Annotated in this window: 84 protein-coding genes (2 of these 84 only partly in view); 50 read left to right on the top strand and 34 right to left on the bottom strand. The window is 64.1% G+C overall.

Features of this window, described 5'->3' with window-relative positions; translation table 11 throughout:
- The 4 genes from HAHE_RS11760 to HAHE_RS11745 all read right to left on the bottom strand — a co-directional run.
- Positions 1-4,309, bottom strand: partial view of a sialate O-acetylesterase gene (locus tag HAHE_RS11760; protein WP_338684683.1) — the 5' portion only. The gene continues 413 nt to the left of window position 1, outside the view; the window shows 4,309 of its 4,722 coding nt (coding positions 1-4,309); its start codon is at positions 4,307-4,309; its stop codon lies beyond the left edge, outside the window.
- 142 nt (positions 4,310-4,451) lie between these two features.
- The gene (locus tag HAHE_RS11755) at positions 4,452-8,504 is read right to left on the bottom strand and encodes a beta strand repeat-containing protein (protein ID WP_338684681.1); all 4,053 of its coding nucleotides are present in this window, start codon (positions 8,502-8,504) and stop codon (positions 4,452-4,454) included.
- Positions 8,505-8,848: 344 nt separating this feature from the next.
- On the bottom strand, positions 8,849-12,649 hold the full coding sequence (locus HAHE_RS11750; protein WP_338684679.1) for a sialate O-acetylesterase: 3,801 nt from the start codon (positions 12,647-12,649) through the stop codon (positions 8,849-8,851).
- Between the two features lie 254 nt (positions 12,650-12,903).
- Complete coding sequence (locus HAHE_RS11745; protein ID WP_338684677.1) at positions 12,904-16,227, bottom strand: beta strand repeat-containing protein; 3,324 nt, start codon at positions 16,225-16,227, stop codon at positions 12,904-12,906.
- A gap of 177 nt (positions 16,228-16,404) precedes the next feature.
- Here HAHE_RS11745 and HAHE_RS11740 point away from each other — a divergent pair, with 177 nt between their 5' ends.
- Positions 16,405-17,490 (top strand): substrate-binding domain-containing protein, encoded by a 1,086-nt coding sequence (locus HAHE_RS11740; RefSeq protein WP_338684675.1) that lies wholly within the window; start codon positions 16,405-16,407, stop codon positions 17,488-17,490.
- A gap of 10 nt (positions 17,491-17,500) precedes the next feature.
- Here HAHE_RS11740 and HAHE_RS11735 read toward each other — a convergent pair whose 3' ends face one another.
- Positions 17,501-18,865, bottom strand: a complete 1,365-nt coding sequence (locus HAHE_RS11735; RefSeq protein WP_338684673.1) for a sulfatase — start codon at positions 18,863-18,865, stop codon at positions 17,501-17,503.
- 119 nt (positions 18,866-18,984) lie between these two features.
- On the opposite strand from HAHE_RS11735, the gene HAHE_RS11730 reads away from it, so the two are divergent.
- From HAHE_RS11730 to HAHE_RS11705, 6 genes are all read left to right on the top strand, one after another.
- Positions 18,985-19,908 (top strand): AraC family transcriptional regulator, encoded by a 924-nt coding sequence (locus tag HAHE_RS11730; RefSeq protein WP_338684670.1) that lies wholly within the window; start codon positions 18,985-18,987, stop codon positions 19,906-19,908.
- Positions 19,909-19,987: 79 nt separating this feature from the next.
- Positions 19,988-21,478: an altronate dehydratase family protein gene (locus HAHE_RS11725; RefSeq protein ID WP_338684668.1), complete on the top strand. Its 1,491-nt coding sequence runs from the start codon at positions 19,988-19,990 to the stop codon at positions 21,476-21,478.
- Positions 21,479-21,508: 30 nt separating this feature from the next.
- Positions 21,509-22,612: a hypothetical protein gene (locus HAHE_RS11720; protein ID WP_338684666.1), complete on the top strand. Its 1,104-nt coding sequence runs from the start codon at positions 21,509-21,511 to the stop codon at positions 22,610-22,612.
- A 21-nt stretch (positions 22,613-22,633) separates the two neighbouring features.
- Positions 22,634-23,572: an aldo/keto reductase gene (locus HAHE_RS11715; protein ID WP_338684664.1), complete on the top strand. Its 939-nt coding sequence runs from the start codon at positions 22,634-22,636 to the stop codon at positions 23,570-23,572.
- 1 nt (position 23,573) lies between these two features.
- A complete protein-coding gene (locus HAHE_RS11710; RefSeq protein ID WP_338684662.1) occupies positions 23,574-24,599 on the top strand; it encodes a zinc-binding alcohol dehydrogenase family protein in 1,026 nt (341 codons plus the stop codon).
- A 3-nt stretch (positions 24,600-24,602) separates the two neighbouring features.
- Complete coding sequence (locus HAHE_RS11705) at positions 24,603-25,436, top strand: amidohydrolase family protein (protein ID WP_338684660.1); 834 nt, start codon at positions 24,603-24,605, stop codon at positions 25,434-25,436.
- A gap of 84 nt (positions 25,437-25,520) precedes the next feature.
- Here HAHE_RS11705 and HAHE_RS11700 read toward each other — a convergent pair whose 3' ends face one another.
- On the bottom strand, positions 25,521-26,258 hold the full coding sequence (locus HAHE_RS11700) for a hypothetical protein (RefSeq protein ID WP_338684658.1): 738 nt from the start codon (positions 26,256-26,258) through the stop codon (positions 25,521-25,523).
- 129 nt (positions 26,259-26,387) lie between these two features.
- On the opposite strand from HAHE_RS11700, the gene tmk reads away from it, so the two are divergent.
- Positions 26,388-26,969, top strand: coding sequence for a dTMP kinase (gene tmk / locus HAHE_RS11695; RefSeq protein ID WP_338684656.1), 582 nt, complete (start codon positions 26,388-26,390; stop codon positions 26,967-26,969).
- Positions 26,970-27,236: 267 nt separating this feature from the next.
- Here the strand turns inward: tmk and HAHE_RS11690 are convergent, their stop codons facing one another.
- Together HAHE_RS11690 and HAHE_RS11685 are read right to left on the bottom strand one after the other, a co-directional pair.
- Positions 27,237-29,729: an FtsK/SpoIIIE family DNA translocase gene (locus tag HAHE_RS11690; protein ID WP_338684654.1), complete on the bottom strand. Its 2,493-nt coding sequence runs from the start codon at positions 29,727-29,729 to the stop codon at positions 27,237-27,239.
- Positions 29,730-29,813: 84 nt separating this feature from the next.
- Positions 29,814-33,113 (bottom strand): mechanosensitive ion channel domain-containing protein, encoded by a 3,300-nt coding sequence (locus HAHE_RS11685; protein WP_338684652.1) that lies wholly within the window; start codon positions 33,111-33,113, stop codon positions 29,814-29,816.
- Between the two features lie 135 nt (positions 33,114-33,248).
- Here HAHE_RS11685 and HAHE_RS11680 point away from each other — a divergent pair, with 135 nt between their 5' ends.
- From HAHE_RS11680 to HAHE_RS11630, 11 genes are all read left to right on the top strand, one after another.
- A complete protein-coding gene (locus HAHE_RS11680; protein ID WP_338684650.1) occupies positions 33,249-34,184 on the top strand; it encodes a type I phosphomannose isomerase catalytic subunit in 936 nt (311 codons plus the stop codon).
- A gap of 105 nt (positions 34,185-34,289) precedes the next feature.
- The gene (locus tag HAHE_RS11675; RefSeq protein ID WP_338684648.1) at positions 34,290-34,889 is read left to right on the top strand and encodes a transposase; all 600 of its coding nucleotides are present in this window, start codon (positions 34,290-34,292) and stop codon (positions 34,887-34,889) included.
- A gap of 407 nt (positions 34,890-35,296) precedes the next feature.
- On the top strand, positions 35,297-37,039 hold the full coding sequence (locus tag HAHE_RS11670) for a hypothetical protein (protein WP_338684646.1): 1,743 nt from the start codon (positions 35,297-35,299) through the stop codon (positions 37,037-37,039).
- Between the two features lie 25 nt (positions 37,040-37,064).
- Positions 37,065-37,811, top strand: coding sequence for a vWA domain-containing protein (locus tag HAHE_RS11665; protein WP_338684644.1), 747 nt, complete (start codon positions 37,065-37,067; stop codon positions 37,809-37,811).
- Positions 37,812-37,845: 34 nt separating this feature from the next.
- Positions 37,846-39,456: a phosphate ABC transporter substrate-binding/OmpA family protein gene (locus HAHE_RS11660; protein WP_338684642.1), complete on the top strand. Its 1,611-nt coding sequence runs from the start codon at positions 37,846-37,848 to the stop codon at positions 39,454-39,456.
- Positions 39,457-39,483: 27 nt separating this feature from the next.
- Positions 39,484-40,380, top strand: a complete 897-nt coding sequence (locus HAHE_RS11655) for a hypothetical protein (RefSeq protein ID WP_338684640.1) — start codon at positions 39,484-39,486, stop codon at positions 40,378-40,380.
- 4 nt (positions 40,381-40,384) lie between these two features.
- Positions 40,385-41,206 carry a hypothetical protein gene (locus tag HAHE_RS11650; RefSeq protein WP_338684638.1) on the top strand — a complete coding sequence of 274 codons (822 nt, stop codon included), beginning with the start codon at positions 40,385-40,387 and terminating at the stop codon, positions 41,204-41,206.
- Between the two features lie 35 nt (positions 41,207-41,241).
- Entirely contained in the window at positions 41,242-42,276 is a 1,035-nt protein-coding gene (locus tag HAHE_RS11645) for a hypothetical protein (RefSeq protein ID WP_338684636.1), read from the top strand.
- Between the two features lie 167 nt (positions 42,277-42,443).
- The gene (locus HAHE_RS11640) at positions 42,444-43,292 is read left to right on the top strand and encodes an ABC transporter permease (protein ID WP_338684634.1); all 849 of its coding nucleotides are present in this window, start codon (positions 42,444-42,446) and stop codon (positions 43,290-43,292) included.
- A 2-nt stretch (positions 43,293-43,294) separates the two neighbouring features.
- A complete protein-coding gene (locus HAHE_RS11635; protein WP_338684632.1) occupies positions 43,295-44,275 on the top strand; it encodes an ABC transporter ATP-binding protein in 981 nt (326 codons plus the stop codon).
- A gap of 2 nt (positions 44,276-44,277) precedes the next feature.
- Positions 44,278-46,119, top strand: a complete 1,842-nt coding sequence (locus tag HAHE_RS11630) for an AAA family ATPase (protein ID WP_338684630.1) — start codon at positions 44,278-44,280, stop codon at positions 46,117-46,119.
- A 193-nt stretch (positions 46,120-46,312) separates the two neighbouring features.
- Here HAHE_RS11630 and HAHE_RS11625 read toward each other — a convergent pair whose 3' ends face one another.
- Positions 46,313-46,966, bottom strand: a complete 654-nt coding sequence (locus HAHE_RS11625) for a fasciclin domain-containing protein (RefSeq protein ID WP_338684628.1) — start codon at positions 46,964-46,966, stop codon at positions 46,313-46,315.
- 234 nt (positions 46,967-47,200) lie between these two features.
- Complete coding sequence (lepA, locus tag HAHE_RS11620) at positions 47,201-49,000, bottom strand: translation elongation factor 4 (protein WP_338684626.1); 1,800 nt, start codon at positions 48,998-49,000, stop codon at positions 47,201-47,203.
- 134 nt (positions 49,001-49,134) lie between these two features.
- Between lepA and HAHE_RS11615 the strand changes: the two genes are divergently transcribed.
- The 4 genes from HAHE_RS11615 (at position 49,135) to tnpA (ending at position 53,908) form a co-directional block, all read left to right on the top strand.
- Positions 49,135-49,503: a hypothetical protein gene (locus tag HAHE_RS11615; protein ID WP_338684624.1), complete on the top strand. Its 369-nt coding sequence runs from the start codon at positions 49,135-49,137 to the stop codon at positions 49,501-49,503.
- A 62-nt stretch (positions 49,504-49,565) separates the two neighbouring features.
- Entirely contained in the window at positions 49,566-50,960 is a 1,395-nt protein-coding gene (locus HAHE_RS11610; RefSeq protein ID WP_338684622.1) for a hypothetical protein, read from the top strand.
- A gap of 239 nt (positions 50,961-51,199) precedes the next feature.
- Positions 51,200-53,245: an ATP-dependent DNA helicase RecG gene (recG, locus tag HAHE_RS11605; protein ID WP_338684620.1), complete on the top strand. Its 2,046-nt coding sequence runs from the start codon at positions 51,200-51,202 to the stop codon at positions 53,243-53,245.
- A gap of 183 nt (positions 53,246-53,428) precedes the next feature.
- Positions 53,429-53,908, top strand: coding sequence for an IS200/IS605 family transposase (gene tnpA, locus HAHE_RS11600; protein ID WP_338684619.1), 480 nt, complete (start codon positions 53,429-53,431; stop codon positions 53,906-53,908).
- Between the two features lie 173 nt (positions 53,909-54,081).
- Here the strand turns inward: tnpA and HAHE_RS11595 are convergent, their stop codons facing one another.
- Positions 54,082-54,546 (bottom strand): RNA-binding protein, encoded by a 465-nt coding sequence (locus tag HAHE_RS11595; protein WP_338684617.1) that lies wholly within the window; start codon positions 54,544-54,546, stop codon positions 54,082-54,084.
- 212 nt (positions 54,547-54,758) lie between these two features.
- Between HAHE_RS11595 and HAHE_RS11590 the strand changes: the two genes are divergently transcribed.
- The 3 genes from HAHE_RS11590 to glgP all read left to right on the top strand — a co-directional run bounded on the left by HAHE_RS11590 (position 54,759) and on the right by glgP (position 58,872).
- A complete protein-coding gene (locus tag HAHE_RS11590; RefSeq protein ID WP_338684615.1) occupies positions 54,759-55,835 on the top strand; it encodes an acyltransferase in 1,077 nt (358 codons plus the stop codon).
- Between the two features lie 71 nt (positions 55,836-55,906).
- Entirely contained in the window at positions 55,907-56,932 is a 1,026-nt protein-coding gene (tdh, locus tag HAHE_RS11585; RefSeq protein WP_338684613.1) for an L-threonine 3-dehydrogenase, read from the top strand.
- A 275-nt stretch (positions 56,933-57,207) separates the two neighbouring features.
- On the top strand, positions 57,208-58,872 hold the full coding sequence (gene glgP / locus HAHE_RS11580) for an alpha-glucan family phosphorylase (RefSeq protein ID WP_338684611.1): 1,665 nt from the start codon (positions 57,208-57,210) through the stop codon (positions 58,870-58,872).
- A 30-nt stretch (positions 58,873-58,902) separates the two neighbouring features.
- On the opposite strand, the gene HAHE_RS11575 is transcribed toward glgP, so the two are convergent.
- Positions 58,903-59,649 (bottom strand): type II secretion system protein, encoded by a 747-nt coding sequence (locus HAHE_RS11575; RefSeq protein WP_338684609.1) that lies wholly within the window; start codon positions 59,647-59,649, stop codon positions 58,903-58,905.
- Positions 59,650-59,823: 174 nt separating this feature from the next.
- Between HAHE_RS11575 and HAHE_RS11570 the strand changes: the two genes are divergently transcribed.
- The 4 genes from HAHE_RS11570 (at position 59,824) to HAHE_RS11555 (ending at position 61,898) form a co-directional block, all read left to right on the top strand.
- Entirely contained in the window at positions 59,824-60,120 is a 297-nt protein-coding gene (locus HAHE_RS11570) for a metalloregulator ArsR/SmtB family transcription factor (RefSeq protein WP_338684607.1), read from the top strand.
- 2 nt (positions 60,121-60,122) lie between these two features.
- A complete protein-coding gene (locus HAHE_RS11565) occupies positions 60,123-60,593 on the top strand; it encodes a DUF6428 family protein (protein WP_338684605.1) in 471 nt (156 codons plus the stop codon).
- Between the two features lie 16 nt (positions 60,594-60,609).
- Positions 60,610-61,029: an arsenate reductase ArsC gene (locus HAHE_RS11560; protein ID WP_338684603.1), complete on the top strand. Its 420-nt coding sequence runs from the start codon at positions 60,610-60,612 to the stop codon at positions 61,027-61,029.
- Between the two features lie 62 nt (positions 61,030-61,091).
- Positions 61,092-61,898, top strand: coding sequence for an MIP/aquaporin family protein (locus HAHE_RS11555; RefSeq protein WP_338684601.1), 807 nt, complete (start codon positions 61,092-61,094; stop codon positions 61,896-61,898).
- Between the two features lie 13 nt (positions 61,899-61,911).
- On the opposite strand, the gene HAHE_RS11550 is transcribed toward HAHE_RS11555, so the two are convergent.
- The 3 genes from HAHE_RS11550 to HAHE_RS11540 form a co-directional block, all read right to left on the bottom strand.
- Positions 61,912-63,816, bottom strand: coding sequence for a RecQ family ATP-dependent DNA helicase (locus HAHE_RS11550; RefSeq protein ID WP_338684599.1), 1,905 nt, complete (start codon positions 63,814-63,816; stop codon positions 61,912-61,914).
- 497 nt (positions 63,817-64,313) lie between these two features.
- Complete coding sequence (locus HAHE_RS11545) at positions 64,314-65,024, bottom strand: hypothetical protein (protein ID WP_338684597.1); 711 nt, start codon at positions 65,022-65,024, stop codon at positions 64,314-64,316.
- A gap of 77 nt (positions 65,025-65,101) precedes the next feature.
- Entirely contained in the window at positions 65,102-65,551 is a 450-nt protein-coding gene (locus HAHE_RS11540; protein WP_338684595.1) for a superoxide dismutase [Ni], read from the bottom strand.
- Between the two features lie 133 nt (positions 65,552-65,684).
- On the opposite strand from HAHE_RS11540, the gene hemL reads away from it, so the two are divergent.
- The 4 genes from hemL to HAHE_RS11520 all read left to right on the top strand — a co-directional run bounded on the left by hemL (position 65,685) and on the right by HAHE_RS11520 (position 69,946).
- Entirely contained in the window at positions 65,685-66,971 is a 1,287-nt protein-coding gene (gene hemL, locus HAHE_RS11535; protein WP_338684593.1) for a glutamate-1-semialdehyde 2,1-aminomutase, read from the top strand.
- 254 nt (positions 66,972-67,225) lie between these two features.
- Complete coding sequence (locus HAHE_RS11530) at positions 67,226-68,197, top strand: ADP-ribosylglycohydrolase family protein (protein ID WP_338684591.1); 972 nt, start codon at positions 67,226-67,228, stop codon at positions 68,195-68,197.
- Complete coding sequence (locus HAHE_RS11525; protein WP_338684589.1) at positions 68,194-69,324, top strand: FAD-binding domain-containing protein; 1,131 nt, start codon at positions 68,194-68,196, stop codon at positions 69,322-69,324. The genes HAHE_RS11530 and HAHE_RS11525 overlap by 4 nt, the downstream gene beginning before the upstream one ends.
- A gap of 49 nt (positions 69,325-69,373) precedes the next feature.
- Complete coding sequence (locus tag HAHE_RS11520) at positions 69,374-69,946, top strand: DUF1287 domain-containing protein (RefSeq protein WP_338684587.1); 573 nt, start codon at positions 69,374-69,376, stop codon at positions 69,944-69,946.
- Positions 69,947-69,997: 51 nt separating this feature from the next.
- On the opposite strand, the gene trxA is transcribed toward HAHE_RS11520, so the two are convergent.
- The 3 genes from trxA to HAHE_RS11505 all read right to left on the bottom strand — a co-directional run bounded on the left by trxA (position 69,998) and on the right by HAHE_RS11505 (position 71,462).
- Entirely contained in the window at positions 69,998-70,318 is a 321-nt protein-coding gene (trxA, locus tag HAHE_RS11515) for a thioredoxin (RefSeq protein WP_338684585.1), read from the bottom strand.
- A gap of 265 nt (positions 70,319-70,583) precedes the next feature.
- Positions 70,584-70,781, bottom strand: coding sequence for a hypothetical protein (locus HAHE_RS11510; RefSeq protein ID WP_338684583.1), 198 nt, complete (start codon positions 70,779-70,781; stop codon positions 70,584-70,586).
- A gap of 9 nt (positions 70,782-70,790) precedes the next feature.
- The gene (locus tag HAHE_RS11505; protein WP_338684582.1) at positions 70,791-71,462 is read right to left on the bottom strand and encodes a hypothetical protein; all 672 of its coding nucleotides are present in this window, start codon (positions 71,460-71,462) and stop codon (positions 70,791-70,793) included.
- Between the two features lie 175 nt (positions 71,463-71,637).
- On the opposite strand from HAHE_RS11505, the gene HAHE_RS11500 reads away from it, so the two are divergent.
- From HAHE_RS11500 to HAHE_RS11490, 3 genes are all read left to right on the top strand, one after another.
- A complete protein-coding gene (locus HAHE_RS11500) occupies positions 71,638-73,002 on the top strand; it encodes an alkaline phosphatase PhoX (protein ID WP_338684580.1) in 1,365 nt (454 codons plus the stop codon).
- Between the two features lie 133 nt (positions 73,003-73,135).
- Complete coding sequence (locus tag HAHE_RS11495; RefSeq protein WP_338684576.1) at positions 73,136-73,651, top strand: hypothetical protein; 516 nt, start codon at positions 73,136-73,138, stop codon at positions 73,649-73,651.
- An 82-nt stretch (positions 73,652-73,733) separates the two neighbouring features.
- On the top strand, positions 73,734-74,777 hold the full coding sequence (locus HAHE_RS11490) for a 3-deoxy-7-phosphoheptulonate synthase (protein ID WP_338684574.1): 1,044 nt from the start codon (positions 73,734-73,736) through the stop codon (positions 74,775-74,777).
- Positions 74,778-74,781: 4 nt separating this feature from the next.
- Here the strand turns inward: HAHE_RS11490 and HAHE_RS11485 are convergent, their stop codons facing one another.
- Entirely contained in the window at positions 74,782-75,753 is a 972-nt protein-coding gene (locus HAHE_RS11485) for a hypothetical protein (RefSeq protein ID WP_338684572.1), read from the bottom strand.
- A gap of 169 nt (positions 75,754-75,922) precedes the next feature.
- On the opposite strand from HAHE_RS11485, the gene HAHE_RS11480 reads away from it, so the two are divergent.
- From HAHE_RS11480 to HAHE_RS11465, 4 genes are all read left to right on the top strand, one after another.
- Positions 75,923-77,137 (top strand): hypothetical protein, encoded by a 1,215-nt coding sequence (locus HAHE_RS11480; protein WP_338684569.1) that lies wholly within the window; start codon positions 75,923-75,925, stop codon positions 77,135-77,137.
- Between the two features lie 169 nt (positions 77,138-77,306).
- The gene (locus HAHE_RS11475; RefSeq protein ID WP_338684567.1) at positions 77,307-77,684 is read left to right on the top strand and encodes a cupin domain-containing protein; all 378 of its coding nucleotides are present in this window, start codon (positions 77,307-77,309) and stop codon (positions 77,682-77,684) included.
- 49 nt (positions 77,685-77,733) lie between these two features.
- Positions 77,734-78,459 carry a putative 4-mercaptohistidine N1-methyltransferase gene (locus HAHE_RS11470; protein ID WP_338684565.1) on the top strand — a complete coding sequence of 242 codons (726 nt, stop codon included), beginning with the start codon at positions 77,734-77,736 and terminating at the stop codon, positions 78,457-78,459.
- 55 nt (positions 78,460-78,514) lie between these two features.
- On the top strand, positions 78,515-79,375 hold the full coding sequence (locus HAHE_RS11465) for a trypsin-like peptidase domain-containing protein (RefSeq protein WP_338684563.1): 861 nt from the start codon (positions 78,515-78,517) through the stop codon (positions 79,373-79,375).
- On the opposite strand, the gene HAHE_RS11460 is transcribed toward HAHE_RS11465, so the two are convergent.
- Positions 79,366-80,349, bottom strand: coding sequence for a ThuA domain-containing protein (locus tag HAHE_RS11460; RefSeq protein WP_338684561.1), 984 nt, complete (start codon positions 80,347-80,349; stop codon positions 79,366-79,368). The two genes, HAHE_RS11465 and HAHE_RS11460, sit on opposite strands and share 10 nt — an antisense overlap.
- A gap of 165 nt (positions 80,350-80,514) precedes the next feature.
- Between HAHE_RS11460 and HAHE_RS11455 the strand changes: the two genes are divergently transcribed.
- From HAHE_RS11455 to HAHE_RS11435, 5 genes are all read left to right on the top strand, one after another.
- Positions 80,515-81,672 carry a L,D-transpeptidase gene (locus HAHE_RS11455; RefSeq protein WP_338684559.1) on the top strand — a complete coding sequence of 386 codons (1,158 nt, stop codon included), beginning with the start codon at positions 80,515-80,517 and terminating at the stop codon, positions 81,670-81,672.
- A gap of 25 nt (positions 81,673-81,697) precedes the next feature.
- Positions 81,698-82,765 (top strand): peptidylprolyl isomerase, encoded by a 1,068-nt coding sequence (locus HAHE_RS11450; protein WP_338684557.1) that lies wholly within the window; start codon positions 81,698-81,700, stop codon positions 82,763-82,765.
- A complete protein-coding gene (locus HAHE_RS11445; protein ID WP_338684555.1) occupies positions 82,762-83,697 on the top strand; it encodes an endonuclease/exonuclease/phosphatase family protein in 936 nt (311 codons plus the stop codon). Before HAHE_RS11450 ends, HAHE_RS11445 begins: the two co-directional genes overlap by 4 nt.
- 100 nt (positions 83,698-83,797) lie before the next feature.
- On the top strand, positions 83,798-84,013 hold the full coding sequence (locus HAHE_RS11440) for an amphi-Trp domain-containing protein (protein WP_338684553.1): 216 nt from the start codon (positions 83,798-83,800) through the stop codon (positions 84,011-84,013).
- 279 nt (positions 84,014-84,292) lie between these two features.
- On the top strand, positions 84,293-85,171 hold the full coding sequence (locus tag HAHE_RS11435; RefSeq protein WP_338684550.1) for a hypothetical protein: 879 nt from the start codon (positions 84,293-84,295) through the stop codon (positions 85,169-85,171).
- A 28-nt stretch (positions 85,172-85,199) separates the two neighbouring features.
- On the opposite strand, the gene HAHE_RS11430 is transcribed toward HAHE_RS11435, so the two are convergent.
- Genes HAHE_RS11430 through HAHE_RS11395 form a run of 8 tightly spaced genes read right to left on the bottom strand, consistent with a single transcriptional unit; the run spans position 85,200 to position 95,300 of the window.
- Entirely contained in the window at positions 85,200-88,880 is a 3,681-nt protein-coding gene (locus HAHE_RS11430) for a hypothetical protein (protein ID WP_338684548.1), read from the bottom strand.
- Between the two features lie 21 nt (positions 88,881-88,901).
- Entirely contained in the window at positions 88,902-89,648 is a 747-nt protein-coding gene (locus tag HAHE_RS11425) for a hypothetical protein (protein WP_338684546.1), read from the bottom strand.
- A gap of 4 nt (positions 89,649-89,652) precedes the next feature.
- On the bottom strand, positions 89,653-90,648 hold the full coding sequence (locus tag HAHE_RS11420; protein WP_338684544.1) for a vWA domain-containing protein: 996 nt from the start codon (positions 90,646-90,648) through the stop codon (positions 89,653-89,655).
- Position 90,649: 1 nt separating this feature from the next.
- Complete coding sequence (locus HAHE_RS11415; protein WP_338684542.1) at positions 90,650-91,567, bottom strand: VWA domain-containing protein; 918 nt, start codon at positions 91,565-91,567, stop codon at positions 90,650-90,652.
- Positions 91,564-92,376 carry a hypothetical protein gene (locus HAHE_RS11410; protein WP_338684540.1) on the bottom strand — a complete coding sequence of 271 codons (813 nt, stop codon included), beginning with the start codon at positions 92,374-92,376 and terminating at the stop codon, positions 91,564-91,566. Before HAHE_RS11410 ends, HAHE_RS11415 begins: the two co-directional genes overlap by 4 nt.
- Positions 92,373-93,230 (bottom strand): DUF58 domain-containing protein, encoded by an 858-nt coding sequence (locus HAHE_RS11405; protein WP_338684538.1) that lies wholly within the window; start codon positions 93,228-93,230, stop codon positions 92,373-92,375. The genes HAHE_RS11410 and HAHE_RS11405 overlap by 4 nt, the downstream gene beginning before the upstream one ends.
- An 8-nt stretch (positions 93,231-93,238) precedes the next feature.
- Entirely contained in the window at positions 93,239-94,210 is a 972-nt protein-coding gene (locus HAHE_RS11400) for a MoxR family ATPase (protein WP_338684536.1), read from the bottom strand.
- A 40-nt stretch (positions 94,211-94,250) separates the two neighbouring features.
- The gene (locus HAHE_RS11395; RefSeq protein ID WP_338684534.1) at positions 94,251-95,300 is read right to left on the bottom strand and encodes a TlpA disulfide reductase family protein; all 1,050 of its coding nucleotides are present in this window, start codon (positions 95,298-95,300) and stop codon (positions 94,251-94,253) included.
- Between the two features lie 226 nt (positions 95,301-95,526).
- Between HAHE_RS11395 and rsgA the strand changes: the two genes are divergently transcribed.
- From rsgA to HAHE_RS11380, 3 genes are all read left to right on the top strand, one after another.
- Positions 95,527-96,645: a ribosome small subunit-dependent GTPase A gene (gene rsgA / locus HAHE_RS11390; protein WP_338684532.1), complete on the top strand. Its 1,119-nt coding sequence runs from the start codon at positions 95,527-95,529 to the stop codon at positions 96,643-96,645.
- A gap of 114 nt (positions 96,646-96,759) precedes the next feature.
- Positions 96,760-97,128: a rhodanese-like domain-containing protein gene (locus HAHE_RS11385; protein WP_338684530.1), complete on the top strand. Its 369-nt coding sequence runs from the start codon at positions 96,760-96,762 to the stop codon at positions 97,126-97,128.
- A gap of 64 nt (positions 97,129-97,192) precedes the next feature.
- A complete protein-coding gene (locus HAHE_RS11380) occupies positions 97,193-98,092 on the top strand; it encodes a hypothetical protein (protein ID WP_338684528.1) in 900 nt (299 codons plus the stop codon).
- A gap of 15 nt (positions 98,093-98,107) precedes the next feature.
- Here HAHE_RS11380 and HAHE_RS11375 read toward each other — a convergent pair whose 3' ends face one another.
- The 4 genes from HAHE_RS11375 to HAHE_RS11360 all read right to left on the bottom strand — a co-directional run bounded on the left by HAHE_RS11375 (position 98,108) and on the right by HAHE_RS11360 (position 109,196).
- Entirely contained in the window at positions 98,108-98,461 is a 354-nt protein-coding gene (locus HAHE_RS11375) for a DUF5329 domain-containing protein (RefSeq protein WP_338684526.1), read from the bottom strand.
- Positions 98,462-98,603: 142 nt separating this feature from the next.
- Positions 98,604-101,012: an ATP-binding protein gene (locus HAHE_RS11370; protein WP_338684524.1), complete on the bottom strand. Its 2,409-nt coding sequence runs from the start codon at positions 101,010-101,012 to the stop codon at positions 98,604-98,606.
- Between the two features lie 145 nt (positions 101,013-101,157).
- Positions 101,158-103,395, bottom strand: a complete 2,238-nt coding sequence (gene pbpC / locus HAHE_RS11365) for a penicillin-binding protein 1C (protein WP_338684522.1) — start codon at positions 103,393-103,395, stop codon at positions 101,158-101,160.
- Positions 103,396-103,412: 17 nt separating this feature from the next.
- Positions 103,413-109,196 carry an alpha-2-macroglobulin family protein gene (locus tag HAHE_RS11360; protein ID WP_338684520.1) on the bottom strand — a complete coding sequence of 1,928 codons (5,784 nt, stop codon included), beginning with the start codon at positions 109,194-109,196 and terminating at the stop codon, positions 103,413-103,415.
- A gap of 147 nt (positions 109,197-109,343) precedes the next feature.
- On the opposite strand from HAHE_RS11360, the gene HAHE_RS11355 reads away from it, so the two are divergent.
- Entirely contained in the window at positions 109,344-113,123 is a 3,780-nt protein-coding gene (locus HAHE_RS11355; RefSeq protein WP_338684518.1) for a hypothetical protein, read from the top strand.
- A gap of 6 nt (positions 113,124-113,129) precedes the next feature.
- On the opposite strand, the gene HAHE_RS11350 is transcribed toward HAHE_RS11355, so the two are convergent.
- Together HAHE_RS11350 and HAHE_RS11345 are read right to left on the bottom strand one after the other, a co-directional pair.
- On the bottom strand, positions 113,130-115,025 hold the full coding sequence (locus HAHE_RS11350; RefSeq protein ID WP_338684516.1) for a M48 family metalloprotease: 1,896 nt from the start codon (positions 115,023-115,025) through the stop codon (positions 113,130-113,132).
- Positions 115,026-115,258: 233 nt separating this feature from the next.
- Positions 115,259-115,343 carry the 3' end of a hypothetical protein gene (locus HAHE_RS11345; RefSeq protein WP_338684515.1) on the bottom strand. It continues 332 nt past the right edge of the window, so 85 of the gene's 417 nt are visible here — the last part of the coding sequence; its start codon lies off the right edge, out of view; its stop codon occupies positions 115,259-115,261.

Raw genomic sequence — 115,343 nt, 5'->3', positions numbered from 1 at the left:
CAAGCGTCAGCTCGGTATCGCCCGCCAGCTTCTGGAGCTCGTAGCCCGGGATCGCCGAGTCGAGGGTCGGGACACCGGTGATACCCGAAGCGGTCATCAGCAGGTAGTCCGACGCGTTGTCGACCGCACCGGTGATCTTCACCGTGCCGCTGGTCAGATCGACCGTCGAGGTCGAGGTCGTCGGAGAACCGAGAGTAAACCCGAGCGCAGCACCCACACCCACCGTGATCGGTGAAGTGTGGCTGCCACCCACAAGGGCGAGTGTTCCGCCGCTCACCGTGGTCGCGCCGGTGTAATCGTTATTGCCCGAGAGCACCTGCGTGCCGTCGCCGGTCTTGGTCAGGAACATCGTCGAGGACAAACGGGCATTGCCCGAATACCCGAAGCTCTTGCCCGCATCGACATCGAGGGTGATGCCCAGCACCGAGCCGATACCCAGCCGCGAGGTGTTGTTCTGATTCGAGGAATTGTAGATCGACGCGAGGTTCCGGGCACCGATGAGGCCTCCGAGAGTCGGCTGGTCGGTAAGCTGGGCGGTCGAAACGCCACCGCTGCCGCTCGCGAGGAAGCACATCTGTCCGGTGATGCCGTCGCCGGCACCGTTGCCGACATTCAGCGCGCTGTTCTGAAGGCAGAGCTGGCGACCGAGGAACAGGCGGCCATCGCGGAGCACGGTGTCGCCGGTGAAGGTGTTGTCGCCGGCGATGATCACCGCGCCGCCACCGACGATGAGTCCGCGGGGAGTGCCGCCGACATCGGGCAGTGCCGGCCGGATGTGGAGCGATCCACTCTGCCCCGGGAAGCCCAGCCGGTAGTTGTCGCTGGCCGGCGTGATGGTCCCGTCGTACTGGCTCTTCGCGCCGTTGCCCGCCCACGTTCCGAGGAAGGCATTAGGCAGGTCCGCCCCCGCTCCACCGCTGCTGAAGTCGAGGTCGTTGCCGTTGTAGCTGCCACCGGTCGCGGTGAGGAAAATCCCGATCTCGTCGCTGGTCTCGACCAAACGGTTGAGGAACGCGTTGTCCATGTTCGGCCAGTTGCGCTGGACAATGGCGCCTTCCGAAACCTCGATGTCGCGGCCGCCGCCGAAGCCGGCGAGGCTGATGTTGAGGAAGCTGAGGAAGCCGTCCGTCACGAGCGTCGGACCCGAATAAGTGTTGTTCGCACTCAGGAAAAGACGGCCCGGCCCGTTCTTCTGAAGACCCTGCGTGCCTTCGATCACATTGTTGATCGTCAGCTGCCGGCCGTTCTGCGTGACATCGATGACCGGTGTGCCGGACAAGGCTTCAAGGATCAGATTGCCGGTGCCCGCGAGCGAAAGGTTGCTCGAACTGGACGGCGAGTCGGTGAAGACGATGCTGCCGATGGTGCGGTCGAGCGCGAGGTAGATGGTGCGGTCATTGGTAATATCCTGGGTGAGGAACGCGGTCGCGCCCGGCCCCTCGGCGACGGTGTTGGCCAACCACTTCGTGTCGTCTTCCCAGTTGCCGTCGGCATCGAAGCCCCACGTTCCATCGGTGGCGGTGTAGGGGTCGGTGGTGGCCGAGGCAGGCGCTGACTCCGCGGTTTCGTTGGGAACCGATGCCGTGTCGCGCGCCTTCACGGTATAGGTATACTCGGTGTCGGGAGTGAGCCCGGAATCGACATAGGTCGTGCCCGATTGCCATCCGCTGTCATTTCCACCAACCGAAGTACAGGTGAAGTAGTACTCCACATCGTTGCCCTCCGGATCGATGACGGCAGATGCCGTCATGGTGATCTCGCTAAACGACACAGCCGCCGGCGCCGAAGCGAAGGACGGAACGGGCGGCGGGTTTGTATCGGGCGCCAACGTGGTCGCGGATGCGGCGGGGGATGCGTTGTTCGGATTCTGGTTGATCGACTTGTCGCGAGCCTGGACGGTGTAGGAATACAGCGTGCTCGCGGAAAGCCCGGTGTCGGTGTAGACCGGGCTGTCCTGCCAGCCGCTGTCGTTTCCGCCACCGGCGGTGCAGGCGAAGTAGTACTCGACGCCGTTGGTGTCGCTGGCCGCGGTGGCGGTCATGGTGATGGTCGTGTCCGACACCGCCGCCGGCGGGCTACTGAAGGACATCGTGCCCGGCGTCGGCGGCGTGAAGTCGTCCGAGGTGTCGACCCCCTGCCCCACCACATCGTCGTAGGTCGCGCCGAAGCGGATCTCGTCGAAGTTCGGAGCGGTGACATTCCCCCACATGGACAACACTTGGAAGGTCGACTGATCGACAATCGCGGAGATCGATTGCGGAGTATCGAGGACGAGATCGGTGCCGGGGGTGTAGATCTCGATCGTGTCGAGCGAGACCGCGTCGGCACCCCAGGTGATGTGACCGACGACCAGAGCGAGCTCGCCGGATCCGAGGGTCGTCTGGTCGGGCGTGGTGCCCGCGACACCGCCGCTGCTGTAGATCATCCCCTGCGGATACCTGCCCTGCTGGATCCTCGCGCCGATGCCGCTGCCGGAATTGGCGACGGTGGTGGCGTTGCTGAGAGATTCGTTTCCGAGCGCGAAGGTCGGGCTGACGTTGATGTTGTCCGGGTTCGGGCAAAGGAAGCTGAACCACAGTTCGGCTCCATCATCGAGCAGGCCGGCATCGCCGAGGGCGGAGCCGAGGTTGATCGAGCACGACCCGTTGCCGGACGTCCGGATGATCGAGTTGCCGAAGGTCGGCAGCGTACCGAAGGTCATGCCCGTGGAATCAACGACCAGCGTCGAGCCGGCGACCCATTCGCCGTCGATCCCGAGACCGCCCGGATTTCCGTCGAGACCGGCGCCCGCGGTCATGTCGAACGGCTCGTAGATCACCGCCGTGCCCGACGGCGCGGCGCTGACTTCGATCTGCACTTCGGCTGCGGTGGTTCCGGGGTCGGTCGGTTCGACCTCGTAGGTCAGCAGCCCGGCAGGTGGCGAGTTGTCGACATAGCTCGTCGTGTTGGGCGGAAGCGAGGCGGCGATCACCGCGCCGTTACGGCTCACCTTGACCGCGGTGTAGGAGAGGTTGTTGTCCCACGAAAGGTTGACGCCATTCAACCGGCGCCTGGCCTCCAGTCCGGAGATGCCGGTGTCGAAGCTCAGGGTCAACGGGTCGCACGCATCCCCCGGCATCGTGAACTGAAGTTCGTAGTCATTGACTCCCAACGTGGCGCCGGCATCGACGAAGACCGGAGGATCCGCCGGAGCAGCCGCGGCAATCTCGACTCCGCCGCGAAGAACGCGGACGCTCGTCGGCGTCTCGGTTCCGTTCTGCCAGCTCAGGGTGACTCCGCCCGATCCACCATCGGCCTCGAGGCGATACGGACAGCGGCCCGGCGAAAGCAGGGACATGGCATCGCCCATCGCGAGGCCGAGGTGCAGGTAGGTCTTCGCATTCCGGTTCCAGTGGTAGCCCTCGTCGTTCGGTGAATTGGCGACGGTTTGCCAGAAGTCGAGCCCCTTGTAGGTTCCGCGCGCATCGACCACGGCCACGTTGCCGTCGAACGCCGGATAGGCGACCGGATCGGCCATCGCGAGCTGCGCCTGCTCGACCTGCGTGTAGCCGTAGCCATCGAGCCCATCCATGCCGGTGGTGGCGATGACGAACGGCAGGCCGGGAGTGGCGAGGTCGGTGCGGATGTCTTCAATGAAGGCGGCCATGTTCGTTTCGTAGGCCGCGCTACGTGCTGCGTTGATTCGGTCGTTCCAACCCTGGTGCCAACAGAAGCCGGCGATCTCGTAGCCGCCTCCGTCGTAGTCAGTGAAATAGGTTCCGAGGTTGGTGGTGGCCTCGCTCACCAGCCGCAGGATTTCCTCGTAGTAGAATCCCTTGTCGCTCGATGTCACGGGCGCCGGCTCACCGACCCGTCGGCTGGGCGGGCAGAAATTGAAGTCGAGGTCCTTGCCGCCCCAAGCGCACTTGACGATCAGCACCTGGCTGTCGTTGAAGTCTCCGATCTTGTGGCCGAAGCCCAACTCCGGGCCGATCAGATCCGCCGCTTCACCGCCGAAGCCGACCGTCAGTCCTCCGGTGACCGGATCCTGATCCCGGATCCAAACGTCGTCCCGCACCACCCAGCTGCCGCCACTCTGGAGGAACTGGTATCGGCCGTCGGGATCATTCGCCACGGTGTAGTCGAGGGTGCCGGGTGTCGTGACACCGGTGACCTTGCCCTTGCCGAGCATGTTCGACTGCCCCGCCATGATGAAGATCCGGACAGGACTGGCACCCGCCTGCTGGGCGGAAGCGGAAGACATGGCGAGGGTCGCCGCCGAAGCCAGTGGAAGCAGGCAGGAAAGTTTGCGAACGGATGGGATTCTCATGGATGGAAGTCGTGGACCATCCTCGTCGGACGGCCGGTGCTGAAACAGCGCCGACCGCCCTTAAAAAGGCGGCCGCCGCAACGGGTGCTTGGATTGGTTGTGATGCGCCCTCCGCAACCGTAGCGGAGAGTTCGGGATCGGATCAGTTCTCGCTGGCGCTCAGGCGACCGAACAGGGTGCCGGAGGCGGACTCGAACGTATCGGGGATCTTGATGGTGACAGTGTCGGTCGGGCTGCCGTCGACCACGACCACCTCGACACCGCTGCCGAGCGTCTGGCTGGTCAGCGGAATCACGTCCGTGTTCCCGAAGGAAAGGTCAGGACCATACTCGACGCTCAGAACCGCCGGCGCGATGCCGTCAAGGCGCTCGAAGGTCAGCGTCAGGAAGCCGGGCTCGGTGGCAGGAGCCGGGAGCAGACCGACCGCGTTCGCATTCGGATCTGCCGCACCGAGAATGAAGGCGAGTCCATTATCGACGCCGTCGCCGTTGTCGTCGTCCTCGAAGAGCGAGCCACCGGCCCAGCTCTCATACGGGGTTCCACCGACTCCGACGAAGACCAAGGTCAGCTCGGTATCGCCGGCCAGCTTCTGGAGTTCATAGCCAGCGATCGGAGTGTCGAGGGTCGGGACACCGGTGATGCCCGAAGCGGTCATCAGCAGGTAGTCCGACGCGTTGTCGACCGCTCCGGTGATCTTCACCGTGCCGTTGGTCAGATCGACCGTCGAGGTCGAGGTCGTCGGAGAACCCAGAGTAAACCCGAGCGCAGCACCCGCGCCCACCGTGATCGGCGAGGCATGGCTGCCGCCCACCAGACCGAGCGTTCCTCCGCTGACCGTGGTCGCACCGGTGTAGTCGTTGTTGCCCGACAGGGCCTGTGTTCCGTCGCCGGTCTTGTTCAGGAACATCGTCGACGACAGACGGGCATTGCCCGAATACTCGAAGCTCTTGCCCGCATCGACGTCGAGGGTCATTCCCAGAACCGAGCCGATGGCGAGACGCGCCGTGTTGTTCTGGTTACCCGAGTTGTAGATCGACGCCAGATTACGGGCACCGATGAGACCGCCAATGGTCGGTTGGTCGGTCACCTCGATCTCGGGAAGACCGCCACCACCACTGTTAAGGAAGCAGATCTGGCCGGTGATGCCGTCGCCATCGCCATTCCCGACGTTGAGCGCGCTGTTTTGGATCGCGAGTTGCCGACCGAGGAACAAGCGGCCGCCGCGGAGCACGGTGTCACCGGTGAACGTGTTCTCGGCTCCGAGGATGACAGCCCCACCGCCGACGATGAGCCCGCGGGGCGTACCGCCGACGTCGGGCAGTGCCGACCGGATGTGCAGGGATCCACCCTGCTGGGGATGTCCCAAGCGGTAATTGTCCGCTGCAGGCGTGATCGTTCCGTCGTACTGGCTCTTCGCGCCGTTGCCGGCCCAAGTCCCGAGGAAGGCATTAGGCAGGTCCGCTCCCGCGCCACCGCTGCTGAAGTCGAGATCGTTCGTGTTATAGCTTCCGCCCGTTGCGGTGAGGAAGATTCCGATCTCGTCGGTGGTCTCGACCAAGCGATTGAGGAAGGCGTTGTCCATCGCCGGCCAGTTCCGCTGAACGATGGCCCCGTCGGCCACGGTGATGTTCCGGCCACTGCCGCCACCGATGTTTGCGACAGCGATCGAACCGAGGAACAGCATGCCGTCATTGATCACGGTGTCGCCCGTGTAGTTGGTCGAACCGTTGGTCACCTGGACCTGTCCGGGTCCGTCCTTGATGAAACCCGAGGTGCCTGTGATCGGGGCGCTGATCGCGAAACCCGGACCGAAGCCGGTGTTGTCGTTGGTGATGACCGGGGTGCCGCCAAGGGCATCCAGCGTGAGCGTGCTGCTGCCGCTGATGGTGAGACTGTCATTGTTCCCCAGCGTATCCTGTTTGGTGAGGTTCCCGATCGTCCGGTCGGAATCCAGGGTCACGGTTCGAGAGCCGCTCAGGTCGAGCACGAAGCTCGCGGTCGCACCGGGGCCGTCCGCAACGATCCCGAGATCCCAGTTGGCACCGTCGCTCCAGTTGCCATCGGCATCCGCAATCCAGTCGCCGTCGGTGAATGACGTGGTGAAGTTCCAAGTCGTGTCGTCGGCAATGCCCGCGAAGAAAAGATCGCTGTAGTTCTTCACCACTTGGGAGCCGATCCGAACGGCGTAGTCATCGCCGACAACCAGTCCGCCAGTCGGGGTGATGGTCAGCGTGTTTCCGGAAACACTCAGTTGGGAGCTGTCGCTGGTAGGGATGACCAGATCGTTGCCGGTCGTCAGGTTGCGCAAGGTAACAGCAGCGGCGGCACTGTTGCCGGTCACCAGAAGATCGTCGATGTAGAGACCGATGTAGGTATTGTTGGAACCTTCGTAGCGGAACTCGAGATACACGTTGTGGCCGACGGCATCCGAAATATCAAACGGGCCGTAGGTGGCCCAGTCTTCCGTCAGCGGCGGCGCCAAGGCGGTCGCAGGCACAGTCACCAGCGTCGTGTTGGTCCCGACCTCCTTCACCAGCACTTCGACCACGTCACCGGTCACGGTATCCGAGGCTGCGGCGAACTGGACCTGGGCGGATGCCAGACCTGTCAGGTCGAGCCCGCTGCCCGCCGCGTCAGGTCCTTGGAGAACGGAGACCGCCAAGGGGTCGATGGTGCCGGAAGGACTGCCTCCAGCTCCGAGGTTGGTGGCCCAGCAGTTCGAACCGCTATTGCCGGCGGTGATGGTAAGGCCGGCGGCGTTGTCGGAATTCGGCGTGCCCCAAGCCCAGTCGTTCGGCGTGCCGTTGGTCGTGAAACCGCCGGCATCCGATTCGAAGTCCTCATCGAGCACGGTCGTGGGCGTCGAGGCTTCAAGAAGGATCGGATCGTCAAAGGTGACCGAGAGAGGGTTGGCGGCAGGGAAATCCGTCGCACCGTCGAGCGGGTCGAAAGCGGTCACCGTCGGCGCGGTGCCGTCGGCAGCAGCCGTCACGAACGTCCATTCACCGGCGTCCGTGCCCGCATAGGCATTCGGAGAACCTGCGAGATCCACGATCGACGAGGCATCGATTGAAACCTCGTAGGCAGTCCCGAATTCAAGACTGGCAGCCGGGATGATGGTGAGATCGGTTCCGGAAACCGAGATATCCGCGTCCGGATCAGGCAGGCTGGAGAGATCGATGGAGAATGTTCCGCTGCCATCGGTGGTGTCGGTCACCGTGATGCTGCCGGAGGTCGTCAATTCGATGTCCTCGTCAAAGGTGGCGACGAGTGCCGTGCCAGGATAGATCCCGGTCGAGTCGTCCAACGGGTCGGTCGTGGTGAGCATCGGAGCGGTGGTGTCCGGACCCGCGTCCTCATTGTAGTTGGCAAGGATTTCGGCAGGGGTCAGGGCTTGGCTGAAGTAGGCACGTAAGACCGAGAGGTCGCCTTCGAAATTGCCCGGCGAGAGGCCGGAGTTGGCCGTTCCGGAGCCACCGATGCCCATGCTCGCCGAGTCACTGCCAGCCCAGTCGTCTTGGGTCTCGTGATCCAGGTCATTGGCCGCGTCATCGCCAACGGTGGTCGAGTCGTTGTCATCAACGAGCGCCCCGTTCACATAGATCTCCTGAAGATCGAAGGCCCCGGAGATATTCTGGTTCAGAATGCAAACGATGTGACTGAAATCTGCGGTGCTGATGTCGGCACTGACGGTCACGTATTCTCCGTCCTTGGTGAGCCACCGAATCGTGCCCATGCCGTCTCCCGGAGTGCCTACCGAATAAAAGATCGCGCAGCCGTCACCGTTCGCACCCGTCTCGTAGATGACCTGGTCAGGATTTCCCGAGGCGGTGTCGGCCGGCTTGACCCAAAGCTCGAAGGTCACTGGCTGGCCGGTCGGCCCGCCCGTGTAGCTGTCCAGCGATGTTCCGGATGCCCCCGCCCCACCAGTGAAGCGGTAGGCGTTGGTGATGCCGGATGCGCCTGAAGAAACACTCTCGAGGGTCACGTCCCCCCCGAAGCTGAAATCAAAGCTACCGCTGCCGTCGTCGACGGTCGTGACCCAGCTCGATGAACTGATCGCGCTCGCAGGATCCCTTGAGTCGTAGTTGAGGTCGAATCCCGGAGTGATCTGCCCTTGGGACACAGATGGAGCAATCGCGATTGACGCAGCGATCGGAAGCAAGGCCGCGGGGTGGTTTTTCAGTTTTTTCATTGGTTCGCTGGAGGTGGGGTCCTGCAGATCAAGCCGTCCCTGCAGAGAAACGCTTCAGCGCTGGCACGGCAGGAATCGAGTCGGAGAGGAAGCCCAACAAATCTCGGCCAGTCATTTCGTCTAGGCCTTTTCATTTTCAGGCCATTACCTTTTGGGGTCATGTTAATGCGACGGATGCAACTCTTGGACAGCCTTGGGACCGGCGAGCTTCGCAAGAGCCGTAAATACCCGTAGGCGGACGAAGCCCGACACAAGACGGCTTCGAGCTACGACCCATGCCGTACTCCATCCCCTGCTTCGAGGGCACGGGATGGGGCAATCTGCACGACCGGCTTTCTCAGCGTTCAGTTCTCGGTCGCGCTGAGGCGGGCGAAGAGTGTCGCGCCACCCCCCGCGAAGCTGTCCGGGATCTTGATCGTGACGGTGTCCGTCGGGCTTCCGTCGACCACCACCACCTCGACTCCGCTGCCCAGCGTCTGGCTCGTCAGCGGGATCGCATCGGTGTTCCCGAACGAAAGGTCCGGACCGTACTCAACGCTCAGAACCGCCGGGGCGATGCCGTCGAGACGCTCGAAGGTCAGCGTCAGGAAGCCGGGTTCGGTGGCAGGAGCCGGAAGCAGACCGACCGCGTTCGCATTCGGATCAGCCGCACCGAGGATGAACGCGAGACCGTTATCAACATCGTCGCCGTTGTCGTCGTCCTCGAAGAGCGAGCCGCCGGCCCATGTTTCGTAGGCGGTGGCGCCACCACCGGTCGAGGTGACGGTGAGCAGCAGGTCGTTGCCCGAGATCGACACGCTCGCGGCCCAGCCCGCGGGCAGGTTCACCGTCGCCGGCACCGCGCCCGTGATTCCCGATCCGCTGTCGGTCACCAGCGTGTAGACGCCCGGAGAGGCTCCGCCGCCCGAAGTGATCGTCAGTTCCGACGCGCCGATGAAGTCGAGGTAGCCGGGGTTGATCTCCAGTTTGTCGTGGCTCGCCGCATCCGTGCTGATGTCGAAGGCCAGCTTGCCTCCGTCCTCGACCGTGACGTTGCCACCGATCGTGCCGGTCCCGCCGAGGGTCGCGCCTGAGGCGATGTTGACGCTGCCGGTCATCGCGCTGGCGTCGCCGTCGATGAGCAGCGCGCCTTCGCTGACGGCGTTCGGGCTGCCGGTGTGCTGCAGCGTGCCGCTGAGGGCCAGCGTGCCCGCTCCGACCTTCGCGATCTTGCCCGAGGTCGGTGCCGAGTCACCGGAAACCTCGAGGGTCGTGCCGCCGACGACGTCCCACGTGCCGGTGTCGCCGTTGTCGACCGTGAAGCCGCGGTTGGTGCTGTCGTCGGGGCCCGCGTAGCGGAACGTCGCGCTGTTGACCCAACGGAACTTGCCCGGGTCCGGGGCGAACAGCCCGAGCGCTCCCGGATAACCGATCACGCCCACCGGCGTCTGATCGTTCGGTCCGCCCGCACTCGCATCCACCTCGATGGTCGTCGCGTCGACGATGGAAGTGATCACCGTGCCTGCAGGAAAGCGGCTGGTGCTGACGGCCATGCCGACCTCAAGGATGGAGGTATCCGGAACGGTCACCTGATTCGCCACGCCACCGGGCCTGACCACGAACTCGTTGCTCGCGTCGCTATACTCGATTCCGCCGTCCCCAAGGGCCGTGTTGACCTCCAACGTGCCGTCGTAGAGCTGCACGTAGTTCCAAAGCTCGCAGTCACCATCGAGCGAGAATGTCCCGCTGCCGCGCTTGGCGATGTAGTTCGGCTGGCCCGGAATGCTGAAGCCGTCGAGGATCAGGTCCGAGTCCGTGGTGATGTCGATGCGCAGGCCCGTGCCGTTCGCCGCGTCCCACGGCGTCGTGAAGATGAGCGGACCGGTTCCGAGATTGTTCACGACCTTCGTGCTGTTGCCACTGGCGTAGAGATAGATGGAAGTGTCGGTCGTCTCGCCGGTGCCGGTGTAGTCGAGGATCCCGCTCGCCTGCATGCCACCACGCCCAAGTACGACACTCGGGCTGACGCTGTTGAATGAAGCGATCTGCAGTCTCGCGGTGCGCCCGTTGAGTTCGCCCTGAACCGTCGTCGTGCCGGTCGATGTGTTCGTTCCGGAAAGGATGAACGTGCAGTTGTAGGCGAGCCACAGGTCGCCATCACCGCTGATGTCGCCGCTGAACTCCTGGGGTGTTCCCGATCCTCCGTAGCTCCAGAACTCGAAGGTCGAACCCTCGGCGATGTCGATATTTCCGGTGAAGTTGCCGCCCTGCAAAGTCCGCGTCGCGCTGTCGTTGCTGGTACTCCTGAAGAGCAGCTTGCCGCCGTCGACACTGACATCGCCGGTGAAGGTGTTGGCGAGGTTGGTAAGTTGCAGCGTGCCGTTGCCGGTCTTGTTCAGCCCGGCCGTGCCGGCCACCACCGAGTCGATGACCGCGGTGCCCGAATCCACGTCGACACCCGCGGACCCCACAAGCGTCAGCGGATCGCCATCGATGGTGTATCCGTCGGTGTCAAAATCCAAGCCACCAGCCGTCGCGCCGCCTCCGGCGATCGTCACCGTGCCCGACGCTCCGCCGAACACCGGCACGTCGCTGGCGCCGTTGTTCCAAGCGACGTGGGCCACACCACTTCCGGCATCCCAATTCAGAAGCGTGCCATCCCACGTTCCCGAGCCGCCGTCGCTGGTACCGTCACCGACTGCCGCGATGTCCGTCGTACCGCCATCCCAGTAGACATCGGTCTGGACGACCGCGGGCGTGGTCGTGCCGGTCGTCGGCACCACCTCGTAAACGAAAGTGCCCGACGCAGGGGCGGTGGTGTCGACATAACTCGTGCTGGTTCCGCTGTAGGCCGCCTCGATCACGATGCCGTTGCGCCGGATTTCGATGGCCGGATAAGGCATCGCGTTGACCCAATTCAAGGTGATCCCTCCCGCGTCGCGGGCCGCCTCGAGACCCGTGATGCTGCCATCGAAGGTCACTGTCAGAGGAGGGCATGGATCGCCCGGCATCGTGAAGTTGAGCACATATTCGTAGATACCCGGGTCGGCGGCGGCATCATCGAAGGTGGTCGCGGCTCCCGAGTGCGCGGCAGCCACTTCGAAGCCGTTGCGCAGGATCTGGACGCTCGTGGGATTGCTGTCCCACTTCAGCCAGTCGAGGGAGATTCCGCTTACGGCACCTCCCTTAGCGCGGAGCCTCGAAGGACAGTCCGAGGGCGCGAGGATCGACATCTGGTCGGCCATCGAGAGACCGATGTTCAGGTAGGTCTTGGCGTTGCGGTTCCAGTGGTATCCCTGGTTCTGCGGCGAGTTCGCCGCGTCCTGCCAGAAATCGAGCCCGCTGTAGGCCCAGCCGTTGTAGGTTTCACGGCAATCCACAACCGCCACGCTGCCGACGAAATCGGCGTAGAGGTCCGGCGGCATGGGATTGGTGAGAAACGGATCGGTCATCGCCCGCTGGGCGAGTTCGACCTGGGAGTAAACACCGGGCCCGTTGCCATCCATGGCGCTGGTCGCGATCACGAAAGGAAGATCCGGGACGCCGAGGTCGCTACGGATGTCGCGGATGAAATTCGCCATGTTCGTCTCATACTCGGCGCTGAAGGTTCCGCTGACGCGATCGTTCCACCCTTGGTGCCAACAGAAGCCGGCGATCTCGTAGCCGCCGCCGTCGTAGTCCGGAAAGTAGGTGCCGAGGTTGGCAATCGCATCGCTCACGAGACCGAGGACCTGATTGTAGTAGTAGCCCTCGTCTCCTTCGGCCACCGGCGGATTGACCGCCCATCCCGAACTCGGCGGACGGAAGTCGCCGCCAAGACTTTTGCCGCCCCACGCCGCCTTCACGAGGAGGACCTGCTCCTCATAAAAGTCGCCCATCGCGTTTCCGAAACCGAGCTCCGGACCGATGTTCGAGCCAATCGGCGGAAGATTCGAGTCATTGGCGCCGGACCCGTAGCCAGCCGTCAGGCCGGTGGCATTGCCGTACTGGTCCTTGATCCAGACCTCGTCGCGAACCACCCAGTCGCCTCCCCCGTCGACGAGGAACTGGTAGTCACCGCCCGGGTCATTCGCGACCACATACTCGAGCGTGCCTTCGGTTCCGACCGGAGAGATATTGCCGTGGCCCAGCATGTTCGACTGGCCGACCAGAATGAAGATTTTCACCGGACTGTTGCCCGCTTGCTGGGCAGATGCGGTAGTGCTGATGACCAAGGAAGCGAGGAGACCCAAGGGGTTCTTCGGAACTCGGGATAAGAGGCGGTTCATAATTGCGAATGAGTCGGGTTTTGAGACGGGATGAAATCAAAGGCCGCATTCCGGGAAACTTCCCCGACGCGGAGGTGCCTGAAGTTCAGAAGGAACGCCGATCCCGACGTGCGGGACCGGCGTTTGAATCTTTGAGTGGGGATTGATGCGGATCAGTTCTCGGTCGCGCTGAGGCGGGCGAAGAGTGTCGCCCCACCTCCCGCGAAGCTGTCCGGGATCTTGATCGTAACCGTGTCGGTCGGGCTGCCGTCGACCACCACCACCTCGACTCCGCTGCCCAGCGTCTGGCTCGTCAGCGGGATCACGTCCGTGTTGCCGAACGACAGGTCAGACCCGTACTCGACGCTCAGAACGGCCGGTGCAAATCCATCGATGCGCTCGAAGGAAAGCGTCAGGAAGCCGGGCTCAACACCGGGCTGCGGCAGCGCGCCGGTCGCGTTGGCATACGGATCCGCGACACCGAGCAGGAAGGCCAGTCCGTTGAATACGCCGTCTCCGTTCTCGTCGTCCTCGAACAGCTCCCCGCCGGTTGCCCAGGTCTCGTAAGGAGTGCCGCCTCCACCGATACCAGTGACCGTGAGTTCGAGATCGTTGCCGTTCAATGCCAGAGTGCCGGTACCGGAGCCCACGGGGCCGGCCAGGCTGGCACCCAGGCTGTCGCCGGCGAAGATCCCGCCACTCGTGATCAGCACGTAGGTGCCATTCTCCAGCCCGCCGAGATCGGTGAAGGTGAAGTCGTCGAACTCAAGCGTGCCTGAACCGAGCCCGAGTTGGCCGGTCACCGCGATCTGATCGCTCGCACCGATTGCATCGAGCTCGAACTCGACCACGCCCGCACCCGATGACATGTCGAAAAGGTCGAAGTCGCCAAGCACGGTCAGCGTTCCTGCCGAGGCACCGGGCGCGACATTGGCATCACTGCCAACTTTCACATTGCCGCCGATGATCCCGGTTCCGCCGAGGGTCGCGGTGTTGTTGACCTCGACATCGCCGGTCATCGCGGTCCCGTCGCCATTGATGAGCAAGGTTCCCTCGTCGACGCTGTTCGGGGTGCCGGTGTGCAACAGCGTGCCGCCCAGAGCCAGGGTCCCCGCTCCCGATTTTGCGACCTTGCCCGTGGTGGCCGTGGTGTCGCCGGTGACGGTCAGGACCGTGCCACCAGCAACACTCCAAGTCGCGGTATCTCCGTTGGCAACGGAGAATCCCCGATCGGTTGTGTCGTCGGCCCCCGAATACTCAAGGGTCGCGCTGTTGTTCCAGTAGAGGTTGGCCGGGTCGCTGGAAGACAGGCCCAGCGCGTTCGGGTAACCGATTCCGGAAGCCTGGCCATTGGCATTGCCGGTTGCGTTGTTATCGAGGGTGATCGTCGTGCCCGCGATGCCGACAATCGTGGATCCTTCCGGGACCCGCGAACTTGAAACGGTCATTCCTACCTCGAGGCCGGTGGCGTCGGACACCACGATGTCCGGCGAACCGTTCGTCGTATTCACGGTGGGAGCGAGACCTCCATTGCCGATCGGAGCAGTCAGCTTGAGGACCCCGCTGTTGAGTTGCGTGATGCCGTAGTGCAGGTTGGCACCGCTCACCGTCCACGTTCCCGAGCCGCTCTTCTCCAGCTTCGCGTTGGTCTTGCCACCCAGACGCCCGGAGAATTCACCTTCGCCCGTGCCTTGAAGGATGATGCGTTTGCCATTCGCCGTATACTCCATATCGCTCGTGAAGGTGAGCAATCCGGTACCGACCTGATCGATGAATATGTCGTCCTGCCCGCCAGCGAAGGTGTTCAGAACAATGATCCGGTCGGTCGTTTCACCGGTTCCGACGTATCGCAGCGTGGAGTCGCTGTAGGACCCGCAGAAGAAGATCTTCCCGTCTTCAACCGTGGTCGGCGCTCCGAGACTGCTGCTCGCGGTGCCACCGGCCACACTGTTGATCGAATCTACCTCGATGATTCCCTTTCGGATGAGGGTCGGTCCGGTAAATGTGTTGGACGAACCGAGTGTCAGCTTGGCTCCGTTGTGCTTGGCAATTCCGAGTTTGTTGGCGCCGCCGTTGGTGTCCGCGATCACGCCGGTGTGGGTGAAATTGCTGGTCGTCCAGAATCCGAGGAAAGAACCGTCGAGGAATCCGGTGCTTCCGGTGCCCAGCCCCGAGATCATGTCAATGTCGGACGTGGTGAACTCGGTACCGCCACCGACGTAGAAGTAGGCGATCCCTCCGGCGTCCACCGTCAGGTTGTCAGCCGTCCAGCTTCCGGTATCGGGAAGCGATTCGCGGTTCTTGAATCCCATATTGGCCCCCGGCCCAACCTCCGCCGGACCAGCAAAGGTATTGTTGCCGGCGAGGTCCACGGACAGCTGCTGCGTTTCCCGGTTTCCGTAGCTGATGACGCCTCCGGTTCCACTGATATCTCCGTTGTAGTCGATATTGCCGCTACCGTTGTTGTGCATCAACGTCACCGTCCCGGTAACCGTGATGTCCCCGGGGAGGCCGGAACCGAAGGAATTGCCGGACCGGATGACCGCGTCGGTCGCGTCGATCGCATTCGGAAAATCCGAGCGGCTCAGATTGAGGGTCGTGCCCGGCAACAGCGTGACAAGTCCGGTTCCGAGTGGCGAGTCACTGCCGCCCGCGTTGGCGGCAGGAGCCTCGATTGAACCCTCCTCCAGAATGGTTCCACCACTGTAGGTGTTGAGACCACGGAGTGAAAGCTGGTTCGGACCGGTCTTCCGCAAGGTGAGCGTCGTGCCGACGTCAGCAATAACTCCGGTGTAAGTCTGGTTTCCCGAAGTCTCGAGACCGAGAGTCACATCGCCGGAGTAGGCCACCGTTCCCCCCGCCTGACCGCCGTCACCCGCAAGCAGGCCACCGAGGGTGCCATTGCCGCTCGCACCAGTCGTCCAACCGCTGCCTCCGAGCGTGACCATCAGGGTCGAACCCGTATTCACGGTGACGGCGCCCGAAGCGGGCATCGTCGTGGGGGTGGTGAAATACACCGCACCCGCGTTGATCGTCGTTCCGCCGGTGTGGGCATTGGCGCCGGATAGCGTGAGCGTGCCGGTGCCATCTTTCGAGATACCGACCCCGCCTGCGATCACCGCTGCGATCTCGGCGTCTTCATTCGCGGTAATCGTGCCGGCGACGCCGAAGGTGAGCGGATCACCGGTAACCGCATACCCCGCGGTTCCGAACTCCACGCCTCCGACGGTGACTCCTCCGACATCGATCGTGACCGTGCCCGATGCCCCGCCAAACACAGCAGTGTCGTTGTTAGCATTGTTCCAGGTGGAATCGACACCACCGATGGGAGCATCATCCCAGCTGGCAGTTGCGGTGTCCCAAGTCCCGTCCCCGCCATCGGCATCGGCGCTCGTGTCCGTACCGTCCCAATAAAGGCTGGCAGCAGTGATCGGCCCGGTGAGAAGTGCCAACGCGGTCAGCGCGGCAACGGTGCATTCAGGAGGATTCGTTCTCATTCAGATGATTTGTTTCTGGTGGCTTGGGTCGGACGAAGTGTGCCGGCGTGCCATCGAAGGGACGGGTCGACCCGATCGAACAAACCGCACGTCGCGGATGAAACCCACGCCCAATCCTCCACAGGGTCGAGCGCTTTTACATTTCCCACCCATGACCCTTTGGGGTAATTTCAACCCATGTCCCAAATCCGTCTCCAGTCGGCCGCCGAACAGGTTGCCAGCCATCTCCGCGGCGAGCTCTTGCGCCGTCGGTGGCGCGATACGGTGCCGGGAATTCATCCGCTGGCAGCCGAACTCGGAGTCAATCACAAGACGGTGAAATCGGCTTTGGAGCTTCTCGAGAAAGAAGGACTTCTTGTGCCGCAGGGACCCGGAAGGAAACGACGGATCGACATGCTGCGCGGGCACTCGAGCCATGTGTTGCGGATCGCGATTCTTGCCGGTGATGCAGGTGCCAAGCGACTCGACTACATGATGTCGCTGCAGCACGAACTGGTGGATGCGGGCATTCAGGCGCACTTCGCTTCCGGATCGTTGGATGAATTCGGAATGGACCTGAAGAAGGTCAGGAAGCTGGTCGAGAACACCGAAGCCGATGCATGGATCATCAATGCCGGGTCGAGGGATGTGCTCGAGTGGTTTTCCTCCCGATCGCAGCCCGCGTTCGCGTTGTTCGGCCGGCGCCGCGGGCTGCCGATCCCGGCCGTCGGCCCCGACAAACCGACCGCGACCGCCGAGATGACGCGGCGCCTGATCGAGTTGGGCCACCGCCGGATCGTCGTGCTGTGCCGCAGGTCCCGGCGCCTGCCCCAGCCCGGCGCCAGCGAGCAGGCATTCCTCGGCGAGCTCGAAGCCCACGGTATCGAAACGAGCGCCTACAATCTCCCCGACTGGGAAGAAACTCCGGAAGGCCTCCACCGCTGCCTGAAGTCGCTTTTCCGGATCACACCGCCGACCGCGGTGATTGTCGACGAGCCTCCTTTCTTCATCGGCGCCCTGCAGTTCTGCGGCAGCCACAACATCCGCGTCCCGGAGGACGTTTCACTCGTCGCCACCGATCCGGATCCGAGCTTTGCGTGGTGCCGGCCGTCGGTCGCCCACATCGGCTGGGACAGCCGGCCGTGGATCCGGCGCGCCGTCCGCTGGGCCGCCAACGTGAGCCGCGGCAAACCCGACGTCCGGCAGACGGTCACCAAGTCCGGGTTCGTCGAAGGTGGAACGCTCGGGCCCGCGAAGCGACTTCCCGGAAACAAGCGGCACTGACTCGCGGAGACTACTTCGCCGCCTCCTTCAGCTCGGCGAAACGCTTGCGCATCTCCTTGAGCTTGGCGGCATGGGCCGGGTCCTTGGAGAGGTCGTTCTCCTCGATCGGGTCGGCCTTCAGATCGAACAACTGCTCATACTTCTCGGCGGGCCAGTACATGTACTTCCAGTCCTTTCGCACCAGCGCTTCCGAGGCGGGGATCCGTCCGCCGGCGAAGATCGGGTGCTCGTAGAAGAACTCCTGCCTCCACTCGGGGGCCTTGTCGGAAAGGTAGAGCGCGGCGATGTCCTTGCCCTGCATCGTCTTCGGCGCCTTCTGGCCGGTGGCGGCGAGAATCGTCGGCGCCAGATCGACGCTGAGGGTGAAGTCATCGTTGACCTTTCCTTTCCGGCCATCCGGCATCCGCGGATCCCGGATAATGAGAGGCACGCGGATGCTTTCCTGATGCGGATACCACTTGTCCGCGAGGCCGTGCTCGGCGTGGTAGTAGCCATTGTCGGTGCTGAAGATCACCAGCGTGTTGTCGAGCACGCCCTGCTTCTTCAGTTCCTCGATCACCACGCCGCAGGTCGAGTCGACCTCGGTGGCGAGGCGGTAGTAGTTCTTCATCATCTCCTGGTATTTCTCCGGAGTGTCGAACCGCCAGTGCCAGCGGCGCCGGCCTTCGTTCCCTTCATCGAAGAACGGCGGCAGGCGCTTCCATGACTCCTCGGTGGCATTCACCGGCACCGGCACCTTGACGTTCTGATAGAGTTTCATGCTCTCCGGTTGCGGGAGAAACTGCTTCGGGCTCGAGTCCTCGGCATGGGTCGCGAAGAAGGCGACGGTCAGCACGAACGGCTTTTCGGTCGGACGCGTCCGCAGGAACTCGAGCGCATCCTCCTCGTTGCGCTGGGTCACGTGCACCTTGTGGCCGTCGGGCATCTTGTACCAGTGCCTGCCGTGGTAGAAGGTCGAGAAGTCGAACTCCTCGGCCGGCGGCTTGCCGTTGTGCCACTTGCCGATGTGACCGACATGGTAGCCATTCTTGCGCAGGATCGCCGGAAACGTCTGCGCCCACGGCGTCTTGAACATCTTGAAGTCACGCCCGCCGTGACGTGCCATCCACTGCCCGGTGAACAGGCTGGCGCGGCTGATTCCGCAGATCGCGGTGGTCACGCAGTTCGACGTGAAGCGCATGCCCTCGGACGCGAGCCGGTCGAGATTCGGGGTCTTCACCACCGGGTTACCCGCGACGCCGAGCGTGTCGTGCCGCCAGTCATCCGCGTAGAGGATCAGGACATTCATCGGCGCTTCTTCGGCGCGGGCGATGGAGGAGGCGGCCACCGCTGCAGTCAGCGAGGCGAACAGGATGCGGAATCGTTTGAGAGTCATGGGTGGGTCGGGTTCTTGCACGGCACCGGCTCCGGGGAAACCCGAAACGCGGTCAAAGGGAACGTTTCTTGTGCAGCGGAGAAAACGTCGATCCTCGCAACGGTCTTTCCAATCGAGCGATGATGGATATTTTTGGCGTCATGCCGAAGACTCCCGCCAGCAAGCCGAGCTTCGTCTCGACCCAGATCCGGAGCGGCCGCTACCTATTCCTCGATCTCCCCCGCAACCGCTCGGGACCGCTCACCATCGTCTGTGCCGGGCGCGAGATTTGCGACGCCGACTTTCTTGTCGAGCGCGACACCTTTGATTACTTCGCCCTTGAGTTCGTGATCAGCGGACGTTGGCGCCTGAGCGGGCCGGACGGCACCGAAGTTCTCGAGCCCGGCGCGGTCTTCTGCTACGGCCCGGGCATTGCCCACACCATCGAGTTGCTGGAGGGCAACGAGCCCACGAAGTGCTTCCTCGACTTCACCGGGCGCAACGCGCGGGCACTGCTGCGGGAAAGCGGCCTCGATTACGGCAAGGCGCTCTACCCGCGGTCCTCAGGTTGGCTTGAAGGCCTTTTCGAACAACTTCTCGACTGCTCCGACATGGAGCCGGAGTCGGCGAAAGTCATCGGTCGGCGACTGACGGAGCTGATCCTGATCCGCCTGAAAGAGGACTCCCAGGGAAGCTTCAGCCGCAGTACCGACCCCGAGCGCACCTACCTCCGCTGCCGCACCTTCATCCAAGAGCACTTCATCGATCTCCATTCGGTTGCGGAGGTCGCGGCGGAGTGCGACATCGACCCCGCCTACCTGTCGAAGCTCTTTCGCCGCCACTCCGGCGAGGCGCCGCTGCGCTACCTCACGCGCCTGAAGACCGCGAGGGCCGCCGAACTGATGATCCGCCGCAATTACAACGTCCGCCAGGCCGGCAAGGCGGTCGGATACGACGACCCCTACCATTTCTCCCGGGTATTCAAGCGCGTCCACGGCATCTCACCCGCCGGATTCCGGTCTTTGCGGGAATCACGAAGCCGATCGGCCGCCGATCCCGGATAATGGACGGATTTGCTCTCGTTCATCGATGCAGGAACGGAGCATCATCTTCCCTGCAACCTTCGCTCCAGCTTCCGAACCCATGAAACCGTGGATCCAGATCCATCCCGACGACAACGTCGGTGTCGCTCCGTCACCCATCGACGGCGGCGCATCCTTTGAGGAGTTCACGACCGAAGCGATCCCGGCTGGCCACAAGATCGCGCTTCGGGAAATCGCCGAGGGCTCGCCGGTGATCAAGTATGGCTTCCCGATCGGTCGGGCGACGCAGTCGATCCGACCCGGCCAGCACGTGCACTCGCACAACATGCGCACCGCGCTGAGCGACGACACGGAGCTCGCCTACCTTCCCGCTACGGCGGAAACGAAACCCGCGACGGGCGTGATTCCGACCTTCATGGGCTACCGCCGTCCCGACGGCAGGGCCGCCACGCGCAACGAGATCTGGATCATCAACACCGTCGCGTGCGTCAACGTGCCGAGCCAGCGGATCGCCGAGATGGCCGCCCGCGAGCATGTCCGGCCCGACGGGCCGATCGATGGCGTCTACGCCTTCACCCACCCCTACGGCTGCTCGCAGCTCGGCGATGACCTCGGACTTACCCGCAAGATCCTGACCGGTCTGGTCCGGCATCCGAATGCCGCCGGCGTGCTCATTCTCGGGCTCGGCTGCGAAAACAACACGCTGAAGTCCTTCCTCGCCGAAGCAGGCACGCTCGATCCCGAACGCGTCCGGTTTTTCAACGCGCAGGAGGTCGGCGACGAGGTCGAGCACGGCCTTGAGGCGATCGGCGAGATCGTCGACAGCCTCGCCGGATCGAAGCGCGAGCCGATCCCGGCTTCCGAACTGGTGCTCGGAATGAAGTGCGGCGGCAGCGACGGCTTCAGCGGCATGACCGCCAACCCGCTGGTCGGACGCATGGCCGACCGCTTCACGCAATGGGGCGGCACGGTGGTGCTGACCGAGGTCCCGGAGATGTTCGGAGCCGAAGAGCCGTTGTTCAGTCGCTGCGACAGCCAGCAGACCTTCGACGAGGCGGTCGGCATGGTGAACGAGTTCAAGGACTACTTCCGGCGCCACGACGAGCCGATCTACGAGAACCCCTCGCCCGGCAACAAGGACGGCGGAATCACCACACTTGAGGAGAAGTCGCTCGGCTGCATCCAGAAAGGCGGCCTCGCGCCGGTGAAACACATCGCCGACTACGGCGAGCCGCCACCGCAGCAACTCGGCGGCCTGTGCCTGGTGCAAGCACCGGGTAACGACGGCGTCTCCGCCACGGCTCTCACCGCCGCCGGTGCTCACTGCGTGCTTTTCACCACCGGACGCGGCACGCCGCTCGGAGTGCCGGCACCAACACTCAAGATCGCTTCCAATCACGAACTCGCGCAGCGCAAGCCGAACTGGATCGACTTCGACGCCGGCCGCCTGCTCGACCCGGATGCCGATCCCGACGAAGTCGCCGACTCGCTGGCCCAACTGATCCTCGACACCGCCTCCGGCCAACCGGCCCGCAACGAGATCAACGGCTTCCGCGAAATCACCATCTGGAAACAGGGCGTAACGCTCTGAGAACGTCGAACATCGAACTTTGAACCTAGTATGATCCTTCAATTCGGAGCCGGAAACTTCCTCAGGGCCTTCGTCGATCTCTTCGCCGCCCAGCTCAACCGCGACCCTTCGACCGCCGTCGGCCCGGTCATCGTCGTGCAATCGACCGGCATCGAACGCGCCGAGGCGATCAACAAGGCCAACGGTCGCTACCACGTCGCGATCCAGGGATTTCAGGATGGCGAGGTGGTGGACCAGACCGAGCTCGTCGACTCGATCGAGCGCGCGCTGCACGCCGGCACCCAGTGGAACGAGATCCTCGAGGTGGCGGCCGATCCCGCACTGAAGCTGATCGTTTCCAATACGACCGAGGCAGGCCTCGCGCTCGACGAGCGCGACACCGAACCGCTCGACCCGCCGCATTCGTTTCCCGCCAAGCTGCTCAGCGCGCTGCTCGCCCGCCACAAGGCAGGCGGATCGCCACTGCGCATTGTCCCCTGCGAACTGATCGAGAACAACGGCGACCGCCTCCGCGAGCTGGTGCTCGAACAGGCCCAACGCTGGAGCGTCGATCCGGAGATTGAAGCGTGGCTCCGTGATTCCTGCAGCTGGGTGAACAACCTTGTCGACCGTATCGTTCCCGGCCCGCCGAAGGATCACCCGCTCCTCGAATCCGACCCGTTGCTTCTCAGCGCCGAGCCGTTCGCGTTCTGGGCCATCCAGACCGAAGGCGACTTCGAGTTCGACCATCCGGCGGTCGTGAAAGCACCGGATATCACCCCCTATTATCTCCGGAAGGTCCGCATCCTGAACGGCCTCCACACCGCACTCGCCAGCCACGCTCCCGGCCTCGGGATCGCGACCGTGCGCGAGTGCGTCGAACACCCGGAGGTCGGCCCATGGCTCCAGCGGCTGCTCGATGAGGAGATCGTCCCGATCCTCGAGGGTCGCGTCGACGACCCCGCCGGCTTCGGCAAGGTCACGCTCGACCGCTTCCGCAACCCGTTCCTCGACCACCAGCTTTCCTCCATCGCCCTCAACCACGAGTCCAAGGTGCGCGTCCGCCTGCTTCCGAGCTACGAAGACTACCGTAGCAAGTTCGGCCGCGATCCGGAGATCCTCGGCAAGCTCATGCGCGACGCCGGACTCGCCTGAACCCAGAACCCCACCGACACCATGCAGACCCGCCCTCTCGGCAAGACCGGCATCGACCTCCCCATCCTTTCCTTCGGCGCATCCTCGCTCGGCGCCGAATTCCGCTCGATCACCCTCGACGAGGCGATGCGCTCGACACGCACCGCACTCGATCTCGGGATGAACTTCATCGACACCTCGCCGTTCTACGGCCGTGGCATGTCGGAGATCCTGCTCGGGATGGGACTCAAGGATGTTCCCCGCGATTCCTACATCCTCGGCACCAAGCTCGGCCGCTACTCGGACATCCACTTCGACTTCTCCGCCAAACGCGTCGAGGAGTCGGTGCACGTCTCGCTACAGCGGCTGAAGACCGACCACCTCGACATCCTGCTGATGCACGACGTCGAGTTCGTCCCGCTGCCGCAGATCTGGGAGGAGACCCTCGAGGCGATGCTCAAGGTGAAGGAGCAGGGCAAAGTGAAGGCGATCGGCTTTTCCTGCTACCCGCTGAAGACCTTCCACACCGTGCTCGATCACATCGAGGACCACATCGACTGCATCCTCGCCTACAACCGCTACACGCTTCAGAACACCACGCTGGAAACCAGCCTGCTGCCGCGTTTGCTGGAGAAGAACATCGGCGTGATCGGCGCCGGACCGTTCTCCGCACGCCTCCTGACCAATGCCGAGCTTCCCGCCTGGCTGAAGGAGCCCGAGGAAGTGAAGGCCGCCGCCCGCGAGGCCGCGAAACTCTGCGCCGACCGCGGTGTCGACATCGCCCAACTCGCGCTGCAGTTCGCCGCCGGCCACCCGGACATCGCCACCAGCGTCGCCGGCTCCGCCAACCCGGACAACATCCGCAAGTGGGCCGACTGGATCGCCGAACCGATGGACGAGCAACTCCTCGCCGACGTGCTCGCGATCTTCGAACCGGTCAAGGACCTTGGCCACGTGGAAGGACTTCCCGAAAACAACTGACATGAAAGCGATCGAGTTCACCGAACCGAAGGTCATCAACCTCATCGACATCCCCGACGCGCCGGAACCCGGCCCGGGCGAGGCGGTGGTGCGGACCCACCGGATGGGCATCTGCGGCACCGACCTGTCCTGCTACCTCGGCAAGTTCCCGTTCTTCGACTATCCGCGCACGCCGGGTCACGAACTCGGACTCGAGGTTGTGGCCGTCGGTGAAGGCGTCGACCACGTGAAGCCCGGCGACCGCTGCTCGCTGGAGCCCTACGTCAACGACCCGGACAGCACGACCTCGCAGAAGGGGAAAACCAACTGCTGCCCCGGCGTGAAAGTCGTCGGCGTGCACGGTGACGGCGGCCTGCGCCTCGGCACGTTCACCGTTCCAGCCCGCAAGCTGCACCCCGGCAACGACCTTTCCTACGACCAGCTCGCGCTCGTCGAGACGCTCGCCATCGGCTACCACGCGGTCCAGCGCGGCAATCCGCTGCCGGGCGAGACCGTGCTGGTGATCGGTGCCGGACCGATCGGCCTCGCCTGCCTAGAGTTCCTGCGCCTGATCGAAGGTGTGAAGGTGCTGGTGATGGACATGGTCCAGAGCCGGCTCGACTTCTGCCGCGAGCAGCTCGGCATCGAGGGCATCCTGGTCGATGGCAACCAACTCGAGGCGCTTGGCGAAAAGACCGGCGGCGAGCTCGCGGACGTGATCATCGACGCAACCGGCAATCCGAAGTCGATGTCGTCGTGCTTCGACTACGCCGCTTTCACCGGCCGAGTCGTTTATGTCGGCATCACCACTTCGGATCTGCAGTTCGCGCACGCGCCGGTTTTCCACCGCCGCGAGCTCACCCTGCTCGCTTCGCGAAATGCGGTGGCGGCCGACTTCACCCAGATCATCCAGCTGATCCGCGAAGGCAAGATCGACACCGACAAGTGGATCACCCACCGCATCGGCTTCGACGAAGTGCCGGACCAGTTCGAGCGCTTCACCGATCCGGCGACCGGCGCGATCAAGGCGATCATCGAAGTCCGCTGAGCCATGATCGACTCGCACCACCACCTCTGGCGCTACTCCGAAGAGGAATACCCGTGGATTCCGAAGGGCTCGCCACTGGAAGGCGACCACCTTGCGGCAGAGCTCAAGGCCGCGACCGAGGGCACCGGCGTGACCGGAACGGTGGTCGTCCAGGCTCGGCAAATGCCCGAAGAGTCGGACTTCCTGCTCTCGCTCGCGGACAGCTCCGAACAGATTCTCGGCGTCGTCGGATGGGTGCCGTTGGTCGCGGATGATGTCGCGGAACATCTCGATCACTACGCTCCCCACCCTGCATTCGTCGGTGTGCGCCACGTGTTGCAGGACGAACCCGACGCGCTGTTCACCGACGATGCCTTCCATCGCGGGCTGGCCCAACTCCCGGCAAGGGATCTCGCCTACGACATCCTGCTTTTCCAACGCCAGCTGCCCGCGGCCATCGCCTTGGTCGACCGGCAACCCGACATGCGCTTCATCATCGACCACATCGCCAAGCCCGAGGTTCATCCCGGACGCGTCGAGGACGGCTGGCGGAACGGCATGCGAGAACTCGCCGCTCGCGAGCACGTGGTCGGCGTGAAGTTCTCCGGCCTCGCCACCGAGTTTCCCGATGGCTCACCCATCGACCGCGACACCGTCCGCGCCTACTTCGAGGAGACGCTTGAGATCTTCGGCACCGACCGCGTGATGTTCGGCACCGACTGGCCCGTCTGCTTGCTTCGTCTGGACTGCTACCGCCAGTGGGTCGAGACGGTCACTGACCTCGCTTCTTCGCTGACCGAGGATGAACGAAAGGCGTTGTTCACCGACAACGCGACGGCGGCCTACAAGCTCACCTGATTGCCGCAGCGACCATTCTCCATCCGCTGCTGCTTGGTCATGGGTTGCTCAAGGAACTAACATCTCAGCCGGGACAAGCCTACCTTACTTCCTTCTCAGCAGGCTCATCCAGACGACAGCTCCAAGACCGACACCGCCGAGCACGACCGCCCAAAGTCCGGGCATCCCGAGAACCTCGGCCGGCGGGTTGATTCCGAACACTGCCACCAGTGTGGCGAGCGGCAGGAAGAAGGCGGCCAGGCGGTTCAGGCGCCGGGCCTCCTCACCCGCCTCATGTGCCGCGCGGGCCTGCGCTTCGGCATTCATCGCCAGCGTGAAGTCCATGCCCGCCTTGGCGTCGCTGGCGGTCAGGTCGATGCCCCGTTCGAGATCAATCGCTTTGTCACGCGCGACAATCAACCGCCGCTCGTCGGACCGCGCCTTGCGGGCAGCCTCAAGCACCGTGAGCAGGTTGCGGGTCGCCCGCAGGAGCGGTTGGGCGCGCTTCATCATCTCGAAGCATTCGCGCGGAGAAGCTGCCGCCTCAACGTCATCGTCCAGATCATGGATCGCCCGCTCGTAGGAAGCCAGGTGCTCGGTCAGTCCGGCAAGGCCCCCACCGGATGGCGAGCTCTTCCAAGTTCCGTCAGGCTGGCCCCAGAGCAGGAACGGTCGCCTCACCTCCTCGTCTTCGGGCTTCGGAACCTCGTGCAGGATCAGCAGCAGATGGCCTTCCTCGTCCATCAGGCGCTGCCGGCCGGCCTCGTCACCCAGTCGGCGGCGGATGGCATCGGGGAGATCCCAGGACTTCGGAACGAACGCGGAGGATTTTCGGGTTTCCACGTCGTCAGGCTGATCGGCCGCAGCGTCCCGGTCAGCTCCAATTTCACCGCCGGATTCCAATGTCGGGCCTACGGTGAACCTGACAACTTTGCTCTTTGAACTTGCCGCCGGGCTTGCCTGACTCGGGCCATGTTCATCGTCCTCGAAGGCATCGACGGAACCGGAAAATCAACCCAGACGCGAATGCTTGCCGAGTGGCTGCGCGAACAGGGACGTGAGGTCGTCACCAGTCGCGAGCCCACCGACGGACCGTGGGGAAAGAAGCTCCGGGAATCCGCCTCGACCGGACGCCTCTCGCCGGAGGATGAGCTCGAGTATTTCCTCAAGGACCGGCGGCAGCATGTGGACGAGCTGATCCGCCCGTCGTTGGATGCCGGGAAGGTTGTGATCCTGGACCGCTACTACTTCTCAACCATGGCCTACCAAGGAGCGCGGGGTTTCGATCCGGCCGAGATCCGGCGTCGCAACGAGGAGTTCGCCCCGGTGCCCGATCACCTGCTGATTCTCGATCTCGATGTCGACAGCGCGATCGAGCGCATCGGTGGACGTGGTGACACCACCAACGAGTTCGAGAAACGGGACGCATTGCAGAAGTGTCGGGACATTTTCCTGTCGCTGACGGACGAGCCGTTCGTGCATGTGATCGATACCCACGGAGATCTCGACGAGGTTCAGCAGCAGATTCAGGAAGCGATCTCGGGCACGGTGTGAATCCGTTCGACGCTAGCCGCCAATCAGCCCCGAAGGGGCGACGGCATTTAGCCACGGGGTTCACCCCGTGGAACCGTTGGAAACGGAATCCGTAAGCCCCGCGAGGGGCGTAGGCGGAGTCCGGACGATCAGCCCGGCCCACCTCGCCGTCGCCCCTCGCGGGGCTTAATCATTCTGCCCGCCCGGGAAACCACGGGGTGAACCCCGTGGCTAACTGCCGTCGCCCCTTCAGGGCTTTCCGCGGAACAACGAAACACCGATCACCGATCACTTCACGAACACCTCGCGCGCCTTGGCGCCGTCGCCGGGGCCGACGATGCCGCGCTGTTCGAGGATATCCACCATGCGGGCGGCGCGGGTGTAGCCGAGGCGCAGGCGGCGCTGGAGCAATGACGTGCTGCACTTCTGCTCCTGACGGACGACGTCGATGCACTTGATGATCATCTCCTCGTCGGCATCGGACACCTCCTCCTCGCCGTCGTCGCTGGCACCGCTCTCGATCGTGCGCTGGATATCTTCCTCGAAGTTCGGTTCGGCCTGCGTGCCGCAGTGGTCGACAAGCCGCTCGACTTCCTCGTCGGAAACGAAGGCACCTTGTGCCCGCTCGAGCTTCGCCGAGCCCGGCGGCAGGTAGAGCATGTCACCCTTGCCGACCAGCTTCTCCGCACCCTTGGTATCGAGGATGACTCGCGAGTCGAGCTGCGAGGAAACCTGGAAGGCGATCCGGCAGGGCACGTTGGCCTTGATGATGCCGGTCACCACATCCGCCCGCGGTGTCTGCGTCGCGATGATCAGGTGAATGCCGGCCGCCCGCGCCTTCTGAGCAATCCGGGCGATGTTCATCTCGACGTCGGCCGGCGCTGTCTGCATCAGGTCGGCAAGCTCATCGATGATCACCACGATATAAGGGAAGCGATCGGGGATCTCGTCCTCGTCCGGCTCGAGCTCGTTCTCGTCGGCCTCCGGTCCGAGGTCACCGGACTCGAGCGCTTCGGCAATCGCATCGATCTGCTCCTGATCGACCTCTTCCTCTTCCTCGGGTGCTTCCGGTTCGGGTTCCTCCTCCTTCTCGGGACGCGCCCGGTTGTTGAAACCGTCGAAGTTCCGCACGCCGAATTTGGCGAACACGCGGTAGCGCTTCTCCATCTCGTTCACCACCCACTTCAGGGCCGCGACCGTCTTCTTCGGATCGGTCACCACCGGGACAACGAGGTGCGGCAGCTTGTTGTACATCTGCATCTCGACGACCTTCGGGTCGACCATGATGAACCGCAGCTCGTCCGGCCCGAACTTGAAGAGCATCGAGGCGATGATCGAGTTGATGCAGACCGACTTGCCCGAGCCCGTCGCGCCGGCGACGAGCAGGTGCGGCATGGCGGCGAGGTCGCCGATCACGGTCTTGCCGTAGACATCCTTGCCGAGGGCCAGCGGGATCTTCTTCTTCGCCGAACGGAACTCCGGGTCCTGTAGTAGTTCGTGCAGCGGCACGGCGACCTTCTGGGAGTTCGCCAGCTCGATACCGACGGTGTCCTTGCCGGGAATCGGCGCGAGAATATTGATCCGCTCGGCGCGGGTGGCGCGGGCGATATCGGCCTCGAGCTGCGCGATCCGCGAAACCCGCAGGCCGACGCTCGGGTAGATCTCGTAGCGGGTGATGGTCGGACCGCGGGTGATGTCGCCCGGGGTCGTCTCGATCCCGAAGCTGCGCAGCGTGTCGACGATGTTCTTCTGGGTCGCGATCAGCTCGTCCCGGTTCGCCTCCGGCGCCTCGGGGTTGCTTTCGATCTCGTCGAGAAGGTCGAAGCCCGGCAGGTCGTAGTCCTCGAAGCCGCTTGTCGAAAGGAACTGGTGTCCGGTGGCCTTCTTGCGCTCGAACGGCTTGTCGCCCGGCTTCGGTGCCTCGACCCGGCGTTGCGACGCATCGATGATCTGCGGTGCCGGAATCTCGCGCAGCGGGAGTTCGGTCTGCGGGCTGGCATCGGCCTTTTCCGCCTCCTTCGCGGCACGCTCGGCCTCGCGCTCTTTCCGACGGCGCTCCTTCTCCTTCTCCTTTTCGGCTTCCATCCGCTCGCGCTTCTCGCCGTCGGCCTTCCTGGCCTCACGACGATCGCGGAACTTGGCGACTCCGGTGCCGGCCAGCGCGAAGGTGCCCTTCACGAAACGGATCGGCCGCTGGCCCATGAGAAGGATGAGCGCCAGCAGGTAGCAGGCGGAGGTGAGGATCAGCGTGCCCCATTTGCCGGCCAACGGGACCAGCAACCCGGTCGAGTCGAGCTTGGTGCCGTCGGCCAGGACCTCCCTCGGAAACCCTCCGACCAAACGGCCGACCAGCCCACCGGGCCCGATCAGCTCGCCGCGCTCGGCCCAACCGGCGTGCAGGAAGGTCGCACCGGCCACGGCCAGCAGGACGAAACCGATCATGGTGCGCGGCCAGAGGCGGCCGTCGAACACCAGCTTCACCACGCCGAACCAGACCAGCGCGATCGAGATCACGAAGCCCGCCTTCCCGAAGAGGAAAAACTGGCACAGGCCGAGAACGGTCCCGAGACCTCCGACGAGGTTCTTGCGCGGCACCTGGGCCTCGGCGGTGGCCGAAATTTCCTTCCCGATCCCCCAGATCGGCAGGTCGGCAGTGGAAAACGAAACGATCGAGAGAAATGCCAGCAGGCCAAGCCCGATCAGCACGATGCCGATCACTTCATTGGACCACTTCGGCGGCTCGGCCTTCGTGCCGCGTTTTCGGTTGTCCTTCCTCGCCATTTGGAAAAATTCGCGCGGCACAGCATCCCCCGACGCCTAGGAGGGAGCAAGGCTTGTTTTCCGGAGCCGGATAATCAGGAAAACCTAGGAATTCTGCTCCTGATCCCCGATTTCAGGGGATTCTTCGGTCGCCCGGCCCCGGATCATCTCGTTCGGGACGCTCCGGATGTGCAGATCGCGCTGCGGGAAGGCGATCTCGATTCCGGCCTCCTTGAAGCGTCGGTCGATCTCCTCGTGGATCTCGGTGCGGGTCTTCAGGCGGTTGTCCATATTCGGCAGATAGATTCGCATCGCAAGGTTCAGCGTGCTGTCGGCGAACTGGTCGAAAGTGATCAGCGGCGCCGGATCCGCGAGCACCACCGGATGGTTGGTGGCCACTTCGGTCAGAATCTCGCGGGCCCTGGTGGTGTCGCTGCCGTAGGCCACCCCGACCTCGATCGTCAGTCGGTTGACCGGGCTGGAGAGCGTCCAGTTGATCAGCGAACCGGTGATGAAGTCCTTGTTCGGGACGACGAATTCCTGACGGTCCCAGTTGGTGATCGTCGTCGCCCGCATGCGGATCCGGGAAATCGTGCCGGTGACCTCGCCGACCGTCACGACGTCCCCGACGCGCACCGGGCGCTCGAACAGAATGATGATGCCGCAGACAAAGTTCGCGACGATTTCCTGCAGACCGAAACCGAGCCCGACACTCAGGGCGGCGGCGATCCAGCCGAAGCGCGCGCCATCGATCTCCAGTGCCTGCACGACGAGGAAGATGCCGATCGCGGCGAGGGCATATTGGCAAAGGGTCGCGACCGCATAGCGAGTGCCGGGCGCCATGCCCGACTCACGCATGCCGCCGAGATCGAGGAGTCCCGGCAGATTCTTGACCACGGTGAATGTCACCAAAACGATGAGGATCGCCTGCATCACGCCGAGCCAATCCAGACTGCCCGCGACCGCAATCTCCCCCGCCGCCTGATCGACCGGCAGCGCATTGCTGACCGTGTACCAAATCGCGACCAGCACTCCGATGCCGATGAGCGAGCGGAGCAAGCGCCGGGTCTGGCGTGCGACCTCGTCGAGCTTCGGCTCAATCTCCTCATCATCCACCGTGACCGTCTCCTCCCCGCCCTCCGGAGGCTTCTCGGCCGCCTCCCGGCGCTCTTTCCGCTCTTGGATCGCCTCGCTCAGCGCGATCCGCCGTTCCTTGATCAGGAACCATCTCAAGAGAACCCCGTAGAGAACGACTCCGGCGCCCAACCAGCGAAGCGAAGCTTGAAACACCTCGCTCAGAATCATCCCCGTCAGCGCGTAACCGAGAGCGGCGAGGATCGCCAACGTCGCCGGCACGGCGACCACGAGCGCATACCAGATGCCGCTCCATTTCGACAGCAACCGGTCCGGGCGCTCCTTCACCACGGCGGCGAACACCCCGGTCGAGGGCCGGAACATCTTCAGGAAGATCGCCGTGATGCCGATCTGCGAAGCGATGAAACCGAGTCGGCCGATGCTGTCGAAATACCGCGAGTCTTCCTCAAAGACGGTAAGGCTCGCGAGCAGTAGCGCCGGCAAGTAGAGCAGCGCGAACCGGCCGAGCATCTTGTGAAGGATCTCGGCAGCCTCTTTTTCCCAACCGAAGTGGACCCGGCCGACCCCGCCGGGCCGGGACAGCTCACGGAGGGTCAGGATCCACATCAGTGTGAAGGAAGCCCAATGGCACCAGGCTCCGATCCCACGAACCCAGTCATCCGCCTTGGGTTCGCTTGAGAGAGCCCAGAAGAGAAACCCCAAGGCGATCGGAACGGGCGCCGCCAACAGGAGGCTGTCCAGCAGTGCGCGAAGCGTGTGGACCAGGCGGTCGGTCGAAATCCGGCGGATGCGTTTGGCGCTGTGCTCGATCGATGCCCGAAGCTTCGGACGGAAGCCGACGAGACCGATCAGGACCAGGCAGATGCCCACCGTCGCGACCGGATGCCTCGAAGGGATCGACATCAGCGATTCTCCCAGCGACCGCCACCGGTCCGCCCCGAACACCCAGCCAACGGACCCGGGCAGATCGACGAAGAAATCGCGCCCGATCGGCTTGGAGCTTCTTCGCCAAAACAGCTGCTCGGAGAGGAACTCGGAGAACTCGACCGTCAGATCGCGGTAGGCCTTCTCGTCGGCACCGAGCCGCGCGAGGTCCTGAATCAGCGCCCGCTGGCTCCGACCCAACCGATCCAACAGCTCGCCCCGCATCCGCAGCACCGGCTCGGCTTCCCGATTGCCTTCCCAAGTCTCCTCAAGCTGCCGCTGCTCGGCCATCAGGTCGTCGATGCGGAACCCGGCGAGCTGCGCCTCGCTGATCTCCTCCTCCAGCAACCGGAGGTCGTAGTCGAGTCCCCGACGGTCCGGCAGGCGTCGGCGCTGGTCGAGCAGCACCTGGGAGAATGCTCCCTCCAGACCGCCGAGCTGCACCTCGCGCCTCAGCCGTTGGTCCTCGCGCCGGAGCTTCTCAAGTTTCCGCCGACTGTCGTCCAGCTTCTCGCCGGTGTCGGAAATCTCGTCCGCCGTCGATTCCAGCCGATCCACGAGACCCGGCAGTTCCGAGGCGAGCTGGCGGATTTCCGGGTCGGCATCCGCGGCGTCTGCGGCGATCTCATCGACCAGCTTCCGCAACTCGTTGACCTCACCCTCAAGCTGCGACTTCAGCTTTTCTTCGAGGGCCACCACGGTGGACCTGCGGTTCGCGAGTTGAGCTTCGAGCAGCTGCTTTTCCAAGTCCGCGACCTCCTCCCGCATCGCCTGCCCGACCTGCTCCTGCTCCAACATCTCGGTCTCCGCCTGCAAGGCGGCCTTTTCGGCCTGGAGGAGAAGGCGGTCCGCCGACTCCACGAGACTCTCGGCAGCGGGATCACCCAAGGCAGAGAGCTTGGCGTCGGTCCTCGACAACTCCGCACTGGCGAGCGGCAGCCGGGTGCCGACTTCGACCGGCCGGGCCTTGAGATCGACCAGCTTCCGCTCCGCCTCGCTGAGTTCCGCCTCCAATTCCGCCACCGCGGCCCGCTCGGTCTCATAGCGGTCCCGCAGTTCGGAAACCGAGCCCTCGGCAATCGCCTCCGGCGAATCCGGCACCTGTTGAAGCTCGGCCTTCAGCCGCTCGGCTTCCGCGGGCAGACCCGGCGTCGCCTCTCTCAGGGCTTCGGCCCGGGCGGAGTAATCCTGCGCGTCCTTGAGACGACCCTCGGCCTCGTCGAGCTTGTCGACGGCCGGTTGCTTGAAGCTGTCGTCGAGATCCGACGATTCAAGCGCCTCGCGCTTCGCACCGATGGCATCGGAGAGCTCCGAATCCGCCGGCGGGGCGTCCTGGGCAAAACAAAACCCCGAAAAAACCAAACCCGCCAGGGCGATCGCCGCCAATCGTCGAACTCGCTCGAAATGAATCATCAACACCGCCTTCCTGACACCATCTCCCGCGACCGGTCAAACGATGAGTTCCCGGGAACCCGTCCCGCGGGGTCGACTTTGGGCAGGGGCTTCCCCAAGCTGCGCACGATGTCAGCGATCTCCTTCACCCCTCTCTACATGCAGCGCGTCTGGGGCGGCCGGACTTTGGAAAGCGAGTATGGCCGCCGTTTGCCCGACGGGGCACCCTATGGCGAGTCGTGGGAAATCGTGGATCGCGAAGACGAGCAATCGGTCGTCGCCGACGGACCGCTGGCCGGAAAGACCCTACACGAGCTCTGGACCGGACACCGCGGGGAAATCTTCGGCGACGGACTGCCGGAGTCGCCCCGTTTTCCGCTGCTCATCAAAGTCCTCGACGCCCGCGACGACCTCTCGATCCAGGTCCACCCGCCGGCCGCGATCGCCCCGGCGCTCGGCGGCGAGCCGAAGACCGAGATGTGGTACATCGCGCAAGCCGAGCCCGGCGCCAAACTCTACGCCGGCCTGAAGGCCGGAGTGACACGCGGCGACTTCGAGACGGCCCTCGGAGACGGCACGGTGGCGGATGCGGTTCATGCGATCGAACCGACCGCCGGCGAATCGATTTTCATTCCCTCCGGCCGCCTCCATGCGATTGGCGCCGGATTCCTGATCCACGAGATCCAGCAGAACTCGGATACGACTTACCGGGTGTTCGACTGGAACCGGATGGGCCTCGATGGCCAGCCGCGCGAGCTGCACGTCGAGTCGTCGCTGCGCAGCATCGACTTCAACGACTACGAACCCGGCATGGACGAAGCGAACGGCACGGTGCTGGCGGAGTGCGAATACTTCCGGGTCGAAAAGCTCGACCTCTCGGATGGCGAATCGTTCGGCAACGCCAAGGCCGACCGTTTCTCCATCTTCTCCGTCGCCGAGGGTCAGGTTGCGGAGGCGGACGGTAGGACGTTCACAAAGGGGGACTTCTTCCTCCTGCCGGTCGGCTCGGATCAGCTCCGCTCTCAGGGCACTTCCACCATCCTCCGCACCACCATCCCCACCTGACCCCGTAAACGGGGAACCACAAACCCCAGTGGCGCGCCTGTGTGGTTCGTAGTTCCCCCTTCAGGGGGCTGCGGAGAATCCGTCCCCCGAACCCGCCTCCGACCCATGCCCTCCCTCTGGCGCCGCCTCACTGCCACCCAACGCGCCGAGGTCTTGCGCTACCGCCAAAAGCTGCAGCGTCCATGGCACCGCCCGCCTCATTTCGAGCAAGGCTGCATCCACTACCATCTCACGGCGGCCTGCTACAACCACCAGCCGATCATCGGTGCCACTCCCGAGCGAATGGCGGAGTTCAGCGAGAGCCTCTTGGAAGCGCTTCCCACCCACCCCGCCGCGTGGTGCGTCCTCCCCAACCACTACCATCTGTTAATCCGAACGGACGACCTGAAGGCCGCCATCAAGTCTCTGACACGACTCCACGGACGCACCTCATACGAGTGGAACGGCAAAGATAGCCAACGTGGCCGCAAGATCTGGCACGGCGTCTCGGACCGGGGAATGCGGAGCGCCGGGCACTTCTGGGCGACGCTGAACTACATCCATCACAATTCGGTCCATCACGGCTACGCCGAGCAGTGGACCGAATGGCCGTTCTCCAGCGCCGGTAGCTTTCTCGATGAAATCGGCCGCGACGCAGCGGCAGAGCTCTGGCGAACCCACCCGATCCTCAGCTACGGCCAAGGCTGGGACGACTCGGACCTTTGACCCCTTAAACGGGGAGCTACAAAACCCAGTCGCGGGAGCTGATAGGCGAGGGAGCGGTATTAAGGTTTTTGTCGGAACGCCTTCAGGCAGTCTTCCGGACCGATGGGACCCCGTAAACGGGGAACTACAAACCCCAGTGGCGCGCCTGTGTGGTTCGTAGTTCCCCCTTCAGGGGGCTGCGGAGCCCCGGCACCCCACCCTACCTCTTCCAAACCGCCCCCCAGCGTGTAATGGCCTGTTAGCGCGGGATCCTCCACGATCCGAGCGTGATCATTCCTCTGCTATCCGCCTCGATCCGGCCCAATCCCGGACATTTGTCGTCCATTTCCGGATCGTTCCCGTTTTTGGGTTTATTTCCCCGAACAATGCCCCTTTCTACTGGGGTGAACTCCCGAAGAATCCGAACCATGAAGACCCCGAAGCTCGCACTGCTGGCCGCATCACTCTTCGCCTCCGCCATTCCGATGACGGCCACGGCCCAGAAGGCGGACCTCCTCACCTACAAGCCGCTCGAGGCTTCCGCTCCGAAGAGCCTCAAGCCGGTCACCAATGACAAGAAGGTCCCGGTCATCGCCTGGGGCGCCGACGTCGCCACCCAGCTCGCGACATCCAACGGCACGCTGGCCGGTGTCAGCCTCTACCGCGAAGACAACTTTCCGGTCCAGGTCACCAACTGCCTGAACGGCAACTCGCCCTACCTGCGCGGCACCCTTCCGATGATCCTGCAGGCCCGCAAGGCGTTCCAGAATGCCGGCACCGATCTCGTCGTCGTCTACCAGCTCTCCTGGAGCAATGGCGGCGACTGCCTCGTCGTGCGCGACCGTGTGAAGTCGATCAAGGACATCAAGTCGGTGGCCGTGCAGCTCTACGGTCCGCACGAGCACCCGGCGATCAAGGTGCTCCAGGACGCCGGCGTCGATCCGGGCAAGGTGAAGTTCCACTACCTCCCCGAGCTCGCCGCGCCGCTGGACGGCAAGGGCGACAAGATCGTCTCGCCGCCGGAGCTGTTCGAGGCCCAGGAAGACATCGACGCCGTGTGGGTGATCTCGCCCGATGCCGCAGCGCTCACCGAAGGTGACTTCGCCGTCAAAGGCGCGCGCATCCTTTTCACCTCGAAGCAGGCCAGCCGGATCATCCCGGATGTGTACGCGGTCCGGAAGGACTACTTCGAGAAGAACCGGCCCAAGGTCGAGGGCTTCGTGAAGGGACTGCTCAAGGCCGAGGAGTCGCTGCGTGATCTCGACAAGAGCTCCGGTGAATGGCGCAAGCTGATGTCGTCATCCGCCGAGCTGCTTCTGGGCGACGCCGGGCTCGTTGGCGACACCGAGGCGATGCTCTCCGAAGCCGAACTGGTCGGCCACGCCGGCAACGTCGCGTTCTTCACCGGCCAAGGCACGACCCGCAGTATCGAGACACTCACCGAGGAAATCCAGGTTGCCTTCGACAAGGCAGGCCGCGGCATCGGACGCTTCGAAATGCCGGTCGCAGGCTGGGATTGGGCCGCTCTCGGTGCCGGCCTGAAGTACGCCGGTGAAGTGAAGATCGCGAAGTCGGTCTTCAAGTCGACCGAGCAGGCCCAACAGAAGGTCGAGGAGTTCCTTCTCGAGAACCCCGAGCTGGACGAGCGTGACACCGCCCTTTTCGACTTCACCGTCCCCTTCGCCGCCAACCAGGACAACTTCGACAAAAGCGACGCCGCACTGAACGACTACTTCAGTCAGGCGATGAACATGGTCGACACCTACGCCGGCACCACGATGATCATCGAGGCCCACGCCGACGGCTACCTGCTGACCCGCCTGCGCGAGGCACTGCAGAACAACGACAAGGTGCTGCTCGGCAAGATCCAGAAAGTACTACGGATGTCGTCGCCCCCGACCCAGCAGACCGCCACTTTGCTCGATCGCTCGCTCAAGACCAAGTCGGCCGAGCGCGCCGAGGCACTGCGCGACGCCTTCGTCGACTTCTGCGAGGACAAGGGACTGAACCTCGACGAGAACCGCATCGTGGCCGTCGGCCGCGGCTCGACCGCCCCGGTCTACGAGAATGCGGATACCCCGAAGAAGCGCGCCGAGAACCGCCGCGGCGTGATCATCCTCGAGCGACTCGAAGTGCTCGAGGTGGGTGACGATGTCAAAATCGACTTCTGATCCCCAACCCGAACCACCCGAAACCATGTGGATCAAATTCGCCATGACCGGACCGCTGGCCCTCACCGGCCTGCTGATGGTCTCCTGTGAGAAATCGAACACCGTGACGGTCGCCCGCGAGGAGGCCTTCGAAAGCCCGCTCGTCGTGAGCAAGGCGGCCAAGGGTTCGAACGACCGCGAGCCCATTCCGAACACGACTCCTCCCGGATCGAAGATGGACCCGAGCTCGAATGCCTACATCATCTTCGACGGCAGCGGCAGCATGACCGGCTCGCCGATCGCGGAAGCGAGGCGCGCGGTGACTTCCTTCATCCAAGGGGCACCCGACGACCTCAACATCGGGCTGTTCGTCTTCGACCGCAACAACCTCGCCGGAGCCGAACTGGTTCCGCTCGGGCGCGGCGACGATCAACGCGCCGAACTGAAGAAGAAGATCGCCGGCGTCCAGGCCGGCGGCAGCACCCCGCTCGGGGCCGCGATCAAGGCCGGCACCAAGTCGCTGATCGACCAGTTCCAGAAACAGCTCCGCTACGGCGACATCCGGCTGATCGTCGTGACCGACGGCCAGGCCAGTGACGGGTCCGCTTTCAACCAATCGATCGTCATGGCCCGCGACTACCACGTGCCGATCTACACCATCGGCTTCCGCATCCGCAACGAGCACCCGCTGCGCCGCTACTCGGAGAACTACATGACCGCCCAGGACGAGCAGGAGCTGCTCGACGCCATGAAGGAAACCCTCGCCGAGCTGGACGACAGCGCCGACCTCTAACACGATTCGTCCTTTCCGGACCGTACACCCCCGAATGAACAACGCCTCCAAGCTCGCCATCCTGCTCTTCACCGTCTGCGCGGTGATCGCGGGCGCGTGGTTCGCCATCAAGCCGTTCTTCAAGAAGCATCAGGAGGAAGAGGCACGGAAGAAGGCCGAGCAGTTCGAGCGCGAGATCTCGGACGCCAAGGTGAACTCGACCCTGAAGATCGCCGGCGACGGCTACCTCGGCTATTTCTTCGCCTCGTCGATCCAGACGAAGAAGGAAGCCGTCCGCCAGGGACTCGGCATCGAATGGATCGATGACGGCGCCGCGGTCTCCGAGCGCGTCGACAAGCTGGCCAAGGGCGAATACGACATCATCGCGATCCCCGCCGCCGAGTATCTGATCCACGGACGCCGCAACAACTTCCCGGGCGTGATCACGGTGGCAATCGCCCGCTCGAACGGCGGCGACGGGATCGTCGCACTCAAGGACGCGCTGCCGAACGGCGACGTCGCCGACCTCAACGACGCGTCGCTGAAGTGGGTCTACACCGGCGAAAGCCCGAGCCAGTTCCTGGTGGACATCACGGTCAAGGACCTCGACTTCTTCAACCTCAAGGCGGCTGACGAAGCCGCGGGTGGCAAGCGCGCCGACTGGCGCGTGCCGGTCGGTTCGTCGGAGGAAGTCTACGAGCGCTCGATGAATGCCAAGGGCGACGTCTTCGTGATGTGGGAGCCCGACATCTCCCGCGCCCTGGCGAAGAACCCGAACCTCGAATACGTCTGGGGCTCGGACAAGTTCGCCGGCTACATCGTCGACTACTTCGTCGTCAACAAGCGCACGCTCGCCCAGCGCGAGGACGACGTGCTGCGCTACTTCAAGGCCTACTTCCGCGCCTTCGACCACTACCGCCGCAACGCCGAGGAGCGCGTGACCGACATGGCGCGCTGGGCCGACATCGACCGCGACGCGGTGAAGAAGATCGTCGACGAGAACAAGATCGACTGGCTCGACCTGCACGACAACTGCCTGCAGCAGTTCGGCGTCGAAACCTCCGGCAACGCGATCACCGCGAAGGAAGGCGTGATCGACACCATTCTCTCCTGCGCCGATGTCCTCGCCGACACCGGCCGGCTCGGTGCTTCCGAAGTCCGCGATCCCTACCGCCTGATCAACAAGCGCGTGCTGGAGGCACTGAAGAACACCGCACCCCGCGCGCTCGGTCAGAACGGCTCCGGCGAGATCGACTTCGAACCGCTTTCCGACACCCAGTGGGACCGACTCAAGGAAGTCGCGAAGCTGCAGGTGCGGCCGATCCGATTCCGCAACGGCACCGAGTTCGAGGTTGGAGCGGCCGAGGAGATCGACAAGGTCGCCAAGCTGCTCGACGTGAACTACCCGAACTACCGCGTGGTGATCCGCGGCCACACCGGCGGCTCCGACAGCGAGGAGAACCGCAAGCTGTCCGCCCTCCGCGCCGAGGTCGTGATGAAGCGCCTCGTGCTGGTCCACGGCTTCGACGAGGACCGGCTCCGCATCGAAGGCGCCGGCTCGTCCGAGCCGCCCCCCGTCCGCCCCGGAGAAAACCCACGCTCGCGCGCCTACCGCGGCCGCGTGCCACGTGTCGAAGCCATCCTGCTCGAGCGGGGCGGCCTGTAGTCCCTTTCCATCAAAACCACATCCATCATGCCGAAGAAGGATGGCCGCCCAACGCAAGTCAGCCTTCAGGACCTGACTGACCAGGAAGCCATCTTCAAAGCCGTCCGCACCCAATGCATCCAATCACCACTCACCGTCATCCCGCTCGCGCTCGCCGCCGGGGTGCTGCTGCTCACCGGGGCCTTCTCGTGGGGCTTTCTCGGTGTGTTCGCATCGGTGGTGCTCGGCGTGGTCGGTGCCGCGGCCTTCGTTTTCAACCTGTGGATCCGCGGCGAGACGCTCGCCAAGCGGCACGTCCGCTGGATGATGGAACAGCTCAAGAACGACCGGCGGTCGGCGCTCTCGGAAATCCGCGAGATGTGCGAAAGCATCGGACTGGCGGAAGCCGCGAAGGAAGCCCACGAGCTTTCGGAAGCCTACTCGCAGTATACCGAGTTTCTGGAGACGCGCGCCGAGGCGAAGCTGGGCACGGGAGTCGGCAACCGGCTCGGGCTCGCCGAGTCCGCCCGCTCGGCGGGCGTCGCGCACCTGCGCCGCGCCGCGGAAATCCACACCGCCTTGTCGGGCATCGACATCGTCCAGCTCCGTCAGGAGTCCGAAATGTGGATCGCCCAGAAGGAGCTGCCCGACGCCAATCACTCGGTGCTCGACAGCAAGCTCGCCGCCCACAGCCAGCAAATCGGCCGCTACGACCAGCTTGCGGCGCGGCGCGACGAGCTCATCGCCCGGTCGAACGAACTGGAGGCGGCGCTGAAAAGCGCCTACCTCTCGGACGCCGGACGGTCCGAATTCGACCAATCGATCAACAACCCGGCAAAGCGCCTTTCGGACATCGTCGAGGCGGCCGAGGCCGCTGAAGCGGAAATCCGCGACTTCCTGACCAACACGGAAAACCTCACCCCAACCGAAACAGAAACCAACTAAGACCATGGGACTATTCAAAGCGATCGGCCGGTTCCTCAGCTTCAAATGGCTGTGGGCAGGTGGCAAAGTGAACCAAGCGGCCGAAGAGACCTTCACCTCCTCCGCGGAAGGTGTCGGCATGGCCTTCGACATCCAGAAGGACAAGGAGATCAAGGACCACGCCGAGTTCATCAAGGCGGTCTCGACCCTTGCCGCCAATGTCGAGGCCAGCAAGAAGCGCCTCGATGAAAGCCTCGACCGCGAGGAAGAGCTGATCAAGAAGCGCGATGCCGCGAAGTTCCAGCTCGCCAAGGTGCTCAAGGCCAAGGGCCTGACCCGCGAGCAGGCGCAGACCGACGCTGACGTGATGAAGTGGCAACAGGCCTTCATCGACTTCCAGGGCAAGGTGCGCACCGAGGACGAACTGCAGGCACGCCTCGAGCCGGAACTGGCCGAGCGCCAGGGACGACTCGACCAGCTCAAGACGCAGCTCGCCAAGCGCCAGCGCGAGATCAAGGGACTCGACGATCAGAAGGCACAAGCCATCGCCGATTACGTCGATGCCAAGACAACGTCCGAGCTCATGGACCGCCTCAGCGGCCTCGAGGCCTCGTCGGACCGCTCGGTGCTCAACACGGTCACCAACCGGATTTCCCAGATGAAGCAGCAGGCGAAGATCAAGTCCGACCTCGAAGGCGCTTCGGCCGACTCGATCGACGTCGAACTCGAAACCGCCATGGCCGAACAGGCCGGCCTCGACCTGCTCGACGAGATGCTCGCGGCAGACCTGCCGGAGGGCACCCCAGAAGAAACGAAACGCGACGACGAAGGCGAACTCAAAGCCTGAGGCGCGTCGCCCAACCCCACCCCACAAAGAATACCATGAAAGCTAGCATTACCGCCCTGATCCTCACGGCCGCCGCGACGTCGTCGGCCTTCGCCCAGGCAGACGGCGACTACACCTTCGGCTGGAGCAACTACATCGGGTGGTGCCCGGTGAAGTACCTCGAGGATACCGGGCTTCTCAAGAAGCACGCCGACAAGAACGGCATCAAGATCAAGGTCGAGGAGTTCGGCTATGTCGCATCGATCGACGCCTTCAAGGCGAAGAACATCGACGTCGTGCCGGTCACCACCATGGACGCCCTGACCCTGATCAGCCAGGCCGGCATCGACTGCTCGTTCTTCGTCGTCGGTGACTACTCGAACGGCAACGACAAGTGGCTCGCCGTCGGCACCGACTCGGTGTCCGGGCTGAAAGGAACGACCGTCTACGGCGAGGAGTTCACCGTCAGCCACTACCTCGTTTACCGCGGCATCGTGCTCGGCGGCCTGAAGGAGTCGGACTTCAAGTTCGCCCACCGCGCCGAGAAGGGCATCGTCAGCGGCTTCACCAGCGATGACGCCGAACTGAAGTCGACCGCCACCTGGAACCCGCACGCCCTCGGGCTGATGCAGCAACCGGGCGTGAAGGACGTCTTCAATTCCTCGAAGATTCCCGGCGAGATCCTCGACGGATTCGTGATGCGGACCGACCTGCTGAAAGAGGACCCGAAGCTCGCCAAAGCGATCTCCGGTGCCTGGTTCGAGGCCATGGCCACGCTCAACGGCGGCGGCCAGGAAGCCGAGGACCTGATCGCGACCGTCGCGCAGGCGGCGAACGTCACGGTCCCGGAAGCCAAGGCGCAGCTGAAGACGACCTTCTTCTACTACACGCCTGACACCATGAAGGAGGCGCTGACCAGCAAGGCGCACAAGCAGGCGACCACGCTGGTCCGCGACTTCTGCTTCGACCAGGGCCTGCTTGGCGAGGACGCCGACGATGCCGGCTACATCGGTATCGAGTTCGCCGACAGCGAAGTGCTCGGCGACAAGAGCAACGTGAAGCTCCGCTTCAAGCCGGTCGCCGCGGAGTAAACATCTGGAGTGCGGTGGCAGAGCGGAGCGGCGACACCGCTTTGCGAGCCACCGCACTCGTCGCTTTCGCCAAAAAACAGCCCTCCTTTCCCTTCCGGCCACGCTCGAAGGGAGACCCCCAGTCCAGGCAGCTCGAAAGCGGTGGCAAGCCACCGCACTCCAAACCCATGACCTTCCTCCGCACCGATGCCCGGATTCCCTGGTTCGGAAAGCTCGCGCTGACGTTGCTTCCGGTCCTGCTCCTGTGCTTCACCTACGTACGGAAGTCGTCTGAACTGGCGGAGACCGATCGCGCCAAGCTGATGCCGACCGTCGGCAAGCTGGTCGACGCGGCGAAGAAGGTCGCGCTGCCGATCCCCGCGCCGGAGCGCGAAAGCGAGCGCCGCAAGGAGCTGCGGCTCGAACGCCAGTTCCTGATCTACAAGGACACGCTCGCCAGCTTCAAACGCATGGGCTGGGCGCTGGCGGTTATCCTGCTCGCGGTTCCGATCGGCGTGATGATGGGCAGCTACCCGTGGGCCGAGTCGCTCGGCAAAACGATCATGATCATCCTGAGCATGATCCCCGCGCTGGCGCTGCTATCGATCCTGTTCCTGACCTTGGGAACCGGCGAGGTCGCCAAGGTCGCCCTGATCGTGCTCGGGGTTTTCCCGATGGTCTGCCTCGACACCTACCTGCGCGCCCGCTCGCTGCCGCGACAGCAGTTCTTCAAGGCCCAGAGCCTCGGCTCATGTGAAACCGAACTGCCGTGGCGGGTCGTGTTTCCCCAAATCTGGCCGGACGTGCTCAACACCATCCGCCTCAACCTCGGCGTGATGGCGGTGCTGATGATCGCCGGCGAATCGATCTCCGCGGAAGCCGGCATCGGCTATCGCATCTTCATCAAGTTCTACCGGACCACCGCGATGGACTCGACCATCGTCTACGTGATCTGGCTCACCCTGCTGATGTTCCTGCTCGATTTCGCGATCAGCCAGTGGATCAAGCATCGCTACAAATGGTTGGAGGGCCGCTGAGCATGGAAACGCCCGAAACCACGAACCCGGAACGCAAGGTGGTCGTCGAGGTCCGCGACGTCGAGGTGACCTACCGCTCGAAGCCGAAGCTGAAGCTGGACGAAGGGAAGCCGAAGCTCGAGCGGGATGAATTCACCGTTTTCCGCGATCTCGACCTGACGATCCGCGAACACGAGTTCACGACGATCGTCGGCCCGAGCGGCTGCGGTAAGTCGACCATCTTCCGCCTGATCCTCGGTTCGCAGTTTCCGACCAAAGGCACGGTGCACGTCGATGGCGAACCGGTGCGCAACGTCACGCCGAAAACCGGCATCGTTTATCAGCGCTACTCGCTCTTCCCCCACCTGACGGTCGCCGACAACATCGCGCTCGGTCCGCTGCTCCAGCAAACCGGACCGTTCGAATCGCTCGTCCGAAGCATTGGCCCACGCTACCGCCGAGTCCGACGCGAGTCGCGCGCCGAGGCGTTCGACCTGCTCGGCCGGATCGGCCTCAGCAGGAATGATGGCGACAAGTATCCCCACGAGCTCTCCGGCGGCATGCGCCAGCGCGTCGCGATCGCGCAGGCGACGATCATGAAGCCGAAGGTGCTGATGATGGACGAGCCTTTCGGCGCGCTCGACCACAGCACGCGCGAGGACATGCAGCTCTTCATTCTCGAGCAGGCGGAGAAGAACGGCCTGACCGTGATTTTCGTCACGCACGACCTCGACGAGGCGTTGTTCCTCGGCACGCGGGTGATCGGGATTTCGCAGTACTATGCCGCCGATAGCGCGGAAGACGGCGTCGGCTCGAAGATCGTGACCGACCGCGACCTCACGGCCGCGCTCGGCGGAGCCCACCCGCGGCCGACGACCTCGATCGACACGCCCGAATTCCGCGAGCTGCGCCGCAAGGTGCACCACGACGTGCTCGACCCCGATCATCGTCAGCACATCTCGGAATTCGACCACGACCATCAGGACAGCAACGGGAAGCACTGATCATGGATACCGCCGATACCAAGCCGCTCGCACCCGGGCCGACCCCTCCCTTCATGGAAGCGCTGGTCGACGGCGTGAAGCATCGCGGCAAACGCGTCTTCGTTCTCACCGGCGACGTGATGGGCATCTTTCCCGATCGCGAGCGCCCCGACTACTCGCCCCTCGAGGACAGGCTCTGCCAGTCGTTCGGGGAAAAGTTCACCATGGTCCGGCTCGACCTCGCGCTGGGTGTCGGCTTCTACGACAGCGACCAGCGGCGCTCTCTGTTCGAAGCCATCGGCTGGGCCGGCGGGATGCGTCCGATGCGCGACAACGGCGACACCCTCGGTGGCCTCATCGATCTCGGATCGGAAATCGTCAACCGCCACCTCCGCGGCCGGGCCGAACCGAAAAAGGCGCCCGCACCGCCGACGCCGGAGCAATTGCTCGACCGCACCCGCCAGCGCCCCGGCGCCGCGCTCGTCCTCCTGCGTGAACTCACCGAGCTCGCCCGCGCCGCCCAGGAACGCGGTGAGTTCGTCCGGCCGCTGTGCACGATTGTTCGTCTGGCCGGCGCGTTCTTTCCGCCGGGGGAATTCGGCAAGCTCTCCGAACTCGACCGCAACCGTCTCGCCACGCTGCTGAGCTGGCTCAGCGATCTCGGCTACCATGCTGGCGGCCACGTCACCATCCTGGTTGCCGACACCCGCGCCGAGCTGAACTCCCGGATCTACTCACTTCCGTCAAGCCAGGTCGTGGAAGTCGGCTTCCCCGACGAAGCCACCCGGCGCCACTTTGTCCGGTTCCGCAGCGCCGAGATGGAAAAGGAATCGGAGTCGGTCGCGCCCGAGTTCGAAAACGGGATCGATGACTTCGTCGAAGAGTCAGCCGGCCTCGGACTCAACGCGATTTCCTCGCTCATCGAGGAGTCGGCCCGCTCCGGCAAGCCGGTCACGCGCGACGCCGTGAACGAACTGCTCAACGAATTGCTCAAGGCGCAGCTCGACGGCGTCGTGACGATCAAGCGCCCGCGCCACGGCGACGCCGACCTGTGCGGCTACCAAGGGCCGCGCGATGCCATCAAACGGATCTTCCGCGATTGCGAGGACCCGGACACCGCGATCTCCGCCTTCGTCGTCTCGGGACCGAATGGCGTCGGCAAGACTTTCAACGTCGAGGCCCACGCCGCCGACTCGGGGCGGATCGTCATCGAGCTTTCGCAAATCCGCTCGTCCGACTTCGGCGGCACCGACCGGCTTTTCGAAATGGTCCGGCGCTACGTCGAGATCTACGGCAAGGTCGCGATCCTCGTCGATGAGGCCCACGCCGCCTTCGGCAGCATCCATTCCGGTGACACCCACGAGACCGAGAAGCGGCTAATGGCGAATATCATCAAGATGATGTCCGACAAGGGGCTGCTCTCGAAGGTCATCTGGTGCCTGATGACCACCCGCCCCGACCTGCTCGACCCCGACGTCCTGAGCCGCGCGCCGAAGCAGATTCCGATCTTCGATCTCGAGGGCGACGAGCGGAAGGAGTTCTTCAAGGCGATGTTCCACCGACGCGGCATCGAGCTTGAGGGCGAGGAGTTGGATCAGGTCGTCGAAGCGACCGGTTGGTATTCCAACCGTGACCTCGACTTCCTGATCCGGGAGGTGAAGAGCGCGCGTCGCGACAACCCGGACATCCGGCCGACCGACGTGCTTGAAACCTGGTCGGCCTCGAAAGGCATTGTCGGCAAGCGCGCGGCACAGTCGATCATCGCCGCCTCAACCAGCAGCTACCCCGCGCTGGTTCCCGACCGCTTCAAGGGCCCGGACTTCGACACCGAACTCCGCCACGCCAAGGCCCTACTCTCCATCTGACGGCCCGCTCCGGTGGTTCGTAGTTCCGCCTTCAGGCGGTCTTCCGACTCCGCTTCACCTCGTGGGCTCCGCAGCCGCCTAAAGGCGGAACTACGAACCCCTGTTTCGCGCCATGCGGGTATACGAAACGCCCGCACCTCACGCGGAGATGCGGGCGTCACTTCGTCTGATTCGCAGACGACGATAGAAGAAATTATTCCTCTTCAGGGATGATCACGGTGTCGATCGCGTGGATCACGCCATTGCTGACGTCGATGTCGGTCTTGGTGACCATGGCTTCGTTCACCATCACCTTGCCGTCACCGACGGTGAGGGTGAGCTTGTCGCTGTTGGCGGAAGTCACTTGTCCGGCACTGATCGCGTTCGAATTCAATTCGCCGGTGGCAACATGGCCGAGAAGCACCGCACGGAGTTGCTCCTTGTTTTCCGGCTTCAGCCACTCGTCGAGCGTTTCGGTCGGGATCTTCTCAAAGGCTTCGTCGGTCGGTGCGAACACCGTGAACGGTCCTTCGGAATCGAGCGTGTCTTCAAGACCTGCGGCCTCGATCGCCTTCTTCAGGATCGTGAAGTTTTCCGCGTCACGGAGGGCCTCGGCGATGGTGCCGTCAGCATCGACCGTGTCGCGCTTGGTCTGATACACCGACTTGCCCGGAGCACCACCCTTGCGCACCTCGCGGGCGCCGGTCGGTTGGTCGGTCGGATTCGGAGTTTCGACCTTCTCCGTGGCCGGTCCGGTGGACTGGGCAGGATTGCCGGTCGTGTTCTCGCTCGGCTTCTCGTCGGCAAGAGCCGCGGGAATGGCTGTCGCGAGGGCGAGAGTAAGAAGTGTGTTTCGAGTCTTCATCATTGCGTTTGGTTCTGGTTCGGCCCGGACGGAAGCGAACCTCCCGCCAAGGACATCTCACTCATCGCAAGACCCGTTCCGCGACGGCGGACGGCCCAAATTTCCATCACAACCGACTGAGAACCATCCAGCCGCCCAGATGCGAAAAAATGCGCCGTTGACACACCCGATCCCACCAAAGGTGCAGATCGTAACGGCCCGGATGCAGCTTGCACCCCGCCACGCCCCATCCGGCGCTCAGTCTCCGGACTTCAGCACCTTGATGAACGCCTCCTGGGGAATGCTCACCTTGCCGAAGGCCTTCATCTTCTCCTTACCCTTCTTCTGCTTCTCAAGCAGCTTGCGCTTCCGGGTGATATCACCGCCGTAGCACTTGGCGGTCACGTTCTTGCGCATCGCGGAAATGCGCTCGGAGGCAATGATCTTGCCGCCGATGCAGGCCTGGATCGCGACGACGAAGAGCTGCTGCGGAATGACGTCCTTCAACCGGATCGCCAGCGCGCGACCGTAGCTCTCCGCCTTGTCGCGGTGGACGATGGTCGAGAATGCCTCCACCGGCTCGCCGGCGATCAGCATGTCCATCTTGACCATCTTGGCGGGCCGGTAGCCGCAGTGCTCGTAATCCATCGAGCCATAGCCGCGGGTCATCGACTTCATACGGTCGTTGAAGTCGACGAGAATCTCGGAAAGCGGAACCTCGCAGGTCAGCATGACCCGGGTTTCGTCGATCGTTTCGGTGTGCGTCACGTCGCCGCGCTTCTCCATCACCAGCGCCATGATGTCGCCGATGAACTCACCGGGAATCATGATGAAGATCCTCACCATCGGCTCGCGGATCTCCTGGATCTCCTGCGGCTCGGGAAGGAAGGACGGATTGTCGACGATCATCTCCTCGCCATCGGTCCTCGTCACCTTGTAGATGACCGACGGATAGGTCGAAATGACGTCCATGTTGAACTCGCGCCGCAACCGCTCCTGGATGATTTCCATGTGCAGTAGGCCGAGGAATCCGCAGCGGAAACCGAACCCGAGCGCCGTCGAGCTTTCCGACATGTAGGTAAAGGCCGCGTCGTTGATCTGCAGCTTGCCCATCGCCATCTTCAGCCCCTCGTAGTCGGAGCTGTCGACCGGATAAATCCCGGAGAACACCATCGGCTGGATCTCCTTGTAGCCCGGCAGCGGCTCGGAGCACGGATGGGTCGAGTCGGTCAGCGTGTCGCCGATCTTCGCCTCGTCGGCCGACTTCATGTTGCAGATGACGTATCCGACATCTCCCGCCACCAGCTCGTCGCGCTGGGTCATCTTCGGCGTGAACACCCCGATCTCCTTGACCTCATAAGTCTTGCCGGTCGCGAAAAGCTTCACCCTCTGGCGCTTCTGGATTTTGCCCGAGAACACCCGCACGTAGGAAATCACTCCCCGGAAGGCGTCATAGACCGAGTCGAACACCGTCGCCCGAAGCAGCTTGTCCGGATTCTCGGTCGGTGCCGGAACCCGCGCGACCACGGCTTCGAGAATATCCTCGATGCCGATTCCATTCTTCGCCGAGGCCGGAATCGCCTCCTCCGCCGGAATCGCGAGGATGTCTTCGAGTTGCTGCTTGCATTTGTCGACGTCGGCCGCCGGCAGGTCGATCTTGTTGAGTACCGGGATGATGGTGAGGTTCTGGTTCATCGCCAGATGCAGGTTCGCCATCGTCTGGGCCTCAACGCCCTGCGCCGCGTCGATCATCAGGATCGCTCCCTCGCAGGCCGCCAGAGAGCGGGCCACCTCGTAGGAGAAATCGACGTGCCCGGGGGTATCGAGGAGGTTCAGGCGGTACGTCTTTCCGTCCTGCGCCTTGTACTCCATCGCCACCGGGTGGCTTTTGATGGTGATCCCCTTTTCACGCTCAAGATCCATCGCATCGAGCAGCTGGTCCTGCTTCTGCCTCTCGGAAATCGTCTGGGTAAACTCCAACAGACGATCCGACAGGGTCGTCTTGCCGTGATCGATGTGGGCGATGATCGAGAAGTTGCGTGTGAGCTCGGTGGACATGGGCGGTCGGAGGCACCCGGTCGGGCGCGGCGGATGAAAACCACGGAATACACGGAACGCACGGAAAAAGAAAGGGATGCGACTGGAGAAGCGGGCTCGACCCCGCTGCTCCGGAGCCTCCATCTTCGACCCCGATGGATCCCGCCGGCAGCTCCGATTCCTCCCCTCCCGGGCTCCCTCCACCTCCTCCCAAGATCGAGACCGGCAAGCTCTGGTTGAGCCTGCTCCTGCCCCAGGGTTTTCTCGTCGCCTCGGTAATTCTGATGCTCCTCCCGGAATTCGGTATCCCGCACGGGGGGATCATCGAATCCTTCGCCATCGGCGGACTCCAGCTGTTCTGGATCAGCGGGATCATCTGCTGGGTCAAATTCGGGCAAGTGGTGAACCGCCGTTTTCAGGGAACCGGAGCCGTCCTGATGATTCTCGGCTACCCGATCGCCCAAGTGTCGGTGGGATTGGCGCTTTTCTTCGGGATCTGCATGGCCGGGATGGCTCTGGCGTGAGAAACCGGATCCGGTTCGCGGCATTGCACCCCCGCCCGCTTGTCTGCTAGGGATTCGGAAACGTGAGCGGCCGCTACGAGATTTTCGACATCCTTGCCCAGGACGGGACCGGTGTGGTTTTCCATGCCGAGGACCGGGAAACGGGGCGCGAGGTCGTGCTGCGGCGCTTCTTTCCGTTCGGCGCCGACGGCGGGGGCTTGGTCGATGAGGAACGGACGGCCTACGAAATCGCGGTCCGGCGCCTGATGAGCGTTTCCCACCCGGCGCTGCGCAATGTCCTCGACGGCGGCACCGACCCGGTCGACGGCATGCCTTTCCTCGTCACCGAGTGGATCGAAGGCCGACCGCTGATCGAGAGGCTGCGCGAACGCCCGCTGAGTCCGCCCTCCGCCAAAGCCCTGATCGACCTCGCTCTGGAGACCTGTCAGGTGCTCTCGGAGACTTTCAAGGAGGAGTCCGTCTGGATCGAAACCGGGGCCGACTCGATCATTCTTGGCCCGAGTGATCAGGAACGGCAGGTGACCTTCTGGATCTCGCCCTTGCGCTGGCTCGGTGAGGCCGACTCCCGGCAGGGACTGAGGCCGATCCTGCAAATGGCCGAGGAAGCGACCGGCTGGAACCGCCGGATGCTCTCCGATTCCTCCGGAGAGGGGCTCGGAGCATGGATCAAGGCGCTGCGGAAGGATCCCGACGTCTGGAGCCTTGAGCAGGCCCGCTACGCGCTGCACCACGGAGTGGCGTCCTTGGTCGAGGTGCCGAAAGCGACGCCCCCTGCGAATCCAGGCCCCATTTCGCCGGCCCACGCGACCATTCCCGCCCAGACCGACCCGCCGCAGCCCATCCAGCTCAGGCACTCGACCAACTGGTGGCCGTGGATCGTCGCCGGTGTCCTGACCGTGGCCGCACTCGGGTTCATTTTCTGGCAAGCCACACGCCCGCGGACCGAGCCAGCGCCGCCGGTCGTGAAGATTCTCGACAACGGCCCTCCCGCTCCCGTGGAGGCCGCCCCGGAGGAGATCAAGGCGGAGAAGGAGCTCTCCCCCGCCGAGATCGCATCGGCAAGGGCCGCCGCGATGGCCGAAGAGGTCGCGGAGATCGCCCGCCTTCCCGAGGACGGCAGTGCCGGACAGGCGCCGCCGGAACTCGATGCCAAACTGATCGAGGTCGGCCGACAGCTCCGTGGCAGCATCGGAAAGCGGGCGCGCCTCGGCGTCCGCCTCTACCAGGTGCGGGCGAGCGATTCCGGCAAAACGCTCTACCTCGAATTCGGCTCGACCCGCGAACCGGATGCCATCTGCGCCCGCTACCGCACCGATCTGGGCATCTTCACCGAAGAGGAATTGAAGAAGCACATCGGCAAGCGGCTCTACATCCAGGGCAAGGTGGTCGCCGACCCGAGCGGCCGGGTCGCGATCGACCTCGATGACGAGGACTCGCTCGAGGTCGATCCCGGCTGAGGCGATGGGCTTGGACTGAATTGGACCGCGAGCTTCGGCTCGCCCCGGAGCCTCGTCAGGTAGGGACGGCCGCCCCCGGTCGTCCGTGATCCGCCGCGACGGCCGTGGCCTTTCTTCATGCAGCGGACAAGCGAGGGCGCTTGTCCCTACCTTTGTCGGAGATCCATGCGGTTGGAGCAAGGCGCTCCACTCCCACCTCCGCACTTGGTCTTTCGGTCGGTTCCTCCTTCACTGAACCGGTGATCCCGGCCGACTCCGATCTCGCCGCTGCCGACTTCCTCCAGGCGAAGGAAGTCCTCGCACTGGCATCGGCCGGACTGAAAACACCGCGCCAGCTCCTCGATCGTCTGCCCCGGCGCTACGAGGACCGACGACGCTTCGATGCCTTCCCCGCCTCGCCCGGCGGCGCGCCGGTTTGCATCCGCGGACAGGTCATCGACACGCGGAACCGCTTCGGCCCGCGAGTCCGATTCTATGAGGCGGTGGTGGCCGATACCTCGGGCTCCGCCATGGGTCCATCCACCCTCACCTGCCGGTGGTTCAACATGCCTTACCTGAGCAAGGTTCTGGCCGCGGGACAGGAGGTCATCCTGCACGGCAAGCCGAAGGACTTCCAAGGACGGATCGTCATCGACCACCCCGACTTCGAGGTGATCCGCGACGACTCCGGACCCTCGATCCACCTCGAGCGGATCGTGCCCGTCTACGGCAACGTTTCCGGAATCAACCAGCGCCGGCTACGGGAGATCCAGTATCTCATGCTCGATGCTGTCGATCCCGCGACGCTAGCACCGGAATTCGACGTCGATCCGACCTACCCTCGGCACGAAGCCTACCGCGAGGTCCACTTTCCCGAATCGATCGAGCAAGCCGACGCCGCCCGGCGGCGGTTCGCGCTTGAGGAGTTCTTCGGCGTCCAGCTCCAGGTCGTCTGGCGCAGACAGCGGCACGATCGGCGCAATGGCCGCGTGCTCGGGAAAAAGACCGAGCTCCTCACCCGGTTCTACGAGAGCCTGCCCTTCGATCTGACCGATGCCCAGAAACGGTCGATCCGGGAGATTCTCGGCGACCTCCGCACGCCGCGACCGATGAACCGGCTGCTGCAGGGCGACGTCGGATCGGGCAAAACCTTCGTGGCCATGGCGAGCATGCTGCTGGCCATCGACTCCGGCGTGCAGGCCGCGCTGATGGCGCCCACCCAGATCCTCGCCGAGCAGCACTTCCTCACCTTCCGGAAATGGCTCGAGCCGCTCGGCGTGCGGGTCGCGCTGCGCACCGCCGATCGCCAGGAAAGCACCCACATCGAGCTCGACGGTGCGCCGCAGATCGTCATCGGCACCCACGCCCTGCTCTACGACGACGAACTCTTCAGCAACCTCGGCCTCGTGGTGATCGACGAGCAGCACAAGTTCGGCGTGATGCAGCGCGGCCGGCTGATCGAGCAGGGCACCACGCCCGACGTCCTGGTGATGACCGCCACGCCGATTCCGCGGACATTGACGATGACGATCTACGGCGACCTCGACGTCTCGATCCTCGACGAACGACCGGCGGGCCGCGGCAAGATGGTCACCGCGCTGCGGACCAATCCGAAGCAGACCGACCTCAACCGTTTCGTGAAGGACCAGCTCGAGAGCGGGCGTCAGGCCTACCTCGTGTATCCGCTGGTGGAGGAGAGTGAGAAGCTCAAGGCGGAGGCCGCAACGGTCGCCCACGAGAAATGGGCCAAGCGGCTGTCGAAGTTCGAAGTCGGCCTGCTTCACGGCAAGGTGGATGCCGAGGAGAAGGAATCGGTGATGCGACGATTCCGAGATCACGAGATCGACGCGCTTGTCGCGACCTCGGTGATCGAGGTCGGTGTCGATGTCCCCAATGCGAACCTGATGATCATCCACCACGCCGAACGCTTCGGCCTGGCCCAGCTCCACCAGCTGCGGGGACGGATCGGTCGCGGTGAGCACAAGAGCTACTGCATCCTGCTGACCGACGGGAAGAGCCCCGACGCGCTCGAGAAGCTGCAGGTCATGGAGAAGACTTCGGACGGGTTCGTCATCGCCGAAGAGGACCTGCGGATCCGTGGCCCGGGAAACGTGCTCGGCACAATGCAGAGCGGAATGGGCGAGTTCCGCTTCCCCGACTTCCTCGCCGACACGGCTCTGCTGCGCGAGGCCCGGGCCTTGGCGGACAAGGTCGTCGAGACCGACCCCGACCTCACCGGCCCCCATGCCAACCTCCGTCCGAGGATCGAGGAAATCGACACCGACCCCGCCATCTCACGCGGATAGCAGTTCCAATAATTATAGCTCATCGAGCCAACCAAAGGGCCCAACCGGACAATCAAAAGGCCCATTGGCCCAGTCAGAAGGCCCAGCGGGCCGAAATCTCTATAGCTTCAGATCCCAGCAAAATTTTCGAGCTCCATCGGAGCGACATCGAAGTGCCCCGCCCCCACGCCCCGCCCCACCACCATGGCAAACACCTACACCCAACTCTACATCCAGGTCGTTTTCGCCGTCAGCGGTCGCCAATGCCTGATCTCCGAGCGCCACAACGACGAGCTCCAGAAATACATTACCGGCATCGTCTCCGGGCAGGGTCAGAAACTGATCGCCATCAACAATATGCCCGACCACATCCACATCCTTGTCGGCCTCAAACCCTCGATGGCGATTTCCGATCTGGTTCGCGCGATCAAGGCCTCTTCTTCCGCCTTCATCAATCAGCAGAACTGGGTTCCCGGACGATTCGAATGGCAGCAGGGGTTCGGCGCCTTCTCGTATGGCCATTCCCAGTTGGGATCCGTGGTTCGGTACATCCGAAATCAGCAAGAGCATCACCGGACCAAGACGTTCACCGACGAGTATCTCGCGCTACTCGACAAGTTCGAGGTGCCGCATGACCAGCGATACATTTTCAAGCCGATCGAGGGGGCGGACCCCGGCAGGTGATCCAACTGGATGCCGCTCCGATGGAGCTCGATCGCTTCTCGCTCCCCCGAAGGCTATATCGATGACAGCCCTACGGGCTTGGGAAAATGCCCGCGATCTCACGTGGATAAAAAAACACCCGGCCGGGAGCTCCGGACGGGTGTTTGGAAAAACTGCGACGGGTTACGTGGGACTTACCAGTTGTCGTCGTCGAAGCCGCGCTTGCCGCCGCCGCGACGCTCACCGCCGCCGCCACCGCCGCGACGGTCACCACCGCCGCCACCGCGCCGGTCGCCGCCATAGCCGCCTCCGCCACCACGACGGTCACCACCGCCGCCACCGCGACGATCGCCGCCGTAGCCGCCACCGCCACCGCGGCGCTCACCGCCACCACCACCGAAGCCGCCGGAACGGGGCTCGCGGGGTTCGGCCGGGTTCACACGCAGGGCGCGACCGCCAAAATCCTGGCCGTCCACCGCATCGGCTGCTTCCTTCACCTTCGACGAATCGGCGAGGGTGACGAATCCGAAGCCACGCGGCCGCCCGGTTTCCCGGTCGGTGATCAGCTTCACTTTCTCCACCGGTCCAAAAGCGGCGAAGAGTTCCGCCACCTCTTCTTCGGTGGCGCTGTAGGGCAAATTGCCCACGTAGATGTCCATTGTCTGGTTAGTCAGTAGAGGCGCCATGTCGATAGAGCTGTCATCAAGGCACGGCACAACCTCAATGGAGCGACCCGGTCTAGCTTACCGGCTTGTGTTCCGGCTACACGGCCAGCCGCGGGGACGCAAGCACCGAAAATCCGGCCGGATGTGACGGAAAGACGCGAATCTCCCGCGACAGCGCCTTGCCAGCCGTCCATTTCCCACGCTCGATGGCCCCCGTCTTGAGCGCGTCACGGAATCAGGAACTCGACGGCTGGCGGGCCATTGCCGTGCTCGGCGTGATGTGGCTGCACTGGGCGATCCCCAAGTGGCGCGGCGGGATCCCCTTCGAGATCGGCTTGTATTTCTTCCTCACCCTGACCGGATTCCTGATCACACGAATCCTCCTCCGGGAAAGGGATCGGGGCGACCAATCGGGAAAACCGTGGGCCGCCGAAGCCTTCCGCCGCTTCCAGTTCCGCCGTGCCCTGCGCATCCTCATCCCCTGCTACGCGGCGATGGTCTTCGGCCTGATCGTCGGCGCCGAAGATATCCGCCAGCACCCGTTCGTCTACTTCGCCCACCTGTCGAATTTCCATATCGCGCTGCTCCCCGAATGGCCGCACGGGACCTCGCACTACTGGACCCTCGCCATCCAGCAGCAGTTCTACCTGCTGTGGCCGATCCTGATCTTCATCGTCCCGAAAAGGGCTCTCACCGCGGTCCTGATCCTCCTCGTCGCCGTCGCCCCGATCTCCCGCTTCGTTCTCCTTCACCATTTCCCCCAGGTGCACCACCCGGGGGCCATCAGCCTCTGCGCCCTCGACTACCTCGCAAGCGGATCCCTGCTGGCTTTGGCAATGCACCGCGGCCTCGCACCTTCGGACTCCCGGTTGCGGCTCGCCGCCTGGGGTTGTCTCGCGGTCTACTCGGTGCTTTACACCCTCGATTGGATCGGTCGACCGGTGCCGGGCCTGCGTCACGTGCAGCAAACTTTCCTCTGCGTCTCGATGGCCGGATTGATAGCCGCCACCCTCCACGGGCTGCCTCGCCCTGTTGCTCATGTCCTCACCCGGCCTTGGGTTCTGCACATCGCGAAGATCAGCTACTCGCTCTATCTGCTTCACTGCCTCGTGCCGATGGCGCTCGGACACGTGGCTCCGTTTCTCTGGGAAATCGACGGCAGCCTCGGCACCGCGGTCCGGTTGATCTGCTTCGCGCTGGCGGCGTGGGGCGTCAGCTGGCTGTCATGGCGCTGGATCGAGCAGCCCGTGAATCAGATGCGATCCAAGATTCCGTCTCAATAACTCAATAATCCGCACAATAAATTCGTTCGAAAACCACGAACGCATCCTCCAGACTCCGCCGCCTCGCCGCCATGAAAGCACTCGTCAAAGCCACCGCCGGACCCGGATTGGAGATGCAGGATGTCCCGATGCCCGAGGTCGGGCCGACCGATGTCCTGATCAAGATCCGCAAGACCTCGATCTGCGGCACCGACGTGCACATTTGGAAGTGGGACAAGTGGGCCGAGCGCACCATCCCGGTGCCGATGCACGTCGGCCACGAATTCTGCGGCGTGGTCGAAGCGGTCGGTGACGGCGTGACCGACATTTCACCGGGCGAACTCGTCTCCGGTGAAGGCCACATCGTTTGCAACCGCTGCCGCAACTGCCTCGCCGGCCGCCGCCACCTGTGCCCCAACACGCTCGGCGTCGGCGTCAATCGCCCGGGTGCGTTTGCCGAGTATCTCTCGATCCCGTATCGCAACGTCTACAAGGTAGACCCTTCCATCCCGGAGGACGTGATCTCGTGCTTCGACCCGCTCGGGAACGCGGTTCACACGGCGCTGTCTTGGGACCTCGTCGCCGAGGACGTCCTGATCACCGGCGCCGGACCGATCGGCTGCATGGCGGCTGCAATCTGCCGTTTCGCCGGCGCGCGGCACGTGGTCGTCACCGACGTGAATCCATACCGCCTCGACCTGGCCAAGAAGCTCGGCGCCACCCGCACGGTGGATGTTTCCAAGGAATCGCTCACCGACGTCCGCAACGAGCTTGGCATGAAGGAGGGCTTCGACGTCGGCCTCGAGATGTCGGGGCACCCGTCTGGACTCTCCGACATCCTCGAACACAGCTCGAACGGTGCGAAGGTGTCCCTTCTCGGCATCTTCCCGGAAAAGGTCGCGATCGATTGGGACAAGGTGATCTTCAAGGGCTTGATCCTGAAAGGCATCTACGGCCGCGAGATGTTCGAGACGTGGTACAAGATGAGCAGCATGGTCCGCGCCGGCCTCGATATCTCCCCGGTCATCACCCACCGCTTCCCGGTCGACCAATTCAAGGAGGGCTTCGAGACCATGATCTCCGGCCAGTCCGGCAAGATCGTCCTCGACTGGAGCTGACCCCCCAAGGAGCGGCGGCTTCCAGCCGCCGGAGGGAGATCGGGGAGATACGCACGTCCACGGATAGGGCGCCTGAAAGACGCCGCTCCTTGCCATTTCGCGCCTAACATTCGCCGCCATTTTGGCATTAATCGAGCAGCAGCGTGGCGCCGGACCGCCGTAAACCTCCGTAGTGGCGCGCTAAACAGTTCACAAACCCCAGTTTTCCAAGCAACGCTTGGCGCGTCCGGGACATCCGTGCAGCGGACCCGAGAAACTCACCCAACCTTTTTCCCATGGCCGAATCGTTCCTCCCCGCTCCCTACGCACCGACCTACGACATCGACCCGAAATACGCGAAGAGCGCCGTCTACTTCTGCTGCGAATTCGCGATCGACCAGTCGTTCAAGATCTACTCCGGAGGCCTCGGCTTCCTCGCCGGCTCGCACATGCGGTCCGCCGCCGCGCTGAAGCAGAACCTCTGCGGCATCGGCGTCTACTGGACCTGCGGCTACTACAACCAGACCCGTGGCGAGGGACGCGAGATGGCCGTGCAGTTCCGCCGCAAGGAATACGCGTTCCTTCAGGATACCGGCATCCGTTTCCAGATCCCGATCTACGGCAAACAGGTCTGGGTCGGCGCCAAGTTTCTGCCACCCGAAGTGTTCGGCACGGTGCCGATGTTCTTCCTCACCACCGACATCGAGGAGAACGACATCAACGACCGGCAGATCACCCAACGCCTCTACGACAACGATCCCGGACGCCGGGTCGCCCAGTACATCGTCCTCGGCGTCGGCGGTGCGCGCCTCCTCGAGGAACTCAAGGTCGACCCCGAGGTCTGGCACCTCAATGAGGCCCACGCCCTGTCGGCCGCATTCCGCGTGCTCGAAAAGCACAAGGGCAAGGTCGAGGAAGTCCGCAAGCGTTTCGTCTTCACCACCCACACCCCGGAAGAGGCGGGCAACGAGAAGCACGACTTCGGCCTGCTCAAGAGCGCCAGCTTCTTCGGCGGCCTCGACGAAGCGGTGGTTCGCGAGGCGACCGGCATCACCGACAGCGTCTTCAACCACTCGCTCGCCGCGCTCCGCCTGAGCCACAAGGCAAACGGAGTCTCGAAGCTGCACGGTGAGGTTTCCCGCAAGATGTGGGGCCACCATGAGAACATCTGCCCGATCGGCCACGTCACCAACGCCCAGAATGCCCGCTACTGGAAAGACCGCGGTCTCGAGCGCGCCCGCACCAACGGCGACCTTGAGTTCCTGCACGACCGCAAGCGCGAGCTGAAAGACCAGCTGTTCCGGGTCGTCGCCGACCAGACCGGCAAACTTTTCAGCCCGGATGTCCTGACCATCGTCTGGGCCCGCCGCTTCGCCGGCTACAAACGCGCCGAGCTGATCACCCGCGATATGGCACGCTTCAAGAAGCTGCTCAACAATAGCGACCGGCCCGTCCAGATCATCTGGGCCGGCAAGCCGTTCCCGTTCGATTACGGCGCGATCGAGACCTTCAACCACCTCGTCCGGCTGACCCGCGACTTCCCGAACGCCGCGGTGCTCGTCGGCTATGAGCTCGAACTTTCGCGCATCCTCAAGTACGGCGCCGACATCTGGCTCAACAACCCGGTGGTCACGCGTGAAGCCTCCGGCACCTCCGGCATGACCGCGGCGATGAATGCCGGAGTCAACCTGTCGACCGACGACGGCTGGGTCTGCGAGTTCGCCAAGGACGGCCACAACTCGTTCATCGTGCCGCCGGCCCAGCCCGGACTGTCCGATCACGATCGCGACGAACACGACCGCCTCGGGATTTTCGAGATCCTCGAGAACAAGGTTCTGCCGATGTACTACGACAAACCCAAGGAGTGGTCACAGATCGTGCTCAACAGCATGACCGACGTGGTGCCGTTCTTCGACTCCGACCGGATGGCGGACGAATACTACACGACCGTCTATTCCTGACGGTCGCTCGTTTCACCGGAGAACTCAGGTTCAACCCGGATCGCCGAACTTGCGATCCGGCATCGGGGGAGAAACGAACTCGACCCGACCGTCGAGGTAGGCCACCAGCGCCTTCTTGTCGTCGAAGTAGTGGATGTTGCAATCCGGCTTCGAGCCGTCGGTCCGCATCTCGACATACGACTGGCCGTCGGCCTGATCGAACATCCCGAAGCCGTAGGCGGCATAGATCGTATTCCCCGGATCCTTGAGCTGGCTCAGCTTCACGAAATTCCCCCACTTGTAGAGCTTGCTGTTGAACCCGATCGGCACCGGCAGCCCCGAGCTGTCATGATACACCTTGGTGCCTTTGAACGGCGTCCCCGTCATGGTGTCGGCATCCGAGGTATTGAACATCTGGTCGAGCCCCTGGTTGATCTGCTCCTTGAGCTTCTTCTGGTTGGTCGCCGTCGCTCCCACGAAGAGGAATTCCTGAAAGCGGCCCCAGAATGAGTTGCCGACAAACGGCCTTCCTTCCTCCGGATCGCCCGCCCACTTGAGCGTGTTGATGTTGCCGAAGTTCTCGGTGCTGTAGCCTGCATTCGCCGATGCGACATCCCGGAGCGCGTTGATCGCGGTGACCTTCGCGGCCTTCTTCCGCATCTTCCCGGTCACCGCCAGAGTGATCGCCGCCAATGCCGCGACGATCACGATCGTGACCATCAGTTCCACCAGCGTGAAGCCACGACGGCGTGTGGGCTTGAAGCATTCCGCTTTCTTACGAAGAGCTTGGGGTTTCATGAGTTTTATGGGTTCCACCACTTCCGCCGCGCCCCGATGGGCCGAGGTGCCAAGCGCTCAGTGGCACCCTCCTACATCCAGGCGACCCGTTTTCGTTAACACGCCGCTTTCATCCGGCGACCGAGCCACCGATTCTCTTGACCCGGACCCATTATTTGGCAATTTCGCCAAGTAATGTCGGCACTGTCCATCGATGCCCGCGTTTCCGCGATCAAGGCGCTCGCCCATCCGACCCGGCTTCGGATCGCCGAGGCGCTCGCTGCGGGACCGCTATGCGTTTCGGAAATCCATGCCCTCACCGAGGCCGACCTCTCGACGGTCTCGAAGCACCTTTCGCTGATGCGCGAGGCCGGCTGGCTGTCCTGCGAGAAACAGGGACAGCACATCCACTACCGGCTTGCCTGCGACTGCCTCGACACTTTCCTGCGCTGCGTCGATTCCCTCGGCTGTGGCGACTCCAACTGCTGCTGATCATGACCGTCACCTCATTTCTCGAACTGCTCCGCCGGTACCCCGACGCCGGCATCACCATCCGCCTTCCCGACGGCAACGACGTGCCCGCCCACTTCCACATCACCGAAGTCGGTCACCTCGTGAAGTCGTTCATCGACTGCGGTGGCAAGCGCCACCACGCAGGATCCTGCCTGCTCCAGGTGTGGGTGGCTGACGATACCGACCACCGTCTGACCGCGGGCAAGCTGCTCGGCATCTTCGAGCGCACCGACGGGCTACTGCCGTCCAACGAGCTGCCGGTCGAGATCGAACACGAAGCTCCCGTGCTCACCCAGATGCCGGTCACCGGCTGCGACGCGACACCGGAGGAACTTGTCTTCCACACCGAGTTCAAGAAGGCCGACTGCCTCGCCAAGGAACTCTGCATCCCCGACTTCTCCCTTCCCGGACTGCCGGGCCAATCCTGCACCCCCGGCAGCGGCTGCTGCTGAACCGTTTTCGACACCCATGATCCTCGTTCTTTGCACCGGCAACTCCTGCCGCTCCCACATGGCCGAAGGCATCCTCCAGCGCGCGCTCGGCTCCGAGTTCGAAGTCGCCTCCGCAGGATCCAATCCGGCCGGCTACGTCCATCCGCTCGCCATCCGGGCGCTGGATGAGATCGGCATCGATATCTCCAGTCACACCTCGAAGCACCTCGACCTCTTCCTTTCAAAGGACGTCGAGACCGTGATCACCGTCTGCGGCAATGCCGACCAGGCCTGCCCGACCTTTCCCGGACAGGCGAACCGGCATCACTACCCCTTCGACGACCCGGCCCACGCCGAGGGCGACGAGGAACAGCAGATGGCCGTCTTCCGGCGCGTGCGCGACGAGATCCTGCGCGTCTTCACCGCCTACGCCGACGGCCGCCTCGACCAGAAATGAGGAGAGCGGCTTTTCAAGCCGCCTCTCAAATCGGGTTCCGAACCCGTGCTCCCCAGTTCGACATGAAACTCCCCGCCTGGCTGATCGGTGAATTCCTCGGCACCTTCATCCTCGTGTTCTTCGGCTGCGGCAGCGTCGCCGCTGCGGTGCTCACAGGCGCGCAGGTCGGGATTTTCCAGATCGCCATCGTCTGGGGCATCGCCATCGCGCTCGCGATCCACCTCACCGGCTCGCTGAGCGGCGCCCACCTCAACCCGGCGGTCACGGTCGCGATGGCGGTCTTCGGTGGGTTCGAGAAACGGCTGGTCCCGGGATACCTTGCCGTCCAACTCCTTTCGGCATTTACGGCAGCCGCCGTACTTCACGTGATCTTCGCTTCAGCCTTCTCGGACTTCGAAACACTGAACGGAATCACCCGCGGCGAACCGGGCAGCGAGGCGTCGGCGATGATCTACGGCGAGTATTTCCCGAATCCGGGCGGCAAAGCGCTCGACACGGTCACGAAAGAATCGCTGCCGATGTGGAGGGCATTCCTGGTCGAAGCCATCGGCACGGCGCTCCTGCTGCTTGCGATATGCGGGCTCACCGATGAGTCCAACAGAGGCCGATCGCCGCTTCTCGCTGCCGTCGGAATCGGACTCACCGTCACCATCCTGATTTCGGTCATCGCACCGCTCACCCAAGGCGCGTTCAACCCGGCCCGCGATCTCGGACCCCGATTGTTCTCCTCACTCGCGGGCTGGAAAACCCTGCCCTTCACCTTCAATGGCCACGGCTGGTGGTTCGTCTACATCCTCGCCCCCTTCACCGGCGGCCTCGCGGGCGCCGCCCTTCACCGCTTCATCCTCGCCCCGGCCTATCGGAGCTGAGGGAACCCCCGTCTCAGAGCGTCTCGTTTGCCAGCTCAAGAACCCGATCGAAGGGCATCCGCTCGAGCATTCCAAAGGCGTCATGACGCGTCAGCCGTGCCCGCTGGGCGGCCGGGCTGCTGATGCCGCAAAGGAAACGCGCCAGTTGTCTGGACGACTTGAGGGCCGCATGGCCTTCGTCACGGAGTGATTGGATCAGGGCAAGATCTTCAAGGACCGGATCCGGTGCCTCCTCTCTGGGCAAGGTTTGTGGTGGTTCATCCCGGCACCGGTCGCAGTGGCCGCAGCTGTCGATGTCTTCACCGAAATGCCCCGTCACAAAACCCGTGAGGCAGCCTTCGGACTCGGCCAGTTCAACCACCTCCCTAAGCCGAGCCAGATCCGCCTCCTCGCGCTTGCGGAAACGTTCGTCGAGTCGCCGGGCCACCTCCCGCACATCCACCTCGGGTTTCAGCAACCGGTAGCCCTGCCTCACGCCGCCCTTCTTCAGGGCCACGTCACCCGCTTCATCGAGATGCGTCAGCGCCGCCACGATCCGGTCGCGCGACTCGCCCGTCTCCATCGCCACATGGTCGATTTCGAAACGCGACCAGCTCCTTCCCTCCTTGGCCGCGGCGAAGATCTTCCGCAGAAATGACTTACGGCGGGCATCGTAGCCGTTGAGCACCTGCTCGAAATCGCGGATCAACCGCACCGAATAGGTCGCATAGAACGGCCGGGTGGCTGCGATCACCCCTTCGAGCTCGAGGTAGGTCAGCAAGGTGGTCACAACCAGCGGGCGGATGTCGTTGACCGTCGAGAGTTCATACACCGAGACATCGAATTCCGTGCCGAGACGCAGCGTGTGATCGACGAGGTGACGGACCGCCTCAGGCGTCGGCGTGTCGCCGTAGATGAAGTTCTCAAGCGTCACCAGATCGTCGCCACAGGCGAGCATCTCGCAGACCGACATTTCTCCGTCACGCCCCGCGCGACCGGTTTCCTGCGAGTAGTTCTCGATCGACTTCGGCAGGTTGTAGTGGAACACGGCGCGGATGTCCGCCTTGTCGATGCCCATGCCGAAGGCAATGGTCGCGACCACCACCCGCACGGCGCCGCTCATGAACTTTTCCTGCGCCTCGGCCCGGAATTCCGGCGGCATTCCGGCGTGATAGGCCTGCGCGGAAACACCGTGGCGCTTCAGGTAGGTCGCCACCTCTTCGGCCGTGTGCTGCAGGGTGACGTAGACCACCACCGCACCCCCGACCGCTTCGACTTTCTGCAAGAGCAGCGCCTTGCGCTCCTTGGAGGAGACCGGCGTAACCCGAAGGTCGAGGTTCTGGCGATGGAACGAGAGCTGGATGTGGTCCTCGCGCTTGATTCGGAACTCACGGCGGATGTCGGATGCCACCGACGGCGTCGCGGTGGCGGTCAGACAGAGAACCCGCGGCACCTTGAGGTCCCTGCAGAGCTTCGCGAGCTTCAGGTAGTCGGGCCGGAAATTGTGGCCCCACTCGGAAATGCAGTGGGCCTCATCGATCGCAACCATTCCGATATCCATCCGCTTCAGGCGTTGCCGAAACCCCTCGTTGGCGAGGCGTTCCGGAGCGACGTAGAGCAGCTTCACGGAACCGTCACGCAGGCCGTCCATGACTTCCGCGTATGCCTCCTGGCTAAGCGAGGAGTCGAGGCGGGCGGCACCGATACCTTTCCCGCGCAGCGCGTCCACCTGGTCCTTCATCAAGGCGATCAGCGGAGAAATCACCAGCGTCACGCCCTCGATCATCAGCGCCGGCAGTTGGTAGCAGAGCGACTTGCCACCCCCCGTCGGGAACACCGCGAGCATCGACCTCCCTGCCACCAGGCCCTCGACCACCTCCCTCTGGCCCTCGCGGAATTCCGCGTGGCCGAAGCGTTCTTTCAGCAGCGTCTCGGGCATCGGCCTCAGCCTGTCGGTGAGATCCATTCCCCACAAGACCCGCCTGCGGGGTTCGTAGTTCCGCCTTCAGTCGGTTGCGGAACTCCGGGCATCTCCTCGAACTACTCTGCCGACGGCGCGAAACCCATCCCTTAGCCCTCACCCCATAGACCCCGTAAACGGGGAACTACAAACCACACAGGCGCGCCACTGGGGTTCGTAGTTCCGCCTTCAGGCAGCTGCGGAACTCCGGGCATCTCCTCGAACCACTCTGCCGACGGCGCGAAACCCATCCCTTAGCCCCCACCCCATAGACCCCGTAAACGGGGAACTACAAACCACACAGGCGCGCCACTGGGGTTCGTAGTTCCGCCTTCAGGCGGTTGCGGAGCCACGGGCTTCTCCTCGAACCACTCCGCCGACGGTGCGAAACCCATCCCTTGGCCCCCACCCCATAGACCCCGTAAACGGGAAACTACAAACCACACAGGCGCGCTTGGATGATGGGTTGCTGCACCTCACCAAAGAAACACCACCGGCGGCACGACGATCTTCACCTGACCGCCGCCGGCCCGGTTCTCGCTTTCCTCGATGGCGGTGACGACATCGTTCTCGAACTCGACGAGCGTCTTGCCGGTCTCCTCCTTGGTCACGTGGGAGAGCTGGCGGTAGATTTTCCCGGTCACCGGGTCCTTGATGTAGGTGTAGTGCGGAACTTCCTCGTAGGCGACGAACTCCCACGACCCGCTGCGACCTTTCTCGGTCTGGCGAACCTTGGTCTTGGTCGGCGAGCCAAGCGACTTCCCGACCTCCTCGAGCGTCATCCCGATCGCTACCCGGTTCTCATCGATCAGCCGGGCAACCTCAAGCTGCCGGTTGTAGAGCTTCTTCAGGTTCTCGACGAAGTCCGGGTCCTTCGATGCGAATGCCCAGGGAGCGACCCAGCCGACCACACGGTTGCCGGTCGTCTTGGCGCTGATCCGGTAAGCCCGCTCGGTCATCGCCTGCAAGACAACCTTCTGGCCGGTCACGATGCTGCCGAGCTTCCGCTTCCCGTCCTTGTCGGAAAAGATCGGTGCCTCCTTGATCACCCGCAGTTCGATCGGCTTGTCGAGATGCTCCTCGAGGTAGACTACGTCGGGATCGGAATCGAGGAGGGAACGCCGCGGCTCCGCGGACGCGACGAGCGTCCCGGCCAGCAGAAAGGTGATTGCCGATCGGAGGATCATGGTAGGGAGGGTAGCAGGCCCCCGGCGCGCGGGGGAGCCTTTCCTTTCCTGACGGGCCGCGCCCCGCCCTTATTCGATCATTTCTCCTCCTTTTCGCCGAATGCGTCCTCGAACTTGTGCATCAGGTCGTGGAGAGCCTCGACGTTGGCGGCGTCGGTCGACTGCTTGCACTTCATCGCGGTGACGATCACCTCGTGGCAGAGCTTGAGCTTCTCGACGTAGCCATCGGCATCCGGCTTGAGCCGCTGGGCGAGGAAATAGTTGAGCACCTTGTCCTGGATCGCCTGGGCGTGGGACTCCTTGTTCATGATCCAGCGGGTGAGCTGGTGGGCGTTGGCCGAGGGATCCTTGCTGAGCTCGTCGATCTGCTTGGCGGCCTTCTCGATCGTCACCCAGTCGGTGTGCATCGAGTTGATCACGTTGTTGTCGTCATAAATGCCGCAGGGGACCTGGCAGTGGGCCGAAATCTCGGCAACCGGGGCGAGTGCGAAAACGGCGGGAAGGAGGAGGGCGAAGGTTCGTTTCATATCGTCGCCAACCTACCGCCCCCGGATGGGCCCGCAAGCAACTCCTTCAAACTTCGACGTTCGGATTCGGACCTCCGATGCTGGCCCTACCGAAGCCTTGGCGAAGGCGGGTTCGGTGTTCATCGTCCCGCCCATGCACACCGGACCGCTCTCGCAAAAGCTCTTCGCCACGGCCAAGGAGATGATTCCCGGCGGGGTGAACTCGCCCGTCCGCGCCTTCCGCAACGTCGGCGGAGAGCCGTTCTTCGTCCGCCGGGCCAAGGGCAGCCGGATCGAGGATGTCGATGGCAAGACCTACATCGACTACATCGGCTCGTGGGGCCCGAACATTCTCGGACACGCCCCGGCGGTGATCACCAATACGATCCACGAAGTCGCCAAGGACGGCGTCTCCTTCGGCATCCCGAACCCCTTCGAGGTGGAGATGGCCCGCACCATCACCGAGTGGGTGCCGTCGGTGGAAAAGGTCCGGATGTGCAATTCCGGGACCGAGGCAACGATGTCGGCAATCCGACTCGCGCGCGGATTCACCAAACGCGACCTGATCGTGAAATTCGACGGCTGCTACCACGGCCACAGCGACTCGCTGCTGGTGGCCGCAGGCTCCGGCGCCCTGACCCACGGCGAGCCGGACTCGGCCGGAGTCCCTGCCGACTTCGCGAAGAATACCATCGTCCTTCCCTACAATCACCCCGAGGCGCTCGAATCGCTCTTCGCCGAGAAGGGCGACCGGATCGCGGCGATCATTGTCGAATCCTATCCCGCCAACGCCGGATTCGTGTTGCCCCAGCCCGGCTACCTCGACCTGCTCTGCTCGATCACGCGCACCTACGGCTCACTGCTGATCTTTGACGAGGTGATGACCGGCTTCCGCCTCGGCAAAGCCGGCGTGCAGGGACTCGAGGGCATCAAGCCGGACCTCAGCTGCTTCGGCAAGGTGATCGGCGGCGGGCTGCCGGTCGGGGCTTTCGGCGGACGTGCCGATGTCATGGACATGCTGGCGCCCGACGGTCCCGTCTACCAGGCCGGCACGCTTTCCGGCAACCCGCTGGCGATGGCGGCCGGACTGGCACAGCTCAAGGAGCTCGGCAAGACCTCCGGTTACCCGCGACTGGAGGAACTCGGCGCCCACTTCGAGAAGGGACTGCGCCAGCTGCTCTCCGAAAAGGGCGTCCCGCACCGCCTCAACCGGGTCGGATCGATGTTCTGCCTGTTCTTCACCGATCGTGAGATCATCAACGTCGATGACGTCATGAAGCAGGACCTCGAGTTCTTCCGGAAGTTCTTCTGGGCCTGCCTCGACAAAGGCATCTACCTCGCCCCGAGCCCCTACGAGACCGGCTTCCTGTCTCTCGCCCACACCGAAGCCGACCTCGACGACACGCTGTCCGTCTTCGCGGAGGCGCTGGCGACGATCTAGTGTCCCGCGCGGCAAGAGCGTTGGCTTTCGCGCGAGAGATTTTTTCCAAATGCAAGGCGTGACGAGGGAGCAAATCGAGATTTGTGACCGAGGAACAACGCCGCATTTGGGAAAAAGATCCGCGCCTCGTTCGGCGGACGAGCGCAGCGAGCTGATTTCAAGATAACTTCCTTCATCCCGAAAGGTGACGAACTTGCCGCGCGGGACACTAGCTCCCCACTTGCGGAAATCGGCCCCGCAACGATGGGTGCCGCATGAGTTCCAACGCCTTCCTCGGCTCGCGGGTCGCGGACGCAGTGGCCATGCCGGTCCACTGGTACTACGACCGCGAGGCCCTTCAACGCGACTACGGCCCGATCGACGGCTATCAGGCCCCGCGCAATCCCCACCCCGATTCCATCCTTTGGCGATCGACCTACGTGGCTCTGAATTCCGATGGCGACATCCTGCGCGACCAAGCCCGCTACTGGGGCCAGCGCGGTATCCACTACCACCAGTTCCTCGAGGCCGGTGAGAACACGCTGAATTTCCGCCTCGCGACGGAACTCGTCCGCTGGTCCACCGAACGCGGCGGCTACGATCCGGATCGCTGGCTGGAACGCTACGTCGAAGTCATGCTCACTCAGGGCTGGCATCGCGATACCTATGTCGAAGAATACCATCGGGGATTCTTCACCCGCTACGCCCAAGGAAAGGCCCTGAGAAAGTGCTCGATCCGGGATGAGCACATCGGCGGACTCGCGCAGGTCCCGGCCTTGTTCAGCCTGCTCGACGACCTTCCTTTGGACGAGAAACGTAGGATCGTTCGCGAGCATGTCGGCCTGACCCACGCCCACGCCAACGTGCTGCGCGCCGCCGACACTCTGTGCCGACTGCTCCATCGGATCCATGAGGGAGTCGGACTCCGGGAGGCGATCCTGAGCGAAGCGGGCGACTGGATCTCGACGCGCAAGTGCGAGAAGTGGGCCACCCAGCCCGACGAGCACGTCGTCGGCCAACGCTTCAGCCCAGCCTGCTACATCGATCAGGCCATGCCCGCCGCTCTCTTCCTGGCTTGGAAATGCCACGACGATTTTGACCGCGGCATCATTGCCAATGCCATGGTCGGTGGAGACAACTGCCACCGGGGTGCCGTCGTCGGAGCGCTGCTCGGCGCCGCATGCGGCATCCACCCGCGATGGATCGAAGGTCTTCACCAACCACCCGAACCCGCCGCCGCATCGTGAGATTCCCTCCGACCCGAGACACGGCGATCGAACGACTCGAGTCGTTTCTCCCGAACGCCGCGAAATACGCCAAACTCCGCAACTTCGACTTCGGCCCCGCCGAGCGGTCGAACGTTTCGGGCCTGTCCCCTTACCTTCGCACCCGCCTGATCACCGAAGATGAGGTCAGCCGGGCCGTGCTCGGGCGCTTCGCGGCGTCGAGTGTCGACAAATTCCTGCAGGAAGTCGCGTGGCGGACCTACTGGAAGGGCTGGCTGGAAATGCGTCCTCAGGTCTGGGATCGCTACCTTTCGGACCTCGACGGGCTCGACCGATCCGACGACTACGATGCCGCCATCGCAGGACGCACGGGCATCGACTGTTTCGACAGCTGGGCGCGCGAGTTGGTCGAGCACGGCTATCTTCACAACCACACCCGTATGTGGTTCGCCAGCATCTGGGTTTTCACGCTCCGGCTTCCTTGGCAGCTCGGCGCCGACTTCTTCATGCGACACCTGCTCGACGGCGACCCGGCGTCCAACACGCTGTCGTGGCGCTGGGTCGCGGGCCTCCACACGAAGGGCAAACACTACCTCGCGCGAGCTTCGAACATCGCGAAGTACACGGACGGCCGGTTCAATCCCACGGGCCAGCTCGACGAGTCCGCCGGTCCGCTGCCACAAGATCATGAGTTCGAACGAATGCCCCTTGAGTTGCAGGATTTCTCCCCACCAGACGGCAGGATCGGCCACCTCGTCCTTGCGGATGACCTCGCGCCGCCACCCTGCGAGGTGATGTCTACCGGCGTTGCCACCGAGTGTCTCCGGGAAGCGGCGCAACCGGTTCACAATTTCCTGCGGGGCGCTCTGGAAGACACACGGCAGAGATACGGAGGCGTCGCACTGACCGGCGACCTTGGCGAAGCCGTCCAGGCGTGGGTGGCCGACGAGAAACTCGATGCCATCGTCGTCGCACGTCCCGCGGTCGGCCCATGGCGTCAGGTTCTGGATAACCTCGAAGCCGGAGTGCCGGTCCATCCCTTCGTCCGCGAGTGGGATCGCAAACTCTGGCCCTCTGCCACCGCGGGCTTCTTCAAGCTCCGCAAGCAGCTGCCGAAGTTCTTCGATTCCCTCGCCGTATCGGGATGAATCCGTCGGCGGAACTCGCAAATCCCGGATCGGGCATCGCTCACCCTACATGCGAAGTATTCTCTGCCTTCTTCTCCTCAGCATGGTCGGTGGTTTCCTGCGTGCGGAGACCGGCAAGAAGATCGTCGAGGCCGCCCGGACCCAGATCGGCGTGACCACCCTCTACGACCCAGCCTACGTCGGCCTCGACTACCCCGGCGGCGACGTTCCGAAGGAACGCGGCGTTTGCACCGACGTCGTCGTCCGCGCGCTGCGGAAGGGCATCGCTGCCGACCTTCAGAAGCTCGTTCACGAGGACATGAGGGCGAACTTCGCCAAGTATCCGAAAAACTGGGGGCTCAAGCGACCCGATCGGAATATCGACCATCGCCGGGTTCCCAACCTCAAGACCTACTTCAAGCGGCAGGGATATTCCAAAGACGTCACCAAGAAGCCGTCCGACTACCAACCCGGTGACCTCGTCACCTGCACCGTGCCGCCGAACCTCCCGCACATCATGATCGTCAGCGACCGGCGCAACGAGGACGGCAGACCTCTGGTGATCCACAACATCGGCAGGGGCGCGAAGGAAGAGGACCGGCTGTTCGACTTCCCGATCACCGGCCACTACCGGTGGAAATGAAAAAGGCCGGCTCCCGTGGGGGAACCGGCCTTTGAAAAAAGCGGGATACGATCAGGCGAGCGACGCCAGCTTCTCCTTGAGCTGGTCCTTGGTCACGTTCGCGCCGACGATCTGGTCCTTCACCTCGCCGCCCTTGAAGAAGAGGAGCAGCGGGATCGAGCGGACGTTGTACTTCACCGCGAGGTCGCGGGCTTCGTCGACGTTGACCTTGCCGACCTTGGCACTGTCACCGATCTCGTCGGCCACCTGGTCGATGACCGGACCGATCATCTTGCAGGGTCCGCACCACTCGGCCCAGAAGTCCACGAGCACCGGCACGTCGGAGTCGATCACCTCACTTTGGAAATTGCTGTCGTTGAGTTGCAAAGCCATGGCCGAACGATGGCGGGCGGACTCCGATTGTCAACTCCGCCCGGATCCCGGAGCGAGCCCAGAGAATCCGTTGCTCGGACAATCCGAATGGGACCGGGATGGATAAGATGGATGGGATCAGATTGGGATGGCGGAGACTTGCGAACCCAATCCGTCATCCGATCCATCCCATCCATCCTGGTCCGGAATACAATCGGCATACCGGAACGAAAAACGCCCGCTCCCGGAGATCCGGAAGCGGGCGCTGAAGTGGGTCGGGATCGAATTACTCTTCGCTCTCCTCCATGTCCTCGGAGTCATCCGCCGGTTCATCGGCGGGCTCGTCGTCGGCGACGGCTGGCGACTCGTCGGCCATCGGGGCGTCGAGGTTGCCCTCGCGCATGTCCGTTTCGACCGTCGTGCTCTGCCATGCGAGGAAGGCGACGCCGGCGGCGAATACAAAGGTGATGATGGGTGCTACCATGGTCGTGAATTAGAAAAGGTTACCCCACTCGATGGGCTGCTTCTCGCCTTGGTCGTCGGTTCCGAGCCAGACTGCGGCGGTCATGAGCTGGATCGCGATCACCGCGGCGGCGCCGAGGAAACCGAGGATCGAGAGGACGTTGACGATCCCGTTCGAGCCGGTGCCGGCATCCTCTTCGCTGACCTGCATGGTCGCCATCTGCGACGCGGCCGGCGCGGCGGTGCCGAGCGGCTGGGTCGGCGGCTGGAGTTGGACGGTCGCCTTCGGGAGGGCAACGGTCGGGCCGGGTGCCGGAGCGCTGGGAGCACCGGGGCCACCGGCAGGTTGGGTGATCGGCGGGCCCGGCTTTGAAGCCGCACCACCGGTATTGAGCTTGATGGTCGGGGCCGGAGCACCCGGAGCGGAAGAGCCACCCGCGGTGCGGAGAGGAATCGTCGGGGCCGGGGCCGGAGCCTTGCCACCCACGGTCGGAGCCGGGGGTGCGCCGACCGTCGGGGACGGTGGCTTGGGAGCCGTTGGAGGCTTGGGCGCGGCAGTCGGCTTCGGGGCGGCCGGGGCCGGAGCGGCACCGGTCGGCGAAGCGGCGGGCGCATCGGCGGCCTTCAGGGTCACGCGGACCGTTTCCTTCTTCAGCGGGACGCTGGAAGTTTGTTTCGAGGGCGGGTTCTCTTGATCGCTCATGCGGGCGTTTTTTTGCGTTTTTTGCGTTGGGGAGAAAAAACACTTCCAAAGAAGGCGTGTCAAACCTCCATCAAGCCGGAAAATCGGCCGTATTTACTTTATCCATCAACAATTCCGCCACTTTCCGGCTCTCGTCTTGACCCCCCTCAGCCGCCCTGTCTCGTAGCTCCAGTCCATGATCACCCGCCGCCGTTTCCTCGTCACCACCGGCCTCGCCTTCGCCGGCCTCCAGCGCTACAGCCATGCCGCCACTTCCCGCACGGCCGACCCCTTCGGCCCGCTGATCAAGGATCCGGAAGGAATTCTCGATCTTCCCGAAGGCTTCTCCTACCGCGTGCTCTCGAAACTCGGCGAGAAAATGGACGACGGCTTCAAAGTCCCCGGAAAGCCGGACGGCATGGCCGCCTTTGCCGGTCCGGACGGCAAGGTGATCCTCGTCCGGAACCATGAGTTGGCGCTGGCGATGACCGGTATCGGGCCTTTCCCGAACAACCGGAAGTTCCCCGAAAATCTCGATCTCTCGCTGAGCCACGATGCGGGGGAAGGCGGCCGCGAACCCCACATCGGCGGCACCAGCAACCTGGTCTTTGATCCGGAGACCGGCGAGACCGTCCGCCAGTTCCTCTCGCTGACGGGCACCGACCGCAACTGCGCCGGCGGGCCGATGCCATGGGGCACATGGATCACCTGTGAGGAGCCGGAAGACCTCCTCACGCCGCGCGGACGCCAACACGGCTGGTGCTTCGAGGTGAAGGCCACCGACCAGCCCGGATTGCAGAAGGCGGTCCCGCTCAAGGCCCTGGGCCGCTTCCGGCACGAGGCTGTGGCGCTCGATCCCGGCACCGGGATCCTCTACCTCACCGAGGACCGGACCGACGGCCTGCTCTACCGTTTCCTGCCGAAACGGGAACGCGATTTCACCGAAGGCAAACTGCAGGCGCTGGCGATCGTCGACCGACCCAAGGCCGACTTGCGCAACTACGATCCGGATTCGGAGTGGCCGGTCGAACGGACGCCGATGAAAGCGACGTGGATCGACGTCGAGGAGCCTGAAGCACCTCTCGACGACCTCAGGATCCGCGGCCACAAGGCGGGTGCGGCACGCTTCGCACGCGGCGAAGGCATCTGGTTCACCGAAGACGGGATCTTCATCTGCTGCACCGACGGTGGAGCGACCCGGCACGGCCAGGTGTTCCGTCTCGATCCCTCCGGATCGGCCGAAAAGCCGGACACGCTCGAACTCTACATCGAAGCCGGTGAGGACGACCTCCTGACGAACGGCGACAACGTGTGCTCCGGACCATGGGGCGGACTGGTGATCTGCGAGGACCTCGTCGACGCGTCCTTCAGCACCCACACCCACCTGCGGGGGATCACCAGCGACGGCAAGATGTTCAGCATCGCGCGGAACTCGAAGGACAAGTCCGAGTTCGCCGGCTCATGCTTCTCGCCCGACGGCAAATGGCTCTTCGCCAACCTGCAAGGCCACGGCCTCACGCTCGCGATCACCGGACCGTGGGAGAAAGTGACGAAGGCGTAGAGGGGAATGGACCACGAGCTTAAGCTCGCCCTGGAACCCCTGCACCATGATGTCCCGACTCTCCGGGGCGAGCTGAAGCTCACGGTCCACTCTGGCCGTTGCATGCTCACCTCAGTCCCGGCTACCCTTACCCATGCGACTCAAGATCGGCCTCGCATTCGCCATTCTTGGCACGATCGCCTGTCTGCTGCCGTATGCCCTCCAGAAGACCGCCCGGAGCATCACGATGGGGAGCGTCACGGATCGGGAAAGGCTTGCCGACGCCAGCTCCGCCGAGCTGTCCCCGGACTCCCGGCCTCCGAAACTCAGCGACCGTTCCCAACCCTCTCCACGCGACCTTGTCCGGGCGAGACTTAAGGAGTCCGTGCTCCCCGTGGTGGACTTCAACCAGGCCCTTCCTGCCGAGTGCATCGACTGGATCATGCATCGAGTGAACTTCCCGGAGGACGGACAGGCCGATCGTCTGCAGATCGCCTACAGGTGGGTGGATGCCGCTGAAGACGGCGGGCTCGAATCCGCGAAGCCTACCCCGCTTATCCATCTCCAGCGCAGCAACATCGACGCCTGGACATTGATCAACCTCGTCGCCGACCAAGCGAACCTGCAGTTCGCCATCGACGACCAGGGCGTTCTCGAGTTCAGCCGGTAGAATCTCGGCGCTGCCTCCGCCATGCACCACATTTGGAACTTGGCTCTTTTTACTTCGAACTCCCCACCCGTAAGCTGCGCCCATGACTTCGCGCGTCACCGACCTGCACGTCGCCCGCAACGTCCCGCTGCCCGCACCCGCCCTGCTCCATTCGGAAATCCCCCGCTCGGAGAAGCAGGCAGACTTTGTCGCTGCCTCGCGCGACGTGATCGGCTCGATCCTCTTCGGTGACGACCCGAGGCTGCTGGTGATCGTCGGGCCGTGCTCGATCCACGACACCGAAGCCGGCCTCGAGTATGCCCAGCGCCTCGCCGCGCTCTCGGAACGGCTGAAGGACAAGCTTTACCTCGTGATGCGCGTTTACTTCGAGAAGCCGCGCACCACCGTCGGCTGGAAGGGGCTGATCATGGACCCGAAACTCGACGGCTCCGACAACATCCCCGAAGGCCTGCGCCGCGCGCGCGGATTCCTGCGCAAGGTCGTCGACCTCGGCCTGCCGACCGCCACCGAGCTGCTTGATCCGATCACGCCGCAATTCATCGCCGACCTGATCAGCTGGTCGGCCATCGGCGCCCGCACCGCGGAAAGCCAGACCCACCGCCAGATGGCCTCCGGCCTGTCGATGCCTGTCGGCTTCAAGAACACCACCTCAGGCGACCTCCACGCCGCGATCAACGCGGTCAAGGCGGCCAGCAAGACCCAGACCTTTCTCGGCGTCTCCGAACAGGGCGTCGCCTCCGCCGTGACCACCACCGGCAACCCGCGATGCCACGTCATCCTGCGTGGCGGCGACGCCGGCCCGAACTTCGACGAGGACAGCGTCCGCAAGACCCGTGAAACACTGGAGGCCGCCAAGCTTCCGCCCGCGATCATGATCGACGCCTCGCACGCCAACTGCGGCAAGGACGACAAGCGCATGCCCGACGTCTTCCGCGAGATCGTCCGCCAGCGAGCCGCAGGCGACACCTCGGTGATCGGTGCGATGCTCGAAAGCAATCTCGTCGCCGGCAACCAGTCTTTCCCCCAGCCGCTCGACCAGCTCGTCCGCGGTCAATCGATCACCGACAAGTGCATCGATTGGGAAACCACCGAGGCGCTCCTCCACGAAGCCGCGGAAAAGCTCTGAGCGGTCACTTGAAATCCCGGCTCTCGAGCCACTCGTACCACTCGGCCTCCAACGCGGCATCGTTGGCATAGCCATAGGTCTCCAACAGTACCGCCTTGGTGATCGTGGTGCCGTCGCGAGCCTTCTTGACCAGTTCCTGATACTTCCCGCGCGCAGCATCATCGCGGACCAGGAAACAAGTGAGCGCGAAAATGTAACCCGACTCGTTGGGTGAGAGCGTCAGGATCTGTGCGGTGCAAACATCGTCGAGGCTCTCGCGCTTGCCGTCCTTGCACAACTTCCGCAGCACCTTCGCCCACGACTCGTTCGGCCCGAGCGTCTCGCCCTGCTGGATCTCGGCATTCTGCTGCTCGTAGTACGCTTCGAAGTCGAGATAGTAGACTCGGCACAATTCGAAAAGCTGGTGCTCGACGTAGTAGCCGAAGCCCGCGGTCATCCAGAACGGCAGCTTGTTCGAGGTCGATCGGGCGCGAAGCAACGTCGAACCCGTCGAGTGGACGAATACCGGCGTGATGTCGCGGTCGCCTCCCGCGCTCTGGTTCGGGTCGCCCTTGCAGAAGACCCCGTAGCGGTTCCGCGGATCGGAGTAATTGCCGGTCCGCTTCGTCAGGCGCACCGTGTTATCGTCCCAGCCATTGCGTCCGGCATCGATCTGCACCAGCTCGTTGAACTCGGCCCCGTCGCCCACCAGATAGATGCAGTGACGGTATGGTGCCTCGTCCGCCCCTTTCGCACCGTCCGGCGTGCGGAAGAGATTGTCCGAAAAGTCCTTCTCCAAACCGGGCAGCACTTCCACGACCACGTCCCAGACCTTTTCCGCGTATCGCGAGGCGGGATCGTAGCTGGTGCCCTCCACGCGGATGAAGAAATGGTCGGTGTCCTTCTCCTTCCACTTCCAGCCATCAAAGTGGCTGTCTTGGGCAAACAGGGGCGACGCGAAAAGCGCGCCGGCGAGACAAAGGTGAGACACATTCATCGTGCGAGGCTACCGGTTCGGCCCCGCTCGGCAAGGAATCAAGGAGGGGCTGCCTTCGGCTGCCCTTTTCCACTGGGGTTGGGCAGCCGAAGGCAGCCCCTCCTTGCGTGACACTCCGGCCGCGAAAGTTCTCTTGCGCCACCCCCGGCCGGATTTAGGCTGCCGCGTTATGTCATCCGCAACGGCCACCTTGCCCGACTACCTCCACGAGGAGATCCTGCTCCATCCCGAAAACCGCGACTTTCCGCCCTTCGACCTCGTCAAGTTGCTCAGCTCGGTGTTCGAACCGACCGACGGATGCCGCGTCTGCATCCTGACCGACTTCGACGAGCCCGCCGGCCTGATCAGGGATTTCCAGTTTCTCAAAGAGGACGGCTTCCCGGTGCAAAAGAAGGCGCACGAAGCTTTCTACCAAGCATTGCACAAGGGAGCGATGGACCGCCTCGGCATGACCGGTGGCGAGATGTTCGCCTACCGCTGCACCCACGGTTCGAATCTGGATCTCGCCGACGAGGTCTGGGACACCGAGGGCAAGCAGCTGTCGCTGGATCGCGACATCTATCCGAACTACGACATCATCCTCTGCATCTCGACTTTTTCCGCCACCGCACCACTGACGGCGAAGTGCAAGGAGTTCGGTTTCCGCGGAGCAACATTGCACGGCCTCAACGACATCATCCTGTCGTCCGGCCTGGCAGTGAGCTACGACGAGGTTTCGGCCGACGCCGAGCGGATCCGCCTCGCAATGACCAAGGCGGACAGCGTTGAGATCGACTTCGAACTCGAAGATGGCCGCATCCTCACCGCCTGGCTCGGCCTCAACCGTCAGGAGGCTCAGAAGTCCCACGGACTTTGCAAAGGCAAGACCCCGGACGTCGCGAACCTGCCCGCCGGTGAAGTCTACTTCGTCCCGACCGATGCCCGCGGTCACTTCCCGATGAAATACGAAGACGGCACCCTAGGCGTGCTGACCGTCACCGACCGCAACATCATCAAGTCGGAGCTGATCGAAGGCGACCAGGCCACCATTGATGCCCACAACGCGCGGCTCGCCGACGACCCGATGACCGGCACGCTCGGCGAACTCGGCTTCGGCACGCAGGTGCTGCCCGTTTCCGGCGCCGACATTCAGGACGAGAAAGTGCTCGGCACCTGCCACCTCGCCACCGGCCGCGACGACCACCTCGGCGGCGACATCGTTCCGGAGATGTTCAAGAAGCACGAGAACTCGACCCACGACGACATCCTGTTCGCGCCCCACAAGACGCCGAACTTCAACGTCAAGGAGGTGCGCATGAACCGCGGAGGCGGGCAGGAGATCATCATCGAGAACTTCCGCCCGTCGCGCTACATCATGGACGCGCTTGCCGCGGACCGCGACTGATCCAGCCGAAAGGAAGCCTGCAGCAGATGGACCGCGAGCTTCAGCTCGCCCCGGAACCCCAGCACAGCAATGGACCGACTCTCCGGGGCGAGCTGAAGCTCGCGGTCCATTCGAAAACCAACGTCTCCCTTCTTGATCGGGGCACGCCTTCCATCGCGTAATTCAACTCATGAAGCGCTACGAACACGTTGACTTCCCCGATCTCGCCCCCGTCGAATGCTGCTGCGGCACGACCCGCCGGGCATTTGCCAATCTCGATGACGCCCCGGCATCCGCGCACTATCTTGAGGTCCGCGACGAACCGACCACCCACTATCACAAGAAAACCACCGAGATCTATCTGGTCCTCGAAGGCGAGGGATTCCTCGAACTCGATGGCGAAATGGTCGCGGTGAAGCCGCTCAGCGCCGTGATGATCCGCCCGGGATGCCGCCACCGTGCCGTGGGTCGCATGAAGATCGTCAACATCCCGATCCCCAAGCACGACGACAACGACTTCTTCTACGACGAGTCCGCCGTGAAGGAAGGCGAGGTCCCTGTTCACTGATTCCCGGACTTCAACGTTCGGTGTTGAGCGTTCGATGTTCGATATTCCCATGTCCAACCCCTACGAGTCGGACAAACTCCTCTCGGAGTATCTCCTCTTCCACTACGGGACCGCGGAGGAGATCCTCCCCGAAGACACCCCCGCGGGAATGGCGGACGCGCTCGATTTCGCCGTGCGCACGCAGCGCCACTTTTCTGCCGATGAAGCATCCCGGGGACTCGATCTCGGCTGCGCCGTCGGACGCTCGTCCTACGAGATGTCTCGTAGCTGCGGCGAGGTCATCGGCATTGATTTCTCCCACGCGTTCGTCGATGCGGCCACTGCCCTCCGGGACGCGCCGCTCCCCTACCGCCGGCTCGACGAGGGCCACGGGTGGACCCCGCTCGAAGCGAGGCTCCCCGACGGCACCGATCCGTCCCGGGTATGCTTCGAGCAGGGCGACGCGATGAACCTCCGCGACGACCTCGGAGACTTCGACCGGGTCCACGCCGCCAACCTCCTCTGCCGCCTCCCGGAGCCGGAACGACTGCTCGACCGGCTGCCTTCGCTCGTCCGCCCGGGCGGCGAACTCATCCTCGCCACCCCCTGCACGTGGCTCGGCGAGTTCACTCCGCCGGAGAACTGGCCGGACGGCCCGACGCTTGACTGGCTGCAACGGCACCTCGACCCCTCGTTCGAACTTCTTTCGACCCGCGACGAGCCATTCCTCATCCGGGAAACCGCCCGCAAGTTCCAGTGGACCTCTTCGCAACTCAGCCTGTGGCGGCGCCGGTGATGCCCGGCACGGAATTTGCCAGACGACCCGCCACGGACGCTTCGCTAAATCGGCCATGAAAACCGCCCTGCTCTTCCTCCTCGGCCTCGGTGCCGCCTTCGCCGAGCCTGTCGTGATCAACGACCCGGCCCTGATCGCTAATTTCCAACGAAAACTCGGGAAAATCGCGGACAAGGAAGAGTTTCCCACAGCGGACTCCTTTGCCAAAGGCTTGTCGGACATCTCCCGATCGATCGAGTTGCCTTCGACCGCGGCCGACAGCAGTCCGGAGGATCCGGCGGAATCCGTTTTCCTGATTAGTTCGGTCTACAAGTGCGGGAAGTGCGACAAGTGGCACATCGGTGGGGTCGCGACCGCCTGGGCTCTGACGACCGACGGCCTGATGGTCACCAACCACCACGTGTTCGAGAAAGCGAAAGGCGCCGCAATGGGGGTCTGCGACCGCGAGGGCAATGTCCACATCATCACCGAAGTAGTTGCTCAGAACCAGGAGAACGATGTCGCCATCTTCAAGGTCAAGGCGGGCGACCTCAAGCCGCTCGCGCTCGGGACTCCGGCGGCCATCGGGAGCCGGGTGCACGTGATCAGCCACCCCCACAAGCGCTTCTTCATGCACACCTTCGGCGACGTCTCACGCTACTTCCGCCGCCCGGGCAAAGACGACCGGAAAGCTTCGACGGTGATGTCGATCACCGCCGACTACGCCAAGGGTTCTTCGGGAGGACCGGTGCTCGACACCGATGGGCGTGTCGTCGGGATGGTTTCCTCGACCCAATCGATCTACTACGAGTCAGACAACGGCCAGCCGAAGGGACCGTTGCAAATGGTCGTGAAAAACTGCGTGCCGGTCTCCGCGATCCTCCAGACCCTCGAAGCACCGGCACGCGAAGCGGATAAAGCGGAAGCTCAACGGTAATCCGCCGGCTTCTTGCCTTTGACGAACTTGTTGAAGCCGAAGGCGCTCGGCTTGTAGTCGCCGACCGGCTCGACATTCAGCTCCTTCGGCACTTCCAGCCCGGTCGCCCAGAAGGCGGAGTTGACCACGAAGCGGGTCAGCCCGGGATGCACGAAGTCATCGGCAGCACCCATGGTCGTGCAGATGACCTTCTGGGTCTTGTCGCCGACCTTGCGGTCACGCACCCATGCCACCGGCATCATCGGATCGTTCTTCTTGCCTTCGACCGGGGCGCTGTCGGGCTCCATGGTCGAGAGCACCTGACCGTGGATCAGCACCTTCGCGTCCTCGGGCAGCTTCTTGATGCCATAAACGTCGGTGGTGCCCCAGACGTCCTCGACGCCGGTCAGCAACGGGTGACCGGCATTCGCCTCGTCCAAAACGCCCCGGGTGCTCTCCTTGCCGTGATGGCCGTGGTGATTGATCCACGTTTCCCCGAGCACCTGGCGCCCGAAGCCACCGTCCCACTCCTTCGAGTTGAACGACCAATGCTTGTACGGGCTGTCCTTCAGGCGACCGTATTTGAAAGCGTGGGTCGAGGTCCGCAGGCCGAGCAACGGCTTGCCGGCTTCGACGTAGTCAACGATGTGTTTCATGTCCTCGTCCGGCAACTCGCGGAAACGGAGTCCGACAACCAGGAAGTCGGCCGAGTCGATCGCCTCGACACCGGGAATATTCGTCTGCTCGTTCGGGTTGATCTCACCGGTCTTCGGATCGATCGCGAACAGCACGGTGCACTTGAATCCGTGGCGCTCGGCCAGAAGTTTGCCAAGCATTGGCATCGCTTCCTCGCTGCGGTATTCCTCGTCACCGCTGACGAGCACGACATGCTTACCTTTGCCCGGACCGTCACTTCCTTCGAAGACCAGCCAAGGATCCTCGGCGGCGAGTGGGGTGGCGAGCGCGATGGCGGCGAAAAACGTTGGAATCTTCATGGTGTGGGTCGGTTGCTACGTAGTGAACATGACGATTCTTTTGCGGCAAGCACCCGATTTCCTGTGGAATCCTGACAGCTCGGAAACACGGGCGGCAAAACCGGATGACACGGGCTCCGGGTGGTGGCAAAGTGCGCCCGTCCCGCCTCGACCCTCTCGGCCATCATGACCCGAATCGGACTGCTCACCCTCCTCGCCATCGCCCTTCCCGTCGCTGCCCAGGTGCCTCGCGCGCTGCCGGTGGACCCGTCGGACATCACCCCGGACACCGGCGTGAAGCCGGTCGAACCGGCCCCGACCGCACCCGAGGCGAAACCGTTGCCGCCGGGGCAGGTCGAGATTCCCGAACCAAAGACCAACCCGCGCTCGGACTCGCCGGAGGTCGAGAACCTGCCGACGAGCGAGGACGCGGTGCGGCTTCAGATCTTCCTCGATCAGGCTCACTTCGGCCCAGGCGTCATCGATGGCAAACCGGGCCGCTTCACGATTCTCGCGATGAATGCGTGGAATGAGGTCCAAGGCCACCCGCTGAACGACGTTCGCCCGGTCATGAATGCCGCGCGCGAGTCGGTCACCCATCCCTTCGCCACCGCGATCGTTCCTGAGGAGGCCCGGAAGTGGGTGAATTCCAGCCTTTCCTACAAGCGCTCCCAACAAGTCGGCGCCAAGCGCATGAGCTACCGAAGCTACGGAGAATTCATGTCGGAGCGCTATCACACCGACGTCGAGTTCCTGATCGAGATCAACGGCTCCAAGACCGTCTACGGCCTCACCCCGGGCAAGGCGTTGATCGTTCCCAACGTGAAGCCGTTCCTCGTCGAGAACCTTACCGGCTCCCGCTACGAGACCGAGGAGGTCCTCGCCAGCCGGCACGTGGTGGTCGACACCAAGGTCAACCAGGCACGCATCTACGAATCGACTCCGAGCGCGCTGGTGGTCAACGAGGGCGACGGCGCCGTGCAGGTGAAGGCGAACCGCTCGTTGATCGCGGCGTTCCCGATCACGCCGGGCAAACCGCAGTTCATCAAATACGGACTGTGGGAAATGCGCAACGCGGTGCAGCTCCCGGTGTGGCGCTACGACCAGTCGCTGCTCGACGGCAAGGGTCGCAGCAACGACGCGCTGAACATCCCGCCCGGCCCGAACAGCCCGGTCGGGGTGATCTGGATGGGCCTCAGCGTTTCGGGCATCGGCATCCACGGCACATCCGACCCGGAAACGATCGGCCGCGCCCGCAGCGCCGGCTGCATCCGGATGGCCAACTGGGACGCGACCCGCCTGCCGGATTTCGTCCGCCCCGGAGCCTCGGTGGAAATTCGCTGAACCCGCCGACGTATCTCCCGCACCCGTGCGCCCGTCCAAGAGCTTCACCATCCGGGTCTTCCTCTACTCGGCGGGCCTGATCTATCTGGCCCTCGACCTGTTCGTCTTCAACGGCCCGGTCAACCGGCGCATCCAGGACGGCCGGCCCGACAGCCAGAGCTCGCTCGCCTATGCCCGCAAGCAGGGCGTGGTGGCGCGCGTGATGGGCATCCCGATCTACCTTTCGCAGGTCGAGCGGGCCGCCCGCGAACGCCTGTGGCTGACCGGCAAGACGATGGATGATCTCGAACCGGAACAGCGGCGGACCACGCGCCTCGCGGCACTCAACGATCTCATCGATCACGAACTGCTGCGCATGAAAGTGCGCGCCAACCAGCAGGAGCTCCCCGTCACGGATGAGGAAATCGACGCGGCAGTGAAACGTCTCGCGTCGCGCTTCCCGACGCGTGAACAGATGCGGGCCGACCTCGAAGCCGAAGGCATCGACAGCGAGGAGGAACTTCGCCTGCGGCTCGGCGCGACGATTCAGCAGTCGAAATACATCGAGTCACAGATCGCCGATGGCATCGCGGTCAGCGAGGAAGAAGCGGCCGAGTGGTTTGCCGAGAATCGTGAACGGTTCGCCCTGCCTCCACGCGTCAAGGTGAGGCACGTTTTCGTCGCCACCCTCAATCGCGAGTCGGAGGATGCGAAGGGCGTTCTCGAAGAGGCTCTCGGAGAGCTGCGGGCCAAGACCAAAACGTTCGAACAGCTCGCCGCCGAAGTCAGCGAGGATGAACGCAACAAGCGCTCCGGTGGCGATCTCGGCTGGATGACCGGCGAGCGGATCCCCGCCGACTTTTCCAAGCCGGTCTTCGCGATGCAGAAAAACCAGCCACGGCTGATCCGCACCAAGATCGGCTGGCACCTCGTCGAGGTCACCGACAAGCGCGCCGCCGAACCGCGAAACTTCGAGGAAGCCCGCGATGAGGTTTTCGCCGCCCTCCAGACCTCCAAGCGGATCGAGATCATCGCCAACTACCGCAAGGCGCTGCGGGAAGGCCGCGGCGGGGTCGGCATCCACGTCTTCCACGACATGATCACCGGGGAATGACGCGGGCCCGGATCATCGCGCTCGGGTTGGCGCTGCTCGGTGCCGGATGCGGCGAAAAGGAAGCGCCCCGGGCCGTGCCGGTGCGGGCCGACGGCGTGCTGGAACTCACGCTGTGCAGCTTCAATGTCCGCTACGAGGCACCCGAGGATCACGGCTGGCGGAAGTGGCCGAACCGGCTCGACCGTGTGCTTCGGACGATCCGCCAAATCGATCCTGACGTCTTCGGGGTGCAGGAGGCGCTGCACGGCCAGGCGGCCGACCTGTGGGCTTCATTGCCCGACTACGACTTCCACGGTATCGGCCGCAAGGACGGCAAACGCGAGGGCGAGTATGCCGGCATTTTCTGGAAGCGCCACCGGTTCGAACCCGACCCGGCGGAACGCGGTACCTTCTGGCTGTCCGACTATCCGGAAATGCCCGGATCAAGAACATGGGGCAACGACCCGGAGCGATGTACCTCGTGGATCCGCCTGACCGACCGCGCGACCGGGCGCGGGTTCTACGTCTTCAACACCCACTGGGACCACCGCAGCCAGTACTCGCGCGAGCGGGCCGCACCGTTGATCGCCTCGCGCATCGACGCCCGAGCCCATCCGGAGGAACCGGTCGTGCTTCTCGGCGACTTCAACGCCACGGAGGGCAACCCGGCGGTGGACTACTTCATCGGCAAGGATGTCACGCTCGCCGGACAGTCGGTGCGTGGCTGGCAGCACCCGCTCACCGATCCATACCGCCGACTTCATCCCGACGTGAAGAACCGCCGCACGCTTCACTTCTGGACCGCGCGCACCGACGGCTGGGCCAAGGTTGACCACATTCTGGTTTCAAAGGACGCCCAGCTTCTCGGCGCCGACATCGTCCGCGCCGAAACCCGCGAGACCCAGCCCTCCGACCACTATCCTGTCTGGGTGAAGGTCGCGTGGCCTGAGTAGGATCCGCCTCAAGCTCAAGAGGAGCGCCGGTTATGAAACCGGCATCTTGCGAACCAACCCCAATGCCGGTTTCATAGCCGGCGCTTCAACCATTACCACCATGAAACAAGACCGAGACCTCGAGAAGACCTACCCGACCGACGAATTCATCGCCAAGCTCCGCCGTCTTGCGGATTGTTTGGAGAACGGTGAGCAGTTCGAAATCCAGATCGCCGGAGAGCGGATCTACGTTCCGGTCCGCGCGACCTACAACATCGAGCACGAACGCGAGGACGGCGCCGAAGAGATCGAGTTCCAGATCAAGTGGCAGGCGTAGCGGAGTGGCGCCTTGCAGGCGCCATGAGTGGGCGCGGCGATCTCCCGGTCGCGGATGATCAGCCCCAAATCCTGCCGCAACGACGGGTGGAGATCCGTATTCAGTGAACGCCTGCAATTGATTGCCTGGGCAACTACGCGGCCTGGAGACCGCCGCGCCCACTCATGGCGCTTGGAAAGCGCCACTCCTTGGATTCCCGGGCCTTGGTGAAAGAAGGGTCGCTTTCCACGGGCCTCTCCCTTTAGAAACGGAGCGCGGATTCAATCCCCCGTCTCCCGTATGAGCACCAAAGCCATCCCCCGCATTGTCGTTCCCGCCGTCGTCATCGGCATCGCCGTCGTTTTCGTGATCATGCGCAGCCGCGACGGATCGCAAGACGGAGATCAACCCCAAACCCCCGACCCGGTTCCCGCAGCAGTGACCGAGTCCACCAAGGCCGAACCGACCTCGGATCGCCCAGCATCGGACCCAAAGATCTCCTCCAGACAAGCTCCCGCCAGCCGCACTGACGCGCTCGTCGCGAAATACGGCGAGTCCCGTGTCGAGCTCGCTGGCGAAGTCGCGCTGGACGTCCTTTCACTGGTCGATGCTGCCGCCGGGGCCCAGGAAGCCCTGAAGGAGAACCCGGCCGACGATCCCGCCACGGACGCTTCCATCCTCGGCGGACTCTCCGGAGTCGCTCTCAGGGAAGACCAGTCCGAAGAGGTCGGCCGGCTTTACCAAGAATTCCGCCAACGTGAATTCGACGACCTCCAGACCGAAGCGAGCGACTACCGCAAGGACGCTTCGCCGCTCATGGAACTGCTTCTGGCCGCGGACGCCGCGTCCCGGGGAGAACTCGATCCGGCCGAATATTCCGACTGGCTTCCCGACCATGCCGGAGCCCTCGCGAGCCTGATGGATTTCTCACGAACCCGCGGCTATCTCGGATCGAACCCGATGGACGACGCGGCGTTCGTCGAGCGTTATCGCCAGGTGCTAGACAGCGATCAGCGGCAGGCCCTCGACGACCACCTCGCTTACCTCGCACTACGGGACGCAGCTTCATCCGCCAGTCCGTTTCCTCCCATGGATCTCGAAGCCATGCAGCACAAGGCGACCTACGCCGAGGAAGCTACCGTCAGCCTGCGGCAGCTGGTCACCGCCCCGACCGAGTAGCGGAGTCCGCTTCGGGGGCCGGACCGCCTCAGGCCGCGCGACGCGCGACCTTCATCCACTGCTTCACGACCTTCTCAAGGTCCGGTGCAGGCTGTTCTTCGCGACCGAAGCAAGTCGACTCGATCTCGTGGATCTGAGCCGTGATCGACTCACGGTCACCGTCGGAAAGCTGCCCGCCCAACTCGCTACGGACCCGTCGCAGGAACACCACCGTCGAAAACGGCGTCACCTCCTCCGGCGCGGTCAGCCCCTTCTCCGCCGCCTCGGCCGGCTTGCGGTTGCGGGCGATCAGCCAGATGAGCAGGATCAGCACCACGACGCCGGCGCCCGCCAGCAGCCAGCGGTTCATGTCGTTGCCGCCGATGGTCGAAAGCGCGATTCCCTTGGCCGCCTCGTCGGGAGTCAGTGTCAGCAGGTCGGCATCGCGATACACCTTGTATTCGATATTCGCTGAATCCCCGGCCGCGACCGGCTGCGGAAGCGGGAAGCTCGCGGCCGATTCGAGACCCGGCTGACGCCGGTAGGTGATCTGCCAGTTCCGATCCGCACGCGGGGCACGCGAAACGCCGTCGCTGGTGAACTCGACAATCGCCAGCGTGCCGTCGACCACTTCCGCTTCGAAGCCTTCACGCTCGAAATCGAAGTTCTCCGATAGGCCGGCGATGATCCCTTCGCCGGTTGCGGAGATGTCGACGCTGAGGATGCCGTCAGCCCAATCGCGCTCGTCGAGGGTCACCACGAAGTTGAGTTCAGGACACGGTCGGGGAGAGGGATCGTCAGAGCGAGCATCGATCGGCTGGACCTGCGACATCACCGGCAACACGACTTGTCCGGGTTGATCGACGAAGTCCATGTCGAGTTGGATCGACGGGATCCGGTCGACCGCGGCGTTCTTCGCCTGCAGGACGGCATACACCATCGGCGTTTCCATCCAGCCCTCGCGCCCGGCCGGGATCGGCTTGACGCCGGAGTCATGGAAGGTGAGCGAAACGACCTCGAAGGTCTCATCGAGCGCGGCGTGGATGTTCTTCTCGAAGTCCCCCCGGAGATCCCGTCCGCCCGGAGCCATGCCTCGTCCGGGACCGGACAGATACTTCCCAAAGCCACCGCTCTCGCGCAGCAACTGACGGGTCGATTCAAGCCCGATGAACAATCCGAACGGGTGGCCGTGACCGACTTCGGTCGGCCCGTCGACCGTCACCCGCAGTTGGATCTCATCCAGCAACTCCCGGTAGTAATCGAGCGAGCGGGTCGCCGCTTCGGCAGCGGGATGGTCCTCGCCGATGATCTTGAGTCCGGACGAGAGGAAACGCTGCCGCACGTTCGCCGGCACCCGCGGGAACAGCGTCCCGAGCATTTCGCCGAACATCGTCAGGTGGGCATCGGCCGCCTCGCCGGGAAGCGCGCGCATCGCGTCACCGATCGATGTCAGGCCGGGATCGGTCCGCGCCGTGTTGCTGGTAAGCTGCGCGAGATCGCTGGCCCCGAGCATCACGAAGAACCACGCTTGGTAAGGTTCGGTCGTCCACTGGCCCTTGGGCATCGACTCGATCCCGGAAGCATACGTTTCCGCCGCCTTGCGGAAGCTATCGAACGCGCCGTCGCGAAGACCGACGTAATCGGACAGCTGGATCTCGCGCTCGAACTCGTACTGAGAGGCGTCGTAGAACAAACGTCCGCGGGTGATGAGCGACTGCCAGTCATCGTCGTCATCGGGGATGCCGCGTTTCGCCAGTTCGAGGGCCGTGCGGTAACCGCGGGACACCTCATCCTTCATTTCCTCCTCGGTGCGCTTCGTTGAAGCCTGCTGCTGGGTTGCGGGATCGCGCCATTCTTCGGCCAGCCGGGTCCGCATGCCTTCGAGGAGATTCAGCAGCTCCGCGCGGACCATCGATTCCGGCGTTCCGAAAATCGCGATGATGTCATCGAGCTGGTAGACCTCGGCTCCGCTGTGGAGCGCCATGAAGGCCTCGACGATCAGCGCCGGATCGAGCGGCTCCGGAGAGATGCCGCGCAGCTCGGCGAGGAGCTGCTTCAGTTCCTCGATATTCCGGTTCTGACGCAACCGGGTCAGCGGGATGCTCTGGCCGGCGCGGGTCAGCTGGGGAGGAATGTACATCCCGTAGGCCCGCATCTGCTTCACCCGCGCGCTCTCTGCAGGCTTGCTCTGCTTCGCCACCCAAGCGGCGAGGATGTCCTCGCAGATCTGCCGCTCGAGACCCGGATGTTCCTCGGCGTAGGCACGCACGCTCGCCATGTCGAGCTCGTCGGTGCTCAGCACGCGGAGCTTGAGAAGCGTCAGCCGGACGCGCTGGGAAAGCCCCGGATTCAGACGCTCGATGATCTCCTTCGCCGGAGCCGTCTCAAGGATCTGGTCGGTCGACAGCGTGTTCACCTCCATCGATTCATACATCCCGTAGCGGCGCAGCATCATCCGCTCGGCCTGGGTCATCTCGGTCGCCACGATGCCGCCGGCGCGGTAGCAACCCTCGGCCTCGGCCAGCCAATTGAGCACCAGCACCGCGACATTCGGCGGCAGTGGTCCTTCCATCGGAATCAGGGCATCAAGAATCAGGCGCTGGGTTCCCAAGCTGTCGGTCCGCGCCTGAAGGTCCTCCCCTTGCGATGCCTTCTGCCCCTGCTCCCCGAAGATCGCGATCAGGTCGGAAAGGGTGGCACGTTGCGCGAAGAGTTGCTCGCGGATGAGCTTTTGTGCCGCCTCGGGTTCGAGCGCCGGAAGCAGCGCGACCAGCCGGTCCATCGCCAGCCGGAACTGCGGGCGGGTGTAGTTCCCGATCCGGGTCGACTTCATCAGCTTCGCGCAAACCGCCGCCGCTTTCCCGAACTGCCGTTCGTCGCGGTCCTCGATGCCGAGGGTGGTGAAGTACTCCATCGTGTAAACGAGCTGGGTCAGGTCGGACTTTTCCCACTCCGATTCCTCCAACGGAAGAAACGGAGCGGCCTCACGGATCCAGCCGAGTTCCGAAAGCAGCCGGGTCGCCAGCAAGGCGCTTTCCGGCGTTTCACCGCCCATGCCTTTCCACCCGTCCTTGAGACGCGCGCTCAGCGTTTCCCTGCCGGCATCGCCGAGGGCCACCTTGGCGAGCTTGGCAACCGCCGGGATCTGCTTCTCGGTCACTCCGCCCGGGGCGGCGTCGATCAGTCCGTAGAAGTCCTCGCTCAACAGCGGCGCCGGAAGCTTCCGCTTCTCGTTGCGCTGCATCATCAGCCGGCGCCGCATCTCATAGGGATCCTCGTCCTCGTTGATCTCCGGTTCGCTGAGCAGGGTGCCAACCGACACCGCCTGTCCGCTGAGCGAGGTGATGAGCTTGCTGTAAATCTCCTGGGCCTTCTCAACAGGCAGCGATGCCAACGTCTCGCCGACCACCTTCCAGTCGCCAAACATCACGGCGTGCTGGAACTCCTCCGCCGGCTTGAGTTCGGTGGTCGCGTCGCGGTTCCGCAGGACCTCGAAGATCGCCTCGGGCGACCGGTCGAAACCGACCTTCATCAACTCGGCCGCGAGGTCCTCCTCCTTTTCGGCCGGCTCCTCCGCGGGTTCCTCCGGCTCTTCGCCCTTCAGCGAGTTAAGGAGGGGATTCCCTTCGGTCGGATCGGGGACCGGGACGACCCGGATCTGGGCGGATGCAGCCGCGCAAAGCAGCCCGAGCGAAAGCAGGACGAGCCTGGAGTGGTGGGTGACGTTCATGAAAAAGAATTCGAAGAGGATTCAGGATCCGGAGCCGGGCTTGAAGCGGTCGAGGCCGGCTCCCTTGTCGGGCGGCCCTTCGCGCATCGGCCCGACTCCGGGTTTCTTGCCGCGTTGCCCGCGACGCTTGGCCATCTGTTCGCTCAGACCCTGACAAGCCATGCACTGGCCTTCCTTAGGCAGAGGCCTCGCCATGAGTTCGGTCAGGCTGAGCCGCTGCAGCTGAACCGCGGACTCAAGGTCCTTCTGGTGGGCGGCGGGCTCGCTGCCATTGGCCGGCTTTCCGCCGTGATCGAATTCCTCGACCAACAAACGGTAGTTCTGCCGCGCGAGTTCGGCTTCCTCCATCCAAAGTTCCCGGCTGGCGCCCTCGAGGCGCATCACCCAAGCGGCATAGTAGTGAATGCGGCCGGCGAGCTCACGCGCCTCCTCGCGGAATTCCCCGGGCATGGCGCGGAATGACGGATCGTTGACCAGCGCTTCGGAAAGATCGATCGCCTCCACGGCCTCGCCTTTGCGGAAGCGGGTCCGGACCTGGGCGAGATCGAGCCGCAGCTTGAGGTCCGGCTTTTCCGTTGCCACCAACCTCGCCGCCTCGCGGTAGGCCGAGTCGGCGGCCTCCCAGTCGCCTTCCTTTTCCGCATCCTCGCCCTGGATCACCAGCACGCGGGCTTCATCGATCTCGAGCCACTTCTGGCCACGACTGAAATGCAGGACCACCAGCGGCAGCGGCAGCATCAACCAAAGGAGTGCGAGGTAACGTTTCATCGGATCATGAGGTTGGGACGGCGGCAGCGGGACGATAGCGCCACGGACTGCCAAAGGCATCGAGTAGCAATGGAATCAGGCAAAGGGTAGCAGTGGAAAGCGAAAGCAGCAGCAAGGCCAGCATCCGCCGGTCGGTGCGCCAGATCGAGCCGGTCGGATTCTCGGCCGTCAGCGACTCAAGCGCCTCGCGCGGCAGCGGCCGGTAGTTGCAGTCGTAGTAGCGGCCGCCGAGACGCCGCGCGAGCTGGCCGAGGTTCGAGGTATCCTGCCGCGACTGGTGACCGTCGATGAATGCCCCGCGCGCCGGATCGCCGACGCCGACCACAACCACCTGGTCGACCGAGGACGGCAACGGCTGGAGACCGGACGGCGGCAGGCTGTCGCCATCGGAAAGGACCAACAGCGTCGCCGACTTGCGCGGCAGGTCCTTGATCAGGGTCCCCGCCTTGTTGACCGATGCGAGAATGTCGGTCCTGCCCGGCTTGTAGGTGATGTGGAAAGGCGTGCCGGAAGCGAGGTGAAGCAGCAGTTCGCGGTCACGGCATTGCTCCACCAGCATGCGGGCCTCGGTGTAGAAGGCGATGGCGGTCAGGCGGACGTGGTCGTCGGGCACCTGGTCGAGTACCGACTTCAGCACCTCGGCCGCGCGCGCGTTGCGGGTCATGTCACCCGCCTCGCCGGCATCGTCGAGCAGCATCGAGGGCGACACGTCGAGCAGCACCACCAGATGCCGGTCGACATTGTTTCCGGTGCGGCGCTCGCGGGTCCGGTTGTCGAAGGAAACGAGCGTCACGAGTGACCACGCCGCGGCGGCTATGGCCACGACCCGCAGGATCGGCATCGGCCGGGTCCAATGCCGCGGCCGGCCGGAGGGGCCGAAAGCGAGCGGGGCGATGCGGCGGACCCGTCGCGCGTGGAGCCACTCGCCCAGCGCGGCCACCGCCGCCGTGATGGCTGCGGCCGCAAGCGCGAGCGAGGGGATGTCTTCAGGTTCCCACATCCTACCAAGGCGTATAACGGAGTCCGAGAAGGGTGATCGAATAAAGCAACAGCGCGGAGACGCCGGCGATCGCGAAGGGTTCGTGGTAGTCGACCCACTCGGCGGTGGACGGCTTGAAGTTCGCCTTCTGCATCCGGTCGATCTCGCGGAAGATCTCGTCGAGCGCTCCCGGGTCACCCGCTACGAAAGTCCGGCCGCCGGTCGTCGCCGAGACCGTGTCGAGCCCGGCAGCACCAGTACCGTCGCCGATCAGGATCCCGAAGACCCGGATGTCGTCCTTGGCGAGCTCCTCCGCCACGGCACGGTCGCCTCCATTGGAAAAGTCGCCGCTTTGGCCATCGCTGATCAGCACCACCGCCCGGTCCCCTTCTCCGATCCGAACGAGCTGGTCGCGGCAGCCGCGCAGCGCGTTGCCGATCAGCGTGCCGCCCATCCAGCCCGGCATGTTGTCCGGGCGGACGTAGTTCATCGCATTCGAAACGGCCGAAAGCTCGGCGGTCGGCGGCACCCAGTGGATGTATTCCGAACCGAACACGGTGAGCCCGAACGCGTCGCCCTTGCGAAACTCGCAGAAGCTCCGGGCGGCCTCGACAGCCGCCTCGAATCGCGTGCCGCCGGAACCGAAGGGCACTCCCATCGAGCCGGAGACGTCGATGCAGATCAGGATGTTGTTGAGCACCCGTTCATCGCTCGGCGGAGCGGGCCGACGCGGACCCGCGAGCATCAGCACCGCGACGGCGAGAATGACGGCCGGCAAGGTCCCCGCGAGGTGGATCATGAACCGCGGAACCCGACCTTCGCCCTGCGCTCCGTGGTCGAAGGGCAAGGCCACGGCGTGGCCGCGGCGCACCCATTGCCAGAATCCCCAGCCCAGAGGCAGGGCCAGCAGCCAGAGGAACTCGGGGTGATGAAAACTCATGCCCGCACCTCCTCTCCAACCGGAGTTCGGTAGGGCGCCAGCAGATCGTCGACGCGTTCCGGAGAAACGCCGCCCGGACGATGCAGCCAGCCCTCGAGCGCGCGGATCAGCTCTCCCGCCTCGGGATGCTTGCGCAGCTCGGCCAGCTCACTCGCCATCCGTTGCTCGGGAAGCTTCAACCGGTCCCGCCAGTAGGCGCTCAGCAGACGTTCGAGCTCGGCCTGCTCGCGGCTGTCGAGCTCGCCACCGGCGGCCGCCTCGACATAGGGACGCAGTCGCTCGGCGAAGGTCGGCGGCGGCGGTTCCTGCACCGCTTCATCCGCCGCACGACGCCGACGCCCAAACCATGCCAGCGCGATCCATCCCAGCACCCAGACAACACCCAGTCCGATCAACAGCGTGCGGTAGCCGCCGAACCACGGAAACGTCGACGGCACATGAGGCGTCAACGAGCCGTCGTGATCGGCCGGCAGGATCGTCTTCACCGTCACGGTCCGGTCGCCCAGCTCCTCCGCGGGAGTTCCGTCCGCCCGCATCAGGAAGTCCGCCAGGCGGTACTCGCCGGGCTCGAATCCGATGAAGTGGAAGCGATACGAATAGCCGTCCTCCACCGGTGAAACTTCGCCGAGCCGCACGATCAGCGGCGTGCGGTCGTCGAGCGGTCGCGGAATGTAGTCGTCGCGTTCGAGAACCACGCGCGTTCCTTCCTCGATACCGATCGCATTCGGATCCGATACGTCATCGGGAGCGTCGGGAGCCGCGGCGACGGGCAGAACCATCGCGATGAGCATGGAGAGGGCCGCTTTCATCGTCGCCTCGCCGTTCCGGCACGGTTCTTCATGAAATGCCGCAGGCTCGGCAGGACCTGTTCATCGGTCGGCAAGTGCAGATAGGAAATCCCGGCCCGCGCCAGCATCGTGCCATCGCCACGATCGACAAAGCGGCTGTGCCCGTGGGCAACGAACGAGCGGCCGGTTTCGGCTTCGACTCCGCGGAAGAAGCCCGCCTTCAGGGTCCCCTGCTCAGCCGGGTCTTCGAGATGGATCACAAGGCAATCGTGGTCCTGCGCCATGCGTTTGATCGCCGGCACCGCGTCGGGGTCGTGGAGGTCGCTGATCACGACAAACAAACAGCGCTGCTCGACCCGTGGGATCAGCTCACGAACCCGCCGACCGAGCGTCGTTTCACCACCGGCCCGCTCGTGGCGGAGCTGGTGCAGCCACTGCATGATCGATCCGCGGGACAGCGACGGCGTGTGGTGCATTCCGGCGCCGCCCACTCCCATCAAGCCGACCGGATTCATGTGCTCGACCGCCGCCAGCGCCAGCCCGCCGGCGATGCGAACCGCCCACGCGTACTTGCCCGGCGCGCACGAGCCGACCCGCATCGAGGCGGAGGTGTCGACCAGCAAATACACCGGCATCTGCCGCGGGGCCTCGTATTCCTTCACATGGTAGCGACCGGTCCGGCCGGTCACCTTCCAGTCCATGAACTTCACCGGGTCGCCATTCTGATAAAGCCGCGACTGCACGTACTCGATTCCCGCTCCAAGGAACGGCGAGCTTTCCTGACCATACGCAAGCGCGTCGGCGAGCCTCCGGACAACGATCTCGAACTGCCGCGCGTCGAGCGGATCGTCAGGAAGTGGCGCGTGGTCGGACATCGTGCCGATCAACCCAGCTGGTGGAGGATTTCCTCAAGCACCTCTTCCGGCTTCCGTCCCTCCGCGAGTGCCTCGTAGCTGAGGCGGACACGGTGCAGGACGATGTCCTCGGCGAGTTCGAAAAGGTCTTCGGGCGTCACGTAATCGCGCTCCATGACAAAGGCCCTAGCGCGTGCCGCCTGCACCAGCGCCAGCCCGGCACGTGGCGAACAGCCGAGCTCCATCGCCGGGTGCTCGCGGGTCAGCCGGACGAGCTCGACGCAGTGCTTCATGAACACATCGCTGACGTGAACCTTCTGCACCGTTTCCATCGCCGCGATCAGGTCGGGCAGCGTGCATACCGGCTCGTTGGAAATCATGTCGAAGGCGGTCTTCGGAACCGCACCGCCATCGACGTGTTTGAGACCCATGCCGAGCTGGCGGCGGAGTACGGTTTCCTCCTGATCCGGCGTCGGGTAGTCGATCCGGTGGCAGATCATGAAACGGTCGAGCTGCGCCTCGGGAAGCTCGAACGTTCCCGCCTGCTCGACCGGGTTCTGCGTCGCGATCACGAGGAAAGGCGTCGGCAGCGCGTGGCTCTCGTTGCCAATCGTCACCTTGCGTTCCTGCATCGCCTCGAGCAGCGCGCTCTGCACCTTCGGTGCGGCGCGGTTGATCTCGTCGGCCAGCAGCAGGTTGGTGAAAACCGGACCCTTATGGGTGCGGAAATTGCCGGTCGACTGGTCGAGCAGCTCCGAGCCGAGGATATCGGACGGCAGCATGTCGATGGTGAACTGGACGCGGCCGAACTTCAGGTCGACCGCCTTGGCGACCGTGTTGACGAGCAGCGTTTTGGCCGTGCCGGGCACACCGAGCAGCAGCAGGTGGCCGCCGGTCAAGAGGGCAATCATCATGCGTTCGACGACGACGTCCTGACCGACGACGACTTCGCCGACGCGTTCGCGCACGGCGGTGACAAAGTGGGGTTGCGTAGCAATCATGGAGTGAAGGGTGAAAAGGGGGCGGAGCCGTTCAAGGGGCTCAGGGCTGGCGGCCGTCTTCGTAGGCCTGCAGCACTTCCCGCGCCGCCGCGGCCTGCGAGGCATCGGCACACTCGACCGCCTGCTTCTGCAGGCTCACGGCGCGCTCGCGGTCGTTCTGACGGAAGGCCACGCTTGCGAGCACTTCGAGAGCACCGGATTTCTGCGGACCGTCGCCGGACGAGAGCGGCTGCGCCAGGCCGGTGGCAGCATCAAGCATCGACGGCGTGGCGGCGGTGGCAGCGGCGAGGCGCTTCGCCACCCCGAGCACAACCTCCGGTTTGGCGGAGAAGTCTTCCGCAAGGATCCCCGCCAAGGCGACCGCGTCGGCGTGCTGCTTGCGGGCGATCATCAGATCGAGCTCCATCAGCCCGCCGATGTGGCGGAAACCGTCAGCAAGTTCCTCGTGCAGTTCGGCGATCACCGGCGCTGCCTCTTCAGGTTTACCTGCCGCCAGCAATTCCGTCGCCTTCGCTTCGAGCGCCTTCGCCTTCTCGCTCGGAGCGGCCGCCACCGGGGCTTCCTTCGGAGCGGGCGCGGTGCCCTCCTCGGCAAGCAGCTTCTTGATGAACGACTCCTCCAGCCGCATCGGGTGGCCGATGTAGGCGACCTTCCCCTTCTTGTTGACCACGAAGGCGCAGGGAATTCCGCTCTGGCCCGCGGCCTTCAGCCAGGTCTTCGACATCGTGCCCGCGGCATCATCGACCGCCACGCGGTAGGTCATCTTCGAGCCCATCTTGCGGACGAAGCCGGTGACCGTCGCCTCGTCCTCGCCAAGATTCTGGCCGACCACCACCAGTCCGTCGCCGGAGTGCTTCTTCGACAGGTCATTGACGTGGGGAATCGCGGCGATGCACGGCCCGCACCACGTCGCCCAGAACTCGACGATGTAGACCTTGTCGCCTTCCAGCTCACCGACCGGCTCACCCTGCGCCCACTTTCCCGGCGCGATTTTCGGAGCGCGATCGCCGACCTTGAGAGCCGCCGAGGCCGTCGCTCCGGAAAGAGCCACCCAAACACCCAACGCGGCGGAAAGAAATCGATGAGTCATAAGTCCGCAGCATCTCGCCAGAAATCTGAGCGGTTGAAAGATCAAAGTGGGAGCGAATCCGTTTCGGCAAGGAGTGGCGCCCTCCGGGCGCCATGGGTGGGCGCGGCGGTCTCCTGACCGCGCTGCCGAACCGGCGGCTGGAAGCCGCCACCCCTAGATATGGCGCTTGGAAAGCGCCACTCCTCGGGTCGACACGGCCGCGCGGGCCGCGTATGGTCCGCGCCGGATGACCCTCGCCGATCTCGGGTGGAACGACGAACTCGCACAGGCTTTCGAGCCGCATGCGAAGCAAGGTCGCGTCCCCGCCCGGCTGAACCGCGAGACGCCGATCAACTACGGAGCGTTCGTCTTCGATAACGACGGCCAGCTCGAGGACATCGACGTGGTGCTCTCGGGCAAGGTCTGGCACGACGCCCCGACCGATGCCGAACTGCCCGCGGTCGGCGACTGGGTGGCGGTCGAACTCGGAGGCGAAAACGAGGACCACGTCATCCGTGCCCGCCTGCCCCGCAGCTCGTGCTTTTCCCGCAAGGTGCCGGGCAAGAGCGTCGAGGAGCAGGTCATCGGGACGAACGTCGATGTGATCGCGGTCGTCACCGACCCCGGCCCCGACCACAACCCGCGCCGGATGGAGCGTTACTTCGCCCTGATCGGCCGAAGCGGTGCGAAGCCGGTGGTGCTGGTCAACAAGTCGGATGCATTTCCCGAGGATCAATGCAACGAGGCGGTCGCCGAGCTTCAGGCGCTCAGCCCCGAGGCCGAAATTCATCTCACCAGTGCGCTCGAGGGCAGCGGCCTTGAGATTCTGAAGCGTCACCTTTCGCCCGGATCGACAATGTGCATCGTCGGATCGAGCGGCGTCGGCAAGTCGACCTTGGTCAACCAGCTGATGGGCGAGGAGTGGCAGTGGACCAGCGAGGTGAACGAGGTGACCGGCAAGGGCCGCCACACGACCACCTCCCGCGAGCTCGTCCTGCTGCCGGGCGGTGGCATGTTGATCGACAACCCGGGCATGCGGGAGATCCAGATGTGGACCGACGAGCAGACGCTCCGCGAGAGCTTTGCCGACGTCGAGGCGGTCGCTGCCGAGTGCAAGTTCCACGACTGCAAGCACGGCACCGACAAGGGCTGCGCGATCCGCGCCGCGGTCGAGGCCGGTGAACTTGAGATCGAGCGGTTGGAGAGTTTCCTCCGGCTCGACGAGGAGATCGAGGACCTCCAGCGCCGCGCCAAGAAACGCCAGATCACCACCGAGCGTCGCGCCAAACGCAACCACCGGGTCAAGGCCCGCAACCTCGAGGACCGGATCGAATACGAACGCGAGCAACGCGGCGAGTGGCGGTAGTCCCGTGGTGCGCGGACTTCAGTCCGCCCCGGAACCCCGGATGTGACGAAGATGCGGACTGAAGTCCGCGCACCACGAATTGACAGCCGTTCCACCCGAGGCAGGGTAGCCATCATGAAAAAGCTCATCCTTCCCCTCCTCGCCGTCTTCTCCCTCACCGCCTGTGCCGCCGACAAGGTCGAGCCGGCCAAGGCCGAGGAACTGATCGCCAAGAAAGCCCAGCTTCTCGACGTCCGGACCCAAGAAGAATGGGACGAAGGGCATCTCGAAGGGGCGACCCGGGTCGAGATCGGCAGCGACGACTTCGCCGCCAAGGTGGCCGAGAAGTTCGACAAGTCGAAGCCGCTGGTCGTCTACTGCCGCAGCGGAGGTCGCAGCGCCCGGGCCGCGAAGCAACTCGAAGAGCTTGGTTTCGAAACGGTCTACGATCTCAAGGGCGGCATCACCGCTTGGAAGGACGCTGACAAAAAGGTGGTCAAATAAACACCGCTTTGGCCGTCTTCGATCTTGATTGATTAAGATTCCCGAAGTATCTCCGGGGCCGCTCATGGCTCCACCCCGGAAGCAGCTCCGACTCGGTTCGAAAACCGGAGGCAATCGCCGCCGGACACGACCCGGCTTCACGGAGTCGATCAAGCTCGCCAGCGCCCGGGCCAAGGTCTGCGCCAACCGACCGGCGAACCGTCGCCACCACAAGTGGGTGCACGCCTCAATCGCCGGCGCGGTCCCAGCCGAAGAGTCGCCACACATCGCCCTGCGGATGTTCCGCTGGCTGCTGGCGATCCTGCTGATCCCGCTGGCGGGCGTCACCAGCTGGACCTTCTTCAACCTGTTCTCAAGCGCCGCGCTGGACCGGAGCTTCTGGGCATCGAGCCCGTTCTGGTACTTCGCCACCGGTGCCTTGCTGATGGTCGGCTGGTTCGCCTCCGGCCTGCTCTGGAATTTCTTCCTCTACCTCTACGTCCTCGGCCACGAACTGACCCACATCCTGTTCATCCGGCTGTGCCGGGGCACGGTCAGCGACTGGGGCGTCAGCGTCGACGGCGGCTATGTCACCACCGACAAGTCGAACATCCTGATCGCGCTCGCCCCCTACTTCGTTCCGCTGTGGGCGGCGCTGATCGTCGGGATCTACGCTTGTGTCGGGATCTTCGTCGATCTGTCGCCGGCCGCGATGAAGTCGCTCTACGGGCTGCTCGGCTTTTTCTGGACCTTCCACCTGCTGTGGACGCTGTGGATGATCCCCCGCGACCAGCCGGACCTCCGCGACAACGGCACCTTCCTGTCGCTAATGATCATCTACGTCGCCAACCTGCTGATCCTGATCTGCCTGACCTGCCTTGCCTCCCCCGACATGAGCTTCCAAGGCTACGCGCGAGAGTGGGTCGTCAACGCCATGGCCACCGCCGACGCGACGGAGAAGCTGGTGCTGCGAGCGATGCGCTAGCGCGACGTTACCCGATCACCCGGCGGCACCGATCTTCTTGAGCTCGCCGTGGAGGTAGGGTCCCGACTCCTTCTCCGATCCGTCGGAAAAGCGGATCTTGTAGGGTTTGCCGGTGATCGACGACTTGGTCGCGCAGCCGTCGATGAAGTCCTCCGCGGTCTTCACCCTCTCCCCCGCCCGGCCGAGTTTTTTGCGCAGATGACCGGCCGCTTCCTTCGCGCTGTGCTCCGAGCCGTTGCGGATGAAGGTCGCTCCTTCGAGTGAGGCGACCTTCTTCAGAAGTGCGTCGATCCGCGCATCCTCCTTCGCCTCGCGGGCGAACAGCGAGGCGGTCATGGCGAAGAGCAGGAGGAAGATGCGGCGGGTCATGAAATGAACCTACCGAGCCGCTCGCTCCTCGCAAGGGTAGGGTCGGACGCCCTCGGCCGACCGCCGAGGGAGCTGCCTAAACGGTTCTTAACCAAGCCTCGAGCGCGACCGACCGCGGACGAGCGAGGGCGCTCGTCCCTACCTACCACGCCTTTCCCCCTTGCTCGTCGTAGGGCAGCCAAAGCAGAGCGACCTCATCGACCTCCACGTTCGCCCGGGTCGGCTTGAGGACCTCGGTCTCGAGCTCGAGCGACTGCGGGTCGAACTCCTCGGAAAGTTTGCGAACGTCCTCCTCCAACTCAGCCTTCATCTCGGCGATGTCCTCCTCAATCCCCTCGACCTTCGCTTCGGCCGCCGCCACATCGCGGTGCTGCTGGTAGGCCCGCGACGACCGCCTCACCGCCGTCGAAGCGCTGCGCCGCCGGCCGCCCAGCAACCCACCGAGCAGGCTACCCAGCACGCTCATCCCGGCATCGATCTTGGCCGAGTCCGCCTGGCCCTTCTCCCGCTCGAGCGTCCGCTCGGCGCTCTCCTTGCGGTTCTCCAGCGTCTTCAGCTTCGACTCGACCTTGTCGCGCAGTTTCTCGACCGCCTCGTCGCGCGCCTCGCGGGCCGCGTGGCCGAGCCGACCGCGGAATGCCTCCTCGCTCTCGCCCAATCCGGCAAAGGCATCGAGCGCCGGACACGAGAGGATCTCGGCCCTCTCGTTGCGATAAAGCCACTCGTCGTAGTCTTTTTCGACCTGCTTGTAGTTGTCCGCGTTCATCGCATACCCCGGCAGTTCGGCGAATCCCGCGCCTTCGGCCGGTTGTTCGGCCCACTCCGCCGTCTTCACCTCGACCTCGTGATCCCAGTCGATCGCGTCGGGTTTCATCGGGTTGACCTTCATCACCGTGCGCGAGCCCTCGACCTTCGCCTTGGCCAACGCGAAGTGAACCGTCCCGGCGCGCAGCAGGTGCGGACGGTAAACGATCCCTTCCCCCGATCCGGCCAGCGGAACGAAGTGTTCGGTCACACCGGAACCCAACGCCGGCCTCGGCGCGGCGGCCGGAGCGGAAGACGACGGCATCGCCATCGGATTCGAAGGTTTCTCGCCTACGGCATCCTTCGTATTTCCAGCGAAGGCGTCACGCTTCGGGTCCATCAGCTTCTTGATCGACGTGCGGGTCAACGGACCGGCGAGGTAGCTCATCACCCAGCGCACGTGGAAAAGCACCGGCGCGTCCTCGTGGACGTTGTTCATCAGGAACACCCGGCTGCCGAGGCCGGAGAGCAGCTTCTCCATCTCGGACCGGTTGAAACCCGCATCCTGCGAAGCGGCCGCGCCCTCTAGACCGTCGAGCACCCGCAGCTTGTCGCGCTCGGTCTGCAGCCGTCCGAGGAACCACGAGCCGATGTTCGACAGCGCCTTGTAGTCGAGGTCGACCGGGTTTTGCGTGGCAAACAGGCATCCGAGACCGAAGGCACGCGCCTGCTTGAGCATCGTCATCATCGGCTTCTTGCTCGGCGGATTGGCGGTCGGCGGCAGGTAACCGTAGATCTCGTCCATGTAGAGCAGGGCCCGCAGCGAGGTCGTGCCGTTCTGCGCGCGCATCCAGCCGAGCATCTGGTTGAGCAGCAGGCTGACGAAGAACATCCGCTCGCTGTCGGAGAGGTGGGCGATCGAGAAGATCGAGATCCGCGGCTTGCCCTGCGGCGTGTGGAGCATCTTGGCGATGTCGAGCGGCGGACCCTCGAGCCAGGTGGCGAAGCCCGGGGAAGCCAGCAGGTTGTTGAAGCGCAGCGCGAGGTCCTGGCGTTTCTTCGACGGCAGGAAGCTCTCGACATCGATCACGCCGACCTTGTCGAAAGGCGGCTGCTGGATGTGTCGGATCAGGCTCTCGAGGGAAAGGTCGCGGCCACCGCGCCACTCGTTCGCGAAGATGTTCGCGAGCAGGATCGCTTCGGGAGACTGGATCGGATCGGCATCGACTCCGACCAGCGACAGAAGCGACGAGACGGTCGACTCGATCCGCTCGCCGAGCAGCTCACCGTCGTCGATGACTTCGAATGGCGGCGCCTCGAGTGAAGAGAGGATCGAGACCGGGATGCCGGCATTCGAACCCGGGGTGAAGATGTTGACATCGACCCGCTCCTGAAGCGTCGCGATCCGCTCGGGCGACTGCCCCCACTCCGCGAGGCCGTTCTTCCACATCGCGGCCGTCTTCGCAGCGTAATCGTCGGGAGAAACGCCCTTCTTCGAAGCGTCGTCCTCGTTGATCCATGGCCGGAAGTCTTCGGCAGCAAGATTGGGAAACGTCAGCATCAGGTTGGCGATGTCGCCCTTCGGATCGATGACGATCGCCGGCACGTGATCCATCGCCGCTTCCTCAAGCAAGGCCATGCACAGGCCCGTCTTGCCCGAACCCGTCATCCCCAGCACCACTCCGTGGGTCACGAGATCCTTCGAGTCGTAGAGGAGCAGATCGCCATCGGGCTTGCCGGCCTCCGCATCATACTCGCGGCCGAGGTAGAACGATCCGAGGTTCTCGTAGGATTCCGGAGAAATCATGATCGAATGCTGGAGAGTCCGGGCGCGGGCCGGAAGAAAATTTGGCTGCTAGAAAGGCCTCCTGAAGGAGGAACTACAAACTCCGCAAGCGCGCCACTGGGGTTTGTAGTTCCCCCTTCAGGGGGCCGCGGAGCCCCGGTCCACTTCACCGCTGCTCGACCTCGATCGCGATCTCCGTCGTTTCCCCACTCCGGGGGTCGGTGGCGACAAGCACGTGACGCCCGGGCCGCAGTGCCGCCACCGGCTCGGGGGTCCCGGGCTGGAGATCGAGTGTGTCGCAGCGCCAGCTCACGAGCCCGGGCAGATTCGTCGCCAGGTGAAGCCGCCCACCGTTCGGCAGTTCGGGATCGAGGACGTAAGTAACGCCATCCCGCGGCGCGAGCACTCGCAGCGGTGACTCCGCCGGCATCGCGGGCATCGGCGCGAACTCGGAGCGGCGGCGGTTCTCATCCGACGCCAACCATTCGCCGTACGACGCATCGAGGAACAGGCGCCCACGCTCGTCGTAGTCCTCCGGTCCGGCGGGTGGCGGTTCGGCGTCCGATCGCGCCCACTCGATCACCGAACGGGCCGCCTTCCGCCCGACCTGCCGACCGCTGCGTGGATCGATGCGGACCTTCACCAGCCCGTCCGGCCGTTCCAACCAAGACGGTGCCACGTCGCGATGCAGCCGCCGCATGGTCCTCTGGAAGACCGGCCCAGCGCCGGCCACGCCGGAAAGCCCTTTCATCGGCGAGTTATCGAAATTCCCGGCCCACACGCCGACGGTGAACTCGCCGGTGAATCCGAGGCACCAGTTGTCCCGGTAGTCGGTCGAGGTCCCGGTCTTCGCCGCACACGGAAACGGCAGTTCGAGCGGGCCACGACGTCCGAAGGCCGGTGCCCGCGCCGCCGGATCGGCGAGAATGTCGGCAATCAGGAAAGCCGAGGCCTTGTCGAACATGCGCTTCGTTTCCGGCGGATCGGAGCGCGGGAACAAGCTCGGCGCGAAGCTTTCCCCACCCCGCGCCAGAGCGGCGTAGGCATTGGTCAGCTCGATCAATCGCACCGGAGCATTGCCGATCGTCAGGCCGAGACCGAGATCGCTGGAGTCCTCGCCAAGGGTGGTCAGGCCCAACTCGTCGAGCAGACGATACAGCGGCTCCGGCCCGCCGAGCCGGTTCAACTCGCGCATCGCCGGGACATTCAGCGAGCAGGCGAGCGCCTCACGAATGGTGACGGGGCCCCGGTAGGCACGGTCGTAGTTCTGGGGCGTGTCGAGCCCCTCGATCGTCCGGAAACGGGTCGGGATGTCCGCCACGATCGAGCCGGGCGAACGCCCGTTCTCGAATGCGAGCAGGTAGGTGAACGGCTTGAGTGCCGAGCCCGGCGATCGCGGCGACATCGCGCCGTTGATGCGGCCGCCCCTCGGGTCATCCCAGTCACCGGAGGAAACGAGCGCCAGGATCTCACCGGTCGGATTGTGAATCACGACCACCGCCATGTGCCGCAGGTTCGAGTCGCGCAAGGGAGCGAGTTCCTCCGTCACGATCGCCTCGACGTCCCGCTGCAGTTCGCCATCAAGCGTCGTGCGGGTCTCCGAAGCGACCATCTCGGGCAGCCATGGCGCGATCCGCTCTTCCTCAAGCGGCCGAAGCCGGACCGGTTCGTCGCGCGCTGCCGAAATACGGCTTTCATCGTAATCGAAGGCCGCCGCAAGACGGTCGAGCACGACATTCCTCCGTCCGAGAGCCCGCTCGGGATGCTCGGTGGGATCCAGGCGCGACGGTGCCTGCGGCAGGCCCGCCAGCAACGCGCACTCGCCGAGCGAAAGCTGGTCGAGCGGCTTCTGGAAGTAGAAGCGGGCCGCTTCGGCCGGACCGATCCGCAGGTTTCCGTAGTCGAGCCGGTTCAGGTAGGCTTCGAGGATTTTGTCCTTCGACCATCGCATCTCGAGGTGCCTCGCCGCCATCGCCTCCTCGATCTTCGCGCACAGGTTCCGTTCACGGGTCGGCCCGGACAACTTCACGAGCTGCTGGGTGATGGTCGATGCCCCGGAAACCGCGTGCCCGGTGGTCATCCAGTCCTTCGCCGCCCGGGCCGTCGCCAGCAGGTCGATGCCTCCGTGCGAATGGAAGCGCTTGTCCTCCGCCGCCAGCGTGCAGGCGATCAGGTCATCGGGGACTTCCTTGAGAGAAACCGGAGCCCGGCGGGTGAAGTCGGGCAGCGTCAGGTGATGCAGCGCCTCGCCGTGACGGTCGAGCAGCACCGGCGACGCCTCGCTTTCAGCCAGCGACTCCGGCAAGGGGGCCAGCCACGGCACGCCGAACCAGCCGACCAAGCCCGCCACCCCGAGGGCGGCGGGAACGATCAAGCGCTTGCGGCGGTGGAGGGGCTTCTTCACGACAGTCGCGCCTTCACTCACTTCACCTCGAAGGACCGGCTGGCCGACAACGCGGTCTGGTCGGGGTCATACATGGCCTCGACCTTCGCCGGCGGTGCGAAGCTCTCGCCCTCGATCGTGCAGCGCGCGAGGTAGCTGAGCGTCTGCGTGCCGCGACGGTAAACGCGGTCGAGGAAGAACATCACCCGGTCGTCCCGGATCTCGTTGTGCGAGACCGTCCAGCTCTCCTCGCTCGTGCCGCCGGCATTCATGTTCGCTGCCTGCGACTCGAAGGTGTTGTTGATCGCTTCGAAATTGCCCGGCAAGCGATCCTCGACGACCAGATAGCGGGAATCATCGCCCGGCAAGGTGACCCGCAGATCAACCCGGATCAGGTCGCCGATCTTCGGTGAGTCGAGCGGTTCGGTGGTTCCGTCGGGATGCACCCGTTGGTAGAAGCGGGTCACCTCGAGCCCGTTGACCGCCACCGGCTGCAGCGGTGCGATTTTCGGTTTCGACTCAAGCTTCAGACGGATGAATGCCGGGCCGTCGGAAGTCACCGCGAGCTTCAGGCCGGGGTGGAGCGGAAGGCTGCGCGACGATGCCAAATCGGTGGCATCGAGGGTCATGACATCGGGCCGGTTGCCGTCGTTCAGGACGAGTTCGGTCGGGCCGAGATCCTTCTCGGTTTCCGCATACGCCGCGAGCGCGAGGATCGACCATGAGTTGCACCACGTCGTGCGCCAGTGGCCGTAGGGATTGCGGTCCCTCAGCAGCCGGTCGAGCGCGGTCACCGCCTGTTCCGAACCGGGATCGAGCACGCTCCAGACGAGCAGCTTGTAGGCGTGATCCGGTTGCCACCGCATCCACCGCGCGCCGGTTCCCTTGCCGGAAAGCGGAGCCTCCATGATCTTGCGGGCGGCATCGTTGTTTCCGGCCGCAATCTCGGCCAGCGCAAGGAAGCAGCGGGCCCGCCCGTCCAAGTCATCCAAGCGGTCGCGGAGCTTGTTGACGTAGGCTTCCTGAGGCTTATCGGCTAGGGCGAGGATCCAGAGATCACGCGCGATCGTCTCCAGTTCCCACGACGAAGTCTCTTCATCCAGCTCCCGGAGCTGCCGGATCAGGTAATTACCCAGTCGATCGATCGCGCCGGGAGGCACGCTGCCCTCCTCGGACGCCAGCACCAGTCCGAGTCCGGCGTAGCTGCTCGCCCAGCGGGCCGAATCCCCGGCGCCGCTCCAGTAGCCGAAGCCGCCGTCGCTGTTCTGCATCGAGAGCAACCGGTCGATACCGCCCTGGATGGCTTCCTCCACCTCCTCGGGCGTGTGCTTCGCCATTGAAGGAGAAACCGGGCGCAATTTATCGACCGCCAGCCACGGAATCAGCGAGGAGGTGGTCTGCTCGATGCATCCGTACGGGTATCGCAGTAGATAATCGATCGCTCCCCCGGCCTCGAGCAGCAGCGAGCGGGACATCTCGACCTCGAGGTGGCCGCGACCTTCGAGCAAGGCCGGATCGAAGTCGCCCAGGAGGTCGAGCGGGTCGGACTGGCGGTCGAGGCGGATCAGACGCGTCTGGCGCATCAGCGGGACCGGATATTCGACCTGGAAGACCGACTCCACCGAGTCCGCATGACGACGACGCATCGCCGGTGTCGGCTCGGCGCCCGACAGCGAGACCGGTTCTGCCCGCCAGTTCATCACCGCTTCACCGGTGTTCCGGAAGTCGACCCGGAACGACACGCTCTGCGACTTGCCGGGCGCCAGCGTGACCATCGCGCTCTCCTCGACTCCTTCGGCGAAGGCCGCCACCGGATCCGAGGCGGGAGGATTCGGAACCAGCGTCACCTTCCAAACACCCTCGACGTCGGAGGCGTTCTGGACCAGTGCCCGCATTTCGAGGGAGTCACCCTCACTCGCGAAGCGCGGCACCTGCGGCTCGAGCATCAGCGGTTTGTTCACCTTGAAGGCCGACTCGGCGTGGCCGAACCGCGCCTCTCCGTGATGCGCCACCGCGATCAGACGGTAGCGGGTCAGCGTGTCCGGGAGCTTCGCGGTCACCGTGAAGCGGCCTTCGGCATCGGTCATCACCGCCGGCTGCCAGAACGCGCACGGGTTGAAGTCATTTCTCGGCGACTCGAGCGCCTCGCTCGCGTAGCCATCGCCGCCGCCGATAAAGAGTCCCTTGTTGAAGAAGCTTTGCTCGTCCGGCGCCTCGGGGATGAAATTGCCGAGCGACGTTCCGCATTCCACCCGGAGGAATCGCGGATCGTAGAAAAACGCCATCGGATCGGGCGTCTCGTAGCCAACCACCGCCAGCGTGCCTTCGTCTTCGGCATAAACCGTGACCTCGGCATTCGCGGCGGGTTTGCCGTCGGCGAGCAGCACCTGCCCGGCGAGCTTCATCTCGCTGCCCGGGAGCAACTGGACCAGTTCGCCATCGACCGACTCGGCGGCATGCTCGCCATCGACCCGCTCCATTTCGACCGCCAGCCGGTCGCGCAGGTTCTCGACCTTCAATCCGCAGTAACCGAGCCGGAGCTGCGGCTCCTTGAACTTCCTCAGGCTGTCCTGTGCGCCCTTGATCACGAGCACCGAAACGTAGCAGTTTGGCGCGTCATCATCCTCGAGCGGAACCTCGACGACCGGGTTCGCCGGATCGAGTTCGGTCAGGAACGACCGCGTGACATTCTCGCGTTCCACCGTGACCAGCGCGGTGCCCTTGATCGGCGACAGCACCAGCACCCGCGCGGTGTCGCCGGGACGATACATCTTCTTCTCCGATACCAGCTTGATCCGCATGTTGTCCTCGTAGGCCCAGGGATACTCGTTGGTGCCGTAAACATGGACGGTCATCGCGGTCGCGAACGGCCGTCCCTCCGGATCCGTGCCGCGGAGCTCGATCGTGTGGCGGCCGGACTTCTCCGGCGCGAAGAGGAATTCGGTTCCCTTTCCTCCCGCCAGTTGCAGCGTCGAAGTGGAAAGCTCCTCCTGCCGCTTGTCGTTGCGAACCGATCCCCGGCCGTCGGGCAGCACCATCTTCACCTGCTCGTTGACCTCGCGGGAAAGCTTCACCGCGATTTCCAGATCGCCTTCGAAGGTGTTGCCTTGGGTATCGACCGCAAGCACGTCGAGCGGCAACCGGTCGCCGGCCCGGACGAGCCGGTCGAGCCTGCGGACACCGACATACACCGAGGCCGGATGCACGCGTGCCGAACTCGTCTTGGTCAGCGTCTGTCGATTGGCATCGGTGACTTCGGTTTGCACGCTCACATCGCGCAGCATCGGGAACTCGGCCTCGGGAATCGGCGTGGTCACGCGCACCGTTCCGTCCTCTCCGAGTTCCATCTCGCGCGACTCGGTCTCCGAGCGGCGACGGCCGTAGTCGTCCTCCCAACGGTAGCCGAAGTAGTGATACCAGTAGTGGAAATCCTGCTGCCGATGATCGCCGAAGAGGTGGTCACGGAAGCGGTCCGGGTAGAAGTTGCGGTCCGTCACTTGCGTCCACACACCGACCTCGCCCTTCGCCAGCGGCTGGCCGTGGTAGTACTTCGCGGTGAGATCCACTGAGACCTCGCTGGCCCCGGGTGCCGCCTTCTCGACCTCATGGCTGATCTCGAACGCATTGCGCCGGAACTCCTCGACCCGCAGACCCAGCGTGAAGCGGGCGCTCTCGACGGCGTGGCTGCGATCGACCCAGTTCTCGATCTCCCCCGCCTTCTTCAGTTCGTCCGTCCAGACCACCGCCACTTGGTGAAAGCCGGTCGTTTCGGGCGGCAGCCGGAACGAATGGTCGAACGATCCCGTTTCCGAAATCTCGATATCTTCTCCGACGATCTCGGTCCCGGTCGGGTTCGTCACCGTGAACCGCACCGTGCCGGCGTCCCGCTTCTCGATCGCGTTGCCGTTCTGCGTGCGGACGATGCCTTTCACATGCACCTCCTCGCCCGGGCGATACAGCGAGCGGTCGGAGAACATCAGAAGGCGCCGGCTTTCCATCGGCAGCGTCTGCCACGAGTAGCGCACCGGGAACCTCCACATGCCGACGGTCGGCATCGCCGCGTCGAATGGCGCGGAGAACTGGTCCTTGCCGAGGTTCGCGCGCAGGTGGCGGGCCTTGTCGTCGCGCGGCAGCAGGGCGAGCCCGTTGGCATCGGTTGCCACCTCACCGAGCCTCTCGGCATCCTCTCCGAAGATATCGATTTCCACCCCTTCGAGCGGCTTGCCGGTCAGACAGGAGAAGACGAACACCTTCGCCTCCTCGCCGGTGATCTTCCAAGCCATGCCGAGGTCGGTGAGTTGCACCAGCGACTGCACCGCGCGCGAGCGCCCGGAGCGGACCCCCGCCTTCGGCGTGCCGGTGATCTCAAGAAACAGCGCCGCGGGATCCGTGGTCGCCGGGGTTTGCGGTTCCTCCGGCGGCGCTCCGAACGTGTAAGGCTTCGGATCGCCCGCCAGCACCTTGTCCCAGTCAAGGTGCAGCTCCCGCGAGGTATCGATCCCGTTCTCCAGTTCGATCTCGAAGTCGGAGATCGTTTTTCCGACCATCAGCTCGTAGGGCATCAGCCGCTGGGGCCGCAGCGGCTCACCATCCGCTCCGCGCCCGGTGTAGTAGCGGTATCCCTGCTGGGCGCGGATCAGCTGCGAGCCGTTGAGCTGCTTCACCCTGACGCGCAGCGTGTCGACATTCACCGTCGAGACCCGGTAATGGCGCGACCCCGAAGCGAGCTGGCTCTCGTCCTCGCTGGCCAGGCCGATCGCCGGCTCAAGGTGTTTGAACTCCAGCTTCTTGACCGCGGCCGCGTCGATCTTCCGACCGTCGTAGGAGGCAATCTGGTCGCTGATGAAGACGGTCCAGCGGTCATGGGCGGAAAAGTCGCCATGGATTTCCACGTCGTCATCATCGGTCACGATCTTCATGTCCGGCACATCCGGCTCGACCCGCACCGCGCCCTCCGGAAGCTCGCCCGGAAGATTGAGGCTGAAGTCGATCACTATCCGGCGCGGTTCGTCGGCGATCGTTCTGGCGAAGGCGCCCTGCAGTTCGAACGGCTTGATGTCGCCAATCCTCCGGCTCGTGGCTGATGCCAATTTCCTCTCTCCCACCGGCAAGCCGTCACCGATCACTAGCTTCCATTCCTCGCCGACCGGCAGTGGCGAGGCCGGCTCGACGATCAGGCCACCGGCAATCTCGAACTCGGGCTTGAGCTCCGGTTCGTAGGGCGTCCCCGTCAGGACCGCCTCGTAGCGTTCGCGGAAAGTCGGCTGCACGTAGCCCGGTTGCTTGAGTTCGCCGAAAGTCGCCCGCCGCACCTTCGCCGTCACCTTGCGGTTCGTCTCATCGACGTAGTGGAAAAAGGCGGCCGCGCGATCCGGATCCACCATGTCGTTGAAGCAGAGATAGTAGGCGGCGGTCCGGGGCGACCATCCCGACTGGTAGCGGTGGAGCATCGTGCCGTAGTCGATCCCGGGTGACGGCGTCGACGCCTTGCCGAGCTTGCCGGTAGGAACCTCCGAGCCGTCGAGGTGGATGTGCTTCCCGACCAGGGTGAAGGTGTAGGACGTGCCGAGTTTCGGCGCCTCCGACGGCTCGAACTTCAGCACGTTGGCATCCTTCCAGACCGTCTTCCCGGCCCACGCGGGCTCGATGGCCAGCCACTTGGTGGCGGCTTCGTGGCCGACCCGGTCGGCAGGTGCGGCTTCGTGGTCGAGGATGATTTCAATTCCCGTTCCCGGACCGATCCGGTCCTCGGAAACGAAGAGCCGCGGAGCGGCGGCGAGCGGCCCGATCAGGGCGAGTGAGAGCAAGGCGAGCGTCTTCATGGCGAAACGGATCCAATCTAAGTAGATGCGACGCCGAAGGAAAGATATGTCGGTTTTTCTTTGGTGTTCGGGTCCGGATAGGGCGGTGAGACACCCCACGAACTTGACCCCGCGCCTTCTCACAGGGGAGAGTGCTCGCGAATTGTCGTGAAAAGCAGCTTCCCTCCCCTGCGCGCGACCGCCGGCATTTCCCGGTCGGTTGTGATCGTCGCCACCGGCACCCTCCTCGCCTCAGCTCCGCACGCGGCAGCCGAGGCATTTTGGAAATTCTGGCCGAACTACAGCAGCCCGTCCGGCAACTTCAACAATCCGGGCAACTGGACGAGCGGGCTTCCGGTGCAGGTCGACACCGTGAACATCGTCAGTGTGGGCACCGGTTATCTGGGCGGCAACGTGAACATCTACTACGCGCCGATCGCCAACGTGGACACCTTCGCGGAAATGGATCTGCGGCCCTACCTAAACAATACCATCAACTTCTTCTACCAGTGGCCGGGCGAGGATCTGACCATCAACCACTGGCTCAAGGTTCTGGAAGGGACCACTTTCCGCCACACCAACGGCCGCCTGACGGTCGGCGATCTCGAGGTGCGCGACGGCGCCTCTTACCAAGTCTACCTCAACAGCACGCCCGAGCTGTTTTTCGGTCAGGCCGAGATTTCCGAGAACAGCTCAATGACGATCTCGAACGGATCCGTCTCGGCGACCACCGCCGGCCACACGCTCGAGCTCCAGGCCACCGGTGGTGTGCCGATGCTGCAGCAAACCGGCGGCAGCCTCTCGCTCGGCCGGATCCTCCTCAACTACGAGCAGGGGGCGACTTTCAGCCTGACCGGTGGCACCCTGACCCTCGACGACACGCTCGGCGCGGGGATGCTGAAAATCGGCACGACCGACAACGAGCCGGGCACGCCGGCTGCCTCGACCGGCACCGCCAGTTTCACGCTCGGCGGCAATGCCGTCCTCGGCGGAGACGATGTGGAGGTGACGATCGGCGAGAATGACCGCCCCGGGTCGATGGCTCAGAGCGGCACCAGCAGCGCAGACCTCAGGCGGTTGTTCATCGGCCTCAACAGCGACGGCACCGCCTCCATGTCCGGTGGCACACTCGACATCGACACGATGCTCGCGGTCGGCGGCGACGGCCTCGGCGCACCCGGCAGCGGGATCTTCGACCAGAATGACGGCGCGGTGGTCGTGCGCACATCGGGCGGCCCTCCCGCACAACTGGTCGTCGGCGGCAGCGGCGGCGGCGTGCCGAACAGCCGCTACAGCTATCTCGGCGGCACCTTGGAAGCCGACACGTTGCGGGTGGAGAACGGTTCGCTGTTCGAACAGTTCAACAACCGTGTGGTGGATGCCGACCAGGTCTCGGTGAGCGGCGTCTACTTCTTCGACAGCGGCTCGATCAACACCGATGCCTTTGATGTCAACGCGGGAGGAGCGGTCACCCATCGCGGGAGCCTGACGCTCGCCGACAACGGCGACCCGCTTGACTTCGAGATGCGGATCGTCGGGGGAACGCACACCTACACCCTCGGCTCGCTGACCAACCACGGCGACCTCGCGATCCTCACGGGCGGTTCGTTTGTCCAGAACGGAGCGAACACGCACACCGTCGACGGCAATCTGGTGGTCGGTGCCACGGGCAACTACACGATGAACGGCATCCTTCTGGATGCGGGGTATCTGGAAACCGGCACCGGTTCGACCTTCATGCTGGAGAACGGAACCGTGATGACTCCGAGCGCCTTGCTCGAAGGCGGCGACTTCCACTTCGACGGCGGCAACCTCGACTGCCCGCTGGTCGAGGTCGATCTGGGCGTGCTGCACTTCGATGCCGACGGGACGCAGGACATCGACCGACTTGAGTTCTTCCCGAACTCCGTCAACCGGCTGACCGTGCCGGCCGGCCGGACCGTCCAACTCAACGGCGACCTCGTGCTCGGCCTCCAGGGTGGACTCGACATCGAAGCGAGTGGCTCACTGACCGTCGACAACCTCCAGGTCGGACCCGGATCGACCGTCGACGCCCAGGGCTGGGGTGACCTCGACCTTGCCAACGAACTGCTCGTCACCGGTGCCGGCAGCAACTTCGAACAACGAACCGGCCACACGATCGGGCAGGCGTTGACGGTCGAGGCGGACGGCAGCTACCGCCATCGCGACGGCACCACTTTGTTCCAAGGAACCCTGCTGGGTGCCGATGCCTACCTGTTCGCAGGAGGCGGCCAATGCACCACCGGCCCGCTCGAGCTGCGCGACGGGGCCGACATGGAAATCGGATCGACCAACTTCCAGTGCGGTCTTCTCAACGATCCGGCAGTCGTTGGCGCGCCCCCTTCGCTGACCCAGGTCGGAGGCTCGCTCACCGCCAGTGCCGTCAATCTCGGCAGCACGGAGGTCATTCTCGAAGGCGGCACCTTCGCCGTCACGGGCTCGGCCGTGTTCAACGGCAGTTCGAGTTTCACCAACGAGGCCGATGCCGACTTCGGCAGCCTCACACTCGGCGGCTCTTGCCAGTGGAATACCGTCGGCGGGTCCACCCTCGACGTGACCGGCAGCATGCAGGTCGCGCAGGACGGCGAGACGCTCAACCTCGGTGGCGGCACCATCGACGTCGGCTTTTTCGCCGTGCGCCAAACGCCGTCCGACCCCGGCGTGTCGGACCTATCCGGCAACGCTGACCTGCTGATCGGTTCGGACTTCGAGGTCGGTGAGTTCGGAGCCACGACAGGCACCGTCTGGCGCCAGTCGAGCTCCAGCCGCACCGACGTCACGGACCGAACCCTTATCGGCGTCAGCGGCCTGCTTGGACCCGGACAGGCCGACCGTTTCCTGCTTTTCGACAACTCCGCGCTCTACTCCGACGACCTGCTGGTCGGCGAGCAGGGCAACGGAACCATCGAGCAGAACGACACCAGCTCGGTGATCCTCGATGACGAGCTGCGCATCGGGGCGATCTTCGGCAAAGGCGACTACCTGATGGACGGCGGCAGCCTGAGCGGCGCGACCATGACGATCGGCGAAGTGAATGCGGAGTCGCGTTTCCGGCAGACCGGCGGCAGCGCGGTGTTCACCGGAGCCGTCACCAACTCCGGAACCTTTGAGAACCCAAGCGGCAGCTTCTCGGCGCTCTCGTTCGAGTGCACCGGCGATGCCCACGTCTCCGGCACCATCAACGCGCCGGTCACCAACCAGGGAGCGATGTGGATCGGCGACGAAGACACCGCGGCCAGCCTGATGGTCAACGGCACCTTCACCACCCTCCCCACCAAGCGTTTGGAAATCGACATTACCGCCCCCCCCGGCACCGGCAACAACCGCGACACGATCACCGCCACCGGCCACGCCGCCCTTGCCGGACGCATCGACCTCAAGCTGCCGCCCGCGCTGGCGGCGGGCGTCCAGATCGGCGACCGCTGGCGCATTCTCACCGCGGGTTCCCGAAGCGGTAGCTTCGCGACCAAGATCACCGACGCGCCCGGCTTCCCCGCCAACCGCCAGTTGTTCCTCGAATACGGACCGGCTTATCTCGACGTCGTTGTGCGGCCGGTCAGCCTGTCCTTCGAGACATGGATCAAGGACTGGGGGCTGGACCCGGCCGATTGGGATCCGGAGGACGACCCGAACGGCAATGGCTTTCCGAACATCATCGACTTCGCGCTCGGCATCAGCCCGGCGACCCTCGGACCCTCGCCGATCCAGTATTCCTTCGGTCCCGGCGGCTACTTCACAATGACGTTTCCCAAGCCCGACTACCTGCCGGAGGGAATCACCTATGCCGCCCGGTTCACGACCGGCCTCGATGGTGAGTGGACCGCCGCCGAGATCCTCGAGAACAGCGACACCACCTTCACGGCACAGATCCGAGTCCCCGGCCCACGGCCGGAAAAGGGATTCATCCAGCTGGTCGTCGAATACTGATCGGCCTCACTCAGGAACCGGATAAATCAGCGAGCCGGGTTGCTCCGCCACCCGCTTGCCCAACCACTTCTGGTCCTTGTGATTCACGAAGACGAGGAAGGTTCCCTCGATCGGGAGCGCTTCGACGACCCGGTTGACCAGCTCCTGGTCGGCGTTGCCGGACTTCAGCTTGAAAAACGACCCGGTAAGGTTGAGCGACACGGCATGCATCGGGACATTCTTCATGTGCTCGACTTCCTTGCCGGCCACATGGACCTCGGCGATGGATTCCTCGCCTTCGAAGATCTTCGCACAACGGCGGATCATGTCGGGTGAAAGCGAGTGGGGCTTCAGGGTGTCGGACTTGTTCACGCCCTGGCGCTCGCGCTCGGCGATCTCGTAGAACTCGTCGAGGTTGTCCGCGCGGCGCGTGATTTCCTTCAGCTCCTCGACATTGCCGGTGCGGGTGTAGTGCCCGTGCAGCAGACCGAGCACCTCCATGCCAAGCCCACGGTCCTCCTGCATGACCTCCTCAAGCAGGGACACCCCGTCCGCATTGCCTTGGGTGAGAAGATGCCGACCCTTCACGAACCGGGCGCCAACATGCTGCGGATCCATCCCGAGCACGCGCTCGATCCACGGCATCGCCGCGCCGTCGTCCTCGATGTCCATCATGGCGGCCGCCCACTTCCAAGCATCCTCGGCGGTCTCGACCTCCTCCTCCGGGCCGAGCTCCGAGCGGATCTTCCGCACCTCGTCGTGACGGGCCTTCCAAGGGATCGCCATTCCGGTCTGCCAGTCTTTGCTGAGGGACTCCATCAGGTCCTTTTCGCGGCCGCCAAGAAGCTCCGCCGCCGCGGTTTTGCCGACAGGCGGAAGATCCTTGTAGACCCCTTGCCCGATTTCCGGAGGAACCGCATCCAGCGATCGCAGCCGGTCCAACAACGCCGGGTGGGTGTCGGAATGATCGGTCGGGCGCAGGTAGGCGTGCTCGAGCCACTCGCTCGACTGGTCCGCCGGGATCTCCTCCGAGGAACGGGTGGCGAGAAACTGGAACACCTCGCCCGGCGCGGCCGACTCGTGGTTCACCCGGCGGAAGACATCGGGCCATACCGATTCCTCCAGCCAACGGCCGCGCAGTTCGATCCTCTGCAGGGCCCGGCCCATCGCCTCGGTGCCCGCGAACTCGGCGCCCAGCGCATCCGCCCGGTACTCCTGCAGACGGGAAAGCACGAAGGCGTGGGCATTGAAGCGCGGCCAGAACCAGGAGACGAAAGGCCTGAGCGCGAACGATCCGCGGCCGCCGCTCTCCGCGACATTGCTGATCATCTGTTCCCAACTCCGGCGGATCCGGTAGAGCCACGAGCCGGAGCTGCCGTCGCGGTTCGAAAGGTGGGCGAACTCGTGCGCGAGCACCGCCTTGAACTCGTCGGTTCCGAGCGTCTGGAGCAGTGGCAACCCCAGCAGCAAATAGCTGCGGTAGAAGCCGAAGATTCCGAGGCGCGGCACCTGCACGACGGCCGCGTTGAAGTCGCCATTGACCAGCACCGAGTTGAATTTCACCGGAGCCACCTGCTCGCGAAGCTGGTCGAGAAGGGCGAAAAGCTCCGGAGCGTCCTGCTTCTTCAAAGGGATCCCATCCGGCGGAGACATCTTCACCCACAGCCCCTTCACGATCGAGAGGAACAGGGCTCCGAAGACCACCCCGATGATCAGACCCAGCTTGATCGTCGCGTAGTTGGGTTTGAAGATCACCAAGGCCACCAACCCGGCGAGGACCGTCACCGAGACGATCAGCACGAGCGCCAGGTAGCCATAGCTGAACCAGACGTAAAACAGCGCCTTGCGAAGCAACGGCACGGGGCGTCCTTCGTAGCGGCGTTCGATCTTTGTGACGAGTTCGTTGTATTGCTGCCGATTCATCCGGATGACATCCGCTACGGGACGCACGGCCTCTAACACGCATGTCTCACAAAGGGAAGCATGTGGCGAAAAGGCAACTTCCCGGAGTCGAGATCAACCCGGATGGAGCGGCATCGGGCCGGAGTGGACCGCGAGCTTCAGCTCGCCCCGGAACCCGGGCTGCCGGCATGACGGGGCGAGCTGAAGCTCGCGGTCCATGCCTTGGATCATGGCAGTTCCCCCAAAAGGCCGGTCTACCGAACCCGGTGAATCTGATGCCGCATCAACACGGTCACCCAAAATGCCACTAGCGAAAATGAAAGGCCCGCCACGAGGTTC

The sequence above is a fragment of the Haloferula helveola genome, from assembly GCF_037076345.1.
Lineage (GTDB): Bacteria > Verrucomicrobiota > Verrucomicrobiia > Verrucomicrobiales > Akkermansiaceae > Haloferula > Haloferula helveola.
Note: the sequence above shows the minus strand (reverse complement) of the source record. Positions and strands in the feature narration are given on the sequence as shown.

Coding starts and splice junctions, on each gene's coding strand:
- HAHE_RS11755 (WP_338684681.1), bottom strand. CDS start 8,504: ATGAAAAAACTGAAAAACCACCCCGCGGCCTTGCTTCCGATCGCTGCG.
- HAHE_RS11745 (WP_338684677.1), bottom strand. CDS start 16,227: ATGAGAACGAATCCTCCTGAATGCACCGTTGCCGCGCTGACCGCGTTG.
- HAHE_RS11740 (WP_338684675.1), top strand. CDS start 16,405: ATGTCCCAAATCCGTCTCCAGTCGGCCGCCGAACAGGTTGCCAGCCAT.
- HAHE_RS11735 (WP_338684673.1), bottom strand. CDS start 18,865: ATGACTCTCAAACGATTCCGCATCCTGTTCGCCTCGCTGACTGCAGCG.
- HAHE_RS11730 (WP_338684670.1), top strand. CDS start 18,985: ATGATGGATATTTTTGGCGTCATGCCGAAGACTCCCGCCAGCAAGCCG.
- HAHE_RS11725 (WP_338684668.1), top strand. CDS start 19,988: ATGAAACCGTGGATCCAGATCCATCCCGACGACAACGTCGGTGTCGCT.
- HAHE_RS11720 (WP_338684666.1), top strand. CDS start 21,509: ATGATCCTTCAATTCGGAGCCGGAAACTTCCTCAGGGCCTTCGTCGAT.
- HAHE_RS11715 (WP_338684664.1), top strand. CDS start 22,634: ATGCAGACCCGCCCTCTCGGCAAGACCGGCATCGACCTCCCCATCCTT.
- HAHE_RS11710 (WP_338684662.1), top strand. CDS start 23,574: ATGAAAGCGATCGAGTTCACCGAACCGAAGGTCATCAACCTCATCGAC.
- HAHE_RS11705 (WP_338684660.1), top strand. CDS start 24,603: ATGATCGACTCGCACCACCACCTCTGGCGCTACTCCGAAGAGGAATAC.
- tmk (WP_338684656.1), top strand. CDS start 26,388: ATGTTCATCGTCCTCGAAGGCATCGACGGAACCGGAAAATCAACCCAG.
- HAHE_RS11690 (WP_338684654.1), bottom strand. CDS start 29,729: ATGGCGAGGAAGGACAACCGAAAACGCGGCACGAAGGCCGAGCCGCCG.
- HAHE_RS11680 (WP_338684650.1), top strand. CDS start 33,249: ATGTCAGCGATCTCCTTCACCCCTCTCTACATGCAGCGCGTCTGGGGC.
- HAHE_RS11675 (WP_338684648.1), top strand. CDS start 34,290: ATGCCCTCCCTCTGGCGCCGCCTCACTGCCACCCAACGCGCCGAGGTC.
- HAHE_RS11670 (WP_338684646.1), top strand. CDS start 35,297: ATGAAGACCCCGAAGCTCGCACTGCTGGCCGCATCACTCTTCGCCTCC.
- HAHE_RS11665 (WP_338684644.1), top strand. CDS start 37,065: ATGTGGATCAAATTCGCCATGACCGGACCGCTGGCCCTCACCGGCCTG.
- HAHE_RS11660 (WP_338684642.1), top strand. CDS start 37,846: ATGAACAACGCCTCCAAGCTCGCCATCCTGCTCTTCACCGTCTGCGCG.
- HAHE_RS11655 (WP_338684640.1), top strand. CDS start 39,484: ATGCCGAAGAAGGATGGCCGCCCAACGCAAGTCAGCCTTCAGGACCTG.
- HAHE_RS11650 (WP_338684638.1), top strand. CDS start 40,385: ATGGGACTATTCAAAGCGATCGGCCGGTTCCTCAGCTTCAAATGGCTG.
- HAHE_RS11645 (WP_338684636.1), top strand. CDS start 41,242: ATGAAAGCTAGCATTACCGCCCTGATCCTCACGGCCGCCGCGACGTCG.
- HAHE_RS11640 (WP_338684634.1), top strand. CDS start 42,444: ATGACCTTCCTCCGCACCGATGCCCGGATTCCCTGGTTCGGAAAGCTC.
- HAHE_RS11635 (WP_338684632.1), top strand. CDS start 43,295: ATGGAAACGCCCGAAACCACGAACCCGGAACGCAAGGTGGTCGTCGAG.
- HAHE_RS11630 (WP_338684630.1), top strand. CDS start 44,278: ATGGATACCGCCGATACCAAGCCGCTCGCACCCGGGCCGACCCCTCCC.
- HAHE_RS11625 (WP_338684628.1), bottom strand. CDS start 46,966: ATGATGAAGACTCGAAACACACTTCTTACTCTCGCCCTCGCGACAGCC.
- lepA (WP_338684626.1), bottom strand. CDS start 49,000: ATGTCCACCGAGCTCACACGCAACTTCTCGATCATCGCCCACATCGAT.
- HAHE_RS11615 (WP_338684624.1), top strand. CDS start 49,135: ATGGATCCCGCCGGCAGCTCCGATTCCTCCCCTCCCGGGCTCCCTCCA.
- tnpA (WP_338684619.1), top strand. CDS start 53,429: ATGGCAAACACCTACACCCAACTCTACATCCAGGTCGTTTTCGCCGTC.
- HAHE_RS11595 (WP_338684617.1), bottom strand. CDS start 54,546: ATGGACATCTACGTGGGCAATTTGCCCTACAGCGCCACCGAAGAAGAG.
- HAHE_RS11590 (WP_338684615.1), top strand. CDS start 54,759: ATGGCCCCCGTCTTGAGCGCGTCACGGAATCAGGAACTCGACGGCTGG.
- tdh (WP_338684613.1), top strand. CDS start 55,907: ATGAAAGCACTCGTCAAAGCCACCGCCGGACCCGGATTGGAGATGCAG.
- glgP (WP_338684611.1), top strand. CDS start 57,208: ATGGCCGAATCGTTCCTCCCCGCTCCCTACGCACCGACCTACGACATC.
- HAHE_RS11575 (WP_338684609.1), bottom strand. CDS start 59,649: ATGAAACCCCAAGCTCTTCGTAAGAAAGCGGAATGCTTCAAGCCCACA.
- HAHE_RS11570 (WP_338684607.1), top strand. CDS start 59,824: ATGTCGGCACTGTCCATCGATGCCCGCGTTTCCGCGATCAAGGCGCTC.
- HAHE_RS11565 (WP_338684605.1), top strand. CDS start 60,123: ATGACCGTCACCTCATTTCTCGAACTGCTCCGCCGGTACCCCGACGCC.
- HAHE_RS11560 (WP_338684603.1), top strand. CDS start 60,610: ATGATCCTCGTTCTTTGCACCGGCAACTCCTGCCGCTCCCACATGGCC.
- HAHE_RS11555 (WP_338684601.1), top strand. CDS start 61,092: ATGAAACTCCCCGCCTGGCTGATCGGTGAATTCCTCGGCACCTTCATC.
- HAHE_RS11550 (WP_338684599.1), bottom strand. CDS start 63,816: ATGCCCGAGACGCTGCTGAAAGAACGCTTCGGCCACGCGGAATTCCGC.
- HAHE_RS11545 (WP_338684597.1), bottom strand. CDS start 65,024: ATGATCCTCCGATCGGCAATCACCTTTCTGCTGGCCGGGACGCTCGTC.
- HAHE_RS11540 (WP_338684595.1), bottom strand. CDS start 65,551: ATGAAACGAACCTTCGCCCTCCTCCTTCCCGCCGTTTTCGCACTCGCC.
- hemL (WP_338684593.1), top strand. CDS start 65,685: ATGCACACCGGACCGCTCTCGCAAAAGCTCTTCGCCACGGCCAAGGAG.
- HAHE_RS11530 (WP_338684591.1), top strand. CDS start 67,226: ATGAGTTCCAACGCCTTCCTCGGCTCGCGGGTCGCGGACGCAGTGGCC.
- HAHE_RS11520 (WP_338684587.1), top strand. CDS start 69,374: ATGCGAAGTATTCTCTGCCTTCTTCTCCTCAGCATGGTCGGTGGTTTC.
- trxA (WP_338684585.1), bottom strand. CDS start 70,318: ATGGCTTTGCAACTCAACGACAGCAATTTCCAAAGTGAGGTGATCGAC.
- HAHE_RS11510 (WP_338684583.1), bottom strand. CDS start 70,781: ATGGTAGCACCCATCATCACCTTTGTATTCGCCGCCGGCGTCGCCTTC.
- HAHE_RS11505 (WP_338684582.1), bottom strand. CDS start 71,462: ATGAGCGATCAAGAGAACCCGCCCTCGAAACAAACTTCCAGCGTCCCG.
- HAHE_RS11500 (WP_338684580.1), top strand. CDS start 71,638: ATGATCACCCGCCGCCGTTTCCTCGTCACCACCGGCCTCGCCTTCGCC.
- HAHE_RS11495 (WP_338684576.1), top strand. CDS start 73,136: ATGCGACTCAAGATCGGCCTCGCATTCGCCATTCTTGGCACGATCGCC.
- HAHE_RS11490 (WP_338684574.1), top strand. CDS start 73,734: ATGACTTCGCGCGTCACCGACCTGCACGTCGCCCGCAACGTCCCGCTG.
- HAHE_RS11485 (WP_338684572.1), bottom strand. CDS start 75,753: ATGAATGTGTCTCACCTTTGTCTCGCCGGCGCGCTTTTCGCGTCGCCC.
- HAHE_RS11480 (WP_338684569.1), top strand. CDS start 75,923: ATGTCATCCGCAACGGCCACCTTGCCCGACTACCTCCACGAGGAGATC.
- HAHE_RS11475 (WP_338684567.1), top strand. CDS start 77,307: ATGAAGCGCTACGAACACGTTGACTTCCCCGATCTCGCCCCCGTCGAA.
- HAHE_RS11470 (WP_338684565.1), top strand. CDS start 77,734: ATGTCCAACCCCTACGAGTCGGACAAACTCCTCTCGGAGTATCTCCTC.
- HAHE_RS11465 (WP_338684563.1), top strand. CDS start 78,515: ATGAAAACCGCCCTGCTCTTCCTCCTCGGCCTCGGTGCCGCCTTCGCC.
- HAHE_RS11460 (WP_338684561.1), bottom strand. CDS start 80,349: ATGAAGATTCCAACGTTTTTCGCCGCCATCGCGCTCGCCACCCCACTC.
- HAHE_RS11455 (WP_338684559.1), top strand. CDS start 80,515: ATGACCCGAATCGGACTGCTCACCCTCCTCGCCATCGCCCTTCCCGTC.
- HAHE_RS11445 (WP_338684555.1), top strand. CDS start 82,762: ATGACGCGGGCCCGGATCATCGCGCTCGGGTTGGCGCTGCTCGGTGCC.
- HAHE_RS11440 (WP_338684553.1), top strand. CDS start 83,798: ATGAAACAAGACCGAGACCTCGAGAAGACCTACCCGACCGACGAATTC.
- HAHE_RS11435 (WP_338684550.1), top strand. CDS start 84,293: ATGAGCACCAAAGCCATCCCCCGCATTGTCGTTCCCGCCGTCGTCATC.
- HAHE_RS11430 (WP_338684548.1), bottom strand. CDS start 88,880: ATGAACGTCACCCACCACTCCAGGCTCGTCCTGCTTTCGCTCGGGCTG.
- HAHE_RS11425 (WP_338684546.1), bottom strand. CDS start 89,648: ATGAAACGTTACCTCGCACTCCTTTGGTTGATGCTGCCGCTGCCGCTG.
- HAHE_RS11420 (WP_338684544.1), bottom strand. CDS start 90,648: ATGTGGGAACCTGAAGACATCCCCTCGCTCGCGCTTGCGGCCGCAGCC.
- HAHE_RS11415 (WP_338684542.1), bottom strand. CDS start 91,567: ATGAGTTTTCATCACCCCGAGTTCCTCTGGCTGCTGGCCCTGCCTCTG.
- HAHE_RS11410 (WP_338684540.1), bottom strand. CDS start 92,376: ATGAAAGCGGCCCTCTCCATGCTCATCGCGATGGTTCTGCCCGTCGCC.
- HAHE_RS11405 (WP_338684538.1), bottom strand. CDS start 93,230: ATGTCCGACCACGCGCCACTTCCTGACGATCCGCTCGACGCGCGGCAG.
- HAHE_RS11400 (WP_338684536.1), bottom strand. CDS start 94,210: ATGATTGCTACGCAACCCCACTTTGTCACCGCCGTGCGCGAACGCGTC.
- HAHE_RS11395 (WP_338684534.1), bottom strand. CDS start 95,300: ATGACTCATCGATTTCTTTCCGCCGCGTTGGGTGTTTGGGTGGCTCTT.
- rsgA (WP_338684532.1), top strand. CDS start 95,527: ATGACCCTCGCCGATCTCGGGTGGAACGACGAACTCGCACAGGCTTTC.
- HAHE_RS11385 (WP_338684530.1), top strand. CDS start 96,760: ATGAAAAAGCTCATCCTTCCCCTCCTCGCCGTCTTCTCCCTCACCGCC.
- HAHE_RS11380 (WP_338684528.1), top strand. CDS start 97,193: ATGGCTCCACCCCGGAAGCAGCTCCGACTCGGTTCGAAAACCGGAGGC.
- HAHE_RS11375 (WP_338684526.1), bottom strand. CDS start 98,461: ATGACCCGCCGCATCTTCCTCCTGCTCTTCGCCATGACCGCCTCGCTG.
- HAHE_RS11370 (WP_338684524.1), bottom strand. CDS start 101,012: ATGATTTCTCCGGAATCCTACGAGAACCTCGGATCGTTCTACCTCGGC.
- HAHE_RS11360 (WP_338684520.1), bottom strand. CDS start 109,196: ATGAAGACGCTCGCCTTGCTCTCACTCGCCCTGATCGGGCCGCTCGCC.
- HAHE_RS11350 (WP_338684516.1), bottom strand. CDS start 115,025: ATGAATCGGCAGCAATACAACGAACTCGTCACAAAGATCGAACGCCGC.